The organism is Sphingomonas sp. SAFR-052, assembly GCF_051965015.1.
Taxonomy (GTDB): Bacteria; Pseudomonadota; Alphaproteobacteria; order Sphingomonadales; family Sphingomonadaceae; genus Sphingomonas.
Genome location: NZ_JBQCMO010000006.1, coordinates 1 through 115,343, shown reverse-complemented (window position 1 = coordinate 115,343; position 115,343 = coordinate 1). Strand labels below are relative to the sequence as shown.

Here is a 115,343-nt window from a genome sequence, read left to right as displayed (position 1 = left end):
CGTGCATGCCGCGCTGGCGCTTCTTCCTCGCGACCTTCACCGGCAGCATCGTGTGGAACGCGGTGCTGGCCTATGCCGGACTGTGGCTGGGATCGAATTTCGAACAGCTCGACCATTATGTCGGCCCGGTCGCGATCGGCATGTCGGTCGCGATCGTACTGTTCTATCTCTACCGCGTCGTCACCTGGAAACCACGCGCGCAGCGTTGAGGCCGACAAGAAAAACGCCCCGGTTTGACCCGGGGCGCTTTCGTTTTCAGCGATCGTGCATCCGATCAGGCAGCCGGCGGCACGGCCTCTTCCTCGGTACGGACGCGGCGACGGCGACGCGGACGCTCGGCGGTATCGTCGCCGGCCGACAGCGCCGGCGGCAGGCGATCCGCTTCGATCGACGGTGCCGCTTCCTCGACCAGCGCGGGCGCTGCTTCGACGCGCGCGCGCGGGGTGCGGCGACGAACCGGCTTGGCCTCGGCCGCTTCGGCGGCGACCGGTGCTGGAGCGGGCGAAGGCGCCGCTACCGGAGCAGCCTCGACCTGTTGCGTGCCGACTTCGCCTTCGACGCCGCGCTGTTCGCCCGGATCGGCGGCAGGCTGCTGCATCCGGCCACTGTCACGACGCAGCCGCTCGCGGGGCTGACGCTCTTCACGCGGCTGACGCTCCTCGCGCGGCGCGCGATCTTCGCGGGCCTGACGCTCTTCGCGGGGGGCGCGATCGTCGCGCTGGCCGCGGTCTTCGCGCGGCTGGCGATCGTCACGGGCATAGCGGTCCTCGCGCTGAGCACGCGGCTGGCGATCGTCGCGATTGCCGCGGTCGTCGCGCTGCCGATCCTCGCGCTGGTTGCCGCGATCGTTGCCGGCCTCGTTCTCGTCGAGATCGAAATCCTCGTCATCGGCACCGTCGAACTCGTCGCGGGCGCGGCGCTGTTCCTCGACGCGCGAGCGGCCGGCTTCGAGCACGCGGAAATAATGGTCGGCGAACTGGAGATAATATTCGGTGTTCACCCGGTCGCCGGCGCGTTGGGCGTCGGCGGCGAGGTTCTTGTACTTTTCCAGCAACTGCGCGGCGTTGCCGCGGGCGCGATTGTCGATGCGATTGCCGTTGTCGCGCGGGTTGCCGCCGCCGCTTCCCGGCTGACGCTGGCCACCGCGACCGCGACGGCGGCCGGCCTGACGATTGTTCATCAAGGGTTGGTTGTCCTGTCCTTACCTGTCCGTCGATCTACCGATCCCGGATGCGAGCAAATCCGCAAGGCGATGCATGGGCACCGTCCGCCTGCCATGACCACCGGACGACAGTGGTACACATGACGATGGAAGGAGCCACGTCCCGCAATCAACGACCTGGTCGATGGTGCCTGCCCCGAGCCGGTCTTAGCGGCTGCGCACGGCTTATCCAAGGGAAAATATGTGTCCGATCCGGTGCATTTCAACCGGCAATCAGACAACGCGGCCGCCCGCCCAGATCGCGCACCAGTCGCGCGGACAGACCGGCTCCCTCGACCAGTGCCATCACCGCTTCCCCCTGTTCATGGCCGATCTCGATCGCGGCGATCCCGGCGGGGGAAAGCAGCCGCGGCAGATCGGGGACGATCCGCCGGTAATCGTCGAGCCCGTCGGCCCCGGCGAACAGCGCCGCTGCGGGCTCGTGGCCCACCACCTCCTGTGGCAGCACCTCCGCCGTCCCGATATAGGGCGGGTTGGCGAGGATCAGGTCGAAGCGTTCGTCGATGCCGGCGGTCCAGTCGCCGGTGCGCAGGACGGCGCGATCCGCCATCCCCAGCGCCGCCGCATTGCGGCGGGCATAATCGAGCGCCGCATCCGACGCATCGATGCCCAGCCCGCTCGCCCCCGGCCATTCGGCGAGCGCTGCCAGCAACAGCGTGCCGGGCCCGGTGCCGAGGTCGAGGATGCGGCCGGGCGCACCGCCCGCGAAATGCGCGACCGCCGCCTCGATCAGCGTTTCGCTGTCGGCGCGCGGCACCAGCACGCCCGGGCCTACCATCAGGTCGATCGTCCAGAAGGCGCGGGTGCCGGTGATATAGGCAACCGGTTCATGAGTCAGGCGGCGCTCGACCAGCGCCTCGAACGCCACCGGCACCGCATCGTCGAGCCGGGCGAGCAACATCGCCTCGCGCGTGCAGCCCAGCGCATAGGCGGCGAGCAGTTCGGCGTCGAGGCGGGGGGAGTCCGAGACGACGGCAATCCGCGCCGTTGCCTGCGCCAGCGCTTGGCGGAGCGTGGTCATGGGCTCACGCGAAGACGCGAAGCGAAGAAGAGGAATTTCGCGCCTTCACGTGAACGAAAATCAAGCATCCAGCGTCGCCAGCCGCTCCGCTTCGTCCTGCGAAATCAGCGCACCGATCAGTTCGTCCATCTCGCCTTCCAAAATTTCCGGCAGGCGATGCAGCGTCAGGTTGATGCGATGGTCGGTCACCCGCCCCTGCGGGAAATTATAGGTGCGGATACGCTCCGACCGGTCGCCCGACCCGACCATCGACCGGCGCGTGCCGGCGCGTTCGTCGGCCAGCCGCGCGCGTTCGGCCTCGTAGAGCCGGGTGCGCAGGACCTTCAGCGCCTTCGCCTTGTTCTTGTGCTGCGACTTCTCGTCCTGTTGGATTACGACCAGCCCGGTCGGCAAGTGGGTGATCCGCACCGCCGAATCGGTGGTGTTGACCGACTGCCCCCCCGGCCCCGACGAGCGATAGACATCGATGCGCAGGTCCTTGTCGTCGATCTGCACGTCGACCTCTTCCGCCTCGGGCAGGACGGCGACGGTCGCGGCGCTGGTATGGATGCGTCCGCCGCTCTCGGTCGCGGGCACGCGCTGCACGCGGTGGACGCCGGACTCGAACTTCAGCCGTGCGAACACGCCCGCGCCGGTCACGCTGGCGACGACTTCCTTGTAGCCGCCGGCATCCGACACCGATGCCGAGATCAGCTCGACCCGCCAGCCGCGATTGTCGGCATAGCGTTGGTACATGCGGAACAGGTCGCCCGCGAACAGCGCCGCTTCGTCGCCGCCGGTCCCGGCGCGGATTTCGAGCATCGCCGCGCGTTCGTCGGCCGCATCGCGCGGCAGCAGCGCGAGCGCCAGCGCGCGTTCCGCAGCGTCAAGTTGCTGGCGGTTGGCGTGCAGTTCCTCTACCGCCATCGCGCGCAGATCGTCGTCGACGTCCTGCGTCATATATTGCAGGCTCTCGCTCTCGGCGCGCAGCCGCCGCACCTCACCCGCCGCCGCCGCGACGGGTTCGAGCTCGGCATATTCCTTCGACACCGCGACGAAGCGGTCGCCGGGCAGGTCGCCGGTCGCCATCTGCGCCGCCAGCTCGTCGCGCCGCGCCTCGATCTGGGCAATGCGTTCGGGAGCGATGGTCATTCGCTATCCGATACCTGCCAGAGCCCTTCGCGCCACTCGCCGATCATTTCGTCCAACACCGATTCGCCATCGACTTCGCCATCGGTCAGTCCCGATGAATAAAGCGTGGCCGCATGCAGGAATGCGTCGCGGTCCCCGGCGGTCAGTTCGATCTGGCGACCGGTCACCAGCAGCTTGACCGTCACCGATCCATCGGCCCCGACCAGCGCGACCATCGACGCGCCCTGGCTGTCGGCCTTGACCATGCGGCGCTTCAGATTGCCGCGATAGGCCATATCGGCGACCGCCCCGGCCCCGCGCAGTTCCTGCAACAGCGCCATGGCGGGCGTATCCGCCCCGGCCTCGCGCGGGATGACGCAGACGGCGGCGCGGGGAGCCTCGGGCTCTTCCAGCAACATCGCCAGCCGCTCGATCCCCGCCGCCCAGCCGACGCCCGGCGTCGCCGGGCCACCGAGGCTCTCGATCAGCCCGTCATAGCGCCCGCCGGCCAGCACCGTTCCCTGCGCACCCAGCCGGTCGGTGACGAATTCGAACGCCGTGTGGCGATAATAGTCCAGCCCGCGCACCAGCCGGTCGTTGCGGGTCCACTGGACGCCCGCGGCGTCCAGTCCCGACGTGACCGCCGCAAAGAAGTCCGCCGCCTCCGCCGTCAAATATGCGTCGATCCCCGGTGCCGAATCGGCGATCGGTCGATCGCGCGGGTCCTTGGAATCGAGAATGCGCATCGGATTCTTGTCGAGCCGCTTGAGGCTGTCCTCCGACAGGTCGCCGCGATGACTCTCGAAATGCTCGACCAGGGCCGCGCGCCATGCGTCGCGCGTCGCGGCATCGCCCAGCGTATTCAGCTGCAACGTCACCCCATCGGCGATGCCCAGTTCGTGGAGCAGCTGGTCGGCCATCGCCAGCAATTCGACATCGGCCATCGGCTCGGCCGCGCCGATCACCTCGGCGTCGATCTGGTGGAACTGGCGATAGCGGCCCTTTTGCGGGCGTTCGTAGCGGAATACGGCCCCATGCGTCGCGAGCTTCAGCGGCGCATATTGCTGCCACCCCTCGGTCAGGTACGCGCGGGCGATGCCGGCGGTGAATTCGGGGCGCAGCGTCAGCGAATCGCCGCCGCGATCCTCGAACGAATACATCTCTTTCGACACGACGTCGGTCGTCTCGCCCAGCGAGCGCGCGAACACCGCGGTCGATTCGAAGACCGGCACCTCGACCCGCGAAAAGCAATAGAGGCGGCGGACGCGCTCGAACGTCTCGGCGACATGGGTGAAGCGCCGCTCGAAATCGCCGAATATGTCCTGCGTGCCCCGGACGGGGCGTGGGGTGGTGATCTTGGCCATTGGGCGGCGGTATTTATGGCGTCCGCCGCTCGAACGCCAGCAATATGCGCCGCGGATACGGCGTTCGCTCCTACTCCGTTCGGCGTAGGTATGACGAACGCACACCATTGACCATGTCCGCCCGACTGTGGCAGTGGCAATGCCTCCACGCCGCAGCGTGCGGGCGGGTATAGCACAATGGTAGTGCAGCAGCCTTCCAAGCTGAATACACGGGTTCGATTCCCGTTACCCGCTCCAATCCCCTATCGCGGACCGAACAGGATCACCGAGCAGCCGCCGACGCACAGCGCGGCACCGGCCAGGTCGAACCGGTCGGGCACCAGTCCTTCGACCGCCCAGCCCCACAACACCGCGCTCAACACGTAGATGCCGCCATAGGCCGCATAGGCGCGCCCCGCCCCGGCGACGTCGCTCTGTGCCAGTACCCACGCAAAGGCTGCCAACGCGGCGACGCCCGGCAACAGCCACCATGGCGAACGGTCGAGCCGCCACCATGCCCAGAAGGCGAAGCAGCCGCCGATTTCGAGCAGCGCAGCGATGGCGAACAGGATCGGGGTCGGGATGGGTCTGCTCCCTTCGGTCCAGCGGACCATGCGTGGGCCCGCCGCCAGTGCCACAGCATCGGCAGGCGGCGAACGGGCGCATCCTCGCGCGCCGGTCGCCGCGTGGAAATTTACCCCCGAACGACCTTCGCCACCGAATCCAGCAGTCCGTTCACGAACCCCTTCTCGCGCCGGTCGTAAAACGCATCAGCGACGTCCAGATATTCGCTGATGACCGCCGCCACCGGTACGTCCGGCCGCGCGATCAGTTCATAGGTCCCGGCACGCAGGATCTGCCGCATCGGCTTGTCGAGCCGGTCGAGCGTCCAGCCGGTCGACAGCTTGGATGCGATCATCGCATCGATCTCCTCGCGCCGCGCATCGACGCCCTTGACCACATCGTCGAAGAAATGAACGTCCGCCTCGGCATATTCGACCTCTTCGATCGTCGCGCCCAGCCGGTGCTGGTGGAATTCGTGGAGCAGCGCCGGGATCGGCGTCGCTTCCATCTCATGCTGGTACAGCGCCTGGACGGCGGCCAACCGGGCGGCGGCGCGGGCCTGTCGGGCACCGCGCGGGCGGGAATTCTTGCTGGTCATAAGCGCCGCCCCATAGACCCGGTCCGGCTCGGAAGTCGAGGGGGCGCTTTCCTACATCGCGGAACCGTGCCAGCGTCGCCGCGCTCTTTGAACCGTCCGCCCCGCCACCGCCTGTTCTACGCCCGGCGCGCAAATTGCGTACGAGTGTGAACTTCGTGAACTTTGGCCAAAAACATCGGGCCAGTTACGTCCGACGGATCGTACCCCGGCCTCCGCCAAGGTTCGATCCGGAATGCGCGGCAACGTCACAGCCGCGAAACGTGCACGAGTGTGAACTTTGTGAACTTTGGCCCACAAATCCCAACCGTTCCCCCGCGCAGGCGGGGGTCCAGGGCCATGCAGAACCGGCGTACGCCAGACGCTCCAAGCCCCCGCCTGCGTAGTAAAATGCCAGCAATTACAATCTGATGGCGACCGACTTGGCATGCGCCGGCAGCCCCTCGGCCCCGGCCAGCGTCACCGCCGCCGGCCCGATCCGCGCCAGCGCCGCCGCGTCCAGCCCAAGGAAGCTGGTCCGCTTCATATAGTCGAGCACCGACAACCCCGATGCGAAGCGCGCCCGCCGCCCGGTCGGCAGCACATGGTTCGGCCCCGCGACATAATCGCCGACCGCTTCCGGCGTATAGCGGCCGAGGAACACCGAACCGGCATGGCGCACCGTGCGGAACAGCGGCTCGGGATCGCCGACCGCCAGTTCGAGATGCTCGGGCGCCAGCCGGTCGACCAGCGGCATCGCATCGGCCAGCGTCGGCACGACCACGATCGCCCCGTTCGCATCCCAGCTCGCCCGCGCCACCTGTCCGGTCGCCAACTCGGCGATCTGGTCGTCGACCGCCTGCGCCACCCGATCGCCAAAGCCCGCATCGTCGGTGAACAGGATCGACTGGCTGGTCGGGTCATGCTCGGCCTGGCTGAGCAGATCGGCGGCGATCCATGCCGGATCATTCTGCCCATCGGCGACGACCACGATCTCGGACGGCCCCGCGACCATGTCGATCCCGACCACGCCGTATAATTGCCGCTTGGCCTCGGCGACCCACGCATTGCCCGGGCCGGTCACCACATCGACCGCCTTGATCCGGTCGGTGCCATAGGCGAGCGCGGCGACGGCCTGCGCCCCGCCGATCCGCCAGACCTCGTCGACTCCGGCCAGCGCCGCGGCGGCCAGCACCAGCGGATTGACCTCACCCTTGGGCGTCGGCGTGACCATCACGATCCGCTCGACCCCGGCGACCTTGGCCGGGACTACGTTCATCAGCACCGACGACGGATAGGCGGCGCGGCCACCGGGCACATAGACCCCCGCCGCCGCGACTGCGCTCCACCGCGCGCCCAGCCGCACGCCGTCGCCATCGACCTCGTCACGATCCTCGGGCCGCTGCTTCGCATGATAGGCGACGATCCGGTCATGCGCCAATTCGAGCGCCGCGCGCAGCTCCGGGTCGAGCCCGTCGAGCGCCGCCCGGCATTCGGCCAGTTCGATCCGCCAGCCGGTCGCGTCCGGATCATGCCCGTCGAACTTCTCGGTAAAGGCGCGGACCGCCGCATCGCCTTCATCCCGCACCGCGCGCAGGATCGCGGTGACGTCGCGCGCCACATCGCTGTCCGCCTCGCGCCGCGCATCGACCAGCGTGGCGAAGTCGGCGGCGAAGCCCGCCGCGCTTACGTCCAGCCGGATCATGCCGCCACCGCCCGGCGAAACGCGTCGACCAGCGGCACGACCGCGCCACGCGTCTTGAACGCCGCCCGGTTGACGACCAGCCGCGACGTCACCTCGGCGATGGTTTCGACTTCCACGAGGCCATTCTCCTTCAGCGTCCGCCCCGACGACACCAGATCAACGATGCGCGGCGCCAAGCCCAGCACCGGCGCCAGTTCCATCGCGCCGTTCAGCTTCACGCACTCCGCCTGAACCCCGCGCGCGGCGAAATGGCGCTGGGTGGTATGCGGATATTTGGTGGCGATGCGCACATGGCTCCATCCGCGGGGATCGTCGGTCGCCGCCATACCGGCAGGTTCGGCGACCGAGATGCGGCAATGCCCGATCTTCAGGTCGACCGGCGCGTACAGCTCCGAATAGTCGAACTCGGCCAGCACGTCCGACCCGACGATGCCCAGCTGCGCCGCGCCATGCGCCACGAACGTCGCCACGTCGAACGCGCGGACGCGGATCAGGTCGATATCGGCCCTGTCGGTCTTGAAGCGCAGCGCCCGGCTGTCGGGATCGCGGAACGCCGCCTCGGGCACGATGCCGGCGCGGGCGAGCAGCGGCATCGCTTCGTCGAGGATACGCCCCTTGGGCACGGCGATGATGATGGGGTCGGTCATGGGCGACTGGCGCTTTACTTGGGCCGCCCCGCGGGCGCAACAGACGCCCATGACCGAGGCCGACTTCATCGCCGCGCTGCGCACCCTGCCGCTCCATCCCGGTGCGCATGGGCTTACCGACGATGCCGCGCATCTCGGCGACCTCGTCTTGAGTAAGGACATGATCGTCGAGGGGGTCCATTTCCTCGGCAACGAGCCCCCCGCCGACGTCGCGTGGAAACTGGTCGCGACCAACCTGTCGGACCTCGCCGCCAAGGGCGCGGTGCCGGTGGGCGTGATGCTCGGGGTTCCGATCGGCGACGACGACTGGGACCGCGCGTTCCTTGCCGGGCTCGACGACGTGCTGCGCACCTTCGCCTGCCCCCTGCTCGGCGGCGACACGGTCAAGCTGCCGCGAGGCGCCCCCCGCCTCCTCTCACTGACCGCGCTCGGCCGCAGTGCCCATGCCCCCCGCCGCGACGGCGCGAAGGCCGGCGACGCGCTGTGGGTAACCGGCAAGATCGGCGATGCCGGCGCGGGCCTCGCCATCGCGCAAGGAACGGACGGCCCCGACGCGCTGCTGCAACGCTACCGCCGCCCGACCCCGCGCCTCGCCGAAGGGCGGGCGCTCGCACCTGTCGTCCACGCAATGATGGACGTGTCCGACGGCCTGCTGATCGACGCGACCCGCATGGCGGCGGCAAGCGGCCTTGCGGTAACGATCGACCTCGCCGACGTGCCACGGTCGGACGATCTCAAGGCATTTGGCCACGACGCCTTGACCGCCGCGACCGCCGGCGACGACTACGAACTGCTCTTCGCCTGCGACACGCCGCCACCGGTCGCCGCCACCCGGATCGGCACCTTCGCCGAGGGCATCGGCTTGACCCTGCTCGACGCAGGCCACCCCATCCCCCTCCCTGACCGCCTCGGCTACCAGCACTGATCCTCCACAACACAGCGCGGATTTAGTGGGTTGCGCGCCCCGCCCATCGGCATAAGCTGCCCCGCTTCCAGGGTTCGACCCGACGAGACAGCCGGGCGGCCCCATGCAGGAGGGGTTGCGGATGACGATAGTCTATCTGGCCATGGCGTGTGGTGCGCTGGCCGTGTTGTACGGTGTGTTCACGAGTATGCAGGTGCTGCGCGCCTCGGCCGGCGACGCGCGGATGCAGGATATCGCCGCCGCGATCCAGGAAGGCGCCAAGGCCTATCTGGGTCGCCAGTATCGCACCATCGCCATCGTCGGCGTCATCGTCGCCATTATCCTGTTCCCCACGCTCGGGCCGCTGTCGACGGTCGGCTTCCTGATCGGCGCGATCCTGTCGGGGGTCGCGGGCTATGTCGGCATGGAGATTTCGGTCCGCGCCAATGTCCGCACCGCAGAGGCCGCGCGCGGCTCGCTGCAGGGCGGCCTGACCATGGCGTTCCGCTCGGGCGCGATCACCGGTATGCTGGTCGCCGGGCTGGGTCTGCTCGCGATCTCGGGCATCTTCTGGTATCTGGTCGCGGTCGCCGGCCATGGTCCGGGCGACCGCGAAGTCGTCGAGGCGCTGACCGCCCTCGCCTTCGGCGCATCGCTCATCTCGATTTTCGCGCGGCTGGGCGGCGGCATCTTTACGAAGGCGGCGGACGTCGGCGCCGATCTGGTGGGCAAGGTCGAGGCCGGCATCCCCGAGGACGATCCCCGCAACCCCGCCGTCATCGCCGATAACGTGGGCGATAACGTGGGCGACTGCGCCGGCATGGCGGCCGACCTGTTCGAAACCTATGTCGTGACGATCGGCCTGACCATGGTGTCGATCGCGCTGCTGGTACAGGCACCGCCCGCCGAACTGCTACGGCTGATGGCGCTGCCATTGGTCGTCGGCGGCGTGTGCATCGTCACCTCGATCCTCGGCACCTATATGGTCCGCCTCGGCCGTGGCCAGTCGATCATGGGCGCACTGTACAAGGGCTTCTGGACCACCGCGCTGCTGGCAGTGCCTGCGATCTACTTCGCGGCAAGCTGGGCGCTGGGCGATCTGAACGCCGTGATCGGCGGCGCGGGCTTCCTCGATCCCGGTGGCGACGCGCTGACCGTCGAAGGCGCGCTCGGCGCACAGGCCCCGGTCGCAGGCACCTCGTTCACCGGCATGGACCTGTTCTGGTGCATGATGATCGGCCTCGCCGTCACCGCCGCCTTGGTGTGGATCACCGAATATTACACCGGCACCGCCTATCGCCCGGTCAAGTCGATCGCGCGCGCCAGCGTCACCGGCCATGGCACCAACGTCATCCAGGGCCTTGCGATCAGCCTCGAATCGACCGCGCTGCCGACGCTGGTGATCGTCGTCGCGGTCATCGCCTCCTACCAGTTGGCCGGCATCATCGGCGTCGCCTTCGCCGCCACCGCATTGCTGGCGCTGGCCGGCATGGTCGTCGCATTGGACGCCTATGGCCCGGTCACCGACAACGCCGGCGGCATCGCCGAAATGGCACAGCTGCCCGACGAAGTCCGCCACCGCACCGACGCGCTCGACGCGGTCGGCAACACGACTAAGGCGGTGACCAAGGGCTATGCGATCGGCTCAGCCGCGCTTGCCGCGTTGGTGCTGTTCGGCGCCTACACCACCGACCTGAAGCTGTTCTTCCCCGACCTGACCGTCGATTTCTCGCTGTCCAACCCGTACGTCATCGTCGGGCTGCTCTTGGGGGCGCTGCTCCCCTATCTGTTCGGGGCGTTCGGCATGACCGCGGTCGGTCGCGCGGCCGGGTCGGTGGTCGAGGACGTCCGCGCGCAGTTCGCCGCCGACCCGGGCATCATGGCCGGTACCAGCCGCCCGCAATATGGCCGCACCGTCGACATCGTCACCCGCGCCGCGATCCGCGAGATGATCGTACCCTCGCTGCTCCCCGTCCTGTCGCCCGTCGCGGTCTATTACATCGTGACCTGGGTCGCCGGACAGGCGCAGGGCTTTGCGGCGCTGGGCGCGATGCTGCTCGGCGTCATCGTCTCCGGCCTGTTCGTCGCGATCTCGATGACCAGCGGCGGCGGCGCATGGGACAATGCCAAGAAATATATCGAGGACGGCAATCACGGCGGCAAGGGATCGGAGGCGCACAAGGCCGCCGTCACCGGCGACACGGTGGGCGATCCGTACAAGGACACCGCCGGCCCGGCGGTCAATCCGATGATCAAGATCACCAACATCGTCGCGCTGCTGCTGCTCGCCGCGCTTGCGGGAAATGCCGCCGGATAGGTGCTTTTGACCGATTGCGTCCCCTGTTCGCCACGTTAGGATCGGTGGCGGATGGGGGCGTCCGACCTTACCGGAACCGGTGCGCGGGGGCGCATCCCGGCCGCTCCCGAACAGGGGGTTTCATGCGTTTCGTTGCGGCCATCGGCCTCGTCCTTGCCACCGTCGCCTCGGCGCAGACACCGGCGCCGCCTGCCGACAAGCCGGCCAAGATCGATCCGGCCGCCCCGGTCCCGATCGAGGTATTCGCCGAACTGCCGTCGGTCGAATCGCCCAAATTGTCGCCCGACGGCACCCGCGTCGTCGCCAAGAGCGCGGTCGGCGGCAGGCAGGTACTGGTGCTGTCGCCACTGTTCGGAGGCGGCAAGCGCCAGTCGCTCGGCGCGCCCGAGGATACCGACATCAACTGGTGGCGCTGGGTCAATGACGACTGGCTGATCGTCGGGCTCGGCACGCAGCAGATGCTGTACGGCAACGAATATTACGTCACCCGCGTCCTGGCGGTGAAGGCCGATTTCCAGACGACGCGCCGGCTCGACTGGGACAAATCGGGCTTGCGCGCCGACGACGTGCTGTGGGTGGCGCATGACGGATCGCCGCGCATCCTGCTGTCGCGCCAGACGGGGATCGAAAGCGAGTCCGACTTCAACCCGGCGGTGTTCGAGATCGACGTCTCGACCGGCAAGTCGCGCCGCGTCGCCGACGGGCGGCCGAATGTCTATAGCTGGTATGCCGATGGGCAGGGGCAGGTCCGCGCCGCCTATCAATATAACGACCAGTCGCGCAGTTCGGCGCTGCTCTACCGCGCCAACAATGCCGAAAGCTTCCGCGTCATCGCCCGGCGCGCACGCAAGGACGAGGACGGGCTGACCATCCCGATCACCTTTCGCGCCGATGGCAGTGCGATCGCGCTCGACGACGAAGGCGGCTTCACCTCGGTCTATCAGGTGTCGCTCCCCGACCTGTCGCTCGGCAAGAAGCTCCATTCGGTCGAGGGCTATGACATCGACGGCATCGTCGACAATGCCGACGAGAATGACGTGGCCGGCGTGACGCTGACCGACAGGCATGGTCGCACCGTGTGGTTCGATGAGAAGCTGAAGACGCTGCAGGCCGATGTCGACGCCTCGATCGGCGACCGGCGGGCACAGATCGTGTCGTGGGACCGCAAGCGCGACAAGTTCCTGATAGAGGTCGCCGCCGCGTCGCAGCCGGGCGGCCTCTATTACTGGGACAGCGCGTTCAGCCGGATGCAGCGCGTCGCGTGGCACAGCAACACGCTCCAGAACCGCCGCCTCTCCTCCGTCAGCACCATTCGCTACACCGCGCGCGACGGCACCTCGATCGAGGCGGTGCTGACCATGCCGCGCCACCGCGCAGGCCAGAAGAACCTGCCGCTGATCGTCCTGCCGCATGGCGGCCCCTCGGCGCGCGACAGCGAAAGCTGGGACTGGTGGACGCAATATCTGGCCGAACTCGGCTATGTCGTGATCCAGCCCAATTATCGCGGATCGTCGGGCTATGGCGTCGCCTTTGCCAAGAAGGGCGCGGGCGAATGGGGCCTGAAGATGCAGGACGACCTGAACGACGCGGTCACCCATCTCGCGAAGGAAGGCATCGCCGATCCCAAGCGCGTCTGCATGGTCGGCGCGTCCTATGGCGGCTATGCGGCGATGCGGGCCGCACAGCGCGACGGCAATCTGTATCGCTGCGCGATCAGCTATGCCGGGGTGTCCGACCTGGCGGCGCTGCGCCGCTATGACAGCCAGTTCCTGAACGGGCGCACCATCGGCGACTGGCTGCGCACCCAGGCCCCCGATTTCCAGCTGATCTCGCCGCGCTTCCATGCCGCCGACTTCTCGACGCCGATCCTGCTGATGCATGGCAAGGTCGACAAGCGCGTGCCCGTCGCCCAGTCGCGCATTCTCGTCGCCGAACTGAAGCGCGCCGGCAAGCCGCACCGCTATGTCGAACAGCCGCTCGGCGACCATTTCTTCTCACGCAGCGAGGACCGGTTGCAATTCCTGCAGGAGATGACCGCGTTCCTGAAGACGCATAACCCGGCTTGACGGGGCCGGGTCACGGTCGAACCGTCGCTCTTGCGCCCGTCCGATACCGCGCCTATTTTCAGGACGAACGCCACGACCGGCCGTGCCAGCCACGGGTCCGGTCGTTCGTGCTTTCCTTTTTTGCGGTTTGCGCCTATGGGAACCCGCCCGTTTCCGGTGCGCCCTAATTTCACGAGGTATCTGTTTGGCGAAGGAAGAACTTCTCGAAATGCGCGGCCAGGTGGTCGAACTGCTGCCCAACGCGATGTTCCGCGTCCGGCTCGAGAACGATCACGAGATCCTGGGGCACACCGCCGGCAAGATGCGCAAGAACCGCATCCGCGTGCTGGTCGGTGACGAAGTGCTGGTCGAACTGACCCCCTATGACCTGACCAAGGGTCGCATCACCTACCGCTTCAAGTAAGCGGATTTCCGCGTGACCGCACCCACGGCCATGCGCCTGATTCTCGCCTCGACCTCGCCCCGCCGCCGCGACCTGCTGGCGCGGATCGGCGCTGTGCCCGACCGCGTCGAGGCCCCCGATATCGACGAGAACCCGCTGAAGGGCGAGTTGCCGCGCCCCTATGCGCTGCGCCTTGCCGAGGCGAAGGCACGCGCGATCGGCCCGGTCGCGGGCGCGGTGGTGCTGGCCGGCGACACGACGATCGCGCTCGGCCGCCGCATCCTGCCCCCCGCCACGACCGAGGACGTGCAGCGCGAACTGCTCGGCCTATTGTCCGGCCGTCGCCATCATTGCTTGTCGGCGGTCTGTTTGCTGATGCCCGATGGACAGGCGCGCATCCGCATTGCCGACACGATCGTCGCGTTCAAGCGGCTCGAACAGCGTGAGATCGACGCCTATGTCGCCTGCGGCGAAGGGCTGGGCAAGGCCGGCGGCTATGCGATCCAGGGGCGGGCGGAAGCGTTCGTCCGCTTCCTGTCGGGCAGCCATTCGGGCGTGATCGGCCTGCCGCTGTTCGACACGCGCGCGCTGCTCGAAACCGCCGGCGTCGCGCTTGGCTGACTGGATCGTCGAGCGCGGCATCGGCGAGGTCCGCGCCGCGCGCATCGTCGATGGCGAGATCGTTGAAGCCCGCATCGAACCCGACGACGCATTGCGCGCCGGCACGGTCCTGTCCGCCCGCCTGGTCCGCCGCTTGCCCGTCCGCAACGAGGGGCTGGTCGCATGGGAGGATGGCGAGGCGCTGCTGAGCCCCCTGCCCCGCGCCGTCACCGAAGGCGCGACGCTGCTGGTCGAGATTACCCGCCCCGCTTTGTTCGAACCCAGCAAGCCCAAGCGCGCCCGCGCCCGCCCCGCCGCACCCGATGCGCAGCCCAGCCAAGGCCCCTCGATCGCCGACCTGCCGGACGCGCGGATCGTCGGCCCGTTCGACCGCGACTTGCTGGGCGAGGCCGGCTGGCCACTGCTGATCGAGGAAGCGACCACCGGTCGGGTCGCCTTTCCCGGCGGCGCGCTGTCGATCGCGCTCACCCCGGCGATGACGCTGATCGATATCGATGGCGAGTTTGCCCCCGCCGCGCTCGCCGTCGCCGGGGCTCGCGCGGCGGCAGCGGCGATCGCGCGGCTCGACATCACCGGCTCGATCGGCATCGACCTGCCGACCGTGAACGACAAGGCCGCACGCCTCGCCGCTGCCGAAGCAATCGACGAAATCCTGCCGCAACCCTTCGAACGCACCGCCGTCAACGGCTTCGGCTTCCTCCAGATCGTGCGGCGCCGGTCGCGTTCCTCGCTTCCCGAACTCTTCGCTCATGTCCCCGCTCATGCCCGCGCACTGCTACGCCAAGCGGAACGGACCGGCGGCAGCGGCGAACGCACGCTGGCGGCGCATCCGGCGGTCGTTGCCGCCATCGCTGCGCGGCCCGACTGGATCGCGGCAGTCGAACGCACGCTCGGCGCGCCGCTCGCCTTGCGGGCCGACAATGCCCTCGCCATATCCGCGGGCCATGTCCAGGCCCGCTTCCCGTAACCATTGCCCGCTATGTTCGGCCCCGACCGATCCGGCCTTCCGCCCCTTTTGCAGCCGCGGCTGTCGCGACCGCGACATGCTGAACTGGATGGGGGAGGGATATCGCATTCCCGGCCCCGCCGCGTCTTCCGACGAAAAATCTGAAACCGGGCTGGACAGGGACGATTCGCGCGGCTAACAGGCCGGCTCTTCCGGTCACCCGGACAGGCCCAGGTAGCTCAGTTGGTAGAGCATGCGATTGAAAATCGCAGTGTCGGCGGTTCGATCCCGTCCCTGGGCACCACCCTTTCGATGTTTGACCGCACCCACTAAAGTGCGTCAAAAAAATCACTTAAACGCTTCTGAGACCCGCTTAAGGAGTGTGACTACTGCTTTTGTCGGTAGCTGGGGCGGCCAAGCTAGCTTTCCTCACTCTTTTGACGATGCCCCTTCAGCAGTGCCGAGCCCATCCTCAGGTGAAGCTCACGCAATGAAGGTCACAACCTACCTTCGAATTGGTGTGATAATGGCATGAGTGATGTCACTCCCCGCCGATCTTTGAACTCGAAGACCGGACAAGTGAACGACCCCATGATCTAGGAACAAGAGAATAAGCGTCAGGACGGAACGCTCGACGAGGCGTTTCCAGCCAGCGATCCAATCTCAGTCAGTCGACCGCCAGGAAAATAGAGCGGGTTCGACGACACATAAGGTCGTGCCTTCGAGTGACGGCGAGACGGCGGCGGTCATCGCTAAGGTGCCCGCCGCGCAGCGTACGGCAAGGGGATGCAACGGCGTGGGGTGCGCGCCTCAGCCTCTCGGATCTAATCAGCGCTCATCTCGCCTTGCACGTTCATCCGCAGCGGCAACAGCAATCTAGCTCGGGAGATTCAATGCTCAACCGGTTTTGATCGATCTACGCTGACGCTGGCGGTCGCAAGCTCAGGATCGAAAAGTTGCCGCCGGCATGAACCGTCATGGCACCGCGCCGGTCGACCACCTCCCCCGAGACGCAGACTGTGCGACAACCGACGTTCAGCACACGCCCCGTAGCCGTTACGGGCGTGTTTCGGGGGTCTATCGGTCGGATGTAGGTCAGCGTGAGATCCAGGGTCACTACCGCGCTTCCGACCGGCAACATGGTGTGCGCTGCGGCCCCATCGCCGTGTCGGGCATCGTCGCGGCAACTCCACCGTGGAGCATGCGCAACGTGTTCTCGAGCGAGGCCTCGTAATCGAGCATCATCGCAATCTCGCTTGGTTCGGCGACGAGCCATCGGCGGGGCTGGCAGCGTCCCGTCGCATATTCCCCGCGTGATCTCCAGCCGGACAGCCCGGCCGTCAGCGGACCCGCCATGGCCGCATCACGCCAATGAACGGTCCGCTCCCGGAGCGCATCGGCGGGAATGGGGAACTCGACGAACGGCGCCAGCTGGGCACCTTCGTCCTCGCTGGTCGACGACATCAGCGCGCCTCCCGCCACCCTTTGGCCTCCTGAACCTCCGCTCTTCCGTGCCGGCGATCGTAGAGGCACTGATAGCTACCCTTCTCCCGCGAACCAGACTACTGCCGCGTGGAAGAAGACCCATCTCGGTCCCGATGCGATAGAGATGGGATCTTCCCGGAGCGAGCGCCTGCAGTCGGGCACCTACGTCGTCTACGCAGACGCCGCGGAAGGTGCCGTAGCGCATGGGAGCTTCAGACAGTTCTCGAGAGCTGGGGTCAGGTACGGAATGCGGCCTCCTCAGGCAGTCCTGTAAAAGAGCTGGTCCCTACAACGTCACACATCGCGCTCGGGACGGTCCGGATCCGCCTGGCAGGAAGTGGCGGACTCGTCACGATCCGGCTGACGCGCTCGCATTCGATGCCGAGGTTCGGATCGCGAACCTGACGTCGCGTAGGATCTACCGGTCGCCTTATAGACGAGGTCCCGCCGCTCAGGTCTGCCCGTTCCGACGTCTGATGGTGTGACAGTCGCGCCGAAAGGTTTCGTAGCTGAAGAGAGGCAGCGGTCGGTCCGGCCTGCAGTAGAAGCGGTGGCCGCCTTCGTTGACGACCCGAAGTTCCGCCATCGCCCGTTCGTAGCCTTCCCGCATGCTGCCGCCGCCGGCGCTTACCCGGACCGCATGGTGACGGCAGAGGCCGCGTGCCACCCGCGCGGGGCCGGAGTTCCGTCGTGTATGTCGGACCGGCGGGTGGGCGCCGGATCGGGGGCCGCGCCGGCGCATCGTCCGCCAGCGCTTGACGCTGGCCGGGTTAGCCGCTTCGCCGAACCGCTCCCGATGAGCATCCGTCCAGTTCGCGTGCAGCGCTATGGCGATCGCCTTCGTGCCGTTCGCAACACCGAGGGAGTCGAGCAGATCGCAGTGAGCATCTATCCGTTCGGTCGCAATATAGGGCTGCCTCGCCCTCTGACCATCGTCGGGCCGCGACGGCTGAGCGCTGAACAGGATGGTCCTCCCCCCGCTCGCCGGCGTCTGAAGGCATATGGATTTGCAGCGGAAGGGAAGACACTCGTCCAGAGCGCTTCGAACGGCTTTCTCAATGGCTGCCGCGTCGATATTCGCGTCGTGGATAATCAGCGTGATGCTGGAATGTGACAAATACCCCATGCAATCTCCTCGGTAAGGATCCAGCTCGTACCGCCAGCCGCAAGTAAGATGGCAACCCACTATTGATGGTCAAGCCTGTTCATCACAAACAACTTAAAACGCTTCTTAATTCCATTTCGTCAAACCAACCGTTTTGCATCATTGATAAGAATGTTATCTAGCCTTGTAGGCTCATGCTTCGCCACTGCGTCGACCGCAAGATGAATACGTGCCATTTGCGACTACCGCACAAGTGGCAACCGCGAGCGCCGCGACGCACCCGGGTGGCGAGGCAAGAGGATGCTCCCCGACCGAACGAAGGCAGGATGCTGGAGCGCGGACGCGGTGATGCGATCGAGCAGCAACAGTCATCGGGCCGGCCGCACAGGCGCAGTCAGTCAGCACGTGGCGGCCGGGAGAACGGCAGCGTTGACAGTCCGGAGCGCTCAGCGGCGGCCTGAGAGCTTCGATCCAAAATAGACTATCTGCGTACGGAAGCTGCTACGAACGGGGGTGCTTCAGATCATTCGGGCCGAACGTCCTCCTTGCTGCGCTTTGTTCGCTGAGACGGCAGATCAGGTAGGGCTTGGGCTCCAACTGCTCGCACGGGGCGCCGTATTCGACGCCGCCTTGAGAGCGTATGCCGAGCCGCAAGCGCGTCGTTCTCGAGCCCGAGCAGAGGATGGTCCAGGGTTGGCTAACCCGTCCGATTTCGGCATCGTCGAGGCATAGGTCGGACGTCCGATCATCCGGATAGGTCCCGGAAGAGGATCTGGCTCGTGGAGTCGCCGGTGATCGGCGCGGAACCGTGCCTTAGGAGCCCCGGCTAGCGGGCGCTTGTGGAACCGCGTTGCCTCCGTGCCGTCACCATGGCTGAATCTGTCGCCCGAGAGTGACGTCAGTGTTGCTGGTATGGCGCGCGGTTGGCGACGAGGATCTCAAGGCGGCGAGCCAGCGATGTCTTCGCCTCGTCGTCGGCCACAAGAGCGCCGTGCGGACCTTCGAAGGCTCCCTTGAGACGCCTCCGCACCATGGCCTCGGCGTCCTCGAGCGATACGTCCGAGCCGCCTTTCGGCACCCTGACGGTGCGTCCATCGGCCAGACGCGACGTCACGTCCGGCATCAGCTTGAGACCCGCCGGGCGGTCGCCGATAAGATTCGTCACTTCTCTCCAGGACCGGGGCCGGGCTGGCGTGAAGATCAGCGGCAGGTCCGTCTCTACGAGCGCCGCCTTCAGCTTGGACCAGTCGTCCTCCGGTCCCGCCATGACGCGGAACTCGGCCGGCATTTCGGTGCGTGGGGCGTCGGCGCTGAGAAGCGCGTCGAGAACCGCTCTGGCGCTGCTGAACGCATCGGGCGGCGAGAGGGAAAGCGCCACTCCGAGGACCGTCGGCCGACGTCGTATTGCAAGGACAAGCCCAAGCACGGGTGCGACGACCAAATGCCCCGCTCTAACGGGCAGATTCACCGCGCAATGGGTGACGAGGATGTCCAGCACCCCGTCGGGACGAAGGCTCCTGGCGCGGCGGATCTCTCCGATGAGCACCTTCATGGTCCGCATGCCGGGCAGTTCCACGCCACGAATCTCGGCCAGACGTTCGGCGCGCGCCATGACTGCGGTCATTGATCCGGTCGGCGATCCGGCCTCGGCGTCGCTTATCAGTCGGCGCTGCTCGTCTGTAGGAGTAATGCGGTTCTGCGGCTGCCCTGACCCGACCAGCGCGTCCGGCCGCCCCGTGCGTCGCCAGGCGCGGAGGAAGTTGTAGAACGACACCTCCGACATGCCGAGCTCCGCGACCGCTTCCGCACGCGTCACGCCGCCGGCGATATAGTCCTCCAGTATGCCGATCCTGCGGACGATCTCATCCCGTCGGTGCGGGGCGACCTTCGAGAAATCCAGCCTGCTAAATCTGTCCATTCTGCTTCTCCTTGATCGACGTGGCACCTTGTTCCCCCGCAGGCGCGGAGAAGGCGGTCGATGCTCAGTTCTGGTTGGCGGTCGGGTGACGCGGCGCGCGCGTAGGCGACGGATGTCGCCGGTGGGGCGCGATCCGACGTTGCAAAATCGTCTATTGGAAAGGGCCGTCCGATGCGGGCTATGCTTCGGACGAGAGGCTTTGTCCGATCAGCCTTTGCGAAGAAGCAGATCGTTCAGCGTCGATGTCATCGTGCCCGTGCGGTCACCGGCATCGAGGAGCGGCAGTCGCGAGTCGCGCAGCATGTCTATGATCGGACGGTTATGCGCGATGACGGACTGGGCGACTCTCGCGCGAATCGATTGATGGTCGAGAATGTCCCTGCCGAAGGCGCGGACGTTCGCCGCGGAAGTATTTTCCGAAAGCGTCGCCCGTGGGATGATTTTAATACGTCCCAGGATCGGCCCGATTACGTCGGTGACGAGACGGCCGAACCGGCGGGCGCCGGTCGTCGCGACGTGCTCCTCGCCTGCTACCGACACCATTCGATCGACGTGATGCCGGTCGAGCGGCGAGACGGGGTCGGGTACCACGGCTTTGATCCAAGCTGCCGGCGGGCCTGGAACGTCGAGCCCGCATCGTCCGATATACCACCGGGCAGCCCTCGTCGCCCTTTGCTGTCCGACGCAGCCGCCGACGTCGAGAACGGGTCGGGCTGCCAGGATGAGCTGGGTGGTCTCCTCTATGACCCAGGCGATCTCGACAAGTTTCAGGGAGCCGTCGGAACCGGACGCCACGAGAGATACCGCACAATAGTCGATAAGGATGCGGAAGCCATACCGTGCTGCAAGAACGTCCGGCATGTTCCTGGCATTCTGCCTGAGATGCCGGGCTGCTGCATCCAGAGTGTAGGCAGGTATACGTGCCGACTGCTCCTCCTGGATGAGCTTCGACAATCCCCTGATGGACCGATCGGCTAGCTCGAAAGCGCTGTTTTCTGCAGCCAACTTCCCCAGAGTACCTAAAGCTCCTACTCCCCTCGGCTGACGGGTCGGCCGGCCGGCGTAGCCGCTGAGGAAACCAAGACCGGACTTTGCCCTGCCTCGCCAGAGCTGTCTGAGGCGGTAAAAGTTGGGACTGGAGACATCCGCTAGCCTGCTGGCATCGCCGACGTGCAGGCCCTCCTCGTTCCGCAGCAAAGCTAGGAGGCGGCGGAGCGCCTGTTGCCGCTGCACCGGGCCGAGCGCGCTTAGGAAGTCGAATTCCGACGAAGACGGCGCGGCCGGAGATAGCGCGAGAATAGCGTCGAGCTGCAGCGTCCCGGCCACGGCGCGAGCCTCCAGCTCCGCCCGGATCGCCGCCTGTTCGTCACCGTCCTCTGCTTGCAGCCGCATCTTCGTTCCCGTTGTCAACCTTGCCCCATATCGATCCATGCTCCGCTCCGTGCAACGCGGCTCTCCCCGGAATCGAGGCGCAGCAGGCGTGTTAAATTTTATGAGCATCGTACTTGAACGCCCATTTTTAGTAGTTAGATTATTTGAGCATTACGGCGAGGAGTGCGGGATGACGAACCTGCTGCACAAGGTCCCCGACGGCTAGTCTCACTTGATGGTCCGGCCTGAACGCCGCGGCCACGGCTGTCCAACGCCGCTACGACATCATGACTCGATCAGATCACACGAACGACGTCCGAAGCCGGGGTTGCAGACCGTTCGGTGGCGATGGCGCGCGTTCGAACGCCAGGGAGAACCTACATGCTTGATACCTTCCCAGAAAAGCTGACTCCGAACACGATCGTCCGGGACGAGGATGCCACCCACGCCGAGATAGAGGACTGCGGCCTCTATGTGGATGACCTCGAGTTGCTCGAGACGATCGAGGCGATCGAGACCGGCAGGCCCTTCCTCGTCCATGACCAGGCCCTGATGTCAACCGGCAGGGACGCCAAAGGGGCGATCGTCGCCATATCGATCGACCGCACGATCGGCCGGATCAGCATCCGCCGGCGGGAGCTCTCCATCACCCTCATCTATGCGCTTCTCTGTGAGAACGCGATCTCGTTTCCGTGGCGATGCGCGTCGGAAATAAACCGCAGGACCTGCCGTTCCGAAGCTCGTGCGGCCTGAGGCGCGGTCTGACTAACCCTTCACCCTATCATCAATCCTTCCGAAGGATCAGGACATGATCACGCTGCACTACCGCCGATTCAAGCGTTTGGTCTCCAAAATGAAGCGAACGATCCGCGATGAAATTGATGTCGATTTTCGACAAAACGTGGTCGAGAAGGCGATCATCGCAGGATTCGACTTCGAGCACATGCATGCGATGCTGTCCGTTCTTCCATGTCAGGCGGAATGGAATGGCAGGGCCTGCGCCGAATACCTGCATGGTAACGGATTTCTCGGGCGGGAGGACGCCAAGCAGGCAGTCATCTGGCTGGAGGAGGATCTTGGCTTCCTGCTGTTCGACGACGAGCGGCACGACGTCGAGGGCGATGGCAGGCCCCTTGCCGCCTGAGCAATCGCGATCCGGACCGTGGGCTTCGCACCATTCCGCTCCCCGCCCAAGGCGTGACGACGTCGGAAAGGACGTCGCCGCAGGTAGCGGACATGGCCTGCCAGCACGTTGGCTTGCCACCCGCCGTGGTCCTCGTCGAACGGGCGCTTTCAAAGCCATTGTCGAATTCGATACGGATCCACAGGACCGAGAAACCTGCGGGATTTTGAAAGATGGCGTGGAACGTCGCTTTCAACCCCCTTCGCGATCCGAGACGAAGCAGCGCTGAAAGCAGCGCCACATCACCAGGCACGATTGATTGCGATCGACGGTCGTCGGCGCCGCGGTGCCGACGGTCTGCCTTCTAGCCACGCACGGTCGCTGTTCGGGCGGCACCATACTTCATCAACAGCAGGAGAATGACGATGAGGATCCTAAGAGACGTTCCTCCTCGCAACCGGCGTGCCCGCGATCCGCGGCTCAGGTCCGAGGGCAGAACGCGCAGAACCGCTGGAGGCGATCGCCGGTGCGACCGGTTCGTGACGCCTGTCCCGCAGATCGCCGAGGACGCCATGCTCTACATCGTCAGGCCAACGAAAGGGGAGGCCATTCGAACGTTGATGTCGGGCACGAGCTGGACGCCGAACGCCGCCTACGTCTCGGTCCGCAATCGGCGGACCATCCCCACCGAGGCCGCGACCGCCCTTCTGGCCGCGCAGGTCGACGAGGTGGACATAGGCACGGTGCGCAGCTGGGCTGAGCCGATGCGCGTCGAGCTGCACACATCGGAGGGCCGTTGGTCGACGATCGTGGATCGCGCGCGGCAGAAGGAAGACGGCCGCCTCCAGCTCTCCGAGCTCAAGTCCGACTGGGCCGGCTTCGCGACGCCGCGCGCCCAGGTGCAGGAGAGGCTCGGTCGCCTCGCTGCCGGAGCGCTGGGTGCGGAGTACGTCCGGGAGGTGCCTGCGTCGCTCGGCTCGCCGACGCTGCGAAAGAACGCCATCCTCATCCAGTGCCGCCGCTTCGTGCCGGTTCCGCTGCGGTGCGGCTACGTGGCGGCCGACATGTTCGACCGTCTGGGTACCGTGTCGCTCGGCCGCCTCGCCGACGCCCTCGCGCCGAACAGGGCGAACGGGCGGGCGCTCATCTGCTCGATGATGGTGCAGCGTCTGGTCGCTATCGATCTCGAGGTACCGCTCGGAGACGACAGCTGCGTCCGGGCGGTGCCCCCGCTGCCCGAGCACATGCCTGGCCTCTTCGACCTGCTGATCCGTCAGCGCCCTCAACTGCACCACGCAGCCTGACTTGTGTCTCCTGCTGGAGGATCGCAAAGTATGAGCACTTTCAACGAGTGGCTCGTGCCCGGGAAGGCGGGCCCCGATCGACGACAACAGGTACGACTGTGTCAGCGGCGTCGGGTTCGATCGTCGCCGCGGCGGAAGGTTGCTGCTGCGCCCCTGCGGCGTCTGCGACGAAGACCTGATCGGGCATACCGTATCCGCAGATCTCGAGGTCCTCGCTGGTCTCGACGCGGAGGGCCTTGTCTCGTCGCCGCAGGTTAGGAACGGGCATCCGAGGATCGGCTGCGTCCCGAACTGATCGCCATCTCGGATCGGATCGAACCGGACCAGGCAGTTTCCGGCAACATAGGCGGCAGAGACTTCGGCCCAGTGGCGTAGCGTCGACGCCTCGACGTCGTGATCCCACCGGAGCGCCTCAGAGCATCCCTACGAAATCGATGAAGACCGGACGACTTCCTCGTGGCGTCGCCGACGGCGCGCGTGCGCCTTCGCCGACGCCACCCAACCTTTTCACAGGAGATCGACAATGGATGAGAATGCCGATGCCGCAATCAACAACCTCTTTGGCAAGGTCTGTGAACTGGACGGCGGCCGCCGGATTCTGATGAAGAGGGTCTTCGCCGATGGTCTGCTCGAGATCGAATGCCTGCGTGAACATCGCCAGCTGAAGGTCCAGGACGAGGTTACCGGAGAGATGCGCATCCCGGACGTGCGCTGGCTTGAGGACATGCTGCGCATGGGCCGGATCCGCACGCTCGACGACATTCCTACAAAGACCGCCGACGTCAGCGCCCTAGAAATGGACCGCGACCAGATCCTGGAAAAGGACCCGTTTGCGGAGGTGAGGCGCGACCTGCTGCGAACCCTTGCCGAGAAGGGCCTCTCCGGCCACGATCCGAAGATCGGGGGTGAACTGGAAAGGCTCTGGAAGGAACGCTTCGAAGCCAAGGTCGATGCCATCGCTCTCCTCCGCCCTGACGTGGTGCGGATGAAGCGCCCGAAGATCAGCACGATACGTACATGGCTTAGAAAGCTCGACCCGCTGGTGGCGACGCTTGCCCAGGTCATGAACAAGACCGGTTTGGGACCAAGGCGACCCCGCCTCGATCCCGAGGTTGTGGAGGCGCTCGGCGAAGCAAAAGCCTGGTTCTACGATCAGGCCGGTCGCAAGATCGTCGACGCTCGGCCCGAGCTGCGACGCATCGTTGACATGCGCAACCTCCGCCGTGCGACGGAGAACCTGCCGCCTCTGAACTATCCTTCCGACGAGACGCTCCGGCGGACCATCGCCGCCGGGCTCAACCGCGACAGCTATGCGCGCAAGTACGGAGAGAAGGCAGCACGGGCTCGTTGGGATGGAAACGGCAGGACGCTGGCCTCGCCCAAGATCCTCGCCGTCGGGCTGATCGACGACACGGTACTCGACGCCGTCGCCGTTTTCGACGCCGACCGCGGCATGCCCGCTGGCCGTCCCTGGCTGACCGTAATCATGGACGTCTACAGCCGGGCCATCCTCGGCTGGATGCTCGACTTCGTTCCGCCAAATCACCACACGGCGGCAGAGACCTTGCGCCGTGCCAATCGCCCCAAGAAGATCCGCCCGCAGATCGCGGCGAGGCATCCCGTGCTAGCCAGGATCAACGGAAAGCTCGACGTCCTCATCGCCGATAACGGCACTGGATTCGCCTCGTCCGCCTTCCAGCAGGTCTGCGCCGACGTCGGCATCACGCTTCAGCTGGCCGCGGTCGGCAGCCCACGCGCGAAGGCCATGCTGGAACGATTCTTCTTCACCCTTAGAAGCTACCTGCTGGAGAAGCTGCCGGGCTATACCCACACGCCCAAGCTGCTCGCCGAATTCGGGATCAATCCGGAAAAGGAGGCGGCGCTGACGCTCGGCGAGCTCCGGTTGCTGATTCAGCTCTTCATCGACGCGTATCACATCACCGAGCATTCTTCGCTCGGCGTACCGCCCGCGCTGAAGTGGCAGAGTTCCATGGAAGTCCATGGCCGCGACATGATCCTCGACGAGCGTCAGTTAGACATCGCGACCGGCGTGACGCTCCACAACCGACGCCTCTACCGGGGCGCGATCCGACTTTTCGGCCTCGTTTTTCGCGATGCGGCGGCCAGCCGGCAACTCAACGACGACCTGGTCGGCGCCGAACCTCACCGCAGGAGAGTGAGCAGCGGTGCCGCAGTGGCCACGGTGAGGCTAAAGTACAATCCTGCAAATCTGCGATCGGTACACGTGTGGAATCACGTGTCTGGCGCATGGGTCGAGCTGCTCTGCACTGATCTCGAGTACTCCGATGGCCTTACGCTCTGGCAGCACCGGCAGATCCAGGCTTGGGCAAAGCGTCGCAGCTTGGCCTTCACGACAGTCGAGGAACGCATGGAGGCTCGCCGTCAGCTCAACGAGCTGATCGTCGAGCTTGCACCCGACATGCCCGCCCGGGAGCGGCGCGCCGTCGCACGGATGACGGGGGAGCCGCCGCAGGGGGAGATCTCCGTCACGCTCCACGAGGCCGAACCCACTCATGCCGGCAACGCCCCGATCATCGAGCACCGCACCAACGAGTATCGCGAGGACGCTGACATGAAGCCCGATCGGCCAAATCTCTGGAACGACGAAGGCTCTCCACGCGGCGACGACCTCGACGACGAGGAGGAGGAGTATGCGACCGTCGAGAACGGAAACGATGTGCAGAAGATCGACACCGGTGACGATCCGTCGCCGATCGAGGGCAGTGACGATACGGATAGCGGCTTTGAGGAGTGGAAGTGATGGATGGCAATCGCACCCAATTCGTTGCCGATGACTTCCTTCCGAAGACGGGCAATCCCTGGCCCGACGACGGCCTTTCCATGCTCGCTGCCGAGGCGACGATGCTCGGCACGTTCGACGGTATCTACATCTTCAACCCGCGCCATCTCCCCGTTTTCACCTCGGTCGAGCAGCTCCGGTTGCTCGGTCTCGCGCAGCCGGGCGGTCGAAAGCGGGCGCTCAGGATTCTCGCGCCATCCGGTTCCGGCAAGACGACGACCATCAAGCAGTATGCGCAGAAGGTTGCGGCCCGGCTCACCGACGCCGAGCGTTCCTGGAGGCGCCCCGTCGTCATCCTGTCGATCCATCCCAAGATAAAGGTGAAGGGCTGGTGGCTTGCGGTCCTATCGGCGCTCGGAGAGGAGATGTACAGGCCTAGGGACACAGAGGAGACGGTCCGCCGACGTGCCTACGAGGCGATCGTCCGGTTCGGCGTCGAGGTTCTCGTCATCGACGAGAGCCAGCATCTCGCCGTGGGCACGAAGATGATCGGCGAAGTCACAGACCGGCTGAAGAGGTTCCTTGACGACGGCATCGTGCCGGTCGTTCTGATGGGTACGAGCGACGCCCGGACGATGCTCGAGAGCAACCTCCAGCTGTCCAACCGCATGATCCCGCCGGCTGACATCGTACCGTTCGCGGCGAACGACGATAAGGATCGTGCGGAGCTTCGGGGCTTCCTCAAGCGGTTCGACGCCGCAATGGTGGCAAATGGTATCATGAAGGAACCGGCAGGCCTCGACGACCTTCTCGTCTCCGCCTGCCTAATGCAGATAAGCAGCGGCGTCCTCGGACGAATAGTAAATCTCCTTCGGGTGGCGGTCGGACGAGCCTACCGTCGGGGGGCTCGTCGTATCGAGCTCTGCGACCTTCAGGCTGCGACCGCGAGCTGGGCCGTCAGGCAGGCGATGGTCGTTGAGAACCCCTTCAAGTCCGCAGGAGACGAGCAATGAACAGCTCATCCATGCCTGGGCTGCCCACAGAACCCTCACCATACCTTGGCGTTCCTCGGGTGATGTGGTCCTCCGACAACGTACCAACGTACGCGAGTCTGCTAGGGATCATCGCCCAGACTTGTGCCGACAACCATCATGAAAGTACCTCATCGACGCTCGATGCGGCTGGCGCCAACCACCATCAGGCGTTCGATATCGCAGTTAGCGCCGTGGTCGATCCGGAACGGCTAGCCCATGTCCTTCGGCTTCCGGTAGCCGACGTACGGCCACGATTTCATGCCCGCATAGAGCGTGCCAAGGGACCACCGCTCTATTGCTTCTTCGGCGCGTCCGTACCGCGCTACGATCTTCAATTCCGCCGACGGTGCGTCTCGCCATCGGCATTGGCGGAAAGTGCCTATCACCGGGCAATCTGGTGTCATTCCCTCGTTCCTTTCTGTACGGATACGGGCGAGTGGCTGATCGACGAATGCCCCCAATGCCACCGCCGCCTGGGGTGGTACCACACCAACGGGGTTGCACGGTGCGACGATCGTAAATGTGGCTTCGACCTGCGGACGGTGTGCTGCGCTCGGGTAGACGACGAACGCTTTAGGATAGCGGGACCGATCGCGCGGCTACTAGATCCGGATCCGTCGGTACACGAACCGGCGATGAAAGCGCTGCCGAGGCCCTTTCACGATCTGGACCGAGGCGCTGCATTCGAGCTTGTCTGGCGGCTAGGTCGACTTCGCGTGGTCGGGTCACGTCCACGCGACGTGCACTGCAAGTTGGACCGGGAGGAGATCGTGGACACGATGTGCGCAGGGGCCTCGTTCCTAGGGGAGTGGCCAGCGTCACTGGACGAAATGATCCGAGACGCTGCGAACGAGAACGCCGACCGGACACTTTCGCTACTTAGAACGCTTCGCGGGTTTCGTGTTGACGCGACTTGGCCTGAACATCGTCACGTCCTCGAAGAAGCGCTTCCCTACCTGAAGAAGCGGGATCGCGCCATTTTGCTGGAACTGCGCGACGACATGACCGATGGCGAAGAGGCGGCTCGCCTTCTCGGCGTGTCTTTCGGATCCCTTGCCGACATGAACCGCAAAGGTCTGCTGCCAGCGCAAGGGATGACAGGGGAACAACGTCTTCATGCCGTCTTCAGCCGCGCGACCCTCTGCGAACTAAGGTCACCGCTCAGGGATCGGGCAGTGCTTGGGCGTGGTGCCGAGCGTGTGGGGGTCTCCGTTCACGGCATCGAGCAGCTCATATGCTCGGGTGCAATCACAACCGTTTCTGATCCTTTGGTCCAGCGCCTCTACCAGGCTGTCCAGATATCGAAGGCGAGTGTCGACCGGCTGGTGGGTCGGATCGAGTCTGGTCAAGGACTGGGGACGAGCGAGACGGATTGCGTACTGCTACGGCACGTCCTGAAACGTATTGGGGGACGTGACAAGCCGTGGGGCACCATCATCAGCGCGCTGTTCGACGGGATCGTTCCATACGGCATAGCGACAGGTAACGGCTCGCCTGTCCCGCGCATCTTCCTGCGGGCCTGCGACGTCGCGAACCTTCCGTTGACGACATTCAACGAAGCGGATCACGCCTTTCCCTTTTCGACGACAATGACGCGGAGGGACGCGCAGCAGGTTCTGAACCTACAACCCAAGCAGATGGGAAGAGCGCTACGGAACGAGCTTCGGCAGGCGATCATGCCGAATGGGGACTTGCTACGGGACCAGATCATGCAGACCGCACGTCTACGAATCAGCGCGGGCGAAGTCCTCGCTCGTTGGGGCTCAGGACGCCGGCTCCCGAAGCCGCTGCTGGACGACATCAGCTTCCCGCGGCTCGGCGCAACCGGATGGGATCGCAGGGACGTCGAAAGGGGACTGGGGCCGGACCGTAGCTAGTAGTCGCCTTACGTTTGAGACGTGCGTCATCTACAGAAGGAGAAGAACATGAAAATGATGCCTACGTTTCACACGGTCGCGCATATCAGCGCCTTACCCAGTCGCTTCACGACATTCTCGATAGGAGATACGGACGGCCTCTGCCGCTCGAGGTCTGCTGCGCGGTGATCGTCTGCGGTCTCGGCCTACGGGGGAAGTGCGGCAATATCGAACGAACCTATGTCGGGCTCCCTTGGAGTTCGTCGGCGGCGCTCTACCATCTCGCCGGTCTTGGACACGTCTTCAATCCTCGCGTCGCACTCGAAGCGATCAAGCGTCTGGAACAGTGTCACGTCATCGACAAACGCCGGATCGACGACGTGCCGGTTGAAACCCGCCGCCGAAAGATCCTGCGTCATAGGACGACGAAGCGGTCTGGAACGAGGGTCGCTCTACCTCGAACGGTGCCCGCAAAACATATCCGGCTCTACCAGAAACAGGCTTCCAATGTTTGAAGCAGACGTGATCTGCTTCTCAGCAGCACCGTTAACCGATGCCGCAGCGACGTCTGCCTCAGAACCTCTCTGCAGTTGCCCTCGTCCCGAAGAGCCACGAAGTAACCGATGCTGCGAATCGTTCCCATGTTTCCAGCTCATTCCGGACGTCAACGCGTAAAAGCTTCACGCCATGACGGAGCTCTCGACGTAGCACTCGAGCGACCCGTAGTTCCAGGAACGGTTCTGGCGTAGCCAAGCGCTACAATCGCAGACCCGTCAGGCGTTTCTCCCCGACGCGGTGTGGATGCAGCGGGACGTAACGGACCCGTCCACCATTGGAACCTCCGGCCAGTTCTCTCGTACAAGCGCGTGGACGAGCTGCTCACCGCGCCGGGAAAGCCGATCGATCCACTCGGGCTGCATTGCAGAGAAATTCGTAGGGTAACCGGCAACCTCTTCGCAGCGAACGAGATCGTCCGGCGGATAGCGGAGGCTGGCGTCCCGCTGACCCAGATACGGCAACAGGAAGCCCTTCAGGTCACCGGCGCGCACGAGATCGTAAAGACGCGTCGTGGCAAGGTTCTGTGCCCTTGCGAAGACGCTTTCAAACGCCGCGTTCATGCGTGAAAGCATCGTCGACGCAGAGTCGGCCACGTCAAGCGCGTACCCAGCCCTGCAGGCGATGATTCGATCGTGACGGCCCGTGTCCAGACTGATGTTTGGATCACGCCCTGGCCAAAACGGCGCAAGGCCGAGATTGTCGTAGACGCCACCGTCAGTGAGCGTGATGCGGTGTTTCTCGGTACGCCGGTTCTTCTCGAACCACATGTTGTCTTCGATTGCAGGCAGTGCGGCCGGGTAGGCAGCAGATGCGGCGACGGCATCCGCAAGTTCGACACCTTCCGAACTGGAAGATCCGTAGCGCCAGCAGTGCAGACGCTCCGCAGTGAAGTAGAAGGCGGCCTTCGCCCTCAGCTCGCAGGCGACGATCACGAGCCGAGGCCGGTCCGATCGCAGATCGGTCAGCTTGACGCCGCCTAGCAACTTGCTGAAGGTGCGTCTTAGGATCGTCGTCCGGCTCGACCGCCGCAGCACGGGGGACGTTCTCAACCATTCCCATTTTGCTCGTAAGCAAAGGACCGCAATCGCGCAACGGACGATGAACGCGCCGGTTCGATCAGCGGCAAGAAGCAGCCGGGTCCCGACCGCCCGTACGCCTTCGTCCGTGGTGAGCGCGGTATGTACTGCCGGACGTAGGAAGCCTTGGGACAGCACCTCCCGGACCCGGCGTTCGAAAGCATCGAAGTCGCCGGGGTGGCTACAGTAGATTCCAGCGATCACGCTCCCACCCGACACGGCCGACATGGTCGAGACGCGCTGTAGAAGCCCGAGCTCTTGGAGCGCACGCAGGCAACCAAGATGAAATGCCATCGCTCGTGAACCGCCACCGGAGAGGGCGAGCGCGATCCTCTCTTCGGTTTGACTGTCAGAATCAGGCATCGCCATGGGAAATGATACCCTCTACCTGTCCGCGGTCCTGCCAGGCCGTTCGCAGCCAGGTTTCCTCGCGTCCGCAAATCAGCATGGCATAAGGGGTGCCGACAGGATCCAGCTGCTGGCGTAGGTACGTGAAGACGCCCTCGTCCTCGATGCTTGGTCGGGCGGCGGCGCCGTCGGGATGGCTATGCCATTCGCCGACGTACCGCAACCGCCCCGCCGTCATGCTGGCAAGACCCTCTACGAGAGGGTGTAGGTTCTGAGCGCCACGGACGAAGTAGGTTGGCGCCTGAGCCGAGTCCGGCGGAGCTGGCAGTGCGGCGACAACGTGCAGCACGTTCCGAACCAGATCGAAGGTACCGATCAATATGCCGCCGGTCTCGTCCGGTGCTGCCTTCGTGCGGTACGTCCGCATCGTGTCGACAACGCCCCGGGACACGGAAACGCGAAGCGTGCCCGACACGAAACGGGAAGTAACGTGTACGTCTAGACGGATCGGCAGCACCGATCCGGTGTCAGGATCAAGGCGCCACACCCATGCGGATGGCGCGGCGTCCTCGATCGCCAAGGGCAGTCGTCCAGCGGCTAGACCGCTGAGCATGTGTACCTGCCACGGCGGCAGCGGACGCGAGAGATCCTGACAGGCGTTGGCGTAACGGATCAGATCCGTACGTGCCGCGGCGAGGTGCCCTGCCAGCGCAGGGCAGGCCGCGACAGCGAGAAAGTACTGTGCCTCGATCTCGTCCAGCAGGACGGTGCGACCGCTTCCCTCGTCGAGTACGACGAGGTCGGAGCCATCAGGTCCGAAGAAGAAGCTAGATGCGCGGCGAACGTCCTGATCGGCAAGGTGCCCCACGACGGCGGGTGAAGCACTGAAGTCGACGACGAGGTCAGCTTCCCGCAGTGCAATTCCTACCTGCTCCGTCCGTGCTGCCGGCTGCATCACGTCGGCGATGATTTGATCGTTCCCGCCTTCTGCAAGGATGGAGTCGGCCTCGATGGCGAGCACCTGTGCCTTGCTATGCCCGATCGCCCAGTTCGTCTGCGTCTGTCGCACTGTATTGTGCGGTAGAACGACGTCGTCATCGATGATCGTCCATGTGCCGAGGCCTGCGCGCGTTGCGCTCATTACCACATTGGATCCGATCGCGCCGGCGCCGATAGCTACCAATTTAGCGTCTGTAGTACGCTCGGAGCCGGCAAATTTCCTCGCGGTTGAGCGATCAAGGCGGTGAACGATGCGCCAGCTAAAAAGACTGACTGTTTTGAGGTCGACCGGTTCTATCGCTCCAGCTAAAGCAGCTCCCGTTCTCGGTCTTCCGCCTTCTTGGTAGGTCGACGTCATCCCGAGCTTCTCCCCGAGTTCTGCTAGCGTCTCGGACGGCGTGTACACCCACGCGTCGTAGGTTTCATCGTCGCCTTCATCCGTACGGCGCTTCGGTACGATCAGCAGGAATAGCGCACGGCGTTCCGAGGCCGCGGTCAGTCGGTCGGGTTCGATGAGCCAAGACCGCAGATGGGCCATCAGGTCGAAGCCTAACCTTGTGGTGAGTTCGACTAGGCTCCCCATGTCATAGGGACGGTTGGCGAGGGCACCATGAACCTGCGACGGCAACACCCTTTGAAAGACGTCGAGTGTAAGCTCCTGGACGTCTGGCCGCTGGCGCGTCATGAGCAGCGTCATCGATCCGCCCCCCTGATGCAGCTTGTCGATGAACCAGGGACCGGCAATGCTACCCGGCGGGAACACGATTGTGTCGGACGTAGGAGCGATAAGCGGTTCGAGGACCTGCTCCTCGGAATGTAGGCTGCCATCCGCCATGCCGGCGAACCACCACCTGATCCGTTCGACCAGCGCCTGCCCCGTCAGATTGCGGGACAAGTCGTGCCATCCATCTTCCCAGATGCAAAAGCAGAGCCCATTGTCCTCGGAATCGAGGTTGGTGTGGACCTGCCCCGCCGGAAAGTCAGCTCGCAGCGACAGCACGCGCGGCGCGACCAGATCATCCGCCGACCCGAAGATGATGCGAACGGGTTCACGGTGCAGGATCGGTACCGCTCGATCCTGTGCGACATCAATTTCCAGCTCGAGATCGACTACGTCCCGTCCTCCGTCACGACACACTCCAATTATCGTCGCGTACGGATGGTCGACGGCATCGCGAACGTATTGGACGAGGGCACGCGCTAGCCTGGATGATGGCGCGACCTCGGCGCTCACCTCGACCGTCCTGCCCGCGGAGCTGCACCACCAAGAACCGTCGCCGCACCAGCCGCTGCGATCTTTCTCCGCTTCGAACCAGCCGCACCGATCTCGATCACGATCGGCTTCGGCTTGTTCTTGTTGGGGTGCTCCATCGTGACGAGCCACTCTCCGCCAAGGTCGTTGGCTACGCCTCTGTAGTAGTTGGCCGCCTGCCGATGAGGTGGCTGCTTGTCGTCGTCATTCGTCGGGATTGGCTTGCTGGTCGAGATGAGCAGTGCGAAGGGCCGCCCCTTCTCCTCGTACAACCACTTCAGCCGTTCGACCGGAACTGTCTCGTCGTTACCCTTGTCATCCGCGAGCGACCGGTAGCTGCAATGGTGAGGGACGTTGTTGATATCCCATTCAAGCCGATCGTCGTTTCCGTGGTACCTGGTGATGCGGACGATATCGTCGATCACGTCGTGCGGGACGTCGGCCGACAGGATCATCTTGGTGGTGCGGCCGCCCACGACGAAGGTCGCCTGCATGAAGATCGCCGAGCCGTTCCGGTATTCGACGGAGTCGCCGCAGGTCTCGGCGAATGGTGAGTGCACGAAGAATTCCACGCCGTCGTTAGCGAGATTGAACTCTGGGCAAAGCGTTCCGGCGTCACTGATCAGGTTGCGGCGCGTCTTGGGTTCGATGCCGCGATCGAGAAGAAACTGATCAAGCTTCTCGGGCCTTCCGAAAACCCGGATGCCCTCCCCCTCGATGAAGCGGTGACGCGCCTCTGTACGTAGCGTGCGGGCCTGACCTTTGACACCTTCCTCCAGGATGGCGGTGGCAGGTACCCACATCGTCTCGATCTTTATCCGATCGCCGCCCTGGTACTTTCTGGCATGATCGAGGTGGAACACCTCCTTGGCCCTGGCGCAGTGGTCGGCATCCAGATGGGTGAATGCGACGACATCCATCGACTTCGCGCCCCCGAGGCAGTCGCGCAACTCCTTTTCCAGGTCGCAGCGCTTGTCGTACCGGTCGTCCGCGTTGCGCATGTCGGCGAAGTCAAACATCGCTCGCCGCCCGTTCTGAAGTTCGATCAGACAGCTGTCGGCGTTGCCGATCGGGAAGAAGCGAACAACGTGCATACGATTCTCCTAGCGACATGGCCGTGCCGCTCGCCCCGCGAACATAAGTCGAACGGCACTGGAAGCCAACCCAAGTCGTCGGCAGGGTCGGGACCTCGGCCAGATGAACACCGTTTCAGCAGGGGCTATGGTTATCTGGGAAGCGGTCGTAGCAGGTAGCAAAGCGGGGCCAGTCGTGTAGGAAAGACAGTTGGTCAATGCAGCCTGTTCACCGAATTTGCACCAAATAACGTACTTAGCATAGGCGCTGAGAACCTAGTCCATGCGAAGAAACGAAGGTTTATGATCTGGAAAGTCCGCCATGAACCGTTTAGATAATTTGAAATCCTCGTGCCTGCTAATGACAAACTGGCGTGACTGGGCCATCTGCAGGCTGTTATAAAAGTCCATATTATGATCGTTGCTTTCGTCTGCGACGCCATCCAAGTAGCGCTGCCACCACCCCCGAACGCGACTGCCTCTTTCTTCGATGAAGGCAACCTGATTTCTCATCTCGTCGCCCGTAATTTTTCCAGCCATGACCAGAGGTAGTAGCGTAGCGCGAACCTGATCGAGGTTCTCTTCCAGTTGCTCGACCGCTCCTTTGAGAATTGTTGGGCACAGGCATGCCAGCATAAGGTCGTGGGAGAGTGGCAGGTAGATCTGGATCCCACGAACTCCCAACCCCAGGTTGCCGTATGGGCCGAAGTCCTGATCGTTATGGAGCACGACGGGGTTGTCGCTTATGTAGAAATCGCGGTCCGGTGCGGCGCTGATCAGCATCATATGCTTACTACCGATAAGATTGGTGTACTGCTTGATCGCGTCGATGATGAAGCTCGCGTGCTGATGCTTCAGACGGTCCTCCGTCATGGGTTCGTATCCGTCCAGATCCTCGATCCTGCCGCCCATCTGCTCCAGCTTGGTACGGATGAGTTCCTGCACCTCGACGAAGCGGTCGCGTTGTTGCCTCGTACGAAGAAATTGAAATGCGACGAGCATGGCAAGACGTGCTTGCTCCTCGGCACTGTGGTTGAGCCGTCGCTCCTCTAATATGCGGCGGTAGGTGGGAAGCAGGGCGTCCTCCAGTCTACCCGCCGTCTGCTCGAATGAAGCAATGTACTCGGGCGACACCTGAAAATCGTAGAAGCGGCGCTCCGCCATGACGCCCGCTATGTTAGGCCTGAATATTTTGCCGGTCTTCTTATCGAAGACGGTGACCTGTTCCTTAACCTCGTTGCTGAGAAAATTCCGAAGGACCAGCTTGGGGACGTAGTGCTGGTTCTGCGCGCCGTCCCGCGATTTGGTTTTGGTAGCCATCGAGTCGGCTTAGCCGTCCGTCACGTGCGCGCCAACCGGTTCGAACGGTGCTATACAGCCGCGGGAAGAAAGCAGGGCGGTCCCCGCCCCGCTGGACGCACCTGTGTGACGTAAACGTCCACTTTACCAATAGACCGTTATTCAAGATCCATGGCCTGTGAGAACAATAGCGTGAACCATCGTGAGCTTCGGATCGCGATACCGTTGGCGGTTACATACTTCGTCACGGCCAGCCTCACGGTCAGCGTCACTCGGTTCGGCGGCGGGGTCGCGTTCCTATGGGCTGCAGGCGGGTTCCTACTAGGTGCGCTGGTTGCGACCGATCGACGCCATTGGCCTACGGTCATCAGCTGCTGCGGCGTGGCGAGCTTCATGGCGACTTCGCTGTTCGGCCTCGGACTGCAGGCGGCCCTCCCCCTCGCGATGATCAACATGGTCGAGGCGACGCTCGGCGCGTGGTTATTGCGGCGCGTAAGCCCAAGTTTTGGAGGGCTCGCTTCCAGTAGCGAGATCGCACTGCTGATCGCCGTTGCCGGCGTTGCCCTACCAGTCCTTACGGCTTTCCCGGGCGCGGCAGTCGCCACGGTTATCGCGGACGTAGCATTCTGGCCGAACTGGCTCGCATGGTCTTCGGGCCATGCGCTTGGTGCGGTGACGATAGCGCCTTTCGTCCTCCTCCTCAGACGAGGAGAGATCGGAAGCTGGGTCCGGCAAGCAGGACGCGCTCAGTGCTTCGAAACCGCAACTCTGCTCGTTATCCTAGCAGGCGTCTCGTTTGCCGTGTTCTACCAGACGCGCTTCCCGCTACTGTTCCTTCCGTTTCTACCGATGATGACGCTCGTGTTCCGGATCGGCCGGCTCGGCGCCGTGGCTTCGCTGATCCTGATCGCTGCGGTCGGCGGCGTGCTTACGTTGCGCGGCCTTGGTCCTATCGCGTTGATGGAAGGTAGCGCTGGCTTCCGCGCCCAGTTTTTTCAACTTTATCTAGCCTCAGCTACCTTGATGGTGCTCCCAGCCGCTGGCGCGCTGAAAAGCCGCAAGAGCACGCTCGAAGCATTGCAGGAGCAGGCCGTACTTCACCGTCTTATCTTCGATCGGTCAGGCGACGTCATCATGACGCTGGAACGTCAAGGACGCATCCGTTTCGTTTCGTCATCTTCAACCGCCCTTCTCGGGCTTTCTCCGGAGATGCTGATAGGCAGAATGCCGCATGAGATCATTCATTCCGAAGACATCGACAGGGTAGTCGCCGTGCATCGCGACGTTATTCTCGATCCTGACCGGACCTTTACCGTTGACTATCGCGTAGCGATCGATGGCCGGGAAATAGGATGGTTCGAAAGCCACGCGCGAGCGATGCTTGACGAAACTGGGGTCGCGAACGGCGCTGTCGTAGTCATCCGTGACGTAAGCGAGCGCAAGGCAGTCGAGCTACGGTTGTCTGACGCCGCCATGACCGATCCCCTGACGGGAGTGGCCAATCGCCGGGCATTCGATGCCGCACTGACTTCCCGGTTCGAAGCATCGATCGTCGGACCGGCCGCAGTGGTCATCTTCGATCTGGATCATTTCAAGGCAGTAAACGATCGTTTCGGGCACGCTGCCGGCGACCGCGTGCTGAGCGATTTTGCAAACGTACTACGCGCCACGGTTCGGTCCGAGGATCTAGTCGCACGACTTGGCGGTGAAGAGTTCGCCGCAGTTATCCGCGGTGATATTGACGCAGCAAGAACCGTTTGCGAGCGCGTTCGAAAGAATGTCGAAGAGATGCAGTCCGCTATCGGCGAGGGCCTTTCTGTTCGAGTGACCGTCAGTGCCGGTATCGCCCCGATTGCGCCATTCGGATCCGCGGCGAGCGCCCTTGCTGCTGCTGATGCTGCCCTTTACCGCGCGAAGGCCGAAGGACGAAACCGCCTTTTAACGGCGATGGCTTAGCGGAAAGCACATCGCAAACCGATTTTCTCGTCCACCGTAATCTGCGCAATGCCGTAAGCCTTTACACCGGGGCGTCGAGCTCACGAACTCGTGGTGGTGCGGCCCTCCCGTAAGCGTGGTCAGCAGGCCACCTTGCGGTAGCGCCGGTAGCAGGGATGCTTGTCGCCTTTGACGAGGGCGCGGGCGGTGCGGGAAGTTAACGGTTCTACGACTGGTCATACGAGCACTCGTATGACCAGTCGGATGGAGGTGGTCGGCCGGGTGTCGGGTCGACGGCGATGGTCTGACGCGGAGAAGCTGGAGATCCTGGCCGAGGCGTTCCGGCCGGGGGTGCGGGTTTGCGATGTCATCGCCCGTCGCGAGGTGTCGAGCAGCCTGATCTACACGTGGCGCAAGCAATTGTGTGAAGGCAAGCTGGCGGGCGTCGTAGCTTCGTCGCCGGTATTTGCCGAGGTACAGGTTGTCGCCCCGGTCGCGCCGACACCGCAGCCGGCACCATGTTCACCGGGGTTCATCCATATCGAGCTGCCGGGCGGCGTGCGGGTGAGCGTGGATGCCGCGGTGGATGCAGGCGCGCTGACACGGGTGCTGTCGGTGCTGCGATGAGCCCGACGCCGCTACCGACGCGGGTGTTTCTGGCGTGCGGGGTGACCGACATGCGCAAGGGGTTCGATGGCTTGGCGGTGCTGGTGCAGCAGGTGCTGGCGCAGAACCCGCATTCGGGGGCTCTGTTCGCGTTCCGGGGCAAGCGGGGTCATCTGGTCAAGCTGCTGTGGTTCGACGGCCAGGGGCTTTGCCTGTTTTCCAAGCGGCTCGACCGTGGCCGTTTCGTCTGGCCAGTGACCGCGACCGGCACGGTAACGCTGACGCCCGCGCAATTGTCGATGCTGCTGGAAGGCATCGACTGGCGGCGGCCCGAGCGGACGTTCACGCCAACGCTTGCAGGGTAAGAACGGCGGTTTTTCCCCACTTTCCCTCGCTCACCGCCCTGCAATCTGCTATGGAAACGGGGTGTCGGAAGCGCCCGTTTCCCCTGCTGATGCCGCCGCGCGGATTGCCGCGCTGAAGGCCTCGCTCGCCCGGGCCAATGCCGCACTCGCCGCCCGCGACCTGCTCATCGAGACCCTGCGGGGACAGATCGCGCGGCTGCGGCGGATGCAATTCGGCGCCTCGTCCGAGAAGCTCGGCCGCGAGATCGAGCAACTCGAACTGGCGCTGGAAGAACTCGAGACGGAGCGCGACGCGCCTGTACCCGAGGCAATCATCCCCGGCGTGGTGGCGCGTCCCGTGCCCGTCCGCAGTCTACCCGGACATCTGCCGCGCGAGGAGGTCGTCCACGAGCCGGCGTCGGGTTCGTGCACCTGCCCGGATTGCGGTGGTGCGCTGCGCCCGCTGGGTATCGACGCGCACGAGATGCTCGACATCGTGCCGGTGCGCTGGCGTGTCGTGCGCAACGTCCGCCCCAAATACAGTTGCCGGATATGCGAGAAGATCGTCCAGGCGTCCGCCCCGGTCAGCGCCATTGCGCGGGGCAAGGCGACCTTCGCCCCGCTGGCGCACGTCGTCGTCTCGAAGTTCGACCACCATCTGCCGCTCTACCGTCAGTCCGAGATGATGGCCGCACAAGGGCTCGACATCGACCGCTCGACGCTGGCGGGGTGGACCGGACAGGCCGCAGCACTCCTCGACCCCATCGTCAGCCGCATCCGCGACGAAGTCCTCAAGGCCGACAAGATCCATGTCGACGACACGCCCGTGCCGGTGCTCGACCCAGGCCGGGGCAAGACCGCCACCGGGCGGCTGTGGGTCTACGCTGCCGACGACCGGGCATCCGGCGGCACGGCACCTCGTGCGGCCTGGTATCGCTTCACGCCAGACCGCACGGCCGCGCATCCGCTGGCCCATCTCGCCGGCTTTCGCGGTTTCCTTCAGGCCGATGCCTATGCCGGTTATGACGGACTGTATCGCAGCGGCGTGACCGAAGTCGCGTGCTGGGCGCATTTCCGGCGCAAGGTCTTCGACCTGCACGAGCGGTCACCCACGGCGCTGACCACCGATATCCTCGAGCGGATCGGCACGCTTTACGCTGTCGAGGCCGAGGTCCGTGGCCAACCACCCGACGTGCGATGTCGAGTTCGACAGGAGAAAAGTCGAGCGCTGGTCGACGCCTTGCGCGAGGTGCTCGACGCCAGCTTGCGCCGCTTGTCGTCCAGGTCCGACATGGCAAGGGCCATCGCCTATGGCAAGCAGCGCTGGCCAGCGCTGTCGCGCTTCCTCGACGATGGCCGTCTGGAGATCGACAACAACATCGCGGAGCGTGCGCTGCGCGGTGTCGCGGTCGGACGCCGCAACTGGCTGTTCGCCGGTTCGCGCGCAGGCGGCGAGCGGGCCGCGGCCATCTACACCGTCATCCAGACCTGCAAGGCCAACAGCGTCGATCCGCAGACCTATATCACCGACGTCATCGCCAAAGTCGCGGCAGACTGGCCTGCCAGCCAATGGGATGAACTCATGCCCTGGAACTGGATGCCGCCGGCACATCAGCCGACCGCACAAGCTGCATAATCCGCGGTCTCCACGTCACGCTTACGCCCTCCCCTCCCCGAGCGTGAGTTGAGCCGACTTGGCAACGTATTTGTCCGTTGGCTTGTCGGCTCGACATTGGTCGAAAGCGACGTTGCGCGTTTGAACCTGGAAGGCCGGGCCGCACGAAATGAACATGCTTCTTCGATTAGCCCGTCCGCTCGCTCCAGAAATCAACACTCGGTCCCATAGTGCCGTTTAGGTCATCTTTCGGACTTCGAGCGGCGAAGTGGCAAATTGGTTCTGCATGACCGGCTCAATGACTTCGTTCCGCCCTTCGATGGCACCAGTGCCACGCCGACGTGCCTTCGCACGGTACAGCGCGTCGTCGGCGCTCTTCAATAACGCGGCTCGATCGGTGTGGTTCGGACCGTACGTGCATGCCCCGACGGTTGCGGTGACCAGGATGCTGCTGGAGCCAGCGGCGACCGAATGACGTAGGTCCAAAAGGAGGCGACTGATTCCCTCCGAAAGCTTACCTAAGACGGCATCACCTCTTAGAAGCACTACAAACTCGTCACCGCCCAGGCGCGCAATAAAGTGCTGACCTAGGTACTCGATCGACTGCAGCTTGGTCGTCATTACGCGCAATACCTCGTCGCCAGCCAGGTGTCCTAGCCGGTCGTTGACCTCCTTGAATCGATCGAGATCTACGATGACGATCGCAAACGATTCCCCGCTCTGGTTCGCCGCATCCAGCGCCTGCTCGAGTTCTTCGTTGAACGCACGTCTTGTCGGAATCCCGGTCAACTCGTCTGTTCGGGCCACCTCGTGCAGGCGACGTTCGAACTGATAGCGGTTGGTGACATCTTGGATCACTCCCATGACCGCGACGCACTCGCCGCCTCGTTGATCTATTTCGCCAAGCGTCCGAACTCGGCGGAGCCGCCCCTGAGCGTCCGTCAGATCCAGTTCGAGATCCCAAGGCTTGCCGTCCACGATACATTCCTGAAGCGCGACTTCGAGCTTTGAGCGATCGTGTTCCGGGTAGAAGCTGAGTGCTGTCGCGAGCAACCCGTTCGAGCCCGGCTCGAGCGCATGAATTGCGTAGGTCTGATCTGACCAATGCACGTAACCCGTGGCGATCTCAAGGCGCCAGGAACCAATCTGCGCCATGCGTTCGGCGTGCTGCAGCAGTCGCTGAGTGCGCGCCATCATCCAGCGCGTCCTGTCGCTCCAGTGCGAGGCGCAGGCTTTCCCCACTGAGTCGGCGGGTTTCCAGCAATGATTCGACGACCTGAGCCATGCCGTTCAGCAACGCGAGCTTCTCGGACGACGGACTTTGAGGACGGTCATCGGCGACGCACAATGTGCCAACGGGCAATCGTGCGTCGGTGCCGCGTATTCCGACACGGAGCGGAACACCCGCATAGAAGCGAATGAAGGGCGGTCCGAGCACGAAGGGGTTTTGGGAGAAGCGCTCGTCCTCGAAGGTGTCGGGGATGACAAGCAATTCGTCGGCGGCAACGGCGTGAGTGCAGAACGACGTCCCCCGGTCCGTCTCGTCTACGTCAATTCCGCAACGCGCCTTGAACCACTGCCTGTCGGCGTCGATCAACGAGACGAATGCCAACTTGCATCCGAACAAATGCTGCGCCGCAGCAGCGACAACGTCGAAAGCAGCTTCAGGAGAGCTGTCGAGTATCTCAAGCGCACGTAGCGCTTCTAGCCGTAGCTCCTCTCCGGGCAAAGTGTTCATAAAGGGCATCGGCTCTCCGTATACGCTGCAGGTTGGGCATCGGTTAACGGCCTGCTTAATCTGATTTTCTTAGTGAGGCTCGTCGGTTATGAGCACCGGTCGCCGGCGACCGCTGACGATTTGCGCCTCACCCCATAGGTGCCGGCAAAGGACATTCCTGGAAATGAACGAGATGGACGATCGCGAGAAGCAGCGACTAGCCGCCCTGGCGGACTACGCCGTGCTGGACACCCCGCGGGAGCCCTCTTTCGATGAGATCGCCTTACTGGCAGCGAAGCTCTGTGACGTACCTATCGCGATCGTCAACATGATCGGCGACGGCCGGCAGTTCTTCAAAGCCGAGGTAGGCCTAGGTGTACGGGAGACGCCCCTTGGCAGCTCGTTCTGTGCCAAGGCAATCCTGGAAAAGGATTTCCTTCTTGTCCCGGACGCGACACGGGACCCCCGGTTTGAGGCCAATCCACTTGTAGTCGGCGAGCCTCACATTCGCTTCTACGCCGGAGCGCTCCTTACAACGGATGACGGCCTACCGATCGGTACTTTGTGCGCGCTGGATTACCGTCCACGGCAGCTGACCGACCTGCAGCAGGAAGCGCTGCGCGTGCTCGCGAAGCAGGTTATGGCGCAGCTGGAGCTGCGGCGTGCGGTAGAGGAGCGGAACAGACGGTTTGAAGCTGCTGCGGCCAGCGAACAGCGCCTGCGGCTGATTCTGAACAGCGCGCACGATTATGCCATCGTGACGACCGACGAAGATCGGCACATTACCAGCTGGTCGGCCGGCGCGCAGGCGACGTTCGGATGGTCGGAGATGGAAGCGATCGGACGGCCGCTCGATGACATTTTCACGCCTGAAGACCGGGCCGCCAACATCCCCGCGTTGGAAGCTGGCAAGGCTCTCAATGACGGCTGTGCCTCAGACGTGCGCTGGCATGTGCGAGCAGATGGCTCGCGCGTGTTCATGAACGGCTCGACGCACCCGATCGTCGTGGATGGCGAAAGGCCGGCAGGCTTCCTCAAGATCGCCCGAAACGAAACGATGCAGCGTGCGCAGGCAGAGGAACTCGCGCGAACCCGTGCCGAACTCGTCGATAGTGAAGCACGGTTTCGCAACATGGCCGACAGCGCCCCCGTAATGATGTGGGTGACGGACGAGACAGGCTACTGCAACTACCTCAACCGGGGCTGGTACGAGTTCACCGGGCAGAACGAGTTGGAAGCGCTCGGCCATGGATGGCTGGAAGCCACGCATCCGGACGACAAGCTAGCAGCCGAGGAAGCATTTTCTCAAGCAACCGCGGCAAAGCTACCGTTCCGGCTCGAATATCGTCTGCGCCGGGCCGACGGTGTCTACAGATGGGCAATGGACGTAGCGAGTCCTCGTTTCGGTGCCGACGGCAAGCATCTTGGCTATGTAGGCTCCGTCATCGACATCGACGACAGGCGTGAAGCCGAGGACGCACTACGACGCTCCAGTGCCTTGCTCGAAGCGGTGATGGCTTCGGTTCCGGGCGTGATATACGCAAAGGACCGGCACGGTCGGATGCTGGCCGCTAACCGTGGGACCATGGAACTGGTCGGCAAGCCACTTTCACAAATTATCGGTCGCACCGATCACGAGTTTCTTGACGATCCCGCACAGGCAGCTGGGGTAATGGCGAACGATCGGCGAATCATGTCCGAGAATCAGACGGAAGTCGTCGAGGAAACGGTCAGCCTGCCTGACGGCACTCGTGCGACGTGGCTCTCGACCAAGTCTCCGTTTCGGAACGTACAGGGTGATGTAGTAGGCTTGGTCGGCTCGTCGATCGACATCAGCGAACGCAAACGCGCCGAAGAGCGGCTACGGCAGAGCGAGGCCCAGTTTCGCCTAATGGCGGACGCTGTGCCTCAGATCGTCTGGATCACCGACGCCCAGGGCCGGATGGAGTTCTTCAACAAGCAATGGGCCGACTACGTAGGGGTGCCGAATATCCCGGCAACATCTGGGGATTTAGCGGATAGCTATGTTCATCCCGATGATACGGCACGTACCGTGGAGGCTTTCGAAGAGGCGCAACGCACTGGAAGTATCTTTCAGGTCGAGCATCGCATCCGCCGAGCTGATGGGGCTTATCGCTGGTTCCTCGTTCGCGCGGATCCATATCGTGACGAGCGGACTGGTGCGATTACTCGTTGGTTCGGGGCGTCGACCGATATCCAGGACCGCAAGGCTGCCGAGGATGCGCTGCTACAGCTTAACGAGACGCTGGAACGACGGGTTGAAGCAGCCATTGCCGAGCGCGATCGCACCTGGGATAACGCGCGCGACCTTCTGCTCGTAGTTGGCACGGACGGTATTTTTCGCGCAGTCAATCCAGCTTGGAAACACATCCTCGGCTGGTTGCCGGAAGAGCTGGTCGGGCATTCCTACCTGGACTTCATACACCCGGACGAGCATCCGTCGAGCAGGGGCGCGCTTGAAACGGCGTCAGCGGGCGAGTTGCCCGTGTACGAGAACCGGTACCGACATAAGGATGGCAGCTTTCGCTGGATCTCTTGGGTTGCCGCTCCCGAAAGCGACCTCATCTACGCGTCCGGTCGGGACGTGACGGCGGACAAGGAACGGCAGGACCAGCTCGAGCAGGCTCAGGACCAGCTTCGTCAGGCGCAGAAGATGGAGGCGGTCGGCCAACTGACCGGCGGCATCGCGCACGACTTCAACAATCTTCTCACCGGCGTAATCGGTTCCCTCGACATGATGCAGCGACAGTTCGTCAAGGGCGACATGAGCAAGATGGAACGCTACACTACGACCGCGATCACCTCCGCGAACAGGGCGGCGGCATTGACGCACCGCCTGCTCGCCTTCTCGCGCCGCCAGCCGCTCGATCCGAAACCTACAAGCGCGAACCGCCTGGTGACCGGCATGGAGGAACTGCTGCGCCGGACGATTGGTGAGGCGGTACGGCTCGAGATGGTAACCGCTGGCGGGCTATGGCAGACGCTGTGCGATCCTCATCAGCTCGAAAGTGCAATACTGAACCTGGCAATCAACGCTCGTGATGCCATGCCCGAAGGCGGTACCCTCACTATTGAAACCTGCAATGCGCATCTCGACGATGCGTATTCGGCTCGCCAACGCGAGGTTAAGCCCGGTCAGTATGTCTGTATCTGCGTCACTGATACCGGCGTAGGCATGACTGCCGACACGATCCAGAAGGCTTTCGAACCGTTCTTCACTACCAAGCCGATCGGTCAGGGCACTGGTCTTGGCCTGTCGATGATCTATGGATTTGCGCGTCAGTCCGAAGGCTATGCCAAAATCTACTCGGAGCTCGGAAAGGGGACTACGTTCAAGCTCTACCTGCCGCGCTTCTACGGCGAAGGCGAGGACGCCGACGATCACACCGTACAGCTCGGCGACGAGCACCGCGCGGAGCATGGGGAGGTCGTGCTCGTAGTCGAGGACGAGACTGCGGTCCGCGCGCTTGTCGTCGATGTCCTGGAAGAGCTCGGATATCGGGCGATGGAGGCAATCGATGGGCCTTCGGGACTGAAGCTGCTACATTCCAACCTTCGCATCGACCTGCTTGTAACCGACATTGGCCTACCCGGCCTCAATGGTCGCCAGCTTGCAGATGCCGCTCGGGACCGCCGCCCTGATCTGAAAGTCCTGTTCATGACAGGGTATGCCGAGAACGCCACCATCGCCAACGGCTTCCTCGAACCTGGCATGGAAATGATCACGAAACCGTTTGCAATCGACGCGCTGGCCACCCGCATACGAGCGATCATCGAAGCGCCGCGTTAGGGGGATTGGGCAGCTGGCTCGATTGCGCTAAGGGGAATGTCTCCTACGTTCGCCGAATGGTACTTTCGCAAAGTCGGGGCCGGCCAGCACCCTTGCCCGTCCGATAATCGTGACACCTTCCTCTTTCGAAACTTCGGGTTTAGGACGTTTCCGTCCTGCACGGTTCATGACTACGGTTATTTCCTCAATTCTCCTCCTACCGGCGAGACGGCAGCTGACACGAAACGTCTAAGCCAGGCTGGTCAGCCAGCTTCGAAGACAGTATCTTTGGACCAACGCTAAAGAAAACGTGGCTTTCCGTAAGACGTCCGGATTGAGAGCGACCGATATCCCGCTTCGCTTCGACGGTTAGCCACCGGCCACCTTCTGGTCTTCATGAGAGACGCGATCTTAGTCAATACGTCGTTTAGCTACAACGGCTAGAACTATCGGTAGCCAGGCTAGAAACCCGCGACGTTCTTTAATCGCGCTACATCCAGAACGCGAAGCGCTCGTCCTTTCGTGTCGATTAGACCCATCTCGCGCATACGTCGAAGTGTACGATTGACATGCACGGCAGTCAGACCAAGGGCATCTCCGATATGCGTTTGGGTGATTGGCAGGGTAACGAAGTCGGTTCGCTTTCGTTTCAACGCACCTAACTTTTCAAATATTTCGCATAGTAAGTATGAAATAGAATGTAGAGCATCATCTGCGACAACTAACCAAGCACGCAAGGATATCTCGTCCCTTAACTTCGCCTGCCAAAAAGCCCGCCCGATTTCCGGGTAATCATCGATGATTTTTTGCACTACGTTGACATGAACTCTTCCAACGACACAGGAAGTGATCGCCCCAATCGAATGATCCATCGCGCTTTGGCAGACAGCATGTATGCCGCAGAAATCTCCAGGAAGCAGGAAGCCAGTAATCCGTCTGGAGCCATCCGATCGCAGGGAATAGCGGGCGGCCCACCCTTCGAGCATAATGCAGATGAATTCAGAACGGTAGCCTGACTTGGATATGTCGTATCCACGGCCGGTCGTCGATGATTCTATCTTCATGCTTCGTAACGATTGCAGAGCGTCCCGATTGCAATCCACTAGCGATGCAATGTTTTTAATGAACGCACTATCGTTCATTCCGAAACCACCCCGAAGACCGTTGCAAGCCCCTCCTGCTGAACCTTCATAACGCCACGACAACGACCAAACAAGAACCGGTTGGCAAACGACCACCTGAGACAAAACCAACTGTCGCTATACTACTCAACGACCAACCGATCTCAGCAGAGCCAGTGCGCTTCGAAAGCATATTCACCGCCATGAGATATGCAATTATTGGCAATGCGCCGATAGTTATCATGATAGTAAAAATTCCAGGTCGTACCATTCCCAGAATATTGGATTACAGATTATTTTTACTCTTCGATATACCGTGCTATCATATGAGGCCATTCCCGCCTGCGAAGCGTTGCGACGAGTATCGCAGCCAGCGCATCTTCGCCCCGTTGTCGCACCAGCGACTTCGCAGAAACTAAATCATTCCGTATCCACTGAGGCACTTGACTTAGAACCGAGGCAAGCTCAACCCTGAGTTCGTCAACCATGCCGCCCTACCCTTTTCTATTCTAGAACGACTGTAGCACATCAGTCGTGGGTACATTGCCTACCTTGATCGTTGCTCCAGTTCATCGAACCTTTCTCCGATTTTGCCTTCGAGCAAGGTAGGCACTCTTCCAGTCCCAACGATTGGACTGTCGCATGGGGCGCCCAAGCTGGTCAAGGTTGACGAAATCATCAAATCTGTCGCCCATCGATCTGGTCGTCGCTTCTGGCAACGAGGCATTGATCAGTAATGACAGATACTTCGACGCATGCAGGGCGCTCCCGAACGGTCGACAGCCTTCGGCAGAAGCTGCTGATCGCAAGCTAGCAGCTAGCCTTAGGGCGCTCGCTGGGCGAGCTTCTCAGGGCGCTTCGAAAACGCTCCGGGGCGCTGGTGGACGCGACCCCCGTAGGGATCAGGGTAAGGGACGGTGACCGATACCGTCCTGCGGCAGAGGACGTGTCCTCAAGCCAGCAGGACGCATGATGCTACCGGTGTGGCGTTCAGATCGTCGATTGGGTCATGAAGCATGCTCGGACCGCCAACGTTAGGATGTCTAGTAGGACCTGCGTATTGACGAAACAGATTACCCTTCGACCAATGCGCACAACCTTGTCATGATCCCGACGGGGCGGCCGAAGCCATACGCTGTTCTGTGCCATGACGCGCTAGCGCGGCGGAACCAGCAGCCTGTCAACCCGGCGGATCCCTTGCGGGCTCGCGCCGCAGCGGACCCTGCCTGCGCAGCCGCTGCGCATGCTGCTGCACGACGAACTATTCTACGATATGCCGAGGATCGTAAGCCTCGTTCAGTTAGGGTTCGACCCAGTCTCGAACCTGCCATCGGCATCCTTCAACCAAGAGGTCGATCTAACGACGATTCCAGTCCGGCGGAACCGCGGAAATGGCCTACGATCGATTGCACAGGCGCGATTGCCAGATCCGCTTCGATCTACGCTGCTGCCGCTGCCGCACGCTCCTCTTCGTCAACGCGAGATTTCGCATATTCGAGCAGCGCCTAGACCTTTCCGGTCACGCGCTTCAACTGCCCGTTTCGCGTCCACGAAACGGGCGACTGGTGAACGCCTGTGGCCTCGGCGACAAGGATGCTGTCGAGGCTGGAACAGAACTTGCACTTCGGAGCGCTGCTCACGTTCAGAAGGAGCGCGGTCGTCTGGTCAAGCTGCTTTGTTTCGATGGGGTTCTGTGCCTGTTTTCCAAGCGTCTGGACCGGGTCGTTTCATCGAGCCGGTGACAGCAATGGGCACGGCGGACGCTGACGCCGGCGGAATTGCCGATAATTCTGGAGGGCATAGACTGGCGTCGGCCGGAACGGACGTTAACGCCGGCGCGGCCGGGTAGGACCGGCGGCATTTCGCCTTTTCCCTTCGCTTGCTAATACGCAATCCGCTGGGGACACAGCTTATTGGAACCGCCTGTTTCGGCACGCGTGCCTCCGTGGCTTCCACACATACACGCGCCCAGGACGATGTTCGATATGGATCAACCCTGGTGGACATCGTGCCATCTGGGACGTCGGCGCGACCGGGGCTGCAACCGGTACCTCGGCAGATGCCGGCAACGAAACTACGACGCCCGCCAGTTTGCCTTCAAGCAGTTGCCTGCGCCACGTGTGGATCAGGCTGCTCGACACCCCATGCCGGGTGATGACGTCGAAGATCCGCACCTCCGACCGGAATCCCTCGGCCCGAAGGCTAAGGCCACCGCAAGGCGGCCGACCGCTCACGCTTGCGCGGCATCGGCTTAGCCTCGATCTCGTCCAGCTCGGCCTCGGGATAGAAAAGGAGGATCCTACTGTGGACGTGGTCGAGATCGATCAGCCCTTGACGAGGCTGCCCTGAAGCGCGTCCACGCGGCCGGAATTTCGCTGCGCTTCTCCCTCAGGGCGGCTACGGCGTTGGCGCGTTCCGTGCGCCCATTGCACGATCAATCTAGCAGGTCGGGAAGGCCCGGTTGGTCCCCTCTGCTCCACAATGCTACATTATTCCTCGGTTGCTTTGGCACGTGCCCGCCGGCCAAGACCGATCTTATTCGCCATTGTTCGGCGGGTTTCGCTGTAGGAAGGAGCGACCATCGGGTAATCGGCTTTCAGATTGTACCGCTGCCGGTACTCGTCCGGCGTCAGCCCATGACTTGAGAGGTGGCGGCGCAGCGTCCGGTACGGCTTACCGTCGATCATTGAGAGAATGTAGTCGGGTGACGCCAGCGACTTGCGTGCTGAAACGGCCGGCGCGTGCTGGTCGGTCTCGACTTCGGTTTCCGCCGGCCCAGCATCAGGCGTCTCGAGCTTGACGAGGGTTTCGTGCATCGCCTGCAGGAACGCCAGCACGTCGTCCGTCGCCGCACGTGTGTTCGAATTGCCAAGCCATGCCACCGTCAATTCGGTCGCAAGTTCGATCGTGTTAATCATCTCAGTCATGCATTTACATCCAGTTTCAGTATCTTGCGGGCGTGTTCACCTAGACGTACGTAGCCGCGGTTCAACGCACTCGATCAACCCCTGAAGCGATCAGAGGCTGATTCCCCGCTTGGCCATCTCGAATCTAGCAATTTCCTTTATCGGATTTTCGGCTTTCGCCTCGAAGATGTCCGCCAGATCGAGTAGGTCATCGTTGTCGAGAGCTATGATCGCTGCTTCAATAGCAGCAGCGCGCTTATCGTTGCGACTGCCTTGCTCTGCAAGCCGCTTCATTCTTAATTTCAACATACTGCCACCTTGGAGGGGTCGTCACCTGCAACGATGCGGGTGTTCCGCCCTGCATCCTTTTGATTGGATTGTTGATGAACCTGTCTGATCCCGCCGTCCAGACCTTCAGTACGTGGGTAAATGGCGCGGGAGGCGCAGAAAATGATCCGGCTGGCGTTACTGCCGGACCTGAGAGAGCGATCGAGGCGGGCTCCGGTCGGTCGCCGGTTCTGCAGAAAACGTTTGACGATCGTCTTCTCGATAACACCGTCCATCCGGCCGGCTTCATCGTCGTAGGCTCAGCCAAGCCGCTCAGGATAGTTAGGCTTAGTAAAGTTGGGGACTGTTCGCTCCAAAAACATGTCATAGTACCGTCAATGCTACGATTCTGAGATCAAAACACTTTGCTCCTGGCAATGTGTTTCGTCACGGTTCCAGACCTAACGCTACTCGATCTGCGGTTGCTGCTGCCAATTCAGCGCGTGACGATGCAATCCTGGCTTGTGCATCGATCAGACGCACACGTGCATCCGTGGCTGTATCTTCGCGCTGATTGACTAAAAAGAAGTCGCTGGAGCCAAGCTCGAAGCGGCGCCGTTCAGCCGCAGCCAGGCGGTCAGCAAGTTGGCGTTCCTGTTCGGCAATCAGAGCGAGGCGCTCGGCCGCTTGAACGCCGATATTGATGCCTTCAACTTCGATGACGATCTGGTCGCGCAGAAAACGACTGCGGGCTTCGAGCGCGTTCATGTCTGCTCGAACCTCCGATATCCGACCGAGCGCTGCCCGGTTCTGTAAAGGTACCGAGAAACGAAAACCAACAATCGCTTCAAGCGGGGTTCGTGACCGGCCGCCCACCCCCACGCCTCCTAAATCCTTACCCAGTTCACCACGCACGTCCAGGCGAGGGCGTAGTTCGTTTTCGGTCAGAGCGAGACGAGCCAAGATCTGGTCGATGCGTGCCAGAACTACTTGCAACTCCGGGCGTCGTTCTGCGTAAGCGGTGCGCTCTATGTTCGTTACACCACCTAGCGCATCGGCGGTTGTTGGAAGGCGCTCGGACCCGACAAGCACCGGCTGTCCATTCGTGTCGCGGTAATAAAGGGACAGTGCATTAGTGGCGGTCTGAAAATCGCCTTCCGCCCTTACGACCAACGCTCGACGGCGCACGAGGTTCTGGTCGTTTTCGGTGAGCAGGATTTCAGGCCGTGAACCCAATTGCACCTGACGTGCCAGCCCATTGCGTCGGCTTTCAGACAGGGTCAGCAAATCCCGGTAGGCGCGCAGACGCAAACCAGCGGCGACCCAGTTCTGATATGCATCGACAGCGCGGCGTTGAACGCCGATTGCGATTGCACCACGCTCGAACCGCGCGATATCAATGTCACTTGCGGCCAGCGTGCGCCGGGTGCGTCGCTCGTCCGCGAGGCGGTCGCGAAGCAGCGAATACAACGCCCCTACCTTCACTTCACCAAGGCGGTTTGTGTACTGCTCGTCCTCATAGACGGGGAAGCTGCCACGGCTTACGCGGTAGCCGCCGTACAAATATCCGCCGTTGTCACTTAACGGGCGCGTGACGCGTCCGGCAACCACCGTCCCGTCGTAATAGCCTAGCATGCGGGAACGGCCGTCGACATCGAATACAGTGTCGAACGCCCCGTCGGCAGACAACGCACGTCCCTCCGCAGCCCGAACGCGCGCGAGCGCCTCGATGATTTGCGGTGCGGTTCGTACGGAACTGCGCAGTACTTCCTGAAGCGTAAGGGAACTAGTAGCCGGCGAACGGTCTGTCGTTACCTCCTGAGCCTCAACCGGCAGCCATATTGCGGCGATCAACAATGCCGAAGCTACGGAAAATCCGCGGTTCATTTCGGCTTACCAGCTTTCGTGGCAATGGAGCGATCATCGCCCTTCTCCGCATCCTTCGTTGCTGCGGCCTGCCCAAATTCGAGCGGAAAATCGTTCAATTGACGCCAAAGCTCATAACCGACCAATACAGTTTCCCCTTGAACCCACCCTTGGACCCTGCCGCCCTGGCGGACAAAGCGGCGATCGGGCCAGGCGGGCTTGCCCGGGGCAGGCTCCACCAGGATACGGAAGAGGCCTTGTGAGTTTGCAGTTGCGTCGATCGTTCGCACGCGACCATCGAAGAATCCGTAAGCAACAGACGGCCAACCGCTGAACTGGATAGCTGGCCACCCTTCGAACTCAAGGCGCACAGGCCGTCCGGGTCGCAGCAATGCTACATCCCGGCCATCTATGAAGAGTTCGACTGCACGTTCGACCCGCTCCGGAGCGATCGTAGCTAGTACCGTTCCCGCGGAAATCAGTGCTCCGCTTGCGGCAGCGTTCAGGTTCTGAATGCGCCCGTCACGCGGCGCACGCACGAGCTGCGCCGACTGGCGGTTCAGCTGAACGTCGATCCGATTTAGCTTGGCTCGTGCCTCCGCAAGCTTGGCTGACGTATCGGCGACCTTGATCTGTGCCTGTTCGTAATCACGCCGCGATGCCAGCCCTTCTGAAAAAAGTTGCTGATTGCGGCTGACGTCAATTGTCGCGACGTTCTGAGCCTGTCGCACGGCCGAAATCTCTGCCTCTATCTGTGCGCGCTCCGCTGCGAGTTGCGATAGGAGATTCGGGTCGAGATCGACGATGCGTGCAATCGGACTGCCACTCTCGACGTGCTGCCCGTCCTGGACGTACCAACGTTCCACCCGACCGGGGATAAGCGCAGTTACCTCCTGTGCGCGGTCATCGGGATCCAGTGCGACGACTTGACCGCGCCCTTGAGCAGTTTGCAGCCACGGGACTAGAAACAATATAGCAACAGTAACGGCGATACCTGCGAACACCAGCCATGCGATGACGATACCTACCTTTGGCGGTTTAAGCGAAGCCAGCGTGGTGAAGTGGGCAAGTCGGTCAGATCGGAAGGGCATGAGTACCTCCCTGCATATAAGCGCCACGCAGGTCGTCTAAACTAGTGAAACGGCGTTGCTCCTTCATTCCGAGGTAGAGAAAACCGTCAAGCAGAAGGTCGTCGGGACGACCCGTACACAATAGCACGGTGGTGCCATACCTTTTCAGGAGGCAAAGTGCCGACGATATTCTGGCCGGCGGGAGAAGGTCACATATCTGTCCCAGCATTAGGAACTTAGGTCGAACGATCAGCGCGTTGGCCAGCTTGAGCGCCAGGGTTTCACCAATGCTCAGAGGATATCCCGACGAACCCAGGTGAGTGTCGAGACCGTGCGGCAGGCTCGCAATACGGCTCTCCAAGCCTACCGTTGCGATCGCATGCATGGCATCGCCTACATCCCCTTCGCACGCCAACCTCAAATACTCGCGGATCGTCACCTCAACGATGGTCGAACGATCTATAACGGTCACGTCTGAACGTAGATGGTACATATCCAACGAGCCGAGATCCGCTCCTCCTACGCGTATCAATCCACGTTCTGGATGGGCATGCCGCTTCAGCAACACTGCAAGCCGCTGCTCAGTACCTGGCTCGGCTACCGTGACGAGTTGTACGCCCGCCTCGAGGCTTAGGTCGAAACGCGCGCCCTCGAACATCAGGTCTGTCAGTCTGACTGCGCCGTCACGCGGTCCAGCGTCGCCACGAACTTCCACCTCTTGCGGGATCGAGAACAGCAACGACAGCTCTTCAGAGCTTGCAACGAGGTCATAAAAGGTATCCAGGTACCAGCCTAGTTGCGAAATGCCGTAGAACGCCCCCGACAGAATGAGCTCAGCGGCAACGAGCTGACCGAGGGACAGTTGCCCCTGTAGTATCAAAGTGCCACCTAGAAGCAGTAATGCCGCACCGGCAATCGCATAAATCAACAGATAGGCAACGGTCTGCGCAAACTGGTACCGAAAGTAGCGTCGATGGGCACCGATATAGCCAGCAGTCACACCTTCCGACCTATCCATCGCAAAGTCTAGATGCCTTGCAGATTTGTAGAAGCCATTCGAACCACCGACGCTTTCAAGCCACCGTGCGGCATTATGTTTCGCATGGCTGAGCTCGACCGCACCAGTGATCGCTCCTCGCTGCCAGATCAGCCACACCAGGACCACCGACGCGACCAACACGACGTTGAAGGCTAGAAAGAACGGATGATAAAAACTTGTGATCGTTAGGCCGACGACTGCTTGCAGCACAATGGTGAAGGCGCCAATGACGAGGCTCGGGATCGCCTTTTGCACTACTACCAAATCGAAGTACCGATTGAAAAGGTCACCACGATTCGCGTCAGCAAAAAATGGGTCCTGTGCATGTACCGCACGCACCGTGACCTCCGCAACGACACGTGCGAATACTCGTCGTTCAAACGCCGCCATGATCCATACCCGCAACGCACTAAGTCCCGCTACGATCAACAGCAGCAGCAGGAGAACTCCGGACAGTGCCCAGAGCGGCGCCGGCATAGCGGTATTTGCAACGCTGTTGATCAGCAACTGCACTGAAATCGGGGTCGCGAGCGCCAGCAAGCTGATGGCAATTGTGTATACGACGCCTAGTCGAATGTAGGCCGCATCAGGGCCAACGATCTGAGCAAGCCAGGCCACCGCCTGCCTAAATCCGTGCCGCTCTGCCGCCACAACGCGTTCCCCTTCGTCCTCAGATTGAGCGCAGTACCGTACCTACCGACCTGGCCCAAGCCACGAATGGAAGCATCTAGCCATGGTCAGAGTGGCGGTTTGGAATGCCACGAACGTCGCTGAAAGCAAGCTGCTGCGTACTTGAAGAATGGCCGGCATCGTCGTGCATTTCGCATTTCGCATTTCGCATTTCGTCTCCTGGCACGGAGACTATGGTCAGGACTCGTTGATCAGAGCCAGAAGATGACCGTGGCAGCGAGGGCGACGGCGGAAAAGAAGGCTGTGGGGCAGCGATCGTAGCGGGTGGCGACGCGCCGCCAATCCTTGAGGCGGCCGAACATAATCTCGATACGGCTGCGGCGTCGGTAGCGGCGCTTGTCATACCTAATCGGCTCGTTGCGTGATCGCCGACCCGGGATGCATGGCTGGATGCCTTTTGCCTGGAGGGCGTCCCTGAACCAGTCGGCGTCATAGCCGCGATCACCGAGCAGCCACTGCGCGCTGGGCATATCGTCGAGCAGCGCTGCCGCTCCGATGTAGTCGCTGACCTGGCCGGCAGTCATGAAAAAAAACTCAGGGGCCGGCCGTTCGCGTCGGCAACGGCGTGGAGCTTGGTGTTCATGCCGCCCTTGGTGCGTCCAATCAGGCGACCCAGATCCCCCTTTTTACCCGCAGGCTTGAGGCCGTGCGGTGCGCCTTCAGGTAAGTCGCGTCGATCATGACCGTCTTCGGCTCGGCACCTGTCGCTGGCAGTCCCTCCATCATGCGCGTGAACACGCCTGCCTCACCCCAGCGCTTTCACCGATTGTAGAGCGTCTTGTGTGGGCCGTAGGCGCTGGGTGCGTCTCGCCAGCGCAACCCGTTCTTGTTGACGAACACGATGCCGCTCAGCACCCGCCTGTCATCCACGCGCGGCTTGCCATGGCTTTTGGGAAAGAACGGCTGCAGCCGCTCCATCTGCTCGTCCGTCAGCCAAAACAGGTCGCTCATTCCAGTCTCCTTGCGGAGCCTGAATCAGATCGCAACGCTCACATCAATGGGTCCTGACCCTAATGCGGACGGGATAATAACTCGCTGGCACTCTTGCATGTCAAAGCAACACGCGGATCAGCTCTTGAGAAACTCGATCCAAGCCCTTACAGTCACACCACCGCGACAGCTACGACCTGACCCTCCCCAGCCACCGCCGTTCGATTGCGAGCAACGTGCAGTGCCTCCACCTTGGCCGGATCCAAGGTATCGCTGATTGACATGGGCCGCAATTTGATCGTTGCGCCACCGACTGAACGCACTATTCACTTCGCGCTGTGGGCGGTCACCGCTGCAACATCCGCTTACGCCTGACCAACTTACACCGAGATCGTGCTCGATCCGAACGACTTCTTCGCTGGAAAATGACTTTCCATCGTCATCGTCGGCCACCGCCTCAATATTGAACTCATGCTCTCCTTCGTCTGCCATAACGTGCCCCTTTTATGGTTCCGGCCATATGCGCTGTTGTATGCCGCCTTACCGGTAACGTTTCTAGGCAAATTTTCTCGAGACAACGCGACGCTTCTTCAGCGGACGCACTCCGCCGTCAACGTCGGGAGCCGTCCTCCCGTTGGCGCGGACGATCTTCCAGAAATTGCGATCGATCAGTAGCGCGGCGTCACGGAACCCCGGCAGCGGCCCCACCGCCTCCTGCATCAAGGGGCCCCGCCCCTTCGACCATCCGAACTGTCATTCCATATCGAACACAGGAGACACGCCGATCGCGGTGGCACCGAGCGGAAACGCCTGTTGCGTAACGCGAGCTGACCCGGCCGCGGCCCTCGGCGCACAACATGGCGCCGGAGCTTCATGCTGCGCGCTAGCGGCGCGCCTGGCCGAATGACCGTTTTCAGGAAATCGGGTGAATGCTTCGACCGATCGAGTTGAAGGCGCAAAGATGCCATTATCAAAGTCTTTGTCCCCCATCGCTTAGGCAATTGGATGGGAGCCGAGGGGCAGCGTTTCTATCCTGGCGAGGCGGCTAAGCCTCGGCATATCGTGGCGCTCGCCGACGAATATCGGCGCGCCGCCAAAATCCTGTTGTCGGCTGGGCGCTGGCGGCGGTGCTTGGTCCTAGGCACTATATCGGGCCGCCTCGATTCACGCGATCGAACTTTATCTGAACGCCTTCCGCGGCACGTTGCCGACCGGACCGTGTGCCCGGCACCGCACGGATCGTGAGCTTGAACCTCGTCGAGCTAGCTGGGAGATTCGCCGGTCCTTTGGAGACACTCTACGCAACGCTCGGCGTCCGCCGAGGGCACGCCCAGCGCCACCTTTCCGGCCCTTCCGACGCCCCTATCCCCGCCTCAAGGCAGCATGCTGCTGTCGTCCTGCTGCACGCGATCCGTCCAGACCGACTTCCAGCGGCGGCGGATCTCGGCGACGACGGCGGCGCTATGGTCGCCCTCGAAGGCGGCGCGGACGCTGTCCGGCTCCGCAAGATCGGTCAGCACCCGCCGTGCGATCGCCCGGATCACGCCGGACGGAGTAGCCGCAGGCGAGATCGCGCTGCGCAGCAGGGTCTCGGCATAGGACATCCGGACGCTGGCGCGTGCGCTGTCGACGATCAGCGCCTGAGCGAAGCGGCGGTCATTGTCGTCGATCGCGCCCGGCACCGATCCGAAGAAGAAGTCCAGCACCGGCCCGGCCTCGGCCGCGCTCAGCAGCAGCTTGGCGTCTCTGGGCGCCGCATCGGTCGCCGCCTGCGTGGTGGAGACGCTGTCGCTGACGGTCTCGCCGCCCTGCTTGCTCACCAGCACCGACTGGATTGGCGCCTCGCCGCCACGCAGCCATTCGACGTCCTCGAGCCGCTCGGCGCCCGTACATTCCAGGCAGGTCATCTGCGCCATCTCGCTGCGGCCGCGGTCGATCTCGCGCATCGTCGCGCGCATCGTGCAATAGCCGGCCGTGCCGCCCAATCCCCTCAATTTCAGATGCGTGACGAACTCCGCGCCGTAGCGCGATCGCTCGGCGACCGGGCCCACCCGGTTGACGCTTGAGACATAGGTGACGCCCTTGGCCGGATCGGGCGCATAACAATAGAAATAGCTGAGCTCCTGCGCCGCCGCCAGCCGGCTACCGCCCGCCAGCGCGAGGACGAAGCCGCCGGCCAGGCCGAGCGCGACGATCGCGAGCCGCGCCATCCTCAGCGATCTGTCCGCGTCTCTTCGTAGAACTGCTTCAGCACCGCCGCCGATTTCTCATGCGCCTGGTAGGTGCGCTCGGCGTCGGCGGCCGAATAGCCCTGCTCCAGCGCGCGCTTGTACATGGTGTAATATTCGAAGGCCTGGCCGCACATCGCTCGCAGCTGCTGGTCCAGGCCCGGGGCGAGCGCCTTCTCGCGATAATTGGCCTCGGTGAAGTCCTCGCACATGTCGCTGGCGAGGTTGCGATGGTCGCCGGCCGGCTTCGGCGCCGCGGCACCGGTATAAGCGAAGTCCACCGGGCGCAGCGTCCAGATCGAGCAATCGTCACATTGCTGCTTCAGCCCATCCAAATAAACGGGCACGTTCTGGGGCAGGTCGGTGAAGGTGCAACCGCCGTTCGTCGGCAGGCCCTTCTGCGTGAGATAGGCGCGCCACTCGCCCTCATAGGCGTCGGTGGAGACCTGGGGATTCGCCTTGAATGTCGCCGAGTGGATGTAGGTGTTCGTTCCGTCGTCCGAGACGATGCAGAAGAAGGACGAGCCGCGCGGCGACTGTGCGGCCGCCGGTGTCGCAGCGACGGCGAAAATTCCGAGCAATGCGGCCAGTGCCGCGGTAAGCCATCCCCTCATTTCCATCCCCTCAATCTGCGCGGTTATTGGCGTAGAAGCTGTTGGCGTTGGTCGCGGCCTGCTGGTGCGCAGCATAGGTCCGGTCGGCATCGGTCTCGCTGTAGCCCTGAGCGATCGCCCTCTTGTACATGGTGTAATATTCGAAGGCCTGCCCGCACATCGTCTTGAGCTGGACGTCGTTGCCGCCCGACAAGGCGAGGGTGCGGTAATTGGCTTCAGTGAAGCCGGTGCAGGTTTCGGCGGCGAGATTAGGCTTGGTCGCGTAGCTCTGCCCGGCTGCGACCGCGTCGCTCGCGCCGCTGCCCGGCGAAATGCTCGTCCCGGACGCATCCTCTTCCATTTCCCGAATCGCCTGCTCTGCGATCTCGAGGCCTTCGTGCAGCGTCTGCAGTATAGTCGCGTCCATGCCGCTGGCCTCTCCCTGCGCCAGCAATGCCCGCGTCTCCTGGGCCTGCGCCTTCAGTTCCGCTATACTTTGGGCGTTGGCGCTGCCACTGAACAGCAGCGCCGCCGCGCAGGCGATGATCAGACGATTTCGCATTTGAGCTCCCCCCCCCTGAGAGCGGCCGAGCTTAGCTGGCCATGGCCGAATGTCCACGATTCGTAGTTTGTAGGGTGTCTCGTAGGGTGTCGAAGTCATGCGCTCGCGAGGCCGGAGCATTCAGGCTCCGGCACCTCAGCCGCCCTGGGCTTCCTGGATTACGGTGCCAGTTTACGAAATCCACTAGGTGTTTGATCCCACGGTTTGATGGTGCGATCCTTTCGTTGGAATGGAAGGAAGCCGTATGGGACAGGTACGTCATGGGTGCGCCACGACCACGCACGCTGTCCGAGCAGCAATACAGCGATCGCAAGCTTCGCTCGCGACGCTGAGCCGTGAGCTGGGGATCAACCCCAAGACGGTGGCGAAGTGGCGTAAGAGGGCGACGGTCGAGGATCTGAAGACCGGGCCGAAGGCCCCTCATTCAACGACCCTGACCGAGGCGGAGGAGGCAATGGTGGTGGCGTTCCGTCGCCACACACTGCTGCCGCTCGACGACTGCCTCTACGCATTGCAGCCGTCGCTACCGCACCTGACCCGGTCAGCGCTGCACCGTTGCCTTCAGCGGCACGCCATCTCACGGCTACCGGATGTCGAGGGCGACAAGCCAAAGCGGCAACGCTTCAAGCGTTATCCAATTGGTTTCTTCCACATCGATATCGCCGAAGTGCAGACTGGCGAAGGCAAGCTCTATCTGTTCGTTGGCATAGACCGCACCAGCAAGTTCGCAGTCACCCAGCTGGTGGACAAGGCCGATAGGCGCACAGCATGGGAGTTCCTCGACCACCTGCTGGAGGCCGTGCCGTACCGGATACACACGATCCTGACCGATAATGGCATTCAGTTCGCCGAGCAGCCGCGCAACCGGAACACCGCCTGGTCGCGCCAGATGCGCTTCGACATGATCTGCGAGGCAAACGACATCGAGCACCGGCTCACCAAGCCGAACCACCCGTGGACGAACGGTCAGGTCGAACGGATGAACCGCACCATCAAGGACGCGACCGTCAAACGCTTCCATTACGAGAGCCACGACCAGCTCCGGACGCACCTCGCCGACTTCATGGCCGCCTACAACTTTGCCCGCCGGCTCAAGACGCTCAGCGGCCTCACACCCTACGAATACATCGCCAAGATCTGGACGTCAGAGCCGGACCGGTTCATCGTCGACCCGATCCACCAGATGCCGGGACTGAACACCTACAGGAACGCTTGATCAGACCGTTCTTCCCACGCTTGCCCAGAAGTATCCCGACAGTCCTGGGAAGCAGCATGAGCCAGGCTGGGGACACGCGGTTCATATATCGAAAGCCAAGACAGTCGGCACCTGCTGCCGTCAGCGGTTCGGCATGCCCCCGCTGGCAGTGATCTGAACGAGCACCAAGTAGACCGCGCCGGCCGTGTTCCAATGCCGAACCACGTCAGGCGGAATGCCTGAACCAGCATTGGTTCAAGAGCCTCGACGACGCGATCCGAAAATGTGGGGCTTGGCGCAGAGACTACGACGAGGTGCGACCCCATAGCGCTATCGGCAACAAGACGCCGATATCGCTGGTGAGCTGGTCAGCGGCACATGGCCCGCCGCTGCCAACAAATGCTGGATGACGGCCAGCCAAGTGGTCCAAGAACGGGTAGCAGCTCAAACCACGGTCGGTCTCTGGTTGCCGCTGGATGAAAGACCGGGGTCACGTCACGCCGCACCTGTGATTCGAGAAACGCGCGATCGACCGCGCTTAATACCAATACGTCCGCCTTACGACCAACCGTGCATGCCTCACGCCATCGCAAGAACGCATGTAACGTAACTTACTTCGGTTCTGGGTGACTAGCGTGTAGGTTGCCGCCTCCGGTTACTATCGCGTTACCTGCGTGAACTGGGCCCTGACCTAGATGGTCAGATCCCAGTTCACGTAGAGGTAGCCTTGTTCGACGTCGGTCTCCCCCGAATGGACGGTATAGAGCGCATCGGCGATCGTGCTAGTGCCGTCACCGCGGCGGACTAGCGTTCCAGCATTGGTGAAGCTCGACGGTTCGCCGTTGGCCCACGACGCGGTACCGTCGAACAGATCGGAATATTCGCCCGACAACGTCAAGGCCGCACTCTTGGCAACGGTCAGCGAACCGGGCGTATTGATATACATCCCCTCTGCGCCGTCATATCGATAGGTCCCGAGGTAAAGCTGCCCCTTCTCGAACGTTCCTTCGCCCGCGAGCACGAGGTCTTTGTACAGATACAGCGTGCTATAGATGCCGTTGCCGTCAGCCCCCATGTCAAGTGTCGCATTCTCGCCGATCGTGAGATCTCCGCTGCCTGCCAAAGTGCCTGCCGTCCACGCGAAGAGATCGTCGACCGAGACAGCTCCATCGCCTTGTAACGTACCACCACTTACCGACAAGGTATCTACCACCAGCGCGCTTTCTACGTTCAGCGTTCCGCCGGTGATCGAAAGCATTCGGGCATCGAGCTTGCTGGCAAACGTGACGTCCCCGCCGCCAATCTCAACCGATCCGGACCCACTTAGTCTGAATTCGGTGGACAACAGGAACGTGCCGTTGCCGAACTCAAGTTCACCAGCGTCTTCGACCTTGAAGCTGCCGCCGGCCGCACCACCGCCGGTCAGGTCGAGCGTGCCGTCTTCGATCGTAACCGTTCCGCGATTTTCGAACACAGCGCTGATCGTGCTCGTTCCTTCGCCGGTCCGCAACAGCGTCCCCTCGTTCACGAGCAGCGAGCGTTCGTCCGAAACCCAGGAAGCCGTGCCTTCGTAGATATCCGAAAATTCTCCGGACAAGCTCAACGTCGCGCCATCCCCAATTGTCAGCGAGCCGGGCAGATTGACGTAGGCGTTCGTCGTCCCGTCGTAGCGATAGGTACCGAGGTAAAGTTGCCCTTGGCTCAATGTTCCTTCGCCCTCCAACACCAGATTTTTCTGGAGATACAGAGTGCTGTAGCTGCCGTCGCCGTCATACCCGATGTCGAGGGTCGCCGCCTCGACTACCGTCAGATCACCGGAACCAGCCAGCGTACCACCCGTCCAGGTCAGGGACTCGGCCACTTTGACCACACCGTCTCCCTGCAACGTTCCGCTGCGCACGGACAGAACGTCGACCGACAGCGCACCCTTGGCGTCCAGCGTCCCGCCGTTGAGTTCAATCGAATCTGCGTCAACGTCGCCAGTCAGTACGAGCGTCCCACCCGTGACCTCGATCCGCGTGACAGAGAGCGTCTCGTCGATCGTAACCGTACCACCGATGACGCGTAGCGTGCCGTCGGCTGTGAACTCGACCCCTTCGCCCGACGTGAATTCACCACCACCGAATTGAAGCTCGGCCTCACCCTCGACCGCAATCGACCCGTCACCCGTGCCGCCGCCCGACAGCAGCAGCGCACCATCCTTGACCGTGATCGCCCCGTCGTTGACGATCCCGCTCGTGACGGTCGTCGTGCCATCGCCATCGCGCACCAGCGTCCCGGCATTGATGACCAGCGAACGCTCGTTCGATACCCAGGACGCCGTTCCTTCGTAGATATCCGAGTACTCGCCGAAGAAAGTCAGGCTGGCACCATCGGCAATGGTAAGCGATCCGGGCGAGTTCAGCCATTTGTTTTCTGTACCATCGTATCCATAGGTGCCAAGGTACAGCTGCGCCTTTTCGAGCGTGCCGGTGCCGTCGAGGACGAGGTCCTTCTGAAGATATAGCGCGCTGTAGCTGCCGTTCCCTTCATACCCCATATCGAGCGTCGCATCGCCAGCCACCGTCAGGCCGCCGGTCCCCGCCAGCGTGCCTCCGGTCCACGTGAAGAGGTCCCCTACCGCGACAGCTCCGTCACCTCGCAGTGTCCCGCCACTCACCGACAAAGTGTTCAGCGCGGCCGATCCATCGAACTGGAGCAGGCCACCAGTGACGGTCGCCTGGTTCGTCTTGAAAATTCCGTCGATCTCAAGCGTGCCGCCAGCGACGGCGATATCGTCGACCGTGACGTTCCCGGTCAGGACCAGCGCACCGCCCGACACTTCGATCCGCTTCAGCAACAGCGCTTCGTCGATTGTCACGGTGCCGCTGGTGACGCGCAATGTACCGTCGGCAGTGAATTCGACGCCTTCAGCCAGTGCGAAGTCGCCCCCACCGAACTGAAGAGTCGCGTTTGCTTCGATCGAGATCGAACCGTCGCCGTTACCGCCGCCCGACAGCAGCAGCACGCCCGTTTCGACCCTGACGGTACCATCGTTCGTTATGCTGCTCGTGATGGTGGTTACGCCACTACCGTCGCGCACCAGAGTTCCACCGTTGTTCACCGTCGAGCGCTCGTTCGACACCCAGGCCGCGGTGCCTTCGTAGATATCGGAATACTCGCCAGAAAGCGTCAGCGTCGCCCCATCAGCGATCGTCAGCGAACCCGGCGTGTTCACCCATGTGCCCTTCGTCCCGTCGTACCCATAGGTACCAAGATAGAGCTGCGCCTTGTCCAACGTGCCGGTGCCGTCGAGCTTCAAGTCCTTATGAAGATACAGGGTGTTGTAGCTGTTACCATCATACCCCATGTCGAGCGTCGCATCGCCGGCCACCGTCAGGTCGCCTGCCCCGGCCAGCGTACCTCCGGTCCAGGTGAAGCGATCGCCCACCGCGACAGCCGCGTCGCCTCGTAGTGTCCCGCCATTCATCGACAAAGTATTCAGCTCCGTCGATCCGTCGAACTGGAGCACGCCAACAGTGACGTTCGCCACGTTCGCCTGAACGTCTCCGTCCACCTCGAGCGTACCGCCGGAAATGACAATACCGTCGACCGTCACGTTGCTGGTCAGCGACAGCGCGCCGCCCGCTACGTCAATCTGCTCCAACGACAGTTGCCCATCGATCGTGACCGTGCCGCTGGTTACGGCCAATGACGCGCTTTGGGCGAATGCAACCCTATCGCCCAGTGTGAAGTCGCCGCCGCCGAATTGCAGCGCAGCGCTGCCTTCGACTGTGATTGACCCGTTGCCCTTACCCCCACCCGACAACAGCAGAGTCCCGGCTTCAACCGTCGCCGCACCCTCATGTGCGATGCGGCTGCTGATGGTCGTCACGCCGTCACCGTTGCGCACGAGCGTACCTATATTGATGATCGACGACCGCTCGTTCGATACCCAGGACGCAGTGCCGTCGTAAATGTCGGAATGTTCGCCCGAGAAGGTCAGTATCGCGTCATCGCTGATCGTCAACGAACCCGGGGTGTTCACCCATGCACCCTTCGTCCCATCATAGCCGTAGGTACCAAGGTATAGTTGGCCCTTGTCGAACGTGCCGGTGCCTTCGAGCACGACATCCTTCTGCAGATACAACGCATTCTGGCTGCTGTTGCCGTTAGACCCCATGTCGAGCGTCGCATCGGCAGCCACAGTCAAGCCGCCCTTCCCGGCTAACGTACCTCCGGTCCAGACAAACAAGGTGTCGACCATCACCGCGCCATCGCCGCGCAACGTGCCGCTGCTTACAGTCAAGGTGTCGAGTTCGACCGCGCCGTCCATTTGGAGGGCTCCGTTGCTGACGCTGACTGCATCCACCGTGAGAGCGCCGTCGATCTTTAGCGTCCCGCCGGTGACCGCGATCGCATCGGCTACGACGTTACCGGTCAGCACGAGAGTGCCGCCCGATACCTCGATCCTAGTTAGATCAAGAGTCTCATCAATCGTCACCGTGCCGCTCGTCACCCGGAGCGTGCCATCTGCAGTGAATTCGACTCCCTCGCCAAGGTTGATCGTGCCTCCCCCGAACTCGAGCGCAGCGCCCCCGTCTACCGTCAGCGAACCGGTACCCGTGCCGCCGCCCGACAGCGTCAGCGTGCCCGCTTGAACCGTGATCGCACCATTGTTGATCAGACTGCTGGTGATCGTCGTCGTGCCGTTGCCTTCACGCACAAGCGCGCCGGCATTGGTGATGCTCGAACGTTCGTTCGAGACCCACGCCGCCGTGCCATCGTAGATGTCCGAATATTCGCCTGAGAAGGTCAGCGTTGCGTCATCAGCAATGGTCAGCGAACCAGGCGAATTTACCCATGCGTTCTTCTCTCCATCGTACCGATAGGTGCCAAGGTACAACTGCCCTTGGTCGAACGTACCCGCCCCGGCGAGCGTGAGATCCTTCTGGAGGTACAGCGTGCTGTTGCTTCTATTGGCGCTATGGCCGATCACGAGCGTCGCATCGTCTGCTACGGTCAGGTCACCGGTCCCAGCTAGCGTACCACCAGTCCAGGTGAACAGGTTGTCGACTGTTACCGCACCGTCACCCTTCAGTGTGCCTGACGGCATCGCTAAAGTACCAACGGTGGTAGCCGCGTCGAACGTCGCAATCGCATTCGATGACATCTCGAGTTCGGCAAGGGAACCGCCGCTGATGACGGTCAGGTCGCCCGTATGATCGACCTTGATCGCCTCGGTAGTTACCAGCCGCGCGACTTTGACCGGCGAGCCTGCGATACGGATGATCGCATCTCCGGCTGCCTGGATGAATACCTCGTCGGTTTCTTGGGGAACCTTGCCGGTGCTCCAATTCGACGCCGTGTTCCAGTCGCCGCTGCCCTGACGAATCCATTCGATAGTGAAGGTCTGCACGCGGAAATCGGTTTCGGTCGTGGACGAGCCAAGCGCGTTACCGGCGCGATCGACGATCTTGTTCTGATCGACGATGAAGCGATGATTGCCGACGTCGAAGGTGTCGAAAGTCAGTTGGACGGTCCGCCCACCGTCCTTGAACAGCAAGTTCGTCGGGGTGTGGCTCGTGCCGTCCGCATTCTGCACGCGGAAGGCTGCAGTAGTTACCGCATCCTGGTCGAGCGGTTCTGAGAAGCTCAGCCGGAAGGTACGGAACGTCTGCCCGAGCAACGCACCATCCGCAAGGTTGCTCGCGACCAGTTTCGGCGCGATCGTGTCGCGAACGACCGATATCTGCACCGTATCTGACAGACCGATATTGCCGCCGGTATCGGTGGCGCGAACCTGAATTGTCAACGTATCGCTTGCCTTCGCCCCCAGCGTTGGGACGTCAACCGACAGATCGAAGGGATAGCTCCCATCGCTGTCGACCGGTGTGCCGTTGACCAGCACCGACACGTCCCGGACCTGCACATCATCGGTGACGCTCGCGTTCAGGCGCAGCACTGACCCTTCCAGAACCTGAATTCCGACGGCGTTCGGGTCGACGTCAAGGCCAGCGGTCGCCAGTGTGACGTCCGGCGCTTCGCCGTTACGGTCGAGCGCTAGGTAATTTACAACCTGCAAGCCCGAGGTCCCGTTCGCGACCAGCGCAAAACCACGATCGATCACCACTGCCGATGGTGCCGATGGCAGCGTGACGCGAGTTACGAAGGTGCCTGTAGCGGTGGGATCGCCGGTGTCGACCACATCGAGCACATTCGCGCCGAACACGCCGCCGGGATTGCCGACGATGATGCCACGACCCGAACCGTTGAGCGCGATCGCGCTGCCGGCGAAACTGGTATCGTCAGGTCCGCTCAGTACTACGGGCTTGGTCGGGTCAGAGAAGTCGCTGGTCCCGTAGCCTCCTTGGAAGCCGTTCGTCGCTGGAACATAGAGGACGCCGTTCGCAAGATAGATCTTGTCCGCGCCATCACCGGTCGCCGTGAAACCGAGCGAGACGGATCCCTTGCGGACCATTAGTTCGCTGCTCACGTCGATAGCATAGGCGACGCCGCTACTGTCGACTGCCGCGAGCAGATTATTCTCCAGTGCCAGTCCGACGACGTTTCCTGACCCGAGCGCAAGTGCTTGCAATTCTTCGCCGGTGACCATGTCGAAAGCGGTTACTGATCGTCCCGTCGCGACATAGATAGTTCCGTCAAGGGCTACGATATCCGCGCCCGCGCTGCCGACTGTCCGCAAGACAACAGGTTTGGTCGGATCATTAATATCGATGAGGCTGATGGCTGACCCGGTCGACACCGCGACCATTCCAAGCTGCCGATCCGCTGCGATCTGCGCGACCGTCCCGGAAACGTCGACGCTGGCGAGCCGTTTCGGCGCCAAGGGGTTACTTACATCTACGATGGCCAACCCTGCTGATCCCGTCGCCACCAGCGCCAGTGACACGTAGCTGGCAAAATCCGACAAGGTTGCTAGATCCGTGGCCTGCCCGTCCAAGGCCAACGAGGCGACGACGCCGGTTGCAAGTGGGACATCGCCGAGCGGGTTGGTGCCAAGCTGCGCCTCCACCAGGTCGGTTAGACCGTCCTTATCGGAGTCGGAACCATCGGCATCCGTCCCAAGTATCAACTCCGCTTCGTCAGCCAAACCGTCGCCGTCGCGGTCTGGCAACAGATCCCCGTCGGTGAACATTATCAGCGGGAGCTTCGTCTCGGCACCCGATACGGCGGTTTTCCCGGAAAATTCTCCAACTCTATTATTTTGAACATCGTACATTCTGACGACGAATTCGGTTTCCGCAGGAAGGAATGCCTCATAGTGCCCATTCGCATCCGTCCTGAGCCGGAGTGTATCGTCGTTATATTCGATTAGCACATACGCATTTTGCGGCATCCCCTCGACGACGCGCTGTGCGTTTGCAAACACACCCTCCAATCTGGCAAGATTCAACTGGTCTATCGCGTCAGCGTTCTTCTCGCTGGCGGACACGTCCTTTTCCAGCTCCTCTATTGTCACAGCATCGTCATCCAGGCCGGATGATATCGCCGCAAGATCATCAACGATTTGCTGTAACGTAGGCGGACTGTCTGGACTAGCGGCAGAAGCCGCCATAAGGATACCATTAGCGGCAACGTTGCTACCGCCTGTTATATTCACCAAGCTGTTTATATCACCGAGTGTCCGCTCAATTTGTTTACAGACAAAATCCCAACCTAGGCTGGTTATTGAACTATTTGCACCTGAAAGCTTCTCCCTAAACTGCTCGATTAGAAATTTTGCGTTGCCCAGAGGAGCCTGCAACGCGAACGCGGCCGTCTTCAAAACATCCGGCGCACATTCACTCTCGTATATCTTTTGTATTGCTTCTTCCGCAAAAGAAATTGTCTCGTCGAGCGCGATCGCTTGGTCGCGAAGTAGCGACAAGAAACTTACCGTTTCTAGCAGCTCGTCATATGCTGCTTTCGCAGAGTTTTTTGTTTTCAGAAGATTGCTCGATATGCTTACCAATTCGGCGGCTGACACTTCTCCATCACTCATCGCGGACCGTGCATCTTGAACAGTCTTGTCGAGATTGTAGATTGCGCTGCCGACAAGGACTGTCTTGTATGCGATTGACGCTATCTTCAGAATTGGTACGCTTTTGACGAACGCTTTGACGTTCGCGATGACCGCACGCGCGGCAGGGAACCCCAGATCCTCGGCTACCTCGCCGAATTTGCAGTTGGGAGGGGGTGGAACGGGGGGGGCGATTGGGCCAGGCCCCTCACCAACATAGGGGTCGGAAGGGCCGGTAACTTGAGACCCAGCCGTCGCCAACCCGTGCCAACCAGGTTTAGTGACGCCGGAGCCGGGATCGGTGACAGCGAACTTGCCGTCCGCCGATACGGTGGCGGTGCCGTTGATTACGAGGCGGCCGGTGTCGTGATCGAACGACAGCACGTTCAGTTTGGTGCCCGGTGCCGCATTGAAGACGTTGGGCAGTGTCAGTTCGGCGGGAGCAGTAAACAGCGCCGCATCGGGCGCCTGGATGGTGATGTCGAACGTATGCTGCAGCAATCCGGCCGGCAGCATGTCCCGGACTAGCTCGGGGGGTACGGTAGCGATGCCGACCGTGGGCGCGTCGACCGCATTGCCGTCCTTGTCGACGAGCGAGCCTGGTTGCACGACGAGCTTCACATAGGATTGCTGTTCGGTGGTGAGGCCGGTCGTCCCTTCGGCCTTGACCGATATGGTCGTAGCCTCGTCGTCGTCGATTGCAGTAAGGGATGCCGAAGAGATCCGCGGCAGATAGACCTGTGAGTGATCGATATTGGCGATCTGGGATTCTGTCGAACCCATCGTGCCCATCACGGTATTGGCGACGCCTGGTCGGACGTTGAGGTCCATTACCATTTCGGGATAGAAATAGCCGTTCGGCGCATTGGTCGAGGTTCGCCCATCTATCGCCAGCTTGACGTTGCCTGACGGCACGCCGGTCAGCGTGAAGCTGCCATCGGCGGCGGTGAAGACCGCCTTGCCCTCCTGTCCTATCACCCACACGCGCGCGCCCGCGATCTTCTCGAGATAGATGTCGTCCTTCGTGTTCGCCGCCTGATCGGGACCCACACGGAAGTCGTCGAAGGTCATCGGCTTCAAGTCGGCGCCGGGACCGACGACGACGCCGGTGATGCTCGTCCCCGTGACGACGGAACGGCTGACCGTCGTGAAGTCCGTCAACAGGTCGCCACCCGCGGTGCCGTTGGCGTCGCCGTCCAGCGCGACTCCGTCCCCACGCGCCTTGATCCGGTCGCCATCGAGATGCAGTTCAATCCGCGAGGCACCCGGCAACGCTGAATCGAACAGGAGATAGGCGCGCATTCCGTCGGCCGACACCACGATCGTCGCAGGCAGTTTCGTCCCACTCGCATCGGTCGCATAGAAGCTGTCGCCGGTCAGCGACGCCGCATCGGCGGCGCGGGTAAAGCGCACCTCTGGCTTGAACGTCACTCCGACCTCACCTGCCCCGTCGAAGGGGGTGATGGCTTCAACTGCAAACGCCACTCGTTCGGTCAACGTTGCAGTGAAGTCACGACTGGTCGTCAGACCGGAAGCGTCGGTGGCGGTGATCCGGATCGTATGCGCGCCGGGCGAAAGCGACGCCAGATCGATCGCCGTATCGAACCCTCCCGACGGATCGAAACTCACGGTCCGCAACGCACTACCATCGATGGCGTAGCCGAGCGACACGATCTTCGACCCGGTGCCATCGGCCGTACCGACGAACCGCGTATCACTGGTCAACGTCGTGCCGCTCGACAGACTGGCGACGATCGTTGGTGCGGTAGCGTCGACCGTGAACTGGTAGCTTGCCGAACCGACATTGCCCGCCGCATCCGTGGCAGACAGCGTCAGTTTATGCGTCCCCTCCGTCAGTTTGCCGAACAACGCGTCTGGATCGAATGCAAAGCGGCCGCCAGTGACAGCTACGGTCTTTGCCCCGCCGTCATCGAGCGCGACGGAAATGGCGGACAGCCCGGGCAGATTGTCGACAGCGAAGCCGGAAAGCGAAGGCGCGTCCTTGGCAACCAGCCCCTTGGCTGCCTGCACGATGATGGTTGGAGCCCTGGCGTCGCTGCTGGTGTCGAAAGCGCCCAGGACGAAGTTCGCGACGCTTTGGCCGATCTGCCTGCCTGCGGCATTGGAGCTTTCAGTATGGATACCCCCATAGACGCGACTGCGGCCAGCCTCGTTCGCTGCGGCCTGGAAGTTGTCAAAGCTGCGGGTGATGCCCGGGGCAGTGAGGCTGGTGGTCGAGAAGGCGTAATCGTCACCGAAGATCGACGACAGGATCGTGGCTGCGGCGGTGCTATAGGTCGAGTGTCCTGAGACGTAATCGGGATGCGACGGAGTCAGCGCCAGCGGCTGCCAATTAGGATCGCCGACGGTAGCGTCGTTCCCGTCCACGTCGCCGTTCTGGATCGCAGTGACGGGACGCCATGTCGCATAGCTATACTTGGTATCCCACCCGGCGATGCCCGAATCCGCCAACGAGATGTTCAGCATCGCGAACATCCGTGCGGTTTCGGTCAGTCCAAAACCGCTCGCGGCAGCCGCTTCCCCGGCGATCGCACCCCAATGACCGCCAGGTGTATAAGACCCTAGTCCGTCTGCCCAGAAGCGTGCCACCTGCGTCTGGTCCGCCGTGCGCGTCGTCGAGTTCACCGCCCCGAGCGACTTCACCTCGTTATAGTCGGCGGCATACTGCGCGCTGTTCAACGCGGGCGGTGGCCCAGCCCGGAACTGGTCGCCGGATGCGATTAGAAACGGAGTGAGGTCACCCCATTGCGCTGCCTCCGCCGATCCGAAGTTCGGGCCGGTCGGGCGCCATTGTCCTATTGCGTCGCCGCTTTCATACGCATTGAAAGCGTCCCAACCGTCGCTGTCACGGACCGCGATCACCGCCTCGCCAATGTCGCGTCCGAACGCGATGCTGGCGGCGGACGTCGCGGTACCGAGGTTCAAGGTCGCCATCGTGTCGGCAAGCGCCGTGGCAATGATCGATGCCTGTCCGGGATAGCTGTACGATATGACCGCTGCCATCGCTGCGGCCAGCGCGGCCTCTCCGGACACACCATCGGGCGCATCGAGAGAAACCAGTAGCGCCGGCGAACCGTCGATCGCGTTCAGGACATCGTAGGCGGCGATACTGACCATTGCCAGCATCCGGGTCGCCTCGACCGGAATGTCGCCATCGCGCGCGATACTCTGCAGTGCGATCTTGTTCCATTGCAGCGCGATGTTGCTGCTGCCGTCGCCCATGCGTTCGACGTCCAGCGTCGTAGTGCTGGCGTTGCCTGCCGCATCGGTCACGACGATCGAGATGGCGTTGTTGCCGAGTGCTAGGTCTACGCCATTGGCGACATAGGCGCCATTGGCTCCGGCCGTTGTTTCGATCGAACCGACCTTCACCCGTGCACCGGCTTCGGCGGTGCCCACGATCGTCACGCTACCTGCGCTGGTGCGGCCATCGCCGGTGGTTCCGGTATCGGATGACCGTGCCAAGCTTGCGGTAGCGTCAGGCGCGACCGTATCGATCGTGAGTGTCAGCCCGGTTCCATCGCCGGCCGCGGTGCGGACGCCGAAATCGTATGCGCCATCGACAAGACTAACTGCGTTATAGCTCCAGCGGCCAGCTGTGTCGGCGTGCGTCGTTCCGACCGTTTTGCCGTCGATGCTGACCGTCACGCGTTCGCCGGCCCCGGCCGTCCCCGTCAAGGTCGGCGTTGCATCGTTGGTGAGGTTATCTCCGATCCGACCGCTGTCCTGCGAAAAGCCAGTGATCGTAGGGATGCGTGACGGCGGCGCATCGCCACCAACGCCGGTGATTACGATCGTTGCGCTGCGTGCCGCCTCGCCACCTTGGCCGTCGACGACGGTCCATTGCACTGTAACGCTGCGCTCTTCTCCAGCGGCCAAATCGGTGAAGACGGTTGGATCGATGGTCAGTTCGGTGCCGTCGACGCGCATCCCGTCGGTCAGGCCCGACACCCCCTGCACGACTAAACGGTCGCCGACATCGACGTCCGAAGCGCCGGCCAGGAGGTCAAGGGTGAACGGCGCATCGTCGGTGTCCGCTTCCGCTTCGATCGTTCCAATCACGACGGGTGCGTCGTTGATCCCGGTCACGGTCAGATCGAGCGTCCGTTCGATCCGCGCATCGGCCTTGTCAGCAACGAAAAAGCTGATCTCGCGCATGATCGTATCGCCAGCCGCCAGCGACTGAAACGCTGGGTCGTCGAGGTCTACCCGCAGCTGGTCGCCGTCTAACCTGATGCCAGCAGGTAGTTCGGGTAGCCCGGCCACTGACAGCGAGTCACCGTCGTCGACATCGCTGGCACCAGTCAGCAAGTCGATGAAGGCGACGCCGTCATCTTCGACCAGTTGCGCCGACAGGTCGGCATCGACAACGGGCGCGTCGTTGACCCCGCTTACTGTGATCCGCGCGCTTTGCGCTACGCTCGACCCACCATTGTCGGCGATCCGGTAACTGATGTCGATCGTTCGCCATTCGCCTGCCGCCAGCGATTGGAAAGCGGCGTTACCAGGATCGATACTGACGACACTACCCTCTTGTACTAGCCCGTCCGGTAAGGTGCCCAAGTTCATGATCTTTAGCGGCCCGCCAGCTGATCCGGCTTTCGCACCGCTCAGCAGATCGATCGAGACCGTCAAGCCATCCTCGGTGGCAGCTGCGAGCACGGGGCCGACTACGCTGGGCGCCCCGCCATCGACGAAGCGCAGATCCCCGGCACCGGCCGTAGACCCGATGCGGGCATAGACATGGTAGGTGACGCCGGCATGCTCAATGCCGCCACGATATTCCAGCTGGTCGATCGCCTCGCCCGCCATCCCGGTCAATCGAACGTCGCCGAGCCCAACCCCGAGGGCGATCGAACCGTCAACAAGTTCGAGGCGATCCCCAATATTGGCATTCCCGACGCGCGTAGTTGTGACGAGTAAGTCGCGAGAATCAAACCGCGTTACACGGTCGCTACCGAAATCAAGGCCTAGCGCTGTGTCGAAGAAATGGACGTCCTGCTGTCGGCCCGTCCGGTCGCCTGCCATAGTTTCATTATCAGTGCGGCTTTCCTTCGCACGCAGCGGCCGAACGCGGGCGTCCGCATAATGATGTAGTCCATCCGCCTCGCCGATGTACCGTAGTCCGTATCTTTCCAGGCCTGGCAGGTCGACGGTATCGCCGCCCTGCGGTCCGTCCAGACCCAGCTTGCCATCCCGACCGAAGGTGACGATTCCGTCGTTGTTGCTATCGAACAGCTTCGCGGTCGTCGACAGGACGTCGTTTCGCCCGAAGCCGGTAAGGCTGACTTGTCCGGTATCGGCCCCGATGTCAAAGACGAACATGTCGGCTGCATCGGTTGCCGCTAGCGGTGCGTTTGCTGTCGTCTGGGTCCGGCGGCTCATCGTAGCAGTCCCGTCGATCAGACCGTAGGACGCATACCCGGGCAACTGCGCCGAATATCCCAGCGCGGTACGCGAAGCGGAAGCATAGAGACTATGCAGGAAATCTTTCGTTAACACTTGGACCGTCCCCCCGTTCGACAAGCTGGCTCGGCACGCTTCTGAGGCGGTGCACAAGGCTCGAACGTCTCCGAAGTAAACGAGCGTTAACCCTCTTATCCATACTCCAAATTGCGTATGCGCAACGCGGCATGTAACGTTTACGAACTACCTGAAACAATCCGTCGGCATCCGTATCCGTGTCTTGAGGTCGCCGTTCGTTGGCACTGCGTCCCAGTGCTGAAGTGCGCACCGTAACCATCCCTACGGATCGCCTTCTGTCCCCCTTTAGCCACAGCTTGCTGGAAAAACGTTCGTAAGGGTTTTGGGTACTGACGTGCTCCCCGGGAATCATGCCATTGGTAAGTTAGCTTGTCAGATGGAGACGAGCGATGCGGCGAGGCCGTTTTACCGAGGATCAGATCATTGGCGTGCTGCGCGAGCATGAGGCTGGCGTGAAGACCGCCGAGCTGTGCCGAAAGCATGGCATCAGCGATGCGACGTTCTGCAACTGGAAGGCGAAGTACGGCGGCATGACCGTGTCGGAAGCGGCGCGCTTACGGACGTTGGAAGACGAGAACCAGCGGCTGAAGAAGCTCCTGGCGGAGTCGATGCTCGACGTGTCGGCGCTGAAGGATCTCCTGAGAAAAAACTGACCCGCTCTGTGGATCGCTACGCTGCGGTGGAGAAGCTGATGGCCGACCACGGCTTCTCCGAGCGTCGTGCCTGCAGGCTGCTCGGGGTCAACCGGTCGGCATGGCAATATGAGCCGCTTCGCGGGAAGGACGATGCTGTCCGCGAGCGGATGCGCGAGATTGCCAACGAGCGTCGTCGGTTCGGCTATCGGCGGCTGGCGATCCTGCTGCGGCGTGAGGGCAAGGGCATGAACCCTGAAGAAGGTGTACCGACTGTATCGCGAGGAGCGGCTGACGGTGCGCAAGCGCGGCGGCTGGAAACGAGCGCTGGGAACGCGGGCGCCGATGGCGATTTCGCAGGAGCCCAACCAGCGCTGGTCACTCGACTTCGTGTCGGATGCATTGGCCTGCGGCCGACGGTTCCGCATCCTCAACGTCATCGACGACTACAGCCGGGAATGCCTGGCGTGCATCGTCGATACCTCGCTTTCAGGCCGGCATGATGTGCGCGAGCTCACCGCCATTGCCGAGCGTCGCGGGCTGCCGTGCATGGTGGTCAGCGACAATGGTACCGAACTCACCAGTCACGCCGTCCTCGCCTGGTGTCAGGACACCGGCGTCGAGTGGCACTACATCGCAGCGGGCAAGCCGCAGCAGAATGGCTTTGTGGAATCGTTCAATGGTCGCTTGCGCGACGAGTGTCTGAACGAGCACCTGTTCCCCTCGTTGGCTGCGGCGAGACGGATCATTGAAGCATGGCGGACGGACTACAACACCGTGCGTCCGCACAGCAGCCTCGGCGGCATGGCACCCGCCGAGTTCACGAACCGCCCCAGCCACGGGCATATGGACACGGAAGCTAACTTATCAGCGGCCTGAAAATGGGGAGCACGTCAAAAGGTCGCCGTTTGATCGACGAAGAGATTTGGCAACATCATTTTTTTGACCCGGTATCGGACGGAATTGGGATCGAGCTCGATAACGGTGGGTTGAAGGAGGCCGTGTAAGCGATCGATGGGCACGTAGTGCCTTAGATGGGTCGTCGCAGGAGTGGTTCCCAAAATACCGGGACTGAACGCCACGCATGTCCAAGCGATGATTGCACTCGGTCCGCTGTCTCGGTCGGTGACTTTCCCGTGGATAGTAAGCTACTGTAGCCAGAATGCTCGGGTTTCAGGGACGGCGGCTAAGCCGATCAGTTGTTCTTCTGGTCTACGAATGCGTCCCAGCCATTGGAGCGTAGAACGAAACGTGCGCTACCTCGAATGGCCATCCCCGGACCAGTCATCGCATCTAGAAAGCCAGTCATTGGATTGCCGTCAGACCGCGTGAGGAAGTCACACTGCCATCCAATGCGGCCCTGCGCTTTCTCACAACCCACTTTTTCGAAGTAGGTTATTTTAGTCCAATCCCCCAATCCAAACCGAGAAGCGATACGACCGGCGTTCTCCTGAAGTGCTGCCCGCATCTGCGTCTCCGTTGGCTCACCTGCACTATTTATGTTGATGCTCGCCACCGCCGAGGGTCCTTGCGCGGTTCGCTGCCGTGCCAGCAAAGCCCGTTCCGCTGCTTCGGCCTTCGCTTGTTGCGCCGCTGCGATCCTAGCGGCTTGCGCCGAAGCGGCATCACGTCGTGCTTGCGCGGCGTTCGCGCTAGCCAACTCATTGCGTTGCACCGTCGCCAACCGAACGGAGAACGCCTGCGTCACTCCGCTAGCCCCGAGCGCTTCGTTCGCGCCTGGCGTGTTGAGATACTCTGCGCGGATACGCTGCAACGTCGAGCTGTCAGGTGCGGCAGCAATCTCGGACCTGATCCTTGGAGCCATGCTCGTTGCCGCCGCCCCAAGTGCCGCGCGGTTCGTGCGTTCGAAGCGGTCAAGCGCGGTTAGACTTTGTGGCAACGTTATGCCCGAAGCAGATCGCCACGCAACACAATCTGCGACACGGTTCCGCACCAGTCGATCACTATCAGCCAAACTTTGGAATGATCCGCTTGCGCTAGCTTCCTGCGTCAGTCGATCGATCGCGGTAGCCAGTTGCGCGTCGAAGTCTCGATATCCTTGGTTTCCCTGCTCATCGATTCCTGCCCCTGCCCCGCGCTGCATTGCTTTCAGTTCGGCTTTGGCGGCAGCAATGGAAGGCGGGTCGGCGCGCGCACCTTGCATGAGGCCACGAAGAAGGGACTGGCCGTTTCGGAAATTCAGCGGGCGACGTTGAGATTGTCGCTGAGCATCGTACCGATCAATTTGCTGTTCGAGTTGCAGTCGACGCCGATCTCGCATGCGGGCAGCCGACATACCATTGGCTTCCACTGAAGCGAGGTTAGCGATATCGGTAATAGCTGGCGCCAAGACCGCGGCGGTTGAGCTGCTGAGCGTCGGGAAACTCGCTTGCAGGCCGGACGGCGCAACTTTAACGCAATTCGCGAAAGCTGGGGCTCCGTATAACGCCAGCCCTACCAAACATGCGGACGCAGCGATTCGCATAACGAGGACTCCAAATCCGATTCAGAGTATCTCCGTTAATTTTGCCAGCTGCAAGTGGAATGTCTTGTGCCGTCTACTGCAAATGAAGTACTTAGCGACTGGTTGCATAAGGCGATTAACGTGCTTGACGAACCCCTTGGAAATCATGCTATTAGCGACTTGGCTCGTCATATGGATACGAGCGATGGCTACCGGCGCTCCACCAAGGATTGGATCACTGAAAGCGCTCTAACGACCCAGGCGTGTTTACGCGGATCATGGTCGGCTTGCTGCAGTGGATGTCGACGTTGAGATTATGATACGCGACGCGGCTTACCTGTAGGTCCATCGCACGGCCTGAAGCATGTGAATTGGATAGGAGGTCTTGGACACCTGCCAGGACGCAACAAGATCGGAATGAACACCCGAGTTCATACAGTTGCGGAGCCAAGCGGGCGTCGCCGGCTATGGCTGCTGCCCGGCAGCCTTCTTCTCTGCCATCGCTCTCGCTGCCATCTGAACCGCCCCGGGTTTGTCGGAGGCTCCAACTCCTGAGAAGGTGAAGCCATGAGCAAGACGACGAACAAGTTTGCGCCCGAGGTCCGCGAGCGCGCGGTACGGATGGTGTTCGACCACGAGCGGGATCATCGATCCAGGTGGGCGACGGTGGTATCGATTGCCGAGAAGATCGGCTGCGTTCCTCAGACGCTGCACGAGTGGGTGAAGAAGGCTGAAGTCAACAGCGGCAAGCGCGCAGGTGTCCCGGGCGAGGTTGCCGACAAGGTGAAGGCGCTGGAGCGCGAGGTGCGCGAACTGCGGCAAGCCAATGAGATCCTGCGCAAGGCGTCGGCGTATTTTGCCCAGGCGGAGCTCGACCGCCCATTCCGGCGATGATCGCCTTCATCGACGATCACCGCGAAGCCTATGGGGTCGAGCCGATCTGCCGCGTCCTGCCGATCGCCCCATCGACGTATTTCGAGCGTGTCGGGCAGCGACGGAGTCCGATGCGCCTGTCGGCGCGGGCACAGCGGGATCAGGCGCTTAGGCCCGAAGTAACGCGCGTGTTCGCCGAGAACTTCGCGGTTTACGGCGTACGCAAAGTTTGGCGGCAGCTGATGCGGGAAGGCTTTCCGGTCGCCCGCTGCACCGTCGAGCGGCTGATGCGCGAGATGGGTCTGGCAGGCGTGATCCGGGGCAAGCCGGTTCGCACCACCATCAGCGACAAAGCTGCGCCGTGTCCGCTCGACTACGTCAACCGCCAGTTCCGGGCGCCGGCGCCGAACAGGCTATGGGTATCGGACTTCACCTACGTCGCGACCTGGGCTGGGTTCGTCTACCTCGCCTTCGTCATCGACACCTATGCCAGGCGGATCGTCGGCTGGCGGGTCAGCAGGACGGCGCATGCCAGCTTCGTCCTCGATGCGCTCGAGCAGGCGCTTCACGACCGCCGGCCGGTTCACCGTGGCGGACTGGTCCACCATAGCGACCGCGGGTCGCAATACGTGTCCATCAAGTACACCGAGCGCCTTGCCGAGGCCGGGATCGAACCCTCCGTCGGCAGCATCGGCGACAGTTACGACAACGCTTTGGCCGAGACCATCAACGGCCTCTACAAAGCCGAGGTGATCCATCGACGCGGGCCGTGGCGAAGCTTTGAGGCGGTCGAGTACGCCACGCTCGAGTGGGTCGACTGGTTCAACCATCGCCGGCTGCTAGAGCCTATCGGCAACATCCCGCCCGCCGAAGCCGAGGAGCTATATTATGCTGCCGCGGACAACATCGATATGGCAGCGTGACTCACAACCCAACGCCTCCGGCAAACCCGGGGCGGTTCAATCGTCATCTTCTGTGGGTGATAAAGGAGTTTCGAGCCTAACGGCAAACCAGACCTTACCGAGCCGTCGTGCAAACGGGGCTACTCTCTGCCAGCTTGCCTTGTCGTTCAAGTTCGGCACGGGGAAGAGGTGGACCTAGAACGAGATCGATCAAGTGATTGAAGAGCCGTACGTCAGTGCGCTCTGGAACTGTTCAGCAAGGTAGCCGTTATTTTAGGATAGGTGCTTCGACCTGCATCATATGAAGTCTACGTTTGGGAGGCCGCATACCAGTCAATGCTACGAAAGTCCGATAGGGAGGACCGGATTAGAACCGTAGCCTCGGGCAATAGGAGGACCGGACGAGTGACCGATATAGAAGAAAAGTTTCGACGAGATGCGTTCATCGTCAACCGAAGCGTCACCTTAGCGGACATAGCCGAACAGCTATTGCAAGAGGACGCGGGCGGAGCGCTGGTGAAAGCAGCTATACTAAGCTGGGAGCGCCAGTACGGCAGGGCGGGCGCGCTCAGTCTCGTCGCGGCGACGTTAATCGCCGTACATCAGGAAGCTAACGCAAGCACATGTGCGGTAGGCAACTGACGCAGGCAAGCAATATGCCCGTCTGCTTCCCATTCGCTAGCGAAGGTTTTGGGTGCTGGATACAGCAGCGCGTCCGAATCCACGCCTTTTCTCCGCACCCTCGATCCGGGCGGCCAGAGCTTTCCATCTGTCCGCCGCACGTAGGTGAGTTTCTCGCTTGTTTGCCAACGTCGCCGTTTCAGCAAGCGCGCGTTCGCGGGCTTCGTTGTCGCGATATTCAGCTGAGCTTGGCTGCTTCATCGTACCCTCGGTTCGAAGACCGCCCCAAGCGATCCGGCGGACGGTATCGACAGATCGAACACATTGATACCCGAAAGCATGAACGGTGCGGACCGGTCGGCTATGGCGTACAGACCCCGCGTCATTGCACCGCAAGCCGCTCCAGGGCATGTCCTGGGGGTGGTCTGCTAGTCGGTGGTTGCTGCACGGTCTCCGTACCGCGCTGACCACCCTTCAGCGGTCAGCCTCGGCCTGCTGTTGCCGGTTCAGCCGAACAGATTTCCGCAGGACCATGTCGAGGCGGTCGAACCGACCTGCAGGGGACTGCTGGCTTTTCGGGCAACCGCCTCGACACGCTGCCAGCGGTGACCCGTCAGGCAGGCGCTCCGCATCGTAAACATGAGGCCGAACGTCAAGCGTGTGTGCGCCGCGTTCAGTTCGACGTATGCAGTAGCAGCGCCTTCAAGCCTAGACCGAACGGTAGTGCCTGACGCGACGGCTCGGGCTGGAGCACGTTGGCCGAGACAAAATTTCAGACTGGCAACGCTACCCACAGTACCGTTGCGATTGATCAGGCTGCGTAGGATTGTCGCCCGTGGTTAGGTATCGGCGATTCGTCAGCGCCGGTCTCGTGGACGGCATTCAGTCTTGGAAGATTGAACCTATCAACTTGTGCGGCGAGTTCGTCCGCTAGGTTTGCAAGGGTTCGAGCTGCGGCCGTGACCTGCTCTACCATTGCCCCGTTCCGTTGCGTGACGGTGTCCATTTCGGACACCGCGGTATTTACCTGCTGCAGTCCGATCGACTGGTCCTGCGCGGCCGCAGCGATCTGATGCACCAAGACGTTTGCCTCTCCGACCCGATCAACGATACGTTTCAGCGCGTCCCCCGTTTCGTTCACCAACGCGACTCCAGCTTCGACTTGTTGGCTTGAGGCACTGATGCGCATCTTCACATCGTTCGCAGCGTCGGCAGACCGCAAGGCGAGCGCACGAACTTCGTTCGCAACTACCGCGAATCCCTTACCAGCATCGCCCGCACGCGCCGCTTCGACGCCCGCATTCAGAGCGAGGAGGTTAGTCTGAAACGCGATGCCATCGATAACACTTATGATATCACTGATTTCGTTCGACGCCTTCTCGATCGAGCCCATGGCTTCGATGGCGCGATCAACGACCGCACCTGAACGATTTGCCTCGTCTCGGGCCAGGCTAACGACCCTCTTGGCCTGTGCCGCACCAGTAGCGGACTCTCGTACGGTGCTTGTGATCTGTTCCATCGCCGCCGTCGTTTCCTCAAGACTCGCGGCCTGCTGCTCCGTTCGCTGCGACAGATCGTCAGAAGCTCGGCTGATATCGGTTGCGCCGACATTGATGCTGCTGCTCACTGCCGCAACCGCTCGTAACGCGGCAGCCACGGCGCTCATTGCTCGATTATAATCTAACCTGAGTCGATCGTTTTCCCCGGCAAACTTGTTGTCAATACGGTGAGAGAGATCATTCCTAGCCAAGAGGTTGAGCCCTTCTCCAAGCGAGGTGACAACAACTTGCTGATCAGATGAAACAGTCGCAAGCCGGATGCCATTGTCGCGAAACGTGACCATGGCCCGCGACATGCGACCGACACAGTCCTTGTAATCATCGAAGAAAATAGGTGATGCAAACTCACCAGCAGCAAGAGCCTCCATGCGCACTACGGTGGTGACATAGGGGTCGCAGATCAGTTTGCGAGCAACGAGAATAGAGCCCACTATTGCTACGGTCGATATCGCAGCGATCGTGGTCAGAGCTCCGGATCCTTCCGCCTTGCCGCTCCATACAATCGTACACGCAAGCGGGATTGACGATATCAATCCGTTAGCTATTGCCAGGGTTACGAACTTTAGACGGATAGGGGCGTCGGCTTTGAACCAGCGGACCACGACGATGCTCCTTCAGCTACATTGATCCAAGTCACATGGCACGCTTTTCGAAAGAGAGAGTTAACGGGGGCTTCAGTAAGAGACCATGGAACGCATTTTCGTCTCCACGCGGCCGAGGGTCCGGGTGGCGCGCAACACACGTTACAGAAGACGCTATTGCTAACTGCTTCGATCTTGAGCGACGATCGAGACCCGTTGCGACTTTGGTTTTGTAATCCGGTTCAGACGAACCCTCATTCTGGACATTCGGCAGGAATCGACACTTGGACAAACTATCGAACCGAACCGTCCTTCCGTGAACGGCTAAGAGCCGGTCCGATCCACCGTATATCGCTCTGACTACCCGATTTTCGATCATCCCGTTCCTCATGGCGGCGGCCGCACGGTCCGAATTCGTTATCTTATCGACATTGTAGTACGATACCGTCCCTCGTTGGGACGGGCCGTACCTACGGCTTGCCTATCGGGATCACGCCTTCCATAACCTTCCGCCGTTCCTGGGGAGGGTTTCCATGAAAATTGAAGGCACTACAGCGTCTGAGACGCTATCGGGCACGGATGAGGACGACGTCATTAACGGCTATGCCGGCTTCGACGTCATCAACGGACGCGGCGGTAATGACGTGATCAACGGTGGCGAAGATGGAGACTCGTTGGAAGGCGGCGCTGGTGACGACACGATCGATGGTGGCGACGGTAACGACTTCGTCAACGACTTCACCAGCGGCTCAGATACCCTCCGTGGTGGATTCGGCGCTGATACGATCAACGTCAGCCATTTTGGCGCGACGGGATTGACCGAGACGATCGTCATCGACGCGGGGACTGGCGACGACCGGGTCGATTTCAACAGTTCCGCCAAGGGAACGGCGACGATCGATCTTGGCGACGGCGCCGATCGGCTGTCGTTCGGGACCGTATCCAACGCCTTGCTGACGATCACCACCGGTGCCGGCCGCGATACGATTGTTCTGCAACCGTACACTTCGATCGGGACTGCGCCTGTCATTACCGATTTCCAGACCGGCGATGCCGGCGATATTTTCGAACTGAGCGAGTATGTCGCTCGGACGACGATCAATTGGGATGGCTCCAATCCGTTTGGTTCGGCAGGCTTTCTAAGGTTGGTTCAGGCGGGCACGACGGTCCTGTTGGAAGCAGATCGCGACGGACCTAATGGCTCTATGTCCAGCTTCGTGACGCTGGCACGCTTCGAGAATAGTTTGGTCGAGGCGTTCACTGCCGCAAACTTCGGCGGGTATGCACCGTCAGGCACCGCGGTCGTTGGCAGGACCATAATCGGCACGGACAACTTTGATACCCTGACTGGTACGGTCGGTGCTGACGTCATCAGCGGATTTGCAGGTCGCGATCAGATCGACGGTCGCAATGGCAATGACATCATCAATGGTGGCGCCGATAGCGACACCATTCAGGGCGGCTTCGGTAACGACGTAATCGATGGTGGCGACGGCGATGACACGATCAGTGATACGGGCGGGTCGGACACGATACGCGGCGGTGCCGGCAACGATTCCATTTTTGTGTCGCACTCGTCTAATGGAACTGCCGAAACGATCCGGATCGAGGGCGGCGCAGGAGACGACGTCGTTTCCTACTACGTCTTCAGTCCCGGCACCGGTTCGATCGATCTTGGTGAGGGTGCCGACCGGCTCATTCTAGGGAACGGACAGGCGGTACGGGCAACGCTGGGTAGCGGACGCGATCGCGTTGAGTTCGCGAGCTTTGCACCGCAGAACGCCATTCCCACGATTGCCGACTTCACGGCGGGTGCGGACGGCGATGTTGTCGATATCAGCACGAACTTCACCTTCGGTTTCCAAGGCTGGGACGGATCGAACCCGTTCGGCAGCAGCGGCTATCTGCGACTGCTTCAAGCTGGCAAGGACACGCTGTTCCAGATCGATCGTGATGGTGCGGCCGGTCGACTTAGCGGCTTCCAAACCATCGGCCGGTTGGAGAACGTCGATGCCCTGTCGCTTACCGCTGAAAACTTTAGTGGCTTCGCACCAAAGGTCGTCAACGGTGCCGATCTTGCAACCGCCATCGTAGCCACTCCCCAGGTCGTCACCGAGGGCATTGATCAAACGTTCACCATCGGGTTGACGTTCAAGAGCGTGACTAGCCTCAACACGTTCGTGTCGATGAGCTTCGTCACTGACTTCTCCTCCGCGACCAACGGCAGCGATGTAACCGTCGGTACTTTCTCCGGAAACTTCTCGATCACCCAATCGCCGGCCGGCGACTATCGCGTTAATCTGGGCTCGGTAGCCATCCTCGATGATGGGCTTGTCGAAGGTGACGAGACGATCGCGATCCGGATCACTGCGACCGGCCAGTTGTTTGAGACCGGGACCGACAGCACCGTCGTTCAAATCAGCCTGCGTAGCGACGATCGGGCCGGTACGGACGGGGCCGACGTCCTGAACGGCACGGCGGGCAACGATATCCTGCGCGGTTTTGTAGGGGCCGACACACTTACCGGACTTGCCGGACGAGACCTGCTGGAAGGGGGTCAGGGTAACGACATTCTCTCTGGTGGCGGCGGCAGTGATGTCTTCCTGTTCGTAGGTGCCATGCTTGGCAAAGACAGGATCAAGGATTTTGGCGCTGATGATCTACTTGTAACGACGCTGAAGCTGGCCGACCGGGACGGCGACGGCGTCATTGGCTTCGGTTCCGACCGCGACCTCGACTTCACCGGTGGTGGGCAGGCTGTCATCACTTCCGATGCTGGAAGCCGAGTGACAAGCCTGGAGTATGACGGCAGCTTCGTTGCCGACAACATCACCTACTACGTTTACAGCCGGGCCGGTTCCATCGTTGGCGTCGCTGAGGCCGACGCCTTGTTATGAGATGTGGAAGGCGGACCTTGCCTCGTACAATGAATTCGTAAGCAAGGTCCGCTATTGCATGTCTAAAATTCTGACCAATCTTCTGCTACGGCAGTTGCGCGACCTGCGGCGAACGACCGTCGGTCCGGGGATACTATCCTTCGCTGGAGCCGATGAACCGGGTTTCCGGGCTTGCGGGAAACGTCCGGCGCGCTCTGGCTTAGTTTGAACTGAGCGACCTGTTCTGCAAGGGCATTAGCCTGCCCTGCCAAACTGCGTGCGGCAGCGGTCGCTTGTTCGACCATAGCAGCGTTCTGCTGTGTCACGCTATCCATCTCACACACTGCGGTGCTGACCTGCTGCAACCCGACCGCCTGCTGTTCCGCAGCGGTTGCTATCTGGCGGACCAGTTCGCTGATTTCGTTCACTCGGGCGTTGATCCGAACCAGCGCAGTCCCGGCCTCGCTCACGAGAGTGACTCCGGTATCGACCTGCTCGATTGCTGACGTGATGCGACTTTTGACGTCACGGGCTGCATCGGCCGAACGCTGTGCCAAGGCCCGGACCTCACTGGCCACGACGGCAAATCCCTTACCAGCGTCGCCTGCCCGCGCGGCTTCCACGCCGGCGTTCAATGCCAGCAGGTTGGTCTGGAATGCGATAGCGTCGATCACACCAATGATCTCTCCGATCTCGCCGGAGGCTCGTTCGATTCCGCCCATGGCGACGACCGCACGCTCAACCACCTTCGCGGACTGTTCGGTTTCGACGCGGGTCGCTTTGACGGTATCGTTCGCCACCGCCGCACTGCGTGCGGTTTCGCGAACGGTACTGGTGATCTCCTCCATCGCCGCCGCCGTTTGTTCGAGACTCGCCGCCTGCTGTTCGGTACGTCGCGAGAGATCGTCGGAAGCGGCGCGGATGTCTTCGGCACTGCCGTTGATACCCTCTGCAGCGTGCGTGACCGTCCCCATCACCCGCGACATCGATTCCATAGCCGCATTGAAGTCCTGTTCCAACGCAACGTACCCTGCGGGCAAGTTTGTCAGACGCGCCGCCAGATCGGCATTGGCAAGGCGCGCAAGTCCTCCGCCGACCTCCGCCACTACAGCTTCCTGTTCGCGATCAGCTCGAATTTTTCGTAGGGCGGCGTCGCGAAACACCACGACTGCCCTGGCGATCTTACCGATCTCGTCACGGCGATCGCCGTCGGGCATGCTGACGTCGTTGTGCCCCCGGGCCAACGCCTCCATCACCAGCGCAATATCGACGACGGGTCGGGCAATGGAACGCGAGAGCAGCCAACCCATCAGTCCCGCCAATGCTACGGCGAGCGCTCCCCCGAGCGCGAGGGTCAAGATAACGATGCGTTCAGCCTGCTGCTTGGCCGCGTCCTGCCGAGCGACCCATGCCGATTGTGCAGCCTGGATCTTTTCATGTGCCTTACGCATGGCGCCGAGCTGCTTCGCGCCGGCGAGATCACGCGCATGCTCCCGCGTCGCAGGGTTAGCGAATGCTGCAATCGTCGGTCGAACCTTTACCTGCTGCCATGCGGCCACCGCAGTAGTGAATTCCGCAAGACGCGCTTTTTGATCCGGTCGGTCGGCGTACCGGGCGAACTGTACGGATGCTGTCTGGATCAACATCGTGTTCTCTCGATAAGTATCGAGGAACGCTTTTTTACCCAACAGGACGTATCCCCGTACCGCGCTCTGTCCTTCGACCACGCCACCCAGCATGTCGTCGGCATATTCCGATGCAAGCCTCGCCTCATCGCGTGTGACCGCTACTTGTTGCAGCGTGCGAATGTTCACGTACACCACGACGCTTACGATCGTGAACGTTGCAATGAGCGATGCAAAAGCGAACGCCAGCTTACGCGGTATCGAAATATTATGCAGTGTCATATGCCTTCCAATCGAGGCAGAAGTGCTACGACACCTGCGTTAACAGCAGAATAAGCTCATGATCGTGTATCGTATATTATAGATTGATAGCAGTTGAATTTTCTGGACCCTTTCCGCTTTCGCAATCTGCTCCGTTCGAAATCGACGAATGACAACATTCCGTTCCCCACCTGCTTTTGCACGGTGTTGCAGAACAACTCGATGTGATCGAACGCGTCCTGCCGGGCGGCTACGCGGGCTGTACAGGTGTGGTGCCGGATGAACTCACACCTAGCGAGAAGAAGCAGCTTGCAGCCAAGCCCCCCCTTAACCGAAGTTGTACTTCATTTGGACGCAGTTCGACGAACTGTCCGTTTCTGTCGTGGGGACGTTTCTCGTTCCAGAAGAGGTATAGTTCTGCCAGGCCCCGGCGTTTCGCTGCACCCTGCTACCGGCCGCGAAGTGGTGTTGTACGGTCAGTGTGGGCAGGCAAATCTAGATCCGGGCAGTTGGCCGATCGAGCCGGTGTTCCCGGTCTGGCCACCAGCATAATGCTTCGTCGTGGAGGCGATCAGCTCAAACCCGACATAGCCCTTGACCATGGAAGTCACGTCGACCTCGGGCATGAAGGTGTCGTCGGTGCTGTCTTTCTAGAGCGTTTTCCGGTCGACGTGAGTCGGAGAGGGATTTCCACGGACGCGCTGATCTGATTCATGGTGCTGGCTGGATGGCGGCCGGCATGGATGGGCAAACCGTTGTCGATGGACCTTCGGTCGCGAACGCTGGCCGCGGTCGACGAGGGGTCGAGTTGCCGGGCGGCTTCGCGTCGGTTCGGGGTAGCGGCCGCGACTGTGATCCGGTGGCACGACCAGCGCCGCAGCACGGGTACTTATGCCGCCAAGCCGCAGGGCGGGGACACGCGGTCGCGGCGGATCGAGGCGCACCGTGAGACGGTGCTGGCGCTGCACGAGGCACGGCGCGACATCACGTTGGACGAACTGCGTCGCGAGCTGGGCCAAGCGGGCGTGACGGTGGCGATCTCGACGCTGCACCGCTTCTTCGCCAGAAACGGCATCACGCGCAAAAAAAGATCGGGCACGCGGTCGAGCAGGATCGCGCCGACGTCCTGAGAGGCTGACCGGGAGAAGGTTGGATGACCTCGCCATGTATGATTCGATCGTGGTTGCGAAGCTACGAAAGGATCGACGATGGTTTGGAATGAGGCCACCCGGGAGCGGTATCGGCGGGACGAGGGTCGGTATGCAAGCGACTTGAGTGCGGCGGAGTGGCGGGTATTGGGTCCGCTTCTGCCGCCGCCGTCGGTTCGTGGCCGACGGCGGCGGACGCCGCTGCGGCGGATCGTGAACGCGTTGCTGTATCTGCTATGGTCGGGATGTCCGTGGCGTGGTCTGCCGCGTGATTTTCCGCCGTTCACGACCGTCCAGTATCATTTCTACCGCTGGCGCGATCAGGGCTGGTGGCCGCGGATCAATGCGTTGTTGGTGGCACGTTCGCGGATGCTCGAGGGGCGCGATCCCGAACCATCGGCCGTGGTGATTGACAGCCAGAGAGCGCGCACCACCGACAGCGGCGGTCCGCGCGGGTTCGATGCTGCAAAGAAGGTCAAGGGTCGCAAGCGCCACATCGCGACCGATACGTCAGGCCGATTGATCGAGACGCGCATCACCCCGGCAAACGTGCAGGACAGCCATGGCGCCGTGCCGTTGCTCAAGGCGCTGGCCGCCCGGTTTCCCAGCCTGCGCCATGCCTATGCCGACCGCGCCTATCGCGGCAACAAGCTGCTCGACGCGGTCGCCGATCCGCGGCCATGGACCATCGAGATCATCACCCGCTCGCAACGCGTCGGACACTTCGTTCAGGAACCGCGACGATGGGTCGTCGAAAGGACTTTCGCATGGCTCGGTCGAAACCGGCGTCTCGCCAGGGACTATGAAGCCTCCGAACAGTCGCAGGAAGCCTGGTGCAACCTCGCTTCCGTCAAAACCCTCACCAGACAAATCGCCAAATCTCAATAACGAGTCAGACTCTGAGTGCACGCGAGGACTGGTTCGATGGCCAGCTCGACCTGGATCCTGCGCGGCTGGTGTTCATCGACGAGACCTGGACGGCGACCAACATGACGCGCAGTCATGGCCGCTGTCGGCGGGGCGAGCGGCTGCGGATGGGTTACCCGCATGGCCATCGCAAGACGACCACGCTGGTCGCTGGCTTGCGCATGACCGGCATGGTCGCGCCGATGGTGCTCGACCGCCCGATCAACGGCGACTGGTTCGAGGCCTACGTCCGACAGGTTCTCGTACCCGACCTCGGACGCGGCGACGTGGTCATCATGGACAACCTGTCCAGCCATAAGCGTGCCAGCGTCCGCGAGGCCATCGAGACCGCAGGCGCCCGCCTCATGTTCCTCCCGCCCTACAGTCCCGACTTCAACCCGATCGAGAAGGCCTTCGCCCGCCTCAAGGCCATGCTCCGCAGAGCCGGCGAACGCACCGTGTCCGGCTTGTGGTCCCTCACCGGCAGACTGGTCGACCTGTTCCAACCACAGGAATGCGCCAACTACTTCAGCTCCTGCGGCTATGACCCAGACTGATCAGAATCCGCTCTAGCCAGGGAAATTTGGAAGAACATCGCCGGCGCGCTCGTTAGGTGCGACCATGATCGCTCGTGCGCGCACCAGAACGTCACCTGCGGGAATCCCGGTCCGCTGCTCTTTGGCGATGCGCTCTGCGTGATGGCTACCAACCGCTACCCGCAGCAACGGCAATGGATCGCCACGACACGATTGCAGGGCGCGGAGCGGCGAACGCCGTTGCTTAACCTAGGACGATGCGATCTTACCTGTTCCCATATTCAGCGAATCACAGGTCACTCAACGATCTAGCTAGCGCTTATCCTTGACCGCGTCCGCCAGAAAGCTCGCGAGTTCCTCAATCGAGTAGGGCTTGCGGAGCAGCGGGAAGCCTCGGCTTCCCTCCTGTGCCAAAACATGGCTGTAGCCGCTCGTCAGGACGACTGGAAGCTTTGGATATTGACGCGCGATCTCCTCTGCCAGCTCGATACCCGAACGCCTTGGCATAACGACGTCGGTGAATACCAGATCAAACTGCTCAGCATCCTGTTTCAGCTTGGCGAGCGCTGCTTCCGCGTCCTGAGCCCAATAGGATTCATGCCCGAGCTCGGCCAGTGCATGCGTCGCGAACTCGCCGACATTTCGGTTGTCTTCAACGACGAGTATGCAGGCGCCTCTTGGCAGCGGCTCGGTTTCGGACGCTCCGACCGCATTAATCAAGGGCGCCGCTGCTTCAGGCAGGTAGAGCGTGAACGTCGAACCCCGTCCGACTTCGCTCCTGACCTCGACTTCGCCAAGGCTCTGCTTGGCGAAACCGAATACTTGGCTGAGGCCGAGGCCGGTCCCCTGGCCGACGTCCTTCGTGGTGAAGAACGGCTCGAAAATCTGGTCGATCTGGTCGGGGGCGATGCCGGTGCCAGTGTCGGTCAGCGACACCGCCACATGCGGCTTGTCCACGGCGGCATGTCCCCGGACCGGAGGCAAGGTGTCGACTCGGCTCACGCGCAGGCTCAACGTTCCTTCGCCTGCCATCGCGTCGCGGGCGTTCACCGCCATGTTGACAATGGCCGTGTCGAACTGACTGGGGTCGGTCTCAACCCAGTATGGCGCATCACTTAGATCAAAGGTCGTCTCGATCCGCGACCCGCCGAGCGTGCGCAGCATCGTCTCGAGCGCGAGCAGGTTTGCTGCGGCGTCGAACACCTGCGGCTGAAGCGCCGAACGGCGGGCAAAGGCCAGCAGTTGGTTGGTGAGGCGAGTCGCACGCTCGGCCGTGTCGGCGATCGCGTCGATGTAGCGGGCGCGCTTGTCCTCCGGCAGGCCGTGCCGGCGCAGCAGGTCCACCGAGCCGCGGATAACGGTGAGCAGATTGTTGAAGTCGTGCGCCACACCGCCGGTGAGCTGGCCGACAGCCTCGACCTTCTGCGCTTGGCGCAGCGCCTCCTCCGTCTGGCGCAGCGCCTCGTGGGCCTCGATCTCGCCGGTAATGTCACGGCCGGTGGCATAGGTCAGCTCGCCGCTCGGCGCGGCCGCCCACGAAATCCAGCGCAATGATCCGTCCTTGTGCCGGTAGCGGTTGACCACTGTCGGTGACCCGCCGCTTGCGGCCAGCGTGTAGGCATCGGTCGTCTGCGCATGATCGTCACCGATCACGAACTCGTTGACGTGGTGTCCGACTAGCTCATCGGCCGTGTACCCGAGCACTGTCGTCCAGGCCGGATTCACGCGCCGGAAGAATCCGTTAAAGTCGATCACCAGCAGCAGATCCGGCGAGGACGCCCACAACCGTTCCAGCTCGCCCCGGCTCTGCTCGACCTGTTCGGCAAGGCCGGTCGCTTCCTCGCGCAAGCTGGCTTCGATCCGCTTGCGGTCGGTCTGATCGAACATGGCGCCGATCATCCGGATCGCGCGCCCTTCTGCGTCCCGCAGCACGTACCCGCGATCCAGGACTTCGGTGTGCCCGCCGTCCGCCCGCAGGAAGCGGTACTCGTCGGTCCAGTCACTGCCCTCGCCGTCGATTACCGCATGGATGCTGTCCTCGATACGCTCTCGATCATCGGGGTGGATGTGCCCGATCCACCATTCGCCGGTCGGGAGGACATCGGCCAAGCGGTGCCCATAAGCACGCTCGACGGCCTCGTTCCAGGTGACGTGATTGCTTACGAGATCCCAGTCCCAAATCGCGTCGTTGGTGGCACGGTTGGCCAGACGCAGCCGCTGCTCGGTCTCGCGCAGGCGAGCCTCGGCGATCCGGGCATCCGTCACGTCCTGCACGGTGCCCAACAACCGCACGGCACGGCCGTCCTCGAAGAACATTTGCCCACGTGCGGCGACGTGGCGGACCTTGCCGTCCTCGATCCCGATCGTGCGGTATTCGACCTCGACCTTGCCACCGCTTGCCGGATCGAGCGCAACGTCGACCGCGGCTTCAGCTGGGCCGCGATCGTCGGGGTGGACGCCTTGCAGGAACGCCTCGGCGTAGGTGACGGGCGCACCCGGCGGCAGCCCGAACAGCGCGCGGCAATTGTCGTCCCAGGTCAACGTCCCCTGCACCAAGTCATAGTCGAACGTGCCGAGCCGCGACGCTGCAGTCATCAGCTCTGCGCGCAGCCGGGCCTCTTCCAGCGCAGCGCGACTGGCGTGCTGGTCGGTGACGTCGCGGACGGCTTTCACAAAGCCGGCGACGCGCGTTCCCGAAAGCGGCGTCAACGCGCCATGCGCGAAGAAGCGGCTGCCGTCCTTACGCAAGTGCCAGCGCTCATCCGAGGCACGGCCATCGCGGCGGGCGTTCTCGATCTCGCTCGCAGGAATCCCTGCTTCCCGATCCTCGGGAGTGAAGATGCGATCGGCATGCTGACCCAGCATTTCCGCCTCGGTCCATCCGAACAGTCGTTCGGCACCTCTGCTCCAGTTTGTGACCAAGCCATCTAGGTCAAGCGCGATGATGCCGCTGTCGATCGCGGAGTCGAAAATAGCGTGGTAACGACGCTCGGCATCTTCTAGCCGTTCTATAGCTTCTACGTCGGCGAACTTCTGCGTCGAACCCCCGGACGTGCCAATCGCGTCGAGCCCACGAACCGCGCTAGGTCGTTTGTCCTTATTCGGAATGGCGTTTTCGGCTGTTCGATCCGTCGACATATGATTTGTTCGCCGTCACCCAGGGGGAAGAAATCTCAGCGATCACCGCTGTTCGACGGCGATCCCCCGGTTTGCCACCTAAAAGTCGCTTAGCATCGCGGTTCCGATCGCGGCAAGACGACGGAACGGTCGCCGCTTCGCATTGGGCCCGCTCGAGTGACCCTTACACGGGGCAATCAGGGCGAAGCGAATAGATGGTTTTCTGAAGCTGTTGGCGGGGACGCTTCAATTGCCTTCCTTCGATTGACGACATCGGCTTCGGTCCCAGATCGTGTATCAGCTTCAAACCAGAAAACCGATTGCCTCCTTCCGTCTCGCGCGCGAACCTCAACCGAGGAACCAGCTCGACGAGCAAGCGCACATCATCGCGCCCGGTGCCGTCGAGCGTCTCGGGCGTAGCCCCAACTGATTATTCAGGCGACGATGTCTGTGGTTTGACCAACGTCGTCAGATCGCTGTGAACGAAAAGCAATTCGGTGATTATGAGCTCTGACTGGTTGCGCTCGTTGCGTGTGTCCACGAAATGGCTTTCCACCCGTCTTGTTCGTCATACGCCTCCCTTTCGGGATTCAGGCCTTCGACAAAGCCGGTGCGGCTCGCTCGGCCAAGACTAAATCGACATCCCAGCGACTTTTGCGGCCATGATATTAGTCCGGCTTTAACGATAAGCAGGCATAACAGGTCGCATTTGGAGGATCTGTCCCGGTGTCAGAAATGAACTTCGATACGGTTTCGCTTGCCGACCTGGAAACGATGGGCGTTGAAAGGCGCGATGCGTTGGCATTCGGCCTCGTAGGCTTCAGTCCGGTTACGGTCGTGGAGATCTACAATGCCACCGAAGCGCGCATGTCCGGTCTTGATCCGTCGACGGTCATAGGGGTACCTTTTTTTGACGCGGTCGCCCAGTGCATGAACAACTTCATGGTGGCGCAGCGCTTCGAAGACGAGCCGCAGATCGATGCGATCTTGCCCTATGTGTTGACGTTGCGAATGCGTCCTACCAAGGTGCGTTTGCGTCTGCTGGCGTCCCCGGAAACACGCCTCCGCTACATTCTCATCGAACGCTGAGTTAGCTTCGATGAGCGGCAAATCGACCGAGGAAGAACTTCTCGAGTTCCTGTACGCTTGTCCCGTCGGCCTGATCGAATGCGATCTGGCAGGTGAGATCGCGTTGATCAATCCGCATGCCATGCAGCATCTCCTTCCGCTCGCGGGCGGGCGGGACGCGGGCAACCTGTTTGCTGCACTTGAACAGCACGCGCCCGAACTGCGGAGTCTGGCTACCGCGCATGAGGCTGCCACCGGCAAGGTCTGCGACGGGCATCGCATCTTTGTCGACCTTGCCCCGGGGCAACGTGAAAAGCCCCCACAGGTACTCGCCTGCACGATGGTAAAGCTAGGTGCTGACCGTCTAATGGTAACGCTATCCGACATCAGCCAGCAGGTTCTACAGGAAGAACGGCTTCGGCAGGCAGATACGTGGTTCGCAACATTACTCGATGGTGTGCACGACTATGCTACTTTAGACATCGATACGGATGGTCGGATCGTGTCGACCAACGAGTGCTTCATGCGTCAGACCGGTTACGATCGCATGACGGTAGTCGGGTGCGAGCTTGCAGACGTTCTCGACGCTGACAATTCAGGTGGTGACTTACGCCTTAACGAGCAGGTGAGCATTGCCAGCAGGGATGGTTGGCATCTGCAAGAAGGTTGGCAGCGCAGGGCCGATGGCGAACGGTATTGGTGTCAACGCCTGGTTGTTGCCCGTTCGGACGGGACGGCCGCACTTCTGACCGGCTTCTCGATCGTTTTGCGCGATGTGCTGCGACGAGACGCCGCAGCCGAAGACCTGCGGAGGCTGTTGACGTGCGATCATCTTACGGGCGCGTCAAACCGACGGCATTTCAGCCAAGTGATGGAACGCGAGCAGAAGCTTTGGCGCGAACTGCGTCAGTCGCTTTCGCTCGTCGTGCTGGATCTTGATCACTTCAAGACGGTCAACGACACATTCGGTCACCCAACGGGCGACATCCTGCTTCGCCGAGTAGCTGAAGCGTGCACGGATCTGCTGCCGCCGCGCGGAATCTTTGCCCGCTTAGGCGGAGAAGAATTCGGGGTACTGTTGCCACGCTACAATCAACAGCAGGCCGCCAGGCTTGCCGAAGACATGCGGGTGGCGATCGAGAACCTTCGCATCGAAACATCGCGCGGGACGCTCCAGGCGACCGCAAGCCTTGGCTACGCGATGCTCGACGAAGCTGATGGATCGCTCGATGCGCTGATCGCGCTTGCCGACGACCGCCTCTATGCGGCTAAGCGGGCCGGACGCAATCAGGTGTTCAAACCTAAGGCCGAAGCGGCATGACGATCACCTTCGAGCGGGCGGCGGCGCATCGGATCGCATGCGCGGTCGTAGCCGCCGAAGTAGCTTGCCTTCGCGGAACGCCCCTTCCTACTCCGCATCACTGGTCAGAGCACGTTCCAATCGGGGATGACGGCCTGGGACTCGACTCGCTCGAAAAATTGGGGGCGCTTGGCGCGCTCGCGGAAACGTTCGAACTCGGCGACGCGATTCTGGGGCGCGAGTCGCCTCGCACGGTCGGCGCATGGATCGATTTGATTCTGCAGCAACATTCATCAGGTGAGGGCTGGATCACCGTCATGACCTCCGGCTCCGCGGGGCGACCGCGACCTTGCCGGCATCGCGTATCCGACCTCATCGAGGAAGCGCGGACGCTAGCTGAACACATGCCCAAGCGTAGTCGGGTGGTCGCGATGGTACCAGCCCATCATCTTTATGGAATCATCTGGACCGCAATATTGCCGGACATCCTTGGAGTTCCGGTAGTTTCCCGCTCCATCGGTGCTGCGCTCGACCTTGTTGCTGGCGATCTCGTCGTAGCCGTACCGGAGCAATGGCGAGCCATACAACGGTTCTTGCGCTCCTTCCCGATCGACGTCGTTGGTGTCAGTTCCGCAGGCGCTTTGGACGACGCCTGCGCGACCGATCTGCTCGACGCCGGCCTCACTCAGATGTTCGATATCTACGGGTCGTCCGAAACAGGAGGTGTCGCGATCCGCAAGCTACCGGAAACTGACTACCAGTTGCTTCCGCGTTGGAATCTCGGTCAGGATGAAGCCGGAGGCTGGCAGCTGGAAGACGCTGACGGCCAGTATCACCAACTGCCCGATCATATCGATCGCCTTGCGGAACGTAGCTTGCGCCTCGCGGGACGTCGCGATCAGGCAGTCCAGGTCGGCGGTCATAATGTCTGGCCCGCACGGGTCGAGGACGTTTTGCGCGCGATCGAAGGAGTGGCCGACGTAACCGTCCGATTGCATACCGGGGGCCGACTGAAAGCCTTCATCGTGCCCGAAATCGATGCTGACGCCGTTGCTCTTGCCCCCGTCATCGAACGCGTCGCAGTCAATCTACTATCCGCCCCGGAACGGCCAAGAAGCGTGCAGTTCGGCGACGCCTTGCCACGCAACACGATGGGCAAGCTGGAAGATTGGTCATGATCCATTCGTCGATCACGCGAGCGGACGTTGCGCGATCCGCGCCCTCCTTGTCGAAGGATGTCTGCCGTGGCTGTCGCGCTGGCTCACAGCTGCCGGTAGAAGTAACCATGGCGTTCCAGCCGATCGTCGACCTCCGAACAGGCGCGGTCTTCGCCTACGAAGCGCTGGTGCGTGGAATTGATGGCCAATCTGCCGGTGAAGTGCTCGCCAGCATCGAACAGGACATGATTTACAAGTTCGATCAGTCCTGTCGCGTCAAGGCGATCGAACTTGCTGGCCGCCTATTCGCTCCTGATGACGATGTTAAGCTATCAATCAACTTCCTGCCGAATGCGGTCTATGAACCGGACGCATGCATCCGTGCGTCGCTGGTCGCTGCTAGGCGTGTCGGCTTCGATCACAGCCGGTTGATGTTCGAATTTACCGAAGACGAACGTATGAGCGATGTGGCGCACGTCCGCCATATCCTCGACACCTATCGAGCCCGAGGTTTTACGACCGCTATCGACGATTTCGGGGCGGGCTATGCTGGGTTGGGACTGCTAGCGGAGCTTGAACCGGACATACTTAAACTGGACATGGGCCTCATTCGCGGCATCGATCAGTCCGCGGCGCGTAGAGCGATTATTGCCGGCATAGTAGGGATAGCCGACGCTTTGAACATCCGTTGCATCGCCGAAGGCATTGAGACGGAAGCGGAATTGCGAACCCTTTACAGTATCGGGATCAACCTTTGCCAAGGGTACCTCCTCGGCAAACCTGCAGTCGCGGCATTGCCTAACGTAACTACGAGATCGAATATCCGTCAATTCGAACAGATTGATGTCAAATACCGCTAGATTAGTCGTAAGATTCCTGCGGCAACCCGCCCCCAACCGACCGCACGAAAGTTCATGTAGCTTTCAGTGGCGATACAAATCGTACAGGCTTACCTTTGCTGACAGACGTTCGGATCATGGGTCTATTCGACGCAACCTTGCTCATATAACGCTAAGTAGCGCATACGCAGCCTTTTTTTGCTTGGATCCACGTCACCACTGACTTCTACGCGCGGATACAGCATTGCAATATCGTTTGTCCGAGAATGACGGCGTCAAGCGTGGCAAAACCACGGTTCGAGAGTTTAGCAGTGCGCGATGGTAACACTCTGAAATAAAACGGGATTCAGTACGATTTAACCTTTCGAGCGGAATATGTTCCGGTTTGTCGCGGAACTGGAACCATCGAATGACTCAATCACGGTCAGAAGCATTTCGACTCGAAGCGCTGCGTTCGTACGGGTTGTTCGGTAGTCCGCCCGAGCCGGACTATGACCAGATAACCGAGCTCGCGGCGCGCCTGTTCAATGCACCCATATGCACCGTGTCCCTGATTGGTCAGGATGAGCAGTGGCTAAAGTCGTACCACGGTCTTGCAATCTGCAGCACGCCGCGTGACGTTTCGTTCTGTGCGCATACGCTCGGAGCTGCGGAACCTCTGGTCGTGCTGAATGCCCCAGAAGATCCTAGATTCTACAACAATGCCCTTGTTACGGGCGCTCCGGACATACGCTTCTACGCGGGAGCTCCTTTGATCGACGATGAAGGGGTTCATCTTGGTGCCTTTGCAATCGTCGATACCAAGCCCCGCTTACATTTCAGTCGAGAGGAGCGGAGCCTCCTGAAGCAACTTGCGGCGATTGTAACCGCGCGTATGCGCAAAGGAAGAGATACACGCAGCGATGAAGCGCTTGGCGGCTTCGCCAACGCTACACCTTTAGCGGTGATAACGGCGACCAGCGAGGGCCTCATAACGTTTTGGAACAAGGCTGCCGAGGACATTTTCGGTCACGCGGCCGTCGACATGGTCGGACGGTCGCTGGACGCGATCGTCCCCGAGAGGTTTCGTGACGAGCACAACCGCGGCTTGCGCAGGATTGCCGCTGGGGGACCAGTAAAACTTTCTGGGAAAACCGTCGAAGTGGTAGCCATCCGATCGGACGGTACCGAGTTCCCCATCGAGATTACCATCTCCTCTTGGCGAGGATCGACCGGGATCGAATTTGGCGCACAGATCCAGGACATTACCGCTCGTCGTGCACGGGAAGCCCGACTAGAGCACCTAGCGCACCATGACGCACTGACCGGACTGTGCAATCGCGCGGGTTTCTCAGCACGCGCCAAAGAGTGCTTGGAGAAGGATAGTCGGGCGACCTTGCTGGTCCTGGACCTTAATGCACTGAAGGCGGTCAACGATAGCTTTGGCCACTCAACCGGCGATGCACTCCTTCAGGCGATCGCAATCCGCCTAGGTGCCTTCATGGAGGACGAAAGTGTCCTAGGTCGCGTTGGAGCGGACGAATTTGCACTGTTCTTCTCTGGAAAGGACGATGCCTACAGCGCACGAGTCCAAACGCACCGCATCCTTGACGCGTTGCTGGAGCCCTTTCACATCGCTGGCCATATGCTGCATGTCGGAGCGAGTATCGGCTACTCGCTGGCGCCACTACACGGTTCTGATACGGACGAGTTGCTTCTGAAGGCTGACCTTGCCCTTCTCGCCGCCAAACGCGATGGTGGCAGGCAGACCCGGCTGTTCGACGCCGGAATGGCAAACCAGCTCGCCGTTCAACGTGCGTTCAAGACTGAGTTGAGACAGGCAACGGAACGCGGCGAATGGGAATTGTTCTATCAACCCCAGGTGCGTCTTACTGATGGCAAGCCGATCGGTGCCGAGGCCCTGCTTCGGTGGCGGCATCCCACACGTGGCCTGATTCTTCCTGCGGCCTTCATGCCGGTCCTCGAGACCCACCGAATTGCGTTCGAAGTAGGGAGTTGGATTATCGATGAGGCGTGTGCCCAGCTGGTTCGCTGGCGTTCAATGGGTCAGGATGTGCCAAGGGTCGGAGTGAACCTTTTCGCAGCCCAATTCACTACGGGCAATCTAGAAAAGGTCGTAAGTTCGGCGCTTGAACGACACGCCCTTCAACCTGAGGACCTTGAACTCGAAATTACCGAAACAATCATGCTACATACTGATGAACTTTTGATGTCAGGCTTGAACGGCCTTCGCGAAGCGGGTGTTGGTATTGCATTAGATGATTTCGGTACTGGGTTCGCGTCGCTAAGCACGCTGAAGCAAATTCCCGTTACGCGTTTGAAAATTGATCGCAGCTTTGTCCAGGACATTTGTGAGGAGGCTCATAGCGCTGCCATCGTGAGCGCGATCACGTCGCTTGCAGAGCGTTTGAACATCGAAGTCATCGCTGAGGGCATTGAAACGACCATCCAGCGCGATATGCTTATCCAACTCGGATGCAATGCGGGGCAAGGCTATATGTTCGGCCGACCGGAACCAGCTAGGACAGGAGAACGGCCGCACATGATTGCTGCTTGATACGTTATCGACAGGCTCGAGCGGACCAGAAGAATGGGGAAAGGTCGGGCAACGCCGACGGTCACGAACGGTTGATCAAAGCCGTGAGACACTGACAGCCGCGAAACAAAGGCCGTTGTATATTGAACCCCACTCGGACGAACGCAACAGCACGTACCAGTCATCTGCTTCGCTCGTGTGCTCGAGCATTAGATAGTGTATTTACGCTCTACGGAAATGTTTACAGTCGGCACCATCTTCATTCTGCAATTCATAACCACCCGGCACGAATACCGCCAGTACTACGATCTCGGGATGATCAGTCCTAACGCAACACGTAGTCGCGACGAAAGGTGCCAAGCGATGGCAACAGACGATCGGCCTCGTTCGCAAGCGTCAAGTTTGGCCAACCTATGGATGATTTTGAAAGTCGTATGGCCTATGCGATCGGAAGTTCAGACTGCAAGCTCAAGTACCGGTAAATCGTGAGACTGCACGCGCCGACTGCACAGTCTGCCTGCCGACGCAACCTTGGTCACCCGTCGCGCAGCGATGGCGCGTGGAGAATAAAAATCTAATCGTTACACCGAAAATCCGTAGTTGCGTTTGCAACGATTGTCGTGGTTGAAACCCAAGAGGCCCGTAGCGTAGACATTCGGCGAATGCCGCGACGTTAACATGGTGTAGTAGGCGATTGACAGGCGTCTGCTACGTCGTGCCCAAATTGGTATGGGAGGCAAAACAGTGAACTCCAGCGAGCGGCGCCTTAATGCGATCGTCAGCAACTCGACAATGGCTATCTTCCTGATGGACGATCAACAGCATTGCATCTTCATGAATGCGGCTGCTGAAGCATTGACCGGTTATCAGCTGCCGGAGGTTATGAACCGACCGTTGCACGATGCAGTTCACCATAAGCGGCCCGACGGCACCCCCTACCCTCTAGCAGAGTGCCCCATCGACCGCGCCTTCCCGGAACGCGAGCGCATGCAGGGGGAGGAAGTGTTCGTTCACAAGGACGGCCACTTCTACCCCGTAGCTTTTACAGCTTCGCCGATCGCTGGCGACGATGGACAACCAATCGGAACGATCATCGAAGTCCGTGACTTGACCAAGGAGAAGGCTCGGGATGCCGCGCTAAGAGAGAGCGAAAGCCGTTTTCGCAACATGGCGGACCATGCGCCGGTTATTATGTGGGTTACCGATCCTTCCGGCTATTGCACCTACCTCAATCGTGGATGGTACGAATTCACGGGACAGTCGCCGGCGGCAGCGCGCGGTTTTGGCTGGCTTGATGCAACGCACCCGGACGACCGGCAACGCGCGCAGGACGCTTTCGTCGAGGCGAACGCCCGCCGCGCTCCATTCCGTATCGACTACCGTCTCCGGCACGCTTCGGGGTCCTACCGTTGGGCGATCGACGCTGCCAGTCCGCGGTTTGGCGATGATGGCGAGTACCTCGGCTATGTTGGTTCGGTCATTGACATTCACGAACGTCGGGAAGCTGAGAAAAAGCTGGCACTTAGCGAAGAACAACTGCGGCTCGCACTCGAGGTGGCCGAGATTGGCCAATGGGACGTGGATCCCTCAACAAGTAGCATGTTCTGGCCGCCCCGGGTAAAAGCGATGTTCGGCATCTCACCCGAGGTATCCGTCACGTTGAACGACTTCTACGACGGTGTTCATCCGGACGATCGTGAGAAGACGCGGAAAGCATACGAGTCTGCAAGCGATCCTGAAGTCCGTGCGCTTTACGATGTCGAATATCGGACAGTCGGCAAGGAAGACGGCATTATTCGGTGGGTCGCGGCCAAGGGGCGAGGGCTTTTCGACGGGCAGGGCAGATGTTCTCGCGTGATCGGTACCGCCATCGATATCACCCCCCGCAAAAGTGCGGAGATCCAGTTGCGCCAGCTTAATGAACAGCTAGAGCATGAGGTCAGCCGACAAACAGCTGAGCGAAACCGCGTCTGGGAGATGAGCCCTGACTTACTTGCGATCATGGGGTTCGACGGCTTCCTGAAGGCCATCAACCCTGCCTGGACAACGACTTTCGGGCGTGCCACCGCGACTTTATTGTCGATGTCGTTCCGAGATCTAGTGCATCCCGAAGATCATCCGGCCATTCAGGAAGTAATGCAGAAGCTAAATCAGGGCGAAATGGTCGAACGATTCGAGGGCAGACTTGCTCACGCCGACGGAAAATGGCGGTGGATTTCCTGGACCCTTGTGCCGGAAGATGACGTCTTCTACGCGGTTGGAAGAGACGTAACGCTTGAAAAGGAAGCATCGTTGGAGTTGTCCCGGGCGCAGGAGGCACTTCGTCAAAGCCAGAAGATGGAGGCGATGGGACAATTAACTGGCGGTGTGGCGCATGACTTCAACAACCTGCTTACGCCAATCGTGGGATCGCTTGACCTGCTTCAACGGAAAGGTGTGGGAGGTGAACGCGAGCAACGCCTTATCGAAGGGGCAATTCAATCAGCTGACCGAGCAAAAACGCTAGTGCAGCGGCTTCTGGCTTTCGCGCGGCGCCAGCCGCTGCAACCAACTCCAGTTGATATTGCAAAGCTAGTGGAAGGCATGGCCGACTTACTTGCCAGTACGACCGGACCGCAGGTGCGCGTTGTCGTCGAAGTTGCTGACGACCTTCCCCTCGCTGAAGCTGACGCCAACCAGCTTGAAATGGCGCTTCTCAACCTTGGGGTTAATGCGCGCGACGCGATGCCGCAAGGCGGCACACTACGCATCAGCGCGAAACGTGACAGCGTTCGTACGCCAAGAGGCGTCCTCAAGCGCGGGCACTATGTCCGCCTGTCCGTAGCAGATACGGGCTTGGGCATGGACGAAGCGACGCTCTCGCGCGCGATCGAACCCTTCTTTTCGACGAAAGGGATTGGCAAAGGAACCGGACTTGGGCTGTCCATGGCTCATGGCTTGGCAGCGCAACTGGGCGGCGCGCTGACCATCAGCAGTCGAGTGGGCATCGGCACCAACGTCGAACTGTGGCTTCCCGTCAGCATGCTGGTCGCGGAAGCAGACAGCACGATGTCGATTTCAGTGTCGGCAGCGGACACCCGCGGCGTGGCATTGCTGGTTGACGACGAAGATATCGTTCGGGCCAGCACCGCTGATATGCTTGAGGAGTTAGGATACGAAGTCCTCGAAGCGGACTCGGGTGAAGCGGCGTTGGCACTCGTTACCCAAGGCGCCACCCCTGATCTGCTCGTAACTGACCATCTGATGGCTGGAATGAGTGGAGTAGAGCTAGCGCTGGCCTTGCGCGCAACATCACCAACCCTTCCCGTTCTGATTATTTCCGGTTATGCCAATGTCGAAGCGTTGTCACCTGGGCTGCCGCGGCTTACTAAACCCTTTAGGAGCGCAGAACTGGCAGCAAGCCTCGCATCAATAGCAAACAGATAGCTTCATCAATTCTCCACGCAAACCTCCTCGGAAATGTTCAATATAGTTTTTACTATGAGAATGTTGTTTTCACCCTTTTTACATCGGATTACATACTTGGCAGCTTCTTAATTACCTATGATATTACTGTGACTAAGCAAGGCCGGTTTCAAAGAGGCACAGGACCTGCGTCAGATTTTAAATGCAATCCGTAAGTACAAATTAGATCGATTTTGTACTTATGTAGCCTACATAGGCACAGGTTTTGCGTTCGTGCATTGATATGAGAACTTTCGCTTCAAGCCCACGAAATTCTCTTTGCATGTCCCCCGCGCCAAGAACGGTTGCCGCGGCAGAACTCAACCGTTCCAACTGTTTGAAATATCGACGTATTGTAACATATTGTGTCTGCAGGCAAAAGATCGATTACGTGTGTAACTAATTTAACACGCAACGACTTCTTTGTTGGCTGTCTGCCGTACGAGATATTGCGGGTTTGCCAAGCTCTTGATTTAGTACCGGTGGGACGCGTTTAAACCGGAACCCCGCTTCGGTTTCCGGTGACGCACGTTGCCTGATACTAACTACCAGGGAGCATGAAACATGGTGGCATTCCGTTCGCGATTGCTGACGACGAGCGTTCTCGTAGGTACTACAATCGGGCTGGCCTCGCCTGCACTTGCGCAGGTTGCTGAACCCACAACTGGTACGGGAATACAAGACGGGGTTAGCGCCGATGGCGGTAGCGATGGGACTATCGTCGTCACCGGATCGCGGATCCAACGACGCGACCTCACCGCGCCCAGCCCGATTGCGGTCGTGTCCTCGGAAGAGTTCCAGCTTACCGGTGCGATCAACGTCGAACAGGTCATCAATACGCTGCCGCAGGCCGTTCCGGGTACTACCGGCTTCTCGAACAACCCTGGCACAGGTGCCGCGACACTCAATCTACGCAACCTAGGCGCTACGCGTACTCTGGTGCTGGTCAACGGTCGCCGCTGGATGTCATATGATACCAATCAGATCGTCGATCTAAATACGATACCGCAATTCATGCTTCAGAACGTGGAGGTGCTGACCGGCGGCCAGTCCGCAACCTATGGGTCGGATGCAATTGCGGGCGTCGTAAACTTCAATCTACGGCAGGATCTGGACGGCGCCATCATCGGTGGTCAGTATGCGTTGACGGAGCAAGGCGACGGCGCTCGCTACGACGTCAATTTTGCGGTTGGATCCAAGTTCGCCGACGGACGCGGATCGGTTACCGTCTATGCAAACTACACCCGTCGCGAACCGATCTTCCAGGACGCGCGAGCCTTCTCGCGCAACGCAGCTGGCGATGGCTGCATCGTGCCCGGCTCGACCAATTCCTCTACTGGCATTGGTACCAACCTCGGCGGGGCTCTTGGGACTTGCGTCTCGCGTGGCGGCGAAGTTGGTCTGGTGCCACAGGGGTCCGCCTCGACCCCGGTCGCAACCTTGCCGGGCATTACCACGGGCGGGGCATCGCTCGGTTACGTCTTCAACGCAACCGATGGCGGCACGCGGCCGTTCAACGACCCAGCCGATCTCTACAACTTCGCGCCCGACAACTATCTTATGCTACCGCAGGAACGCTACCTGCTCGGCGGCTACGGCAGCTATGAGATCGCCGACAACGTAACCGGATATACCGAAGTAAGCTTCGTCAAGAATTCGGTGCCTCAGGAATTGGCCCCGACGCCGATCGGTCAGGCGCTAAACCTTCAAATCGCCAGCCCCTGGTTCAACGAACAGACGCGTGGTCTGCTGCGTCCGCTCGACACCGATGGTGACGGCTATGTCAGCACCAACGTCAATTTCCGTTTCAACCAGTCCGGTCCACGCAATGTCGACGCAAGCCGCACCGCGTTTCGCCTGTTAGGAGGCGTCCGAGGCGATATCACGCAGAATCTGCGTTTCGACGTGTATTACATGTATGCTCGGACCGAAAACCAGCAATATCAACAGGGCAATATCTCTCGGAGCCGGTTCGCCTCCGCAACCGAGACCGAAATCGTCAACGGCGCTCTACGATGCCGCAGCGCCACGGCACGGACCGCCGGGTGTCTGCCGCTCAACGTCTTCGGGCTTGGTCTCGCCGATCCGGCGGCCATCCGCTACGTAACGATCAATTCGACCAATCTCGAGCGCTCGGACGTCCGCAACTTCGTCGGGTCGATAACGGGCGACCTGTTCACGGTAGGCAGCAACGTCGATCCGGTAGCCTTCGCGGCTGGCGTAGAATATCGCGGAATGTCGGCCAGCTATCGTCCCGACACGTTCCTTGCATCGGGCGATGTCGCAGGCTTCAACGCCGGGCAGCCGACAAGTGGCGAGTATGACGTCCGTGAAGTGTTCGGCGAGCTACGAGTACCGCTTCTGAGCGAAAACATCGTCCATAAGCTCGAACTGAACGGCAACGCCCGCTATTCCGACTATTCGCTCGAGGCCATCGGTGGCGTGTGGACCTATGCCGCCGGTGCGCAGCTGTCTCCGATCCGCGATGTCACGCTACGTGGACAATATGCACGGGCGGTACGTGCGCCGAACGTACAGGACCTGTTCGGTGGCAACTCGACCGGCTTCCCTGCAGCTCAGGACCCTTGTTCGGACCGTGGAGCGGCTGGCAACCGGACCGAAGCAATTCGTCAGCTCTGCGTTGCCAACGGCGTGCCCGCCGCCAACGTCTTCACCCGTGCGGTACAGCCGAACGCTCAGATTCAGGCCAATTTCGGCGGCGACCCCAACCTTTCGGAAGAAACCTCGGACACCTACACCGCCGGTGTCGTATTCCGACCGAGCTTCGTCCCCCGATTGAACGTCACGATCGACTATTTCAATATCAAGGTCGAGGACACGATCGCAACGTTCGGCGGAGGTCTGAACGATGCTCTATCACTGTGCTTTACTGTCGCGCAGAACCTGAGCAACCCGATTTGCTCGATCTTTCAAGGCGTGCGCAACGCGACCACCGGCGCGATAGGGGAAACGTCGGGAGGTCGTAATCCGAACGTGCTGTCGGCAAACATAGCAACCCTTAAGACCTCGGGGATCGACATAGCTGCCGACTATTCGTTGCCGGTCGATTTTTCGATTACCGGAGGCGATCGTTCGAACATCAGCTTCTCGTTCCTCGGAACCTGGCTTGACAAGTTCCGTAGCACGTCGGTCGCGGCTATTCCTGAGCGCGAAACGATCGGCGAAGGCTCAGTCCCAACGGTGCCGTCCATCAACCCGATGCCGGAATGGCGCCACAACACCCGCCTCAGCGTTTCCGATGGCCCCATGTTGCTGTCGCTACGCTGGCGCTATCTGGGCCCCGTCAAGGACCGTCGCCTCGACAATACCTTCGTCGGCCTAGTGCGGACGCCGCAGGATCCGGCGCTATTCCCGAACGCCCGGATCGGCGCCGCGAACTATTTTGACCTTTCGGCCGCGTTCGACGCGACCGAGCGGTTGCAGATCAATATTGGTGTCAACAATCTAACCAACGAGAAGCCCGAGGTTCTTGGATCGTTGCAGGAACAGGCGAACACGTTCCCAGGCACGTACGACGTTCTGGGACGTGACTTCTTTGTCGGCGCACGGCTTCAGTTCTAATCCCACCGCATGATTTGGTAACATCGGGCATCCGCGGCAACGCGGGTGTCCGTTGGCGGTCAACGAGAAGCGACGTCGAAGGCAATGGTCATCCGCCTGCCGGCCGCGATCGGGCGGGTGGCATGAAACAACGTGCTCGGGAACAGGACGCAGGACCCCACGCAGGGCACGATCGTGCGCAGCGGCGGCAGGTCGAGCCGGAGATTTGCAGGCGGTCGCCCTAGTTCGAGCAGGCCAGGATCGTCTAACGGCAACATGAAGTAGGCGGCGGACGACAACAGCCCTTCCGGGTGGACGTGCGGTGCGTGGCGTCCTGCCCCATTCAGGCGAATGGACCAACTTCCTGCAATCCTCCATGGTGCGTCTTTCCAGCGCAGGAGAGGATGCGTCGGATCGGCCACCGGCAACATACGGCGGTATCTGGCGATAGCGCCCGCGACCGCCTCCGCGATCGCCAGGATCGTTGGCTCGTCGCGCTGGAAGAGCGCGCCACGCGTCTGACTTCCGAGCTTGACCGACTGACCGATCGGCATAGCCGCGCGGTCGTGCAGAGCATCCAGTGTGGCAACCGCGGACGACAGTAGCCGCTCCGACAGATCCAGCGACACCTCCTGCACGAAAGCAGACTCGCCGTGCAGCCAGTCGTGGCGGGGATCGTCCATCACCCTCCACGCGAGACCCCGCAGGCTCCATGCCATTACGTCGTCGGGACGGGCGGCAATTGCTTCGGCTAGCAGGGTTTCAGCCGTATGCGGCCGAGCCGCGCGCAACGCCTGTCGCGCGGCGGCGATCTGCCATTCGACCGTGGCTAGAGGCACACCGGCGAAGATTGCATCCGCTCCGTCGTCGTCGCCGGCCTCACCGCGATACACCGCCTCATCAAGCAGCAGCCGGTCCCGCGGACCGATCCTTGCACGGCTATGCGCGAGTATGTCGGCCGCAGCGGCGTGCCGATCGACGCCGGCCAGCATCGCCGCCCAGGACCGCTCCGCTGCACCATCGGAATGATGCGACAGGGCGGCGGCATAATGGTCGCAGAAGTCCGCCCGGTCACCTGCCGCCCAGCGAAGCCTCGCATGGAGTTCGAGCGCGTCGATCCATTGGGGAAGCCCGGCTGCCAGCTTTTCGGATAGGTCAAGTGCCCCAGACCGGTCGCCCGCCGCCTCCAACGCCTGTGACAATCCGTGCAGCAGCCACGGATCGCCTGGCGTGATGGCCAAAGCAGCGTCGTACCATTCGACTGCACGGTCGTCGCCGCAGTCCAGCGCAGTACGTGCACGACCGTGCAGCGCACGAAGGTTGCCGGGGTCGCGGCGGATCTGCTCCGCGTAGCTGAAAGCGGCGTCCCGATGTCGACCGTCAGCATACTCGGCGGCGGCACGGGTCGTCCAATAGCGCGGCGCCGCCGCCAGCGTAGTCTGCCGAACCATTAGATCGTCCGCAGCTTCGCCGGCACGGTCCAGACGGGTCAGGACGACGGCGCGGTTGATAGCCGCCTCTCGCATCTCTGGGTCGCAATCCAGCGCTCGATCGAACAGAACTAGAGCCTCAGTCGCGCGGCCCGCCCCAGCGTGAAAATTGCCGGCGCTGTTCAGAAGTACGGCGTCGTCAGGCCTCGCAGCTAGGGCTTCAGCAAAAAGCCGCGTCGCATCCGTATCGTCATCGCGCGCGGCCGCCGCCAGTGCAGCAGACCATAGCGCAGCCACACTCATCGGTCGCGAAACCAGCCTGTGATCGAATAGCGCTCGATCGGCGCGAACGGTGGGACGTAGCTTACTGCATGAGCGCAGGGCACTGCGAATAGGCTGAGCGCGTTGAAGCGTGGCCGGTAGCCAGCGACGATATCGCCATCGGCGTCAAGGAACTGAAGATAACCGCCCCAGTCCGGTCTCCATTCGATCGCGCACAGCGACAGGACATAGGCGACGCGCCACCCCTCGCCGACATGGCTGTCGTTATGTTCGGCGAGGAACTGGCCGGGAGCGAACAAGGTCGCCTGCGCGTCGGCTTTGCGTAGTTCGGGAATGCCGGTAACGCCGCGTACCAGATCGAGAAACGGTTCGTCGTTTATATGCTCGAGTAGGATATCGTGGGGTCCATGCGGTGCCCAGCGTTTAAGATATGCATCGAGAATGGGATAGCGCGCATACATAAAGCCATACCGCCGTGCGCGCATCGCCTTGTCGATCCGTACGCGAATGTCGCTCCGCTCTTCCGAACTCAGGGAGTTGAATTCAGCCGCGCTAAGTCCGACGGGATCATCGCTACCTATGCCATAAGCGATACCCCATGGGGTCCTGTCGACAATTTCCGCATGAAGCGCACGTGCCGAAACGTCAGTCAGCACGTTGCGAATCTGAACCCGTCGCGTTGCCGCAAACTGCGACGCCAACAGCGTCCGATCGAGGGAGGGGTTGATAGATAGCAGTTCAATCATGTCAGTGACGGACCATGGTAGAGGAGGTTTCGTGCAGTCCCGAAGGTTACAGGAGGCTTCTAACGAAAATAGAAAGCTTGTTCGTATGGTTATTTTCTCCAAACGGCTGGCTTGACGTTCGCGCACTATCGTTGGCCTGCTCCAGAAGAGGCCGGTCCAGGCAGCTCTTCCAAGGTCGTAGAACGACGGCCTGCGGACAGGTATTCAGATCCTCGACCGTCACCTTCGTACACTACTTCTCAGCTGTCTTGGGATGAATCCCCAGTTCAAGGCTCAGCATCGCGAACGAAGCGTGCGACAAGCTGTATTGCCGCCCGGACGGTGCGCGTGGTCGTAGCGCAGCAGTGGCGTACCTTTCCCATAAGGCTTCCGCTCATTCACCTCAAGAGATGGCACCATGACACCAAGGAATCCACCATCTAGAGTGCTTATCGATATGTGGCGGAACCACTACGATACCGTCCGTCTAAACAACAGCTTAGGCTACTTGCCGACGCCTTCGAAAGCACCGATGGCTAACACTCGAATCGGATCACTCCAAAGGGCCGCAAACAAGCCCTAACATGCAGCAATCTGCGTTACAATTCTGCGGATAACTAGCTTACGCACCCATACGCCGTCACTTCCCCGGCTTCCAGTCGACCTCAACAGGTTTTCCGTACTTGGTATTCGCCTGCTTGAACTTCATTAGTTCAAGCCGATCATGACCGGCAATTTTCAAACCCGCCGGCGTAGTTGAGTTAGTTCCTTCGCAGTAGGCCCAGACGTTTACTAGCTTGTAGCGTGCGGCTACGTAGTTCCTAAACTCTTCCGATGCCGCCCCACCTTTACCATAGGGATGGACGAAGACAGGAGAGAAGTAGATGGCGGGAAAATCTTCAACGACGCAATATGTTGCCACCATACTGACCGGCTGCGCGGAAGCGGAAACTCCGAGCGCCCATATTGCCAGTGGAGCGAGCATCATTCTTCTCATTTCGTCAACTCCCTTAGTTCTAACGCCGGAGTAACATTTCGCTCGGGCGCCATCAACTGCCTGGAGTAGCTGAGAATCATGGTTTTGGCCGGTTACGCGTGACAAGGGTGGGTTTTCACGACGATTGCCTTGAAAGGCACGGCATCTTCGAAATTGTCTGGATAGGCGTAGTCGTAAGACCAAAAGGGATAGGCCGTCGTTTAGACCATGCTATCGGCGTACTGGCTTCTACCTTCGCAGTGGCGGTAATATCTTTAGGCGCGTGGCTGGGATCGGCAAGGCGATATCTTCTACCGCCCGTTCGAAGCAACCGCGCACATCGAGGCTTGGCTGTGGCGCTAGAGCACCGCCTGTCCACACAGCAGCGCAGGCTGCCGACCCCCGCGGCGCCAGACGTCGACAGGACCATGCAATTCGTTGGGCCAGTAGTAGGGCGGCATTCGTGCGTGCTGTCGGAACGCCACAACCACCGCCTTCTCGGCTTTCGTCAGGGCCGTAGAATGGGGGCCCTTAGCCGAGTCTTCAAATCGTCAGTACTTCCCTTCCTGCGCTACTTCGCAACCGTCTTCGGGTCGATCCTGGCCCCCGGCTCAGCGTCGCGAGCCAAGCTTGCAACAAGCTGTAGTGTTGCTCGCACGGCGCGCGTGGTCATGGTGCTACTGTCACGTACCTGTCCAATGCAGCCTCCTACCATTTCGACGAAAGGAACCCGCTGTCAAACCATTGGATCAAAGACTTAGTTACTGCTCCGAGGGAATTTCGATTGCATTGAAACCGTCCGTTAAGGCCGTCGGCATACGGTAGGATAGGGTCCTAGGGGTTATGCTGATGGCAAGGTTGCTAGATCATTTGGTTAACGAAGAGGCAAGACTGAATGCGTTGCGTGATCTTCAATTGCTTGACAGCCCGCCAAGCGAGAGCTTCGATCGTCTAACCCGCCTTGCCAGTCAGTTGCTGGCGGCGCCCGTGTCGACCATCTCGCTGACGGACAGCGATCGACAATGGTTCAAAAGTAAGGTTGGGGTTGATCTGACTGAAATACCCCGTGAGCAGGCCCCATGCGCCTACGCGATCGAAGGCGACGGGGTTTTTGTAGTCCCCGATCTTTCGGCCGACCCACGTTTCATCGGCTCCCCCCTCGCCGAGTCTGGCATCCGGTTTTACGCAGGCGCGCCACTGTTCACGTGCGAAGGCCATGGACTTGGCACGTTGTGCGTGGTGGACGATAAGGCACGTGAATTGCGCCCAGGTGAGGAGCAGGTACTTCTCGATCTTGCGGGCATGGTAATGAGCCAGATCGAGCTTCAAAATCGTGTCGGTCGGGTCGATCCGGCAACCGGCCAGGCCAATCAGTTTCAGCTCTTCGAGGATCTCGACGATCTTAACCGCCGCCGAGCTGGCGTTCCGGCCACGCTTCTGTCTATCGAGATACTGTCACCAACTCGTCTGGAATATGCAACACGCGTATTAGGCGGCGACTGTATCAGTACGCTGATGCGGCAGATTATGTCGGTCGTCGTGCGAGCAGCAGGCAACAGTGCCACCATCTACCATACCGAACGGACGCGATGCGTGCTTTTGTTGGAAGGGGATCTGCTGGATGGTGCAGCGACGGTCGACCGTGTCGCAACGGCGCTGCGTGCCCCGATGTGGTGCGGCGGCGTTCCGGTCAGCCCAGACCCATCTATCGGCATCTTCGATTTTGTCCTTGGGGACGTACTGCCACGAAAGGCATTCGAGCGCGCATCCAACGCAGCCGACGATGCCAGAGGCACGGCTCACGGGCGGGCACGGTATAATCCGGTGAGCGACCAGCGCAACGCCCGACGCTTTGCATTGCTGAACGACTTCAACGCTGCGCTAGCGGCGCCGGATCAGCTCTCCCTCGTTTACCAACCTCGGTTTGAACTTGCATCCGGTCGGCGCCTGGGAGTGGAAGCACTGATCCGTTGGGCGCATCCACGACTCGGCGCAGTATCACCAGGCGAGTTCGTACCGCTCGTCGAGCAGACGGCTCTCGGCAGACCGATGACGGATTGGGTCGTTCGGACGGCAGTTGCCCAGGCTCGCGAATGGATGTCCTACGGAATGCCAATCTCGGTGTCGATCAACGCTTCAGCACTGAACCTCGACGAAGAGGACTTTGCCGATCGGCTGCTGGCAACTGCGGACCAGGCGGGTATCGCCCCGACGCATCTCGAACTTGAATTTACCGAAAGCGCCATCGCACGCGATCCTGATCGAGTGCTTGGTCAGTTGCGCCAGCTGCAATCGCAAGGCGTAGCCATTGCGATCGACGATTTCGGAACAGGGTACAGCAACCTCTCGTACTTGCAGCAGCTCCCAGTTTCCGTGCTCAAGATCGATCAAGCCTTTGTCCGCGACATGCCGACCTCGCCGAAAGACCGTTTGCTGGTCAAGGCCATGATCGCGATGGGTCATGATTTGGGCTATCGTGTCGTAGCGGAAGGCATAGAGACGCAAGCGGCGTTTGACATGCTCGCTGAGTGGGGGTGTGACGAGGGGCAGGGTTATCTGATGTCACGTCCGGTGACTGCTGATCAGATCCTCTTCCAAGAAAACTCAGCTTACGCTGCATAGGACTACGAACAATCGCTCATGCAGATTTTCAACACATAGTTGTTATGAAAGGAATTAGACAGTTGTTCACTTTGGCAATTCTATAGCAAGACCTTCTCGGCATCGCAGTGACAACGCGCTCCTATGGATGGTGGCGCTGGACCGAAGTTATGAAAGCACCTGAGCATTGCGCAACCGTTCCGAAGGGCTCGTTCGACATGCGCTGATCAGAACGCCTATCGGACTACGATAAACTTTCTTGACTTGAACATACATGATAATATTTCACTACGCTCACGACATGAACGGAATATTCGAATGCATTTCTTTCTCAGTTTATAACTGAGGAAGGTTGTTGGCATCTTCTCCCGAAATCGTAGCAAGGTGTGCAATAAGTCCGAGTAGAGCGCCAGCGTTCGCCTTATAGGATATGCATCGACCGCGGCGGTTGGCTGTGATTAATCCTGCGGCCGCGAGTACGCTTAAATGGCTCGAAAGCAGATTAGCTGGTACGTCAAGGCGCTCTGCGATCTCGCCTGCCGTTAGAGGCCCGCCGACCGCAAGAAGGGCGTAGCACCGGTAGCGCGTGGGTTGCGCTAGAGCGCTCATGATCGCGGTTGCCCTCTGCATCTCCATGAGATGAAAGATAATTCAAAATTTACTGAAATCAACAAGGTTTCGAGGAGCGCTTTCACGGGCAGCGGAGTGCGTTCGTCCCAATGGGATGCCGCGTCAGCTTTCCACCGACGTCCTGTCCATGGACGCGCCAACTAGGTCGATCATACGTCAGAACAGGGTGCTGGTACCGTTTCCGTAATTCAATGAGGTCAGCTCACGAGTTGCCCCCATGTGTCGCCGTTTCCGTTTCGAAAACGCCTTGGGGTTCCGCGGTAGCTGGCGAGGTTGGAACGATCGCCGTACGATGACGACACAATTTATTTCAATTTCTATTGAAATATAAGAACTAGTGTCCATCTCTGCCGTGTCCCGGTGCCTCCCGGGACGGGTTCAAGCGTGCAACCCTTCCGCAGAGGAGAACCTCATGCACATCGGCCTCGATCATGATCCGCACAACTTCAGTGATGCAATCCACGTAGTGCCTGATCCCTTGATGCCAGACACGGTGGACGATCAGATCGTCACCCTGTCTCAGCGACAGCTCGCCCGGATTGTCTTGGTGGCAGTCGAATGCGGCGGGCGATTCCAGCGCGATGCTATGCAGTACGACCCTCTGGCGTGGATGTTTGCTCCCCGTGCAATCTTCGGTGGCGTACGCTCTGTGGATGCCGTGATGGATCTAAATAACTGCGAACGCGCCCTGATCCTTCACGGCCTCGGGATGCTCGACGGTGAGATCGAATTTGTAGACGACCTTCGTGATACGCTCGACGAAGACAATGTCGCGCAACCCGTCGGTCACGCGCCGCGCGTGAACAGCGTCGCCTGACGGTTCCGCCTTTTCGAAAAGGATACTTTAAAAGAGCCAACCGGAGGATTCATCATGCGAAACATGCCGGGCACCGACGAGGTGCCGCCGTCAAAGCGTCCGACCGACGATAAGGAGCCCCCTTCCCTCCATCACGCAAGCAGCATGTCCAGGATAGACGGTGCGTCATCGACCGGAGTCGGCGTCGTTCTGGACGTAACCCTGGTTGCGGACGAGTTGGGACGAAACAGCGTGGCTGACTTGTCCGTGCGACGATTCCGATACGATGAAAGATATGAAATCTTGGGAAGCGAGCACGCACGTCGATGGGTGCTTACCCCAGGCCTCCCCCTGTCCATCAGCGTTGGTGCCCTCTACGGCAATCGCGACTCCGAGATTGCATGCAAATACCCCAAGCTGACGGATGCCGGCGCGATCGTCCGCTCGGGGAGCTTCTGCGTAGCTCGCTGCGCGGCCCACGTCCGACCGGTGGTCGAACAACTCCTGCCTGAAGCGCGGACCCGTCCATGGGTCTGCTCCATCGAAGACCTGCGCTCTGTGGCGTCGCTTCCTGGTCGGTCAACCGACGCTGCTGCGTGCAGCACTGTCGGAATTTACGAATACGTCGGCGACCGTTGCAGCGACGTGGATGCTGTGATCGCGACCTTGGGTCGTCGCCTTTCCGACGATACCAGCCTGCTGGCTGCAATGCTCCGGAACGCGCAGCGGAAGGAATGGATCGTGCGCGTCAGTCGTGAGCGTCCCGGCGTTCGCCACTGCCTGCACGCTCGAGGCTATAGCTGGGATCCCGTCCGCTCGGCTTGGTGGCGCTCGGTGGCCGATCGATGCACTGAGGAGCAATGGATGAACGACATTCCGGAGTTCATCGGGCCGTTCCGCCCAGCGGTCGAGTTCCAGTACGTCGACTGGAGTAACCGCTATGCGAGCCGGTAATCACGAGGCTTGGGAACCCGAGTGGTGCTTCGATACTGTCGAGGAAGCAGTGGCGTTCGACGCACGGGTGGCCGATGCGCTCCATGCCGTAGAGACCATCGCCAGGATGCAGGCGACGGGTGCGCGGCTTGCCATTCCAAAGGACGCCCGTGGCAAACGCATGTCGACCAGCTGGCTCCTCGTGCGACGTCCGAGCGACCGTCTGTTCTACGTCTTGCGCCGCCGTAACAGGCTCCAAGTGACCAACGGCGGTTGGCATCTGGTCCTTGATGGCCCGTACATTCTGGAAGTAGATGCGATGCATAGGTGGTCGATTGCGGCAGTATCGGCGCTTCAGAACTTCCTCGGTGAGGAAGCGACGTTCATAGCGTGCCATATGCTGGGCCGGTAGCCGGATTAGCGTCGCGACCGCCGTCGAGCGGCGACTATCCCACCACGCTCCTACCTAATACCGACGCCTGATCATCTGTGATGCGCCTACGCATGCTGTACTCCCCCGGCACACTCCTCGCCGCGGGCTGGCCATTCCGATTCACAAGCAACCTGCAGTAAAATCGGTCGGCTATCCGACTGCGGCTTGCCCACGCTGTCAGGGGCGAACAGGCGCTATGCTCAAACCCTTGGTCCGTTGGTCGAATGCGAACAAACACGGTGCTGTCGCCTCGCGATTGGCAGTTTAGATACCGACGCTCATATTGATCAATCATACGTAAGGGTGAAGGATCGGAAAAAAACCGTCGCCAACCCTTGAGTGTCGGGCTATGTTCGAGGGTGCACGGGACAAGTTTCCGAGCCGGGGCGTGGAAACCCTGACAATTGGAAGTCGGTCGAAAGACTAATGACGGTCGAAGAGCTCTTCGGCCGGGTGGCGGTGACGTATGTCCAGACCACCCGGTTAAAGTCTCTAGCTGCTGCCCCTTGGTGTGAGGGATATCCCGCCTTTTTCTGCTACCTCATGATCTGCTCCTTCGCGGATGT

Annotated in this window: 76 protein-coding genes, 2 tRNA genes, 6 pseudogenes and 1 other annotated feature (1 of these 85 running past the window's edge); of the genes and pseudogenes, 42 read left to right on the top strand and 42 right to left on the bottom strand. The window is 61.3% G+C overall.

The genetic code is table 11. The annotated features are described in order from the left end of the window. Nucleotides 1–209: the final stretch of a DedA family protein gene (locus tag ACTHQV_RS11940; RefSeq protein WP_242119234.1), read on the top strand. Its footprint begins 397 nt before the window's first position; only the last 209 of its 606 coding nucleotides appear in the window; its start codon lies beyond the left edge, outside the window; the stop codon is at nucleotides 207–209. Between the two features lie 65 nt (nucleotides 210–274). Here the strand turns inward: ACTHQV_RS11940 and ACTHQV_RS11935 are convergent, their stop codons facing one another. The 5 genes and pseudogenes from ACTHQV_RS11935 to hisS all read right to left on the bottom strand — a co-directional run bounded on the left by ACTHQV_RS11935 (nucleotide 275) and on the right by hisS (nucleotide 4,717). Beyond that, on the bottom strand, nucleotides 275–598 hold the full coding sequence (locus ACTHQV_RS11935; RefSeq protein ID WP_440490790.1) for a hypothetical protein: 324 nt from the start codon (nucleotides 596–598) through the stop codon (nucleotides 275–277). Between the two features lie 399 nt (nucleotides 599–997). Then, nucleotides 998–1,180 (bottom strand): annotated as a pseudogene (locus ACTHQV_RS11930) (DUF4167 domain-containing protein); the annotation flags it as partial. A 244-nt stretch (nucleotides 1,181–1,424) separates the two neighbouring features. Beyond that, nucleotides 1,425–2,243 carry a peptide chain release factor N(5)-glutamine methyltransferase gene (gene prmC / locus ACTHQV_RS11925; RefSeq protein ID WP_440490522.1) on the bottom strand — a complete coding sequence of 273 codons (819 nt, stop codon included), beginning with the start codon at nucleotides 2,241–2,243 and terminating at the stop codon, nucleotides 1,425–1,427. A 60-nt stretch (nucleotides 2,244–2,303) separates the two neighbouring features. Then, complete coding sequence (prfA, locus tag ACTHQV_RS11920) at nucleotides 2,304–3,374, bottom strand: peptide chain release factor 1 (protein WP_440490520.1); 1,071 nt, start codon at nucleotides 3,372–3,374, stop codon at nucleotides 2,304–2,306. Further along, nucleotides 3,371–4,717 carry a histidine--tRNA ligase gene (hisS, locus tag ACTHQV_RS11915; protein ID WP_440490518.1) on the bottom strand — a complete coding sequence of 449 codons (1,347 nt, stop codon included), beginning with the start codon at nucleotides 4,715–4,717 and terminating at the stop codon, nucleotides 3,371–3,373. The genes prfA and hisS overlap by 4 nt, the downstream gene beginning before the upstream one ends. Before the next feature lie 163 nt (nucleotides 4,718–4,880). Here hisS and ACTHQV_RS11910 point away from each other — a divergent pair. Further along, a tRNA-Gly gene (locus ACTHQV_RS11910) sits at nucleotides 4,881–4,954 on the top strand. 5 nt (nucleotides 4,955–4,959) lie between these two features. On the opposite strand, the gene ACTHQV_RS11905 is transcribed toward ACTHQV_RS11910, so the two are convergent. The 4 genes from ACTHQV_RS11905 to hisG form a co-directional block, all read right to left on the bottom strand. Beyond that, nucleotides 4,960–5,310: a YnfA family protein gene (locus ACTHQV_RS11905; RefSeq protein ID WP_440490517.1), complete on the bottom strand. Its 351-nt coding sequence runs from the start codon at nucleotides 5,308–5,310 to the stop codon at nucleotides 4,960–4,962. Nucleotides 5,311–5,390: 80 nt separating this feature from the next. Continuing rightward, nucleotides 5,391–5,858 (bottom strand): transcription antitermination factor NusB, encoded by a 468-nt coding sequence (gene nusB / locus ACTHQV_RS11900; RefSeq protein WP_440490516.1) that lies wholly within the window; start codon nucleotides 5,856–5,858, stop codon nucleotides 5,391–5,393. Nucleotides 5,859–6,255: 397 nt separating this feature from the next. Continuing rightward, the gene (hisD, locus tag ACTHQV_RS11895; RefSeq protein ID WP_440490515.1) at nucleotides 6,256–7,539 is read right to left on the bottom strand and encodes a histidinol dehydrogenase; all 1,284 of its coding nucleotides are present in this window, start codon (nucleotides 7,537–7,539) and stop codon (nucleotides 6,256–6,258) included. Then, on the bottom strand, nucleotides 7,536–8,186 hold the full coding sequence (gene hisG / locus ACTHQV_RS11890; RefSeq protein WP_440490513.1) for an ATP phosphoribosyltransferase: 651 nt from the start codon (nucleotides 8,184–8,186) through the stop codon (nucleotides 7,536–7,538). The genes hisD and hisG overlap by 4 nt, the downstream gene beginning before the upstream one ends. Nucleotides 8,187–8,235: 49 nt before the next feature. Between hisG and thiL the strand changes: the two genes are divergently transcribed. The 8 genes from thiL (at nucleotide 8,236) to ACTHQV_RS11850 (ending at nucleotide 15,726) form a co-directional block, all read left to right on the top strand. Then, entirely contained in the window at nucleotides 8,236–9,111 is an 876-nt protein-coding gene (thiL, locus tag ACTHQV_RS11885; RefSeq protein WP_440490512.1) for a thiamine-phosphate kinase, read from the top strand. Between the two features lie 121 nt (nucleotides 9,112–9,232). Next, complete coding sequence (locus tag ACTHQV_RS11880; RefSeq protein WP_440490510.1) at nucleotides 9,233–11,407, top strand: sodium-translocating pyrophosphatase; 2,175 nt, start codon at nucleotides 9,233–9,235, stop codon at nucleotides 11,405–11,407. Between the two features lie 122 nt (nucleotides 11,408–11,529). Continuing rightward, nucleotides 11,530–13,473: an alpha/beta hydrolase family protein gene (locus tag ACTHQV_RS11875; protein WP_440490508.1), complete on the top strand. Its 1,944-nt coding sequence runs from the start codon at nucleotides 11,530–11,532 to the stop codon at nucleotides 13,471–13,473. Between the two features lie 184 nt (nucleotides 13,474–13,657). Next, nucleotides 13,658–13,876 (top strand): translation initiation factor IF-1, encoded by a 219-nt coding sequence (gene infA / locus ACTHQV_RS11870; RefSeq protein ID WP_003049127.1) that lies wholly within the window; start codon nucleotides 13,658–13,660, stop codon nucleotides 13,874–13,876. Nucleotides 13,877–13,906: 30 nt separating this feature from the next. Further along, nucleotides 13,907–14,476 (top strand): Maf family protein, encoded by a 570-nt coding sequence (locus ACTHQV_RS11865; RefSeq protein WP_440490778.1) that lies wholly within the window; start codon nucleotides 13,907–13,909, stop codon nucleotides 14,474–14,476. Continuing rightward, on the top strand, nucleotides 14,469–15,443 hold the full coding sequence (locus ACTHQV_RS11860; RefSeq protein ID WP_440490506.1) for a ribonuclease: 975 nt from the start codon (nucleotides 14,469–14,471) through the stop codon (nucleotides 15,441–15,443). Before ACTHQV_RS11865 ends, ACTHQV_RS11860 begins: the two co-directional genes overlap by 8 nt. Then, nucleotides 15,421–15,621 carry a DNA gyrase inhibitor YacG gene (locus ACTHQV_RS11855; protein WP_440490505.1) on the top strand — a complete coding sequence of 67 codons (201 nt, stop codon included), beginning with the start codon at nucleotides 15,421–15,423 and terminating at the stop codon, nucleotides 15,619–15,621. The genes ACTHQV_RS11860 and ACTHQV_RS11855 overlap by 23 nt, the downstream gene beginning before the upstream one ends. A 29-nt stretch (nucleotides 15,622–15,650) precedes the next feature. Beyond that, nucleotides 15,651–15,726: transfer RNA gene (locus ACTHQV_RS11850), tRNA-Phe, on the top strand. A gap of 612 nt (nucleotides 15,727–16,338) precedes the next feature. Here the strand turns inward: ACTHQV_RS11850 and ACTHQV_RS11845 are convergent. The 5 genes from ACTHQV_RS11845 to ACTHQV_RS11825 form a co-directional block, all read right to left on the bottom strand. Further along, the gene (locus tag ACTHQV_RS11845; protein WP_440490503.1) at nucleotides 16,339–16,563 is read right to left on the bottom strand and encodes a PaaI family thioesterase; all 225 of its coding nucleotides are present in this window, start codon (nucleotides 16,561–16,563) and stop codon (nucleotides 16,339–16,341) included. Then, on the bottom strand, nucleotides 16,539–16,886 hold the full coding sequence (locus tag ACTHQV_RS11840; RefSeq protein ID WP_440490502.1) for a hypothetical protein: 348 nt from the start codon (nucleotides 16,884–16,886) through the stop codon (nucleotides 16,539–16,541). Before ACTHQV_RS11840 ends, ACTHQV_RS11845 begins: the two co-directional genes overlap by 25 nt. 472 nt (nucleotides 16,887–17,358) lie before the next feature. Continuing rightward, nucleotides 17,359–18,033 (bottom strand): hypothetical protein, encoded by a 675-nt coding sequence (locus ACTHQV_RS11835; RefSeq protein WP_440490501.1) that lies wholly within the window; start codon nucleotides 18,031–18,033, stop codon nucleotides 17,359–17,361. Between the two features lie 877 nt (nucleotides 18,034–18,910). Continuing rightward, on the bottom strand, nucleotides 18,911–19,930 hold the full coding sequence (locus ACTHQV_RS11830) for a hypothetical protein (RefSeq protein ID WP_440490500.1): 1,020 nt from the start codon (nucleotides 19,928–19,930) through the stop codon (nucleotides 18,911–18,913). Between the two features lie 207 nt (nucleotides 19,931–20,137). Continuing rightward, entirely contained in the window at nucleotides 20,138–21,322 is a 1,185-nt protein-coding gene (locus tag ACTHQV_RS11825; protein WP_440490498.1) for a hypothetical protein, read from the bottom strand. A gap of 360 nt (nucleotides 21,323–21,682) precedes the next feature. On the opposite strand from ACTHQV_RS11825, the gene ACTHQV_RS11820 reads away from it, so the two are divergent. From ACTHQV_RS11820 to ACTHQV_RS11795, 6 genes are all read left to right on the top strand, one after another. Next, a complete protein-coding gene (locus ACTHQV_RS11820) occupies nucleotides 21,683–22,054 on the top strand; it encodes a hypothetical protein (RefSeq protein WP_440490497.1) in 372 nt (123 codons plus the stop codon). Between the two features lie 55 nt (nucleotides 22,055–22,109). Beyond that, nucleotides 22,110–22,445, top strand: a complete 336-nt coding sequence (locus ACTHQV_RS11815) for a hypothetical protein (protein ID WP_440490495.1) — start codon at nucleotides 22,110–22,112, stop codon at nucleotides 22,443–22,445. A 518-nt stretch (nucleotides 22,446–22,963) separates the two neighbouring features. Beyond that, nucleotides 22,964–23,728 (top strand): hypothetical protein, encoded by a 765-nt coding sequence (locus tag ACTHQV_RS11810; RefSeq protein ID WP_440490493.1) that lies wholly within the window; start codon nucleotides 22,964–22,966, stop codon nucleotides 23,726–23,728. 523 nt (nucleotides 23,729–24,251) lie between these two features. Further along, nucleotides 24,252–26,510: a DDE-type integrase/transposase/recombinase gene (locus ACTHQV_RS11805; RefSeq protein ID WP_440490492.1), complete on the top strand. Its 2,259-nt coding sequence runs from the start codon at nucleotides 24,252–24,254 to the stop codon at nucleotides 26,508–26,510. Next, the gene (locus tag ACTHQV_RS11800) at nucleotides 26,510–27,502 is read left to right on the top strand and encodes a TniB family NTP-binding protein (RefSeq protein ID WP_440490490.1); all 993 of its coding nucleotides are present in this window, start codon (nucleotides 26,510–26,512) and stop codon (nucleotides 27,500–27,502) included. Before ACTHQV_RS11805 ends, ACTHQV_RS11800 begins: the two co-directional genes overlap by 1 nt. Nucleotides 27,503–28,353: 851 nt before the next feature. Further along, on the top strand, nucleotides 28,354–29,400 hold the full coding sequence (locus ACTHQV_RS11795; protein WP_440490489.1) for a hypothetical protein: 1,047 nt from the start codon (nucleotides 28,354–28,356) through the stop codon (nucleotides 29,398–29,400). 185 nt (nucleotides 29,401–29,585) lie between these two features. On the opposite strand, the gene ACTHQV_RS11790 is transcribed toward ACTHQV_RS11795, so the two are convergent. From ACTHQV_RS11790 to ACTHQV_RS11770, 5 genes are all read right to left on the bottom strand, one after another. Continuing rightward, on the bottom strand, nucleotides 29,586–29,798 hold the full coding sequence (locus ACTHQV_RS11790) for a hypothetical protein (RefSeq protein ID WP_440490488.1): 213 nt from the start codon (nucleotides 29,796–29,798) through the stop codon (nucleotides 29,586–29,588). Between the two features lie 354 nt (nucleotides 29,799–30,152). Further along, nucleotides 30,153–31,382, bottom strand: a complete 1,230-nt coding sequence (locus tag ACTHQV_RS11785) for a patatin-like phospholipase family protein (RefSeq protein ID WP_440490487.1) — start codon at nucleotides 31,380–31,382, stop codon at nucleotides 30,153–30,155. Beyond that, the gene (locus tag ACTHQV_RS11780) at nucleotides 31,369–33,594 is read right to left on the bottom strand and encodes a Mov34/MPN/PAD-1 family protein (RefSeq protein WP_440490485.1); all 2,226 of its coding nucleotides are present in this window, start codon (nucleotides 33,592–33,594) and stop codon (nucleotides 31,369–31,371) included. The genes ACTHQV_RS11785 and ACTHQV_RS11780 overlap by 14 nt, the downstream gene beginning before the upstream one ends. Beyond that, entirely contained in the window at nucleotides 33,591–34,706 is a 1,116-nt protein-coding gene (locus tag ACTHQV_RS11775) for a hypothetical protein (protein WP_440490483.1), read from the bottom strand. The genes ACTHQV_RS11780 and ACTHQV_RS11775 overlap by 4 nt, the downstream gene beginning before the upstream one ends. Before the next feature lie 255 nt (nucleotides 34,707–34,961). Beyond that, the gene (locus ACTHQV_RS11770; RefSeq protein WP_440490482.1) at nucleotides 34,962–36,005 is read right to left on the bottom strand and encodes a DUF4238 domain-containing protein; all 1,044 of its coding nucleotides are present in this window, start codon (nucleotides 36,003–36,005) and stop codon (nucleotides 34,962–34,964) included. A gap of 150 nt (nucleotides 36,006–36,155) precedes the next feature. Between ACTHQV_RS11770 and ACTHQV_RS11765 the strand changes: the two genes are divergently transcribed. The 4 genes from ACTHQV_RS11765 (at nucleotide 36,156) to tnpC (ending at nucleotide 40,505) form a co-directional block, all read left to right on the top strand. Then, nucleotides 36,156–37,940 (top strand): diguanylate cyclase, encoded by a 1,785-nt coding sequence (locus tag ACTHQV_RS11765; protein WP_440490481.1) that lies wholly within the window; start codon nucleotides 36,156–36,158, stop codon nucleotides 37,938–37,940. Nucleotides 37,941–38,171: 231 nt separating this feature from the next. Then, nucleotides 38,172–38,546: an IS66-like element accessory protein TnpA gene (gene tnpA / locus ACTHQV_RS11760; protein WP_440490479.1), complete on the top strand. Its 375-nt coding sequence runs from the start codon at nucleotides 38,172–38,174 to the stop codon at nucleotides 38,544–38,546. Further along, nucleotides 38,543–38,890: an IS66 family insertion sequence element accessory protein TnpB gene (tnpB, locus tag ACTHQV_RS11755; RefSeq protein ID WP_025292355.1), complete on the top strand. Its 348-nt coding sequence runs from the start codon at nucleotides 38,543–38,545 to the stop codon at nucleotides 38,888–38,890. The genes tnpA and tnpB overlap by 4 nt, the downstream gene beginning before the upstream one ends. Nucleotides 38,891–38,951: 61 nt before the next feature. Next, a complete protein-coding gene (tnpC, locus tag ACTHQV_RS11750; RefSeq protein WP_440490477.1) occupies nucleotides 38,952–40,505 on the top strand; it encodes an IS66 family transposase in 1,554 nt (517 codons plus the stop codon). Between the two features lie 216 nt (nucleotides 40,506–40,721). Here the strand turns inward: tnpC and ACTHQV_RS11745 are convergent, their stop codons facing one another. Beyond that, a complete protein-coding gene (locus ACTHQV_RS11745; RefSeq protein ID WP_440490475.1) occupies nucleotides 40,722–41,681 on the bottom strand; it encodes a diguanylate cyclase domain-containing protein in 960 nt (319 codons plus the stop codon). Next, a complete protein-coding gene (locus ACTHQV_RS11740) occupies nucleotides 41,611–42,231 on the bottom strand; it encodes a GAF domain-containing protein (RefSeq protein ID WP_440490474.1) in 621 nt (206 codons plus the stop codon). Before ACTHQV_RS11740 ends, ACTHQV_RS11745 begins: the two co-directional genes overlap by 71 nt. 154 nt (nucleotides 42,232–42,385) lie before the next feature. Here ACTHQV_RS11740 and ACTHQV_RS11735 point away from each other — a divergent pair, with 154 nt between their 5' ends. Further along, nucleotides 42,386–46,012 (top strand): PAS domain S-box protein, encoded by a 3,627-nt coding sequence (locus ACTHQV_RS11735; RefSeq protein ID WP_440490472.1) that lies wholly within the window; start codon nucleotides 42,386–42,388, stop codon nucleotides 46,010–46,012. A gap of 440 nt (nucleotides 46,013–46,452) precedes the next feature. On the opposite strand, the gene ACTHQV_RS11730 is transcribed toward ACTHQV_RS11735, so the two are convergent. Beyond that, the gene (locus ACTHQV_RS11730) at nucleotides 46,453–47,133 is read right to left on the bottom strand and encodes a Crp/Fnr family transcriptional regulator (protein ID WP_440490471.1); all 681 of its coding nucleotides are present in this window, start codon (nucleotides 47,131–47,133) and stop codon (nucleotides 46,453–46,455) included. Between the two features lie 1,370 nt (nucleotides 47,134–48,503). Between ACTHQV_RS11730 and ACTHQV_RS11725 the strand changes: the two genes are divergently transcribed. Continuing rightward, the gene (locus ACTHQV_RS11725; RefSeq protein ID WP_440490470.1) at nucleotides 48,504–48,854 is read left to right on the top strand and encodes a hypothetical protein; all 351 of its coding nucleotides are present in this window, start codon (nucleotides 48,504–48,506) and stop codon (nucleotides 48,852–48,854) included. A gap of 747 nt (nucleotides 48,855–49,601) precedes the next feature. Here the strand turns inward: ACTHQV_RS11725 and ACTHQV_RS11720 are convergent. The 10 genes and pseudogenes from ACTHQV_RS11720 to ACTHQV_RS11675 all read right to left on the bottom strand — a co-directional run bounded on the left by ACTHQV_RS11720 (nucleotide 49,602) and on the right by ACTHQV_RS11675 (nucleotide 59,263). Beyond that, the gene (locus tag ACTHQV_RS11720) at nucleotides 49,602–50,039 is read right to left on the bottom strand and encodes a MucR family transcriptional regulator (protein ID WP_440490468.1); all 438 of its coding nucleotides are present in this window, start codon (nucleotides 50,037–50,039) and stop codon (nucleotides 49,602–49,604) included. Nucleotides 50,040–50,129: 90 nt separating this feature from the next. Continuing rightward, a complete protein-coding gene (locus ACTHQV_RS11715; RefSeq protein ID WP_440490467.1) occupies nucleotides 50,130–50,312 on the bottom strand; it encodes a hypothetical protein in 183 nt (60 codons plus the stop codon). An 8-nt stretch (nucleotides 50,313–50,320) separates the two neighbouring features. After that, nucleotides 50,321–50,581 carry a hypothetical protein gene (locus ACTHQV_RS11710; RefSeq protein ID WP_440490466.1) on the bottom strand — a complete coding sequence of 87 codons (261 nt, stop codon included), beginning with the start codon at nucleotides 50,579–50,581 and terminating at the stop codon, nucleotides 50,321–50,323. Nucleotides 50,582–50,732: 151 nt separating this feature from the next. Continuing rightward, nucleotides 50,733–52,172, bottom strand: a complete 1,440-nt coding sequence (locus ACTHQV_RS11705) for a TolC family protein (RefSeq protein WP_440490465.1) — start codon at nucleotides 52,170–52,172, stop codon at nucleotides 50,733–50,735. Further along, on the bottom strand, nucleotides 52,169–53,242 hold the full coding sequence (locus ACTHQV_RS11700) for an efflux RND transporter periplasmic adaptor subunit (protein ID WP_440490464.1): 1,074 nt from the start codon (nucleotides 53,240–53,242) through the stop codon (nucleotides 52,169–52,171). The genes ACTHQV_RS11705 and ACTHQV_RS11700 overlap by 4 nt, the downstream gene beginning before the upstream one ends. Next, nucleotides 53,226–54,911 (bottom strand): ABC transporter ATP-binding protein, encoded by a 1,686-nt coding sequence (locus ACTHQV_RS11695; protein ID WP_440490462.1) that lies wholly within the window; start codon nucleotides 54,909–54,911, stop codon nucleotides 53,226–53,228. The genes ACTHQV_RS11700 and ACTHQV_RS11695 overlap by 17 nt, the downstream gene beginning before the upstream one ends. Before the next feature lie 230 nt (nucleotides 54,912–55,141). After that, nucleotides 55,142–55,901, bottom strand: a pseudogene (locus ACTHQV_RS11690) (IS5 family transposase). A gap of 1,352 nt (nucleotides 55,902–57,253) precedes the next feature. Beyond that, entirely contained in the window at nucleotides 57,254–58,090 is an 837-nt protein-coding gene (locus tag ACTHQV_RS11685; RefSeq protein WP_440490461.1) for a hypothetical protein, read from the bottom strand. 2 nt (nucleotides 58,091–58,092) lie between these two features. Then, the gene (locus ACTHQV_RS11680; RefSeq protein ID WP_440490459.1) at nucleotides 58,093–58,722 is read right to left on the bottom strand and encodes a hypothetical protein; all 630 of its coding nucleotides are present in this window, start codon (nucleotides 58,720–58,722) and stop codon (nucleotides 58,093–58,095) included. Between the two features lie 10 nt (nucleotides 58,723–58,732). After that, nucleotides 58,733–59,263: a hypothetical protein gene (locus tag ACTHQV_RS11675; protein WP_440490458.1), complete on the bottom strand. Its 531-nt coding sequence runs from the start codon at nucleotides 59,261–59,263 to the stop codon at nucleotides 58,733–58,735. A gap of 244 nt (nucleotides 59,264–59,507) precedes the next feature. Here ACTHQV_RS11675 and ACTHQV_RS11670 point away from each other — a divergent pair, with 244 nt between their 5' ends. Continuing rightward, entirely contained in the window at nucleotides 59,508–60,479 is a 972-nt protein-coding gene (locus ACTHQV_RS11670) for an IS481 family transposase (protein WP_440490456.1), read from the top strand. A 212-nt stretch (nucleotides 60,480–60,691) separates the two neighbouring features. Continuing rightward, a pseudogene (locus tag ACTHQV_RS11665) lies at nucleotides 60,692–60,868 on the top strand (integrase core domain-containing protein); the annotation flags it as partial. 281 nt (nucleotides 60,869–61,149) lie between these two features. Here the strand turns inward: ACTHQV_RS11665 and ACTHQV_RS11660 are convergent. Further along, complete coding sequence (locus ACTHQV_RS11660) at nucleotides 61,150–73,866, bottom strand: Ig-like domain-containing protein (protein WP_440490455.1); 12,717 nt, start codon at nucleotides 73,864–73,866, stop codon at nucleotides 61,150–61,152. A gap of 488 nt (nucleotides 73,867–74,354) precedes the next feature. On the opposite strand from ACTHQV_RS11660, the pseudogene ACTHQV_RS11655 reads away from it, so the two are divergent. Further along, nucleotides 74,355–75,476 (top strand): annotated as a pseudogene (locus ACTHQV_RS11655) (IS3 family transposase). Nucleotides 75,477–75,792: 316 nt separating this feature from the next. Here the strand turns inward: ACTHQV_RS11655 and ACTHQV_RS11650 are convergent. Continuing rightward, the gene (locus ACTHQV_RS11650; RefSeq protein WP_440490454.1) at nucleotides 75,793–76,908 is read right to left on the bottom strand and encodes a hypothetical protein; all 1,116 of its coding nucleotides are present in this window, start codon (nucleotides 76,906–76,908) and stop codon (nucleotides 75,793–75,795) included. Between the two features lie 720 nt (nucleotides 76,909–77,628). Between ACTHQV_RS11650 and ACTHQV_RS11645 the strand changes: the two genes are divergently transcribed. Then, nucleotides 77,629–78,857, top strand: a protein-coding gene (locus ACTHQV_RS11645) for an IS3 family transposase (protein ID WP_440490452.1) whose coding sequence is annotated in 2 segments (ribosomal slippage) — nucleotides 77,629–77,917 and nucleotides 77,917–78,857 — 1,230 coding nt in all. Because the reading frame shifts where the segments join, the coding sequence is not laid out codon by codon here. After that, nucleotides 77,910–78,026: a sequence feature (AL1L pseudoknot), on the top strand. It overlaps the preceding gene by 117 nt. A gap of 384 nt (nucleotides 78,858–79,241) precedes the next feature. Then, complete coding sequence (locus ACTHQV_RS11640) at nucleotides 79,242–79,478, top strand: hypothetical protein (protein ID WP_440490450.1); 237 nt, start codon at nucleotides 79,242–79,244, stop codon at nucleotides 79,476–79,478. 790 nt (nucleotides 79,479–80,268) lie between these two features. Here ACTHQV_RS11640 and ACTHQV_RS11635 read toward each other — a convergent pair. After that, complete coding sequence (locus ACTHQV_RS11635) at nucleotides 80,269–81,618, bottom strand: methyl-accepting chemotaxis protein (RefSeq protein WP_440490448.1); 1,350 nt, start codon at nucleotides 81,616–81,618, stop codon at nucleotides 80,269–80,271. Between the two features lie 512 nt (nucleotides 81,619–82,130). On the opposite strand from ACTHQV_RS11635, the gene ACTHQV_RS11630 reads away from it, so the two are divergent. Continuing rightward, nucleotides 82,131–84,494 carry a calcium-binding protein gene (locus tag ACTHQV_RS11630; protein ID WP_440490446.1) on the top strand — a complete coding sequence of 788 codons (2,364 nt, stop codon included), beginning with the start codon at nucleotides 82,131–82,133 and terminating at the stop codon, nucleotides 84,492–84,494. A 62-nt stretch (nucleotides 84,495–84,556) separates the two neighbouring features. On the opposite strand, the gene ACTHQV_RS11625 is transcribed toward ACTHQV_RS11630, so the two are convergent. Next, a complete protein-coding gene (locus ACTHQV_RS11625) occupies nucleotides 84,557–86,380 on the bottom strand; it encodes a methyl-accepting chemotaxis protein (protein ID WP_440490445.1) in 1,824 nt (607 codons plus the stop codon). 455 nt (nucleotides 86,381–86,835) lie between these two features. Continuing rightward, nucleotides 86,836–86,985 carry a hypothetical protein gene (locus ACTHQV_RS11620; protein ID WP_440490443.1) on the bottom strand — a complete coding sequence of 50 codons (150 nt, stop codon included), beginning with the start codon at nucleotides 86,983–86,985 and terminating at the stop codon, nucleotides 86,836–86,838. Nucleotides 86,986–87,102: 117 nt separating this feature from the next. Here ACTHQV_RS11620 and ACTHQV_RS11615 point away from each other — a divergent pair. From ACTHQV_RS11615 to ACTHQV_RS11605, 3 genes and pseudogenes are all read left to right on the top strand, one after another. Beyond that, nucleotides 87,103–87,491, top strand: a pseudogene (locus tag ACTHQV_RS11615) (IS630 transposase-related protein); the annotation flags it as partial. A 76-nt stretch (nucleotides 87,492–87,567) separates the two neighbouring features. After that, nucleotides 87,568–88,395, top strand: a complete 828-nt coding sequence (locus tag ACTHQV_RS11610; RefSeq protein WP_440490441.1) for an IS5 family transposase — start codon at nucleotides 87,568–87,570, stop codon at nucleotides 88,393–88,395. An 11-nt stretch (nucleotides 88,396–88,406) separates the two neighbouring features. Then, nucleotides 88,407–88,970 (top strand): annotated as a pseudogene (locus ACTHQV_RS11605) (IS630 family transposase); the annotation flags it as partial. Nucleotides 88,971–89,261: 291 nt separating this feature from the next. On the opposite strand, the gene ACTHQV_RS11600 reads toward ACTHQV_RS11605, so the two are convergent. After that, nucleotides 89,262–92,087 (bottom strand): PAS domain S-box protein, encoded by a 2,826-nt coding sequence (locus tag ACTHQV_RS11600; protein ID WP_440490439.1) that lies wholly within the window; start codon nucleotides 92,085–92,087, stop codon nucleotides 89,262–89,264. A 714-nt stretch (nucleotides 92,088–92,801) separates the two neighbouring features. Between ACTHQV_RS11600 and ACTHQV_RS11595 the strand changes: the two genes are divergently transcribed. From ACTHQV_RS11595 to ACTHQV_RS11565, 7 genes are all read left to right on the top strand, one after another. Then, nucleotides 92,802–93,155, top strand: a complete 354-nt coding sequence (locus ACTHQV_RS11595) for a phosphonate transporter (protein ID WP_440490438.1) — start codon at nucleotides 92,802–92,804, stop codon at nucleotides 93,153–93,155. 10 nt (nucleotides 93,156–93,165) lie between these two features. Continuing rightward, a complete protein-coding gene (locus tag ACTHQV_RS11590) occupies nucleotides 93,166–94,455 on the top strand; it encodes a diguanylate cyclase (RefSeq protein WP_440490436.1) in 1,290 nt (429 codons plus the stop codon). Beyond that, nucleotides 94,452–95,612 carry an AMP-binding protein gene (locus ACTHQV_RS11585; RefSeq protein WP_440490434.1) on the top strand — a complete coding sequence of 387 codons (1,161 nt, stop codon included), beginning with the start codon at nucleotides 94,452–94,454 and terminating at the stop codon, nucleotides 95,610–95,612. Before ACTHQV_RS11590 ends, ACTHQV_RS11585 begins: the two co-directional genes overlap by 4 nt. Beyond that, nucleotides 95,609–96,451 (top strand): EAL domain-containing protein, encoded by an 843-nt coding sequence (locus tag ACTHQV_RS11580; protein WP_440490433.1) that lies wholly within the window; start codon nucleotides 95,609–95,611, stop codon nucleotides 96,449–96,451. The genes ACTHQV_RS11585 and ACTHQV_RS11580 overlap by 4 nt, the downstream gene beginning before the upstream one ends. Before the next feature lie 388 nt (nucleotides 96,452–96,839). Beyond that, nucleotides 96,840–98,987, top strand: a complete 2,148-nt coding sequence (locus tag ACTHQV_RS11575) for a sensor domain-containing phosphodiesterase (protein WP_440490432.1) — start codon at nucleotides 96,840–96,842, stop codon at nucleotides 98,985–98,987. Nucleotides 98,988–99,695: 708 nt separating this feature from the next. Beyond that, entirely contained in the window at nucleotides 99,696–102,392 is a 2,697-nt protein-coding gene (locus ACTHQV_RS11570) for a PAS domain S-box protein (protein WP_440490430.1), read from the top strand. Nucleotides 102,393–102,974: 582 nt separating this feature from the next. After that, nucleotides 102,975–105,992, top strand: coding sequence for a TonB-dependent receptor domain-containing protein (locus ACTHQV_RS11565; RefSeq protein WP_440490428.1), 3,018 nt, complete (start codon nucleotides 102,975–102,977; stop codon nucleotides 105,990–105,992). 59 nt (nucleotides 105,993–106,051) lie between these two features. Here ACTHQV_RS11565 and ACTHQV_RS11560 read toward each other — a convergent pair whose 3' ends face one another. The 3 genes from ACTHQV_RS11560 to ACTHQV_RS11550 form a co-directional block, all read right to left on the bottom strand. Then, the gene (locus ACTHQV_RS11560) at nucleotides 106,052–107,704 is read right to left on the bottom strand and encodes a putative 2OG-Fe(II) oxygenase (RefSeq protein ID WP_440490427.1); all 1,653 of its coding nucleotides are present in this window, start codon (nucleotides 107,702–107,704) and stop codon (nucleotides 106,052–106,054) included. Then, nucleotides 107,701–108,429, bottom strand: coding sequence for a 2OG-Fe(II) oxygenase (locus ACTHQV_RS11555; protein ID WP_440490425.1), 729 nt, complete (start codon nucleotides 108,427–108,429; stop codon nucleotides 107,701–107,703). Before ACTHQV_RS11555 ends, ACTHQV_RS11560 begins: the two co-directional genes overlap by 4 nt. A 619-nt stretch (nucleotides 108,430–109,048) precedes the next feature. Continuing rightward, nucleotides 109,049–109,396, bottom strand: coding sequence for a hypothetical protein (locus ACTHQV_RS11550; protein WP_440490424.1), 348 nt, complete (start codon nucleotides 109,394–109,396; stop codon nucleotides 109,049–109,051). A gap of 837 nt (nucleotides 109,397–110,233) precedes the next feature. On the opposite strand from ACTHQV_RS11550, the gene ACTHQV_RS11545 reads away from it, so the two are divergent. Next, nucleotides 110,234–112,006, top strand: a complete 1,773-nt coding sequence (locus tag ACTHQV_RS11545; RefSeq protein ID WP_440490422.1) for a sensor domain-containing phosphodiesterase — start codon at nucleotides 110,234–110,236, stop codon at nucleotides 112,004–112,006. 315 nt (nucleotides 112,007–112,321) lie between these two features. Here ACTHQV_RS11545 and ACTHQV_RS11540 read toward each other — a convergent pair whose 3' ends face one another. Next, nucleotides 112,322–112,594, bottom strand: coding sequence for an ArsR/SmtB family transcription factor (locus ACTHQV_RS11540; protein ID WP_440490776.1), 273 nt, complete (start codon nucleotides 112,592–112,594; stop codon nucleotides 112,322–112,324). 433 nt (nucleotides 112,595–113,027) lie between these two features. Here ACTHQV_RS11540 and ACTHQV_RS11535 point away from each other — a divergent pair, with 433 nt between their 5' ends. Genes ACTHQV_RS11535 through ACTHQV_RS11525 form a run of 3 tightly spaced genes read left to right on the top strand, consistent with a single transcriptional unit; the run spans nucleotide 113,028 to nucleotide 114,756 of the window. After that, nucleotides 113,028–113,432 (top strand): hypothetical protein, encoded by a 405-nt coding sequence (locus ACTHQV_RS11535; protein ID WP_440490420.1) that lies wholly within the window; start codon nucleotides 113,028–113,030, stop codon nucleotides 113,430–113,432. Nucleotides 113,433–113,486: 54 nt separating this feature from the next. Further along, entirely contained in the window at nucleotides 113,487–114,365 is an 879-nt protein-coding gene (locus ACTHQV_RS11530; protein ID WP_440490419.1) for a hypothetical protein, read from the top strand. 49 nt (nucleotides 114,366–114,414) lie between these two features. Then, entirely contained in the window at nucleotides 114,415–114,756 is a 342-nt protein-coding gene (locus tag ACTHQV_RS11525) for a hypothetical protein (RefSeq protein WP_440490417.1), read from the top strand. Nucleotides 114,757–115,343 lie beyond the last annotated feature (587 nt).

Excerpts from the sequence above, each read along its gene's own strand:
- ACTHQV_RS11935 (WP_440490790.1), bottom strand. The coding sequence starts at position 598 with ATGCAGCAGCCTGCCGCCGATCCGGGCGAACAGCGCGGCGTCGAAGGC.
- prmC (WP_440490522.1), bottom strand. The coding sequence starts at position 2,243 with ATGACCACGCTCCGCCAAGCGCTGGCGCAGGCAACGGCGCGGATTGCC.
- prfA (WP_440490520.1), bottom strand. The coding sequence starts at position 3,374 with ATGACCATCGCTCCCGAACGCATTGCCCAGATCGAGGCGCGGCGCGAC.
- hisS (WP_440490518.1), bottom strand. The coding sequence starts at position 4,717 with ATGGCCAAGATCACCACCCCACGCCCCGTCCGGGGCACGCAGGACATA.
- ACTHQV_RS11905 (WP_440490517.1), bottom strand. The coding sequence starts at position 5,310 with ATGGTCCGCTGGACCGAAGGGAGCAGACCCATCCCGACCCCGATCCTG.
- nusB (WP_440490516.1), bottom strand. The coding sequence starts at position 5,858 with ATGACCAGCAAGAATTCCCGCCCGCGCGGTGCCCGACAGGCCCGCGCC.
- hisD (WP_440490515.1), bottom strand. The coding sequence starts at position 7,539 with ATGATCCGGCTGGACGTAAGCGCGGCGGGCTTCGCCGCCGACTTCGCC.
- hisG (WP_440490513.1), bottom strand. The coding sequence starts at position 8,186 with ATGACCGACCCCATCATCATCGCCGTGCCCAAGGGGCGTATCCTCGAC.
- thiL (WP_440490512.1), top strand. The coding sequence starts at position 8,236 with ATGACCGAGGCCGACTTCATCGCCGCGCTGCGCACCCTGCCGCTCCAT.
- ACTHQV_RS11880 (WP_440490510.1), top strand. The coding sequence starts at position 9,233 with ATGACGATAGTCTATCTGGCCATGGCGTGTGGTGCGCTGGCCGTGTTG.
- ACTHQV_RS11875 (WP_440490508.1), top strand. The coding sequence starts at position 11,530 with ATGCGTTTCGTTGCGGCCATCGGCCTCGTCCTTGCCACCGTCGCCTCG.
- ACTHQV_RS11865 (WP_440490778.1), top strand. The coding sequence starts at position 13,907 with ATGCGCCTGATTCTCGCCTCGACCTCGCCCCGCCGCCGCGACCTGCTG.
- ACTHQV_RS11855 (WP_440490505.1), top strand. The coding sequence starts at position 15,421 with ATGTCCAGGCCCGCTTCCCGTAACCATTGCCCGCTATGTTCGGCCCCG.
- ACTHQV_RS11845 (WP_440490503.1), bottom strand. The coding sequence starts at position 16,563 with ATGTTGCCGGTCGGAAGCGCGGTAGTGACCCTGGATCTCACGCTGACC.
- ACTHQV_RS11840 (WP_440490502.1), bottom strand. The coding sequence starts at position 16,886 with ATGTCGTCGACCAGCGAGGACGAAGGTGCCCAGCTGGCGCCGTTCGTC.
- ACTHQV_RS11835 (WP_440490501.1), bottom strand. The coding sequence starts at position 18,033 with ATGGGGTATTTGTCACATTCCAGCATCACGCTGATTATCCACGACGCG.
- ACTHQV_RS11830 (WP_440490500.1), bottom strand. The coding sequence starts at position 19,930 with ATGGACAGATTTAGCAGGCTGGATTTCTCGAAGGTCGCCCCGCACCGA.
- ACTHQV_RS11825 (WP_440490498.1), bottom strand. The coding sequence starts at position 21,322 with ATGCGGCTGCAAGCAGAGGACGGTGACGAACAGGCGGCGATCCGGGCG.
- ACTHQV_RS11820 (WP_440490497.1), top strand. The coding sequence starts at position 21,683 with ATGCTTGATACCTTCCCAGAAAAGCTGACTCCGAACACGATCGTCCGG.
- ACTHQV_RS11815 (WP_440490495.1), top strand. The coding sequence starts at position 22,110 with ATGATCACGCTGCACTACCGCCGATTCAAGCGTTTGGTCTCCAAAATG.
- ACTHQV_RS11805 (WP_440490492.1), top strand. The coding sequence starts at position 24,252 with ATGGATGAGAATGCCGATGCCGCAATCAACAACCTCTTTGGCAAGGTC.
- ACTHQV_RS11800 (WP_440490490.1), top strand. The coding sequence starts at position 26,510 with ATGGATGGCAATCGCACCCAATTCGTTGCCGATGACTTCCTTCCGAAG.
- ACTHQV_RS11795 (WP_440490489.1), top strand. The coding sequence starts at position 28,354 with ATGATCCGAGACGCTGCGAACGAGAACGCCGACCGGACACTTTCGCTA.
- ACTHQV_RS11790 (WP_440490488.1), bottom strand. The coding sequence starts at position 29,798 with ATGACGCAGGATCTTTCGGCGGCGGGTTTCAACCGGCACGTCGTCGAT.
- ACTHQV_RS11785 (WP_440490487.1), bottom strand. The coding sequence starts at position 31,382 with ATGGCGATGCCTGATTCTGACAGTCAAACCGAAGAGAGGATCGCGCTC.
- ACTHQV_RS11775 (WP_440490483.1), bottom strand. The coding sequence starts at position 34,706 with ATGCACGTTGTTCGCTTCTTCCCGATCGGCAACGCCGACAGCTGTCTG.
- ACTHQV_RS11770 (WP_440490482.1), bottom strand. The coding sequence starts at position 36,005 with ATGGCTACCAAAACCAAATCGCGGGACGGCGCGCAGAACCAGCACTAC.
- ACTHQV_RS11765 (WP_440490481.1), top strand. The coding sequence starts at position 36,156 with ATGGCCTGTGAGAACAATAGCGTGAACCATCGTGAGCTTCGGATCGCG.
- tnpA (WP_440490479.1), top strand. The coding sequence starts at position 38,172 with ATGACCAGTCGGATGGAGGTGGTCGGCCGGGTGTCGGGTCGACGGCGA.
- tnpB (WP_025292355.1), top strand. The coding sequence starts at position 38,543 with ATGAGCCCGACGCCGCTACCGACGCGGGTGTTTCTGGCGTGCGGGGTG.
- ACTHQV_RS11745 (WP_440490475.1), bottom strand. The coding sequence starts at position 41,681 with ATGATGGCGCGCACTCAGCGACTGCTGCAGCACGCCGAACGCATGGCG.
- ACTHQV_RS11740 (WP_440490474.1), bottom strand. The coding sequence starts at position 42,231 with ATGCCCTTTATGAACACTTTGCCCGGAGAGGAGCTACGGCTAGAAGCG.
- ACTHQV_RS11735 (WP_440490472.1), top strand. The coding sequence starts at position 42,386 with ATGAACGAGATGGACGATCGCGAGAAGCAGCGACTAGCCGCCCTGGCG.
- ACTHQV_RS11730 (WP_440490471.1), bottom strand. The coding sequence starts at position 47,133 with ATGAACGATAGTGCGTTCATTAAAAACATTGCATCGCTAGTGGATTGC.
- ACTHQV_RS11725 (WP_440490470.1), top strand. The coding sequence starts at position 48,504 with ATGGCCTACGATCGATTGCACAGGCGCGATTGCCAGATCCGCTTCGAT.
- ACTHQV_RS11720 (WP_440490468.1), bottom strand. The coding sequence starts at position 50,039 with ATGACTGAGATGATTAACACGATCGAACTTGCGACCGAATTGACGGTG.
- ACTHQV_RS11715 (WP_440490467.1), bottom strand. The coding sequence starts at position 50,312 with ATGAAGCGGCTTGCAGAGCAAGGCAGTCGCAACGATAAGCGCGCTGCT.
- ACTHQV_RS11710 (WP_440490466.1), bottom strand. The coding sequence starts at position 50,581 with ATGGACGGTGTTATCGAGAAGACGATCGTCAAACGTTTTCTGCAGAAC.
- ACTHQV_RS11705 (WP_440490465.1), bottom strand. The coding sequence starts at position 52,172 with ATGAACCGCGGATTTTCCGTAGCTTCGGCATTGTTGATCGCCGCAATA.
- ACTHQV_RS11700 (WP_440490464.1), bottom strand. The coding sequence starts at position 53,242 with ATGCCCTTCCGATCTGACCGACTTGCCCACTTCACCACGCTGGCTTCG.
- ACTHQV_RS11685 (WP_440490461.1), bottom strand. The coding sequence starts at position 58,090 with ATGGCGCGGCTCGCGATCGTCGCGCTCGGCCTGGCCGGCGGCTTCGTC.
- ACTHQV_RS11680 (WP_440490459.1), bottom strand. The coding sequence starts at position 58,722 with ATGAGGGGATGGCTTACCGCGGCACTGGCCGCATTGCTCGGAATTTTC.
- ACTHQV_RS11675 (WP_440490458.1), bottom strand. The coding sequence starts at position 59,263 with ATGCGAAATCGTCTGATCATCGCCTGCGCGGCGGCGCTGCTGTTCAGT.
- ACTHQV_RS11670 (WP_440490456.1), top strand. The coding sequence starts at position 59,508 with ATGGGACAGGTACGTCATGGGTGCGCCACGACCACGCACGCTGTCCGA.
- ACTHQV_RS11660 (WP_440490455.1), bottom strand. The coding sequence starts at position 73,866 with ATGAGCCGCCGGACCCAGACGACAGCAAACGCACCGCTAGCGGCAACC.
- ACTHQV_RS11630 (WP_440490446.1), top strand. The coding sequence starts at position 82,131 with ATGAAAATTGAAGGCACTACAGCGTCTGAGACGCTATCGGGCACGGAT.
- ACTHQV_RS11625 (WP_440490445.1), bottom strand. The coding sequence starts at position 86,380 with ATGACACTGCATAATATTTCGATACCGCGTAAGCTGGCGTTCGCTTTT.
- ACTHQV_RS11620 (WP_440490443.1), bottom strand. The coding sequence starts at position 86,985 with ATGCCCGAGGTCGACGTGACTTCCATGGTCAAGGGCTATGTCGGGTTT.
- ACTHQV_RS11610 (WP_440490441.1), top strand. The coding sequence starts at position 87,568 with ATGGTTTGGAATGAGGCCACCCGGGAGCGGTATCGGCGGGACGAGGGT.
- ACTHQV_RS11600 (WP_440490439.1), bottom strand. The coding sequence starts at position 92,087 with ATGTCGACGGATCGAACAGCCGAAAACGCCATTCCGAATAAGGACAAA.
- ACTHQV_RS11595 (WP_440490438.1), top strand. The coding sequence starts at position 92,802 with ATGAACTTCGATACGGTTTCGCTTGCCGACCTGGAAACGATGGGCGTT.
- ACTHQV_RS11590 (WP_440490436.1), top strand. The coding sequence starts at position 93,166 with ATGAGCGGCAAATCGACCGAGGAAGAACTTCTCGAGTTCCTGTACGCT.
- ACTHQV_RS11585 (WP_440490434.1), top strand. The coding sequence starts at position 94,452 with ATGACGATCACCTTCGAGCGGGCGGCGGCGCATCGGATCGCATGCGCG.
- ACTHQV_RS11580 (WP_440490433.1), top strand. The coding sequence starts at position 95,609 with ATGATCCATTCGTCGATCACGCGAGCGGACGTTGCGCGATCCGCGCCC.
- ACTHQV_RS11575 (WP_440490432.1), top strand. The coding sequence starts at position 96,840 with ATGACTCAATCACGGTCAGAAGCATTTCGACTCGAAGCGCTGCGTTCG.
- ACTHQV_RS11570 (WP_440490430.1), top strand. The coding sequence starts at position 99,696 with ATGGGAGGCAAAACAGTGAACTCCAGCGAGCGGCGCCTTAATGCGATC.
- ACTHQV_RS11565 (WP_440490428.1), top strand. The coding sequence starts at position 102,975 with ATGGTGGCATTCCGTTCGCGATTGCTGACGACGAGCGTTCTCGTAGGT.
- ACTHQV_RS11560 (WP_440490427.1), bottom strand. The coding sequence starts at position 107,704 with ATGAGTGTGGCTGCGCTATGGTCTGCTGCACTGGCGGCGGCCGCGCGC.
- ACTHQV_RS11555 (WP_440490425.1), bottom strand. The coding sequence starts at position 108,429 with ATGATTGAACTGCTATCTATCAACCCCTCCCTCGATCGGACGCTGTTG.
- ACTHQV_RS11550 (WP_440490424.1), bottom strand. The coding sequence starts at position 109,396 with ATGATGCTCGCTCCACTGGCAATATGGGCGCTCGGAGTTTCCGCTTCC.
- ACTHQV_RS11545 (WP_440490422.1), top strand. The coding sequence starts at position 110,234 with ATGGCAAGGTTGCTAGATCATTTGGTTAACGAAGAGGCAAGACTGAAT.
- ACTHQV_RS11540 (WP_440490776.1), bottom strand. The coding sequence starts at position 112,594 with ATGAGCGCTCTAGCGCAACCCACGCGCTACCGGTGCTACGCCCTTCTT.
- ACTHQV_RS11535 (WP_440490420.1), top strand. The coding sequence starts at position 113,028 with ATGCACATCGGCCTCGATCATGATCCGCACAACTTCAGTGATGCAATC.
- ACTHQV_RS11530 (WP_440490419.1), top strand. The coding sequence starts at position 113,487 with ATGCGAAACATGCCGGGCACCGACGAGGTGCCGCCGTCAAAGCGTCCG.